The 115,343-nt window shown below is 60.0% G+C and carries 87 protein-coding genes and 3 pseudogenes (2 of these 90 cut by a window edge); 47 read left to right on the top strand and 43 right to left on the bottom strand.

All coding sequences use genetic code 11. The annotated features are described in order from the left end of the window. From I6F37_RS14220 to I6F37_RS14205, 4 genes are all read right to left on the bottom strand, one after another. Positions 1-990 carry the 5' portion of a type I secretion system permease/ATPase gene (locus I6F37_RS14220; RefSeq protein WP_225151615.1) on the bottom strand. Its footprint begins 831 nt before the window's first position, so the window shows 990 of its 1,821 coding nt (coding positions 1-990); its start codon is at positions 988-990; its stop codon lies beyond the left edge, outside the window. A 12-nt stretch (positions 991-1,002) separates the two neighbouring features. Next, positions 1,003-4,752, bottom strand: coding sequence for a hypothetical protein (locus I6F37_RS14215; protein ID WP_225151613.1), 3,750 nt, complete (start codon positions 4,750-4,752; stop codon positions 1,003-1,005). A 73-nt stretch (positions 4,753-4,825) separates the two neighbouring features. Further along, positions 4,826-5,356, bottom strand: coding sequence for a hypothetical protein (locus I6F37_RS14210; RefSeq protein ID WP_225151612.1), 531 nt, complete (start codon positions 5,354-5,356; stop codon positions 4,826-4,828). Between the two features lie 140 nt (positions 5,357-5,496). Next, the gene (locus tag I6F37_RS14205) at positions 5,497-6,114 is read right to left on the bottom strand and encodes a sigma-70 family RNA polymerase sigma factor (protein WP_225138998.1); all 618 of its coding nucleotides are present in this window, start codon (positions 6,112-6,114) and stop codon (positions 5,497-5,499) included. 856 nt (positions 6,115-6,970) lie between these two features. Here I6F37_RS14205 and I6F37_RS14200 point away from each other — a divergent pair. From I6F37_RS14200 to I6F37_RS14165, 8 genes and pseudogenes are all read left to right on the top strand, one after another. Then, a complete protein-coding gene (locus I6F37_RS14200; protein WP_225138999.1) occupies positions 6,971-7,168 on the top strand; it encodes a hypothetical protein in 198 nt (65 codons plus the stop codon). Positions 7,169-7,298: 130 nt separating this feature from the next. Next, positions 7,299-8,549 (top strand): HlyD family efflux transporter periplasmic adaptor subunit, encoded by a 1,251-nt coding sequence (locus tag I6F37_RS14195; protein WP_225151610.1) that lies wholly within the window; start codon positions 7,299-7,301, stop codon positions 8,547-8,549. A 3-nt stretch (positions 8,550-8,552) separates the two neighbouring features. Further along, positions 8,553-10,949 carry a peptidase domain-containing ABC transporter gene (locus tag I6F37_RS14190; RefSeq protein WP_225151608.1) on the top strand — a complete coding sequence of 799 codons (2,397 nt, stop codon included), beginning with the start codon at positions 8,553-8,555 and terminating at the stop codon, positions 10,947-10,949. 458 nt (positions 10,950-11,407) lie between these two features. After that, positions 11,408-11,680 (top strand): hypothetical protein, encoded by a 273-nt coding sequence (locus tag I6F37_RS14185; RefSeq protein WP_225151606.1) that lies wholly within the window; start codon positions 11,408-11,410, stop codon positions 11,678-11,680. A gap of 1,386 nt (positions 11,681-13,066) precedes the next feature. Next, positions 13,067-13,210 (top strand): annotated as a pseudogene (locus I6F37_RS14180) (XRE family transcriptional regulator); the annotation flags it as partial. Positions 13,211-13,533: 323 nt separating this feature from the next. Continuing rightward, on the top strand, positions 13,534-14,607 hold the full coding sequence (locus I6F37_RS14175) for a helix-turn-helix transcriptional regulator (RefSeq protein ID WP_225151605.1): 1,074 nt from the start codon (positions 13,534-13,536) through the stop codon (positions 14,605-14,607). A 298-nt stretch (positions 14,608-14,905) separates the two neighbouring features. Further along, on the top strand, positions 14,906-26,455 hold the full coding sequence (locus I6F37_RS14170; protein WP_225151603.1) for a tandem-95 repeat protein: 11,550 nt from the start codon (positions 14,906-14,908) through the stop codon (positions 26,453-26,455). 278 nt (positions 26,456-26,733) lie between these two features. Further along, positions 26,734-26,964 (top strand): hypothetical protein, encoded by a 231-nt coding sequence (locus I6F37_RS14165; protein WP_225151601.1) that lies wholly within the window; start codon positions 26,734-26,736, stop codon positions 26,962-26,964. Between the two features lie 55 nt (positions 26,965-27,019). Here the strand turns inward: I6F37_RS14165 and I6F37_RS14160 are convergent, their stop codons facing one another. After that, the gene (locus tag I6F37_RS14160; RefSeq protein ID WP_225151599.1) at positions 27,020-27,406 is read right to left on the bottom strand and encodes a hypothetical protein; all 387 of its coding nucleotides are present in this window, start codon (positions 27,404-27,406) and stop codon (positions 27,020-27,022) included. Between the two features lie 712 nt (positions 27,407-28,118). On the opposite strand from I6F37_RS14160, the gene I6F37_RS14155 reads away from it, so the two are divergent. From I6F37_RS14155 to I6F37_RS14130, 6 genes and pseudogenes are all read left to right on the top strand, one after another. Continuing rightward, complete coding sequence (locus I6F37_RS14155) at positions 28,119-28,979, top strand: YqaJ viral recombinase family protein (RefSeq protein ID WP_225151597.1); 861 nt, start codon at positions 28,119-28,121, stop codon at positions 28,977-28,979. After that, positions 28,963-29,232 (top strand): annotated as a pseudogene (locus I6F37_RS14150) (single-stranded DNA-binding protein); the annotation flags it as partial. The gene I6F37_RS14155 and the pseudogene I6F37_RS14150, both read left to right, overlap by 17 nt. 109 nt (positions 29,233-29,341) lie before the next feature. After that, on the top strand, positions 29,342-29,686 hold the full coding sequence (locus I6F37_RS14145) for a hypothetical protein (protein ID WP_225151731.1): 345 nt from the start codon (positions 29,342-29,344) through the stop codon (positions 29,684-29,686). 474 nt (positions 29,687-30,160) lie between these two features. After that, entirely contained in the window at positions 30,161-30,520 is a 360-nt protein-coding gene (locus I6F37_RS14140) for a VanZ family protein (RefSeq protein ID WP_225151595.1), read from the top strand. Between the two features lie 466 nt (positions 30,521-30,986). Next, entirely contained in the window at positions 30,987-31,550 is a 564-nt protein-coding gene (locus I6F37_RS14135) for a transglutaminase-like cysteine peptidase (protein ID WP_225151593.1), read from the top strand. Positions 31,551-32,065: 515 nt separating this feature from the next. Beyond that, positions 32,066-34,135 (top strand): carbohydrate-binding domain-containing protein, encoded by a 2,070-nt coding sequence (locus I6F37_RS14130; RefSeq protein WP_225151591.1) that lies wholly within the window; start codon positions 32,066-32,068, stop codon positions 34,133-34,135. Positions 34,136-34,224: 89 nt separating this feature from the next. Here I6F37_RS14130 and I6F37_RS14125 read toward each other — a convergent pair whose 3' ends face one another. Both I6F37_RS14125 and I6F37_RS14120 read right to left on the bottom strand, forming a co-directional pair. Then, a complete protein-coding gene (locus tag I6F37_RS14125; RefSeq protein WP_225151589.1) occupies positions 34,225-35,295 on the bottom strand; it encodes a glycosyltransferase family 2 protein in 1,071 nt (356 codons plus the stop codon). Then, positions 35,282-36,352 (bottom strand): glycosyltransferase family 4 protein, encoded by a 1,071-nt coding sequence (locus I6F37_RS14120; RefSeq protein ID WP_225136181.1) that lies wholly within the window; start codon positions 36,350-36,352, stop codon positions 35,282-35,284. The genes I6F37_RS14125 and I6F37_RS14120 overlap by 14 nt, the downstream gene beginning before the upstream one ends. A 512-nt stretch (positions 36,353-36,864) precedes the next feature. Between I6F37_RS14120 and I6F37_RS14115 the strand changes: the two genes are divergently transcribed. Next, on the top strand, positions 36,865-37,176 hold the full coding sequence (locus tag I6F37_RS14115) for a hypothetical protein (RefSeq protein ID WP_157286778.1): 312 nt from the start codon (positions 36,865-36,867) through the stop codon (positions 37,174-37,176). Positions 37,177-37,230: 54 nt separating this feature from the next. On the opposite strand, the gene I6F37_RS14110 is transcribed toward I6F37_RS14115, so the two are convergent. From I6F37_RS14110 to I6F37_RS14100, 3 genes are all read right to left on the bottom strand, one after another. Further along, positions 37,231-37,923 carry a bifunctional 2-polyprenyl-6-hydroxyphenol methylase/3-demethylubiquinol 3-O-methyltransferase UbiG gene (locus I6F37_RS14110; protein ID WP_225151587.1) on the bottom strand — a complete coding sequence of 231 codons (693 nt, stop codon included), beginning with the start codon at positions 37,921-37,923 and terminating at the stop codon, positions 37,231-37,233. Positions 37,924-37,980: 57 nt separating this feature from the next. Beyond that, the gene (locus I6F37_RS14105) at positions 37,981-39,183 is read right to left on the bottom strand and encodes a glycosyltransferase family 4 protein (RefSeq protein WP_225151729.1); all 1,203 of its coding nucleotides are present in this window, start codon (positions 39,181-39,183) and stop codon (positions 37,981-37,983) included. Between the two features lie 131 nt (positions 39,184-39,314). Beyond that, the gene (locus tag I6F37_RS14100) at positions 39,315-40,145 is read right to left on the bottom strand and encodes an FkbM family methyltransferase (protein WP_225151585.1); all 831 of its coding nucleotides are present in this window, start codon (positions 40,143-40,145) and stop codon (positions 39,315-39,317) included. A gap of 261 nt (positions 40,146-40,406) precedes the next feature. Between I6F37_RS14100 and I6F37_RS14095 the strand changes: the two genes are divergently transcribed. The 8 genes from I6F37_RS14095 to I6F37_RS14060 all read left to right on the top strand — a co-directional run bounded on the left by I6F37_RS14095 (position 40,407) and on the right by I6F37_RS14060 (position 52,872). Beyond that, positions 40,407-42,371 carry a hydrolase gene (locus I6F37_RS14095; protein ID WP_225151583.1) on the top strand — a complete coding sequence of 655 codons (1,965 nt, stop codon included), beginning with the start codon at positions 40,407-40,409 and terminating at the stop codon, positions 42,369-42,371. A gap of 118 nt (positions 42,372-42,489) precedes the next feature. After that, positions 42,490-43,896, top strand: coding sequence for a hypothetical protein (locus I6F37_RS14090; RefSeq protein WP_225151581.1), 1,407 nt, complete (start codon positions 42,490-42,492; stop codon positions 43,894-43,896). Then, complete coding sequence (locus I6F37_RS14085) at positions 43,893-45,944, top strand: glycosyltransferase (RefSeq protein ID WP_225151579.1); 2,052 nt, start codon at positions 43,893-43,895, stop codon at positions 45,942-45,944. Before I6F37_RS14090 ends, I6F37_RS14085 begins: the two co-directional genes overlap by 4 nt. A 73-nt stretch (positions 45,945-46,017) precedes the next feature. Next, entirely contained in the window at positions 46,018-47,439 is a 1,422-nt protein-coding gene (locus I6F37_RS14080; RefSeq protein WP_225151576.1) for a lipopolysaccharide biosynthesis protein, read from the top strand. A gap of 37 nt (positions 47,440-47,476) precedes the next feature. After that, positions 47,477-48,352, top strand: a complete 876-nt coding sequence (locus I6F37_RS14075; RefSeq protein ID WP_225136169.1) for a glycoside hydrolase family 16 protein — start codon at positions 47,477-47,479, stop codon at positions 48,350-48,352. 72 nt (positions 48,353-48,424) lie between these two features. Next, entirely contained in the window at positions 48,425-49,582 is a 1,158-nt protein-coding gene (locus tag I6F37_RS14070; RefSeq protein ID WP_225147014.1) for a glycosyltransferase, read from the top strand. A 153-nt stretch (positions 49,583-49,735) separates the two neighbouring features. Continuing rightward, positions 49,736-51,955, top strand: coding sequence for an AAA family ATPase (locus I6F37_RS14065; RefSeq protein WP_225151575.1), 2,220 nt, complete (start codon positions 49,736-49,738; stop codon positions 51,953-51,955). 224 nt (positions 51,956-52,179) lie between these two features. Beyond that, positions 52,180-52,872, top strand: coding sequence for a sugar transferase (locus I6F37_RS14060; protein WP_225151573.1), 693 nt, complete (start codon positions 52,180-52,182; stop codon positions 52,870-52,872). Positions 52,873-53,391: 519 nt separating this feature from the next. Here the strand turns inward: I6F37_RS14060 and I6F37_RS14055 are convergent. The 3 genes from I6F37_RS14055 to I6F37_RS14045 all read right to left on the bottom strand — a co-directional run bounded on the left by I6F37_RS14055 (position 53,392) and on the right by I6F37_RS14045 (position 59,774). Then, positions 53,392-54,720 carry an NAD(P)-binding protein gene (locus tag I6F37_RS14055; protein WP_225151571.1) on the bottom strand — a complete coding sequence of 443 codons (1,329 nt, stop codon included), beginning with the start codon at positions 54,718-54,720 and terminating at the stop codon, positions 53,392-53,394. Positions 54,721-54,959: 239 nt separating this feature from the next. Continuing rightward, the gene (locus tag I6F37_RS14050) at positions 54,960-55,982 is read right to left on the bottom strand and encodes an acyltransferase (protein WP_225151569.1); all 1,023 of its coding nucleotides are present in this window, start codon (positions 55,980-55,982) and stop codon (positions 54,960-54,962) included. 2,379 nt (positions 55,983-58,361) lie between these two features. Beyond that, positions 58,362-59,774 (bottom strand): mannose-1-phosphate guanylyltransferase/mannose-6-phosphate isomerase, encoded by a 1,413-nt coding sequence (locus tag I6F37_RS14045; RefSeq protein ID WP_225151567.1) that lies wholly within the window; start codon positions 59,772-59,774, stop codon positions 58,362-58,364. Positions 59,775-59,999: 225 nt separating this feature from the next. Here I6F37_RS14045 and gmd point away from each other — a divergent pair, with 225 nt between their 5' ends. Further along, complete coding sequence (gmd, locus tag I6F37_RS14040; RefSeq protein ID WP_157288144.1) at positions 60,000-61,091, top strand: GDP-mannose 4,6-dehydratase; 1,092 nt, start codon at positions 60,000-60,002, stop codon at positions 61,089-61,091. A 539-nt stretch (positions 61,092-61,630) separates the two neighbouring features. Here gmd and I6F37_RS14035 read toward each other — a convergent pair. From I6F37_RS14035 to I6F37_RS14020, 4 genes are all read right to left on the bottom strand, one after another. Continuing rightward, positions 61,631-62,614: an acyltransferase gene (locus tag I6F37_RS14035; RefSeq protein WP_225151565.1), complete on the bottom strand. Its 984-nt coding sequence runs from the start codon at positions 62,612-62,614 to the stop codon at positions 61,631-61,633. Positions 62,615-62,692: 78 nt separating this feature from the next. Continuing rightward, positions 62,693-64,000 carry a WcaI family glycosyltransferase gene (locus I6F37_RS14030; protein ID WP_225151563.1) on the bottom strand — a complete coding sequence of 436 codons (1,308 nt, stop codon included), beginning with the start codon at positions 63,998-64,000 and terminating at the stop codon, positions 62,693-62,695. Between the two features lie 61 nt (positions 64,001-64,061). Continuing rightward, entirely contained in the window at positions 64,062-65,036 is a 975-nt protein-coding gene (locus I6F37_RS14025; RefSeq protein ID WP_225151561.1) for a GDP-L-fucose synthase, read from the bottom strand. Positions 65,037-65,805: 769 nt separating this feature from the next. After that, entirely contained in the window at positions 65,806-66,747 is a 942-nt protein-coding gene (locus tag I6F37_RS14020; protein ID WP_225151559.1) for an ABC transporter substrate-binding protein, read from the bottom strand. 363 nt (positions 66,748-67,110) lie between these two features. Between I6F37_RS14020 and I6F37_RS14015 the strand changes: the two genes are divergently transcribed. Beyond that, positions 67,111-68,553, top strand: a complete 1,443-nt coding sequence (locus I6F37_RS14015; protein WP_225151557.1) for an undecaprenyl-phosphate glucose phosphotransferase — start codon at positions 67,111-67,113, stop codon at positions 68,551-68,553. Positions 68,554-68,587: 34 nt separating this feature from the next. After that, positions 68,588-69,667 carry an acyltransferase gene (locus I6F37_RS14010; protein ID WP_225151555.1) on the top strand — a complete coding sequence of 360 codons (1,080 nt, stop codon included), beginning with the start codon at positions 68,588-68,590 and terminating at the stop codon, positions 69,665-69,667. Positions 69,668-69,671: 4 nt separating this feature from the next. On the opposite strand, the gene I6F37_RS14005 is transcribed toward I6F37_RS14010, so the two are convergent. Next, positions 69,672-70,604: a glycosyltransferase gene (locus I6F37_RS14005; protein ID WP_225151553.1), complete on the bottom strand. Its 933-nt coding sequence runs from the start codon at positions 70,602-70,604 to the stop codon at positions 69,672-69,674. Here I6F37_RS14005 and I6F37_RS14000 point away from each other — a divergent pair. Then, entirely contained in the window at positions 70,580-72,643 is a 2,064-nt protein-coding gene (locus tag I6F37_RS14000; RefSeq protein WP_225151551.1) for a right-handed parallel beta-helix repeat-containing protein, read from the top strand. The two genes, I6F37_RS14005 and I6F37_RS14000, sit on opposite strands and share 25 nt — an antisense overlap. A gap of 4 nt (positions 72,644-72,647) precedes the next feature. Here I6F37_RS14000 and I6F37_RS13995 read toward each other — a convergent pair whose 3' ends face one another. The 11 genes from I6F37_RS13995 to I6F37_RS13945 form a co-directional block, all read right to left on the bottom strand. Then, the gene (locus I6F37_RS13995) at positions 72,648-73,211 is read right to left on the bottom strand and encodes a putative colanic acid biosynthesis acetyltransferase (RefSeq protein WP_276573774.1); all 564 of its coding nucleotides are present in this window, start codon (positions 73,209-73,211) and stop codon (positions 72,648-72,650) included. Continuing rightward, a complete protein-coding gene (locus tag I6F37_RS13990) occupies positions 73,198-74,367 on the bottom strand; it encodes a glycosyltransferase (RefSeq protein ID WP_225151550.1) in 1,170 nt (389 codons plus the stop codon). The genes I6F37_RS13995 and I6F37_RS13990 overlap by 14 nt, the downstream gene beginning before the upstream one ends. Before the next feature lie 7 nt (positions 74,368-74,374). Next, positions 74,375-75,430: a hypothetical protein gene (locus tag I6F37_RS13985; protein ID WP_225151549.1), complete on the bottom strand. Its 1,056-nt coding sequence runs from the start codon at positions 75,428-75,430 to the stop codon at positions 74,375-74,377. Between the two features lie 176 nt (positions 75,431-75,606). Next, on the bottom strand, positions 75,607-76,437 hold the full coding sequence (locus I6F37_RS13980) for a glycosyltransferase family 2 protein (RefSeq protein WP_225151548.1): 831 nt from the start codon (positions 76,435-76,437) through the stop codon (positions 75,607-75,609). A 17-nt stretch (positions 76,438-76,454) separates the two neighbouring features. Next, positions 76,455-78,056 carry a lipopolysaccharide biosynthesis protein gene (locus I6F37_RS13975; protein WP_225151547.1) on the bottom strand — a complete coding sequence of 534 codons (1,602 nt, stop codon included), beginning with the start codon at positions 78,054-78,056 and terminating at the stop codon, positions 76,455-76,457. A gap of 301 nt (positions 78,057-78,357) precedes the next feature. After that, a complete protein-coding gene (locus tag I6F37_RS13970; RefSeq protein ID WP_225151546.1) occupies positions 78,358-79,080 on the bottom strand; it encodes a hypothetical protein in 723 nt (240 codons plus the stop codon). Between the two features lie 50 nt (positions 79,081-79,130). Continuing rightward, the gene (locus I6F37_RS13965) at positions 79,131-81,386 is read right to left on the bottom strand and encodes a polysaccharide biosynthesis tyrosine autokinase (RefSeq protein ID WP_225151545.1); all 2,256 of its coding nucleotides are present in this window, start codon (positions 81,384-81,386) and stop codon (positions 79,131-79,133) included. Between the two features lie 275 nt (positions 81,387-81,661). Continuing rightward, complete coding sequence (locus I6F37_RS13960; RefSeq protein ID WP_225151544.1) at positions 81,662-82,279, bottom strand: hypothetical protein; 618 nt, start codon at positions 82,277-82,279, stop codon at positions 81,662-81,664. A gap of 142 nt (positions 82,280-82,421) precedes the next feature. Continuing rightward, on the bottom strand, positions 82,422-83,924 hold the full coding sequence (locus I6F37_RS13955; RefSeq protein ID WP_225151543.1) for an O-antigen ligase: 1,503 nt from the start codon (positions 83,922-83,924) through the stop codon (positions 82,422-82,424). A gap of 44 nt (positions 83,925-83,968) precedes the next feature. Further along, complete coding sequence (locus I6F37_RS13950; RefSeq protein ID WP_225151541.1) at positions 83,969-84,712, bottom strand: hypothetical protein; 744 nt, start codon at positions 84,710-84,712, stop codon at positions 83,969-83,971. 9 nt (positions 84,713-84,721) lie between these two features. Beyond that, the gene (locus tag I6F37_RS13945) at positions 84,722-85,924 is read right to left on the bottom strand and encodes a polysaccharide biosynthesis/export family protein (protein ID WP_225151539.1); all 1,203 of its coding nucleotides are present in this window, start codon (positions 85,922-85,924) and stop codon (positions 84,722-84,724) included. Positions 85,925-86,201: 277 nt separating this feature from the next. On the opposite strand from I6F37_RS13945, the gene I6F37_RS13940 reads away from it, so the two are divergent. The 3 genes from I6F37_RS13940 to I6F37_RS13930 all read left to right on the top strand — a co-directional run bounded on the left by I6F37_RS13940 (position 86,202) and on the right by I6F37_RS13930 (position 88,481). After that, on the top strand, positions 86,202-86,774 hold the full coding sequence (locus tag I6F37_RS13940; protein ID WP_225151537.1) for a hypothetical protein: 573 nt from the start codon (positions 86,202-86,204) through the stop codon (positions 86,772-86,774). 75 nt (positions 86,775-86,849) lie between these two features. After that, positions 86,850-87,125: a hypothetical protein gene (locus I6F37_RS13935; RefSeq protein WP_008561415.1), complete on the top strand. Its 276-nt coding sequence runs from the start codon at positions 86,850-86,852 to the stop codon at positions 87,123-87,125. An 84-nt stretch (positions 87,126-87,209) separates the two neighbouring features. Continuing rightward, on the top strand, positions 87,210-88,481 hold the full coding sequence (locus I6F37_RS13930; protein ID WP_225151535.1) for a hypothetical protein: 1,272 nt from the start codon (positions 87,210-87,212) through the stop codon (positions 88,479-88,481). A gap of 11 nt (positions 88,482-88,492) precedes the next feature. Here the strand turns inward: I6F37_RS13930 and I6F37_RS13925 are convergent, their stop codons facing one another. Then, positions 88,493-89,119, bottom strand: coding sequence for a transglutaminase-like cysteine peptidase (locus I6F37_RS13925; protein WP_225151533.1), 627 nt, complete (start codon positions 89,117-89,119; stop codon positions 88,493-88,495). A 193-nt stretch (positions 89,120-89,312) separates the two neighbouring features. On the opposite strand from I6F37_RS13925, the gene I6F37_RS13920 reads away from it, so the two are divergent. Further along, positions 89,313-90,050 (top strand): metallophosphoesterase family protein, encoded by a 738-nt coding sequence (locus I6F37_RS13920; RefSeq protein ID WP_036026567.1) that lies wholly within the window; start codon positions 89,313-89,315, stop codon positions 90,048-90,050. 20 nt (positions 90,051-90,070) lie between these two features. After that, positions 90,071-90,724 carry a hypothetical protein gene (locus I6F37_RS13915; protein WP_225151531.1) on the top strand — a complete coding sequence of 218 codons (654 nt, stop codon included), beginning with the start codon at positions 90,071-90,073 and terminating at the stop codon, positions 90,722-90,724. Position 90,725: 1 nt separating this feature from the next. Here I6F37_RS13915 and I6F37_RS13910 read toward each other — a convergent pair whose 3' ends face one another. Beyond that, entirely contained in the window at positions 90,726-91,172 is a 447-nt protein-coding gene (locus tag I6F37_RS13910) for a hypothetical protein (protein WP_225151529.1), read from the bottom strand. A gap of 345 nt (positions 91,173-91,517) precedes the next feature. Between I6F37_RS13910 and I6F37_RS13905 the strand changes: the two genes are divergently transcribed. Next, positions 91,518-91,895 carry a hypothetical protein gene (locus I6F37_RS13905; RefSeq protein ID WP_225151527.1) on the top strand — a complete coding sequence of 126 codons (378 nt, stop codon included), beginning with the start codon at positions 91,518-91,520 and terminating at the stop codon, positions 91,893-91,895. Positions 91,896-91,981: 86 nt separating this feature from the next. Here the strand turns inward: I6F37_RS13905 and I6F37_RS13900 are convergent, their stop codons facing one another. Both I6F37_RS13900 and I6F37_RS13895 read right to left on the bottom strand, forming a co-directional pair. Continuing rightward, positions 91,982-92,224: a hypothetical protein gene (locus I6F37_RS13900; protein WP_225124575.1), complete on the bottom strand. Its 243-nt coding sequence runs from the start codon at positions 92,222-92,224 to the stop codon at positions 91,982-91,984. A gap of 96 nt (positions 92,225-92,320) precedes the next feature. After that, positions 92,321-92,563 (bottom strand): hypothetical protein, encoded by a 243-nt coding sequence (locus I6F37_RS13895; protein WP_057026181.1) that lies wholly within the window; start codon positions 92,561-92,563, stop codon positions 92,321-92,323. 183 nt (positions 92,564-92,746) lie between these two features. Between I6F37_RS13895 and I6F37_RS13890 the strand changes: the two genes are divergently transcribed. Further along, positions 92,747-93,958 carry a hypothetical protein gene (locus I6F37_RS13890; protein ID WP_225112341.1) on the top strand — a complete coding sequence of 404 codons (1,212 nt, stop codon included), beginning with the start codon at positions 92,747-92,749 and terminating at the stop codon, positions 93,956-93,958. 15 nt (positions 93,959-93,973) lie between these two features. On the opposite strand, the gene I6F37_RS13885 is transcribed toward I6F37_RS13890, so the two are convergent. From I6F37_RS13885 to I6F37_RS13875, 3 genes are all read right to left on the bottom strand, one after another. Beyond that, positions 93,974-94,252, bottom strand: coding sequence for a hypothetical protein (locus I6F37_RS13885; RefSeq protein ID WP_225112340.1), 279 nt, complete (start codon positions 94,250-94,252; stop codon positions 93,974-93,976). Between the two features lie 163 nt (positions 94,253-94,415). Beyond that, positions 94,416-94,832 carry a hypothetical protein gene (locus tag I6F37_RS13880; protein WP_036011274.1) on the bottom strand — a complete coding sequence of 139 codons (417 nt, stop codon included), beginning with the start codon at positions 94,830-94,832 and terminating at the stop codon, positions 94,416-94,418. 41 nt (positions 94,833-94,873) lie between these two features. Beyond that, complete coding sequence (locus I6F37_RS13875) at positions 94,874-95,164, bottom strand: hypothetical protein (protein ID WP_225151525.1); 291 nt, start codon at positions 95,162-95,164, stop codon at positions 94,874-94,876. 1,028 nt (positions 95,165-96,192) lie between these two features. On the opposite strand from I6F37_RS13875, the gene I6F37_RS13870 reads away from it, so the two are divergent. From I6F37_RS13870 to I6F37_RS13860, 3 genes are all read left to right on the top strand, one after another. Next, positions 96,193-96,366 carry a hypothetical protein gene (locus I6F37_RS13870; RefSeq protein WP_167361675.1) on the top strand — a complete coding sequence of 58 codons (174 nt, stop codon included), beginning with the start codon at positions 96,193-96,195 and terminating at the stop codon, positions 96,364-96,366. Positions 96,367-96,998: 632 nt separating this feature from the next. Further along, a complete protein-coding gene (locus I6F37_RS13865) occupies positions 96,999-98,537 on the top strand; it encodes an EAL domain-containing protein (protein ID WP_225112339.1) in 1,539 nt (512 codons plus the stop codon). A gap of 90 nt (positions 98,538-98,627) precedes the next feature. Then, positions 98,628-98,993 (top strand): antibiotic resistance protein VanZ, encoded by a 366-nt coding sequence (locus I6F37_RS13860; RefSeq protein ID WP_036011287.1) that lies wholly within the window; start codon positions 98,628-98,630, stop codon positions 98,991-98,993. Between the two features lie 44 nt (positions 98,994-99,037). Here the strand turns inward: I6F37_RS13860 and I6F37_RS13855 are convergent, their stop codons facing one another. The 3 genes from I6F37_RS13855 to I6F37_RS13845 all read right to left on the bottom strand — a co-directional run bounded on the left by I6F37_RS13855 (position 99,038) and on the right by I6F37_RS13845 (position 100,505). Continuing rightward, positions 99,038-99,484, bottom strand: coding sequence for a CHRD domain-containing protein (locus I6F37_RS13855; RefSeq protein WP_225151523.1), 447 nt, complete (start codon positions 99,482-99,484; stop codon positions 99,038-99,040). Between the two features lie 134 nt (positions 99,485-99,618). Continuing rightward, positions 99,619-99,903 carry a hypothetical protein gene (locus I6F37_RS13850; RefSeq protein WP_036011293.1) on the bottom strand — a complete coding sequence of 95 codons (285 nt, stop codon included), beginning with the start codon at positions 99,901-99,903 and terminating at the stop codon, positions 99,619-99,621. A 158-nt stretch (positions 99,904-100,061) separates the two neighbouring features. Beyond that, complete coding sequence (locus I6F37_RS13845) at positions 100,062-100,505, bottom strand: hypothetical protein (protein WP_036011297.1); 444 nt, start codon at positions 100,503-100,505, stop codon at positions 100,062-100,064. 193 nt (positions 100,506-100,698) lie between these two features. On the opposite strand from I6F37_RS13845, the pseudogene I6F37_RS13840 reads away from it, so the two are divergent. From I6F37_RS13840 to I6F37_RS13830, 3 genes and pseudogenes are all read left to right on the top strand, one after another. After that, a pseudogene (locus I6F37_RS13840) lies at positions 100,699-101,004 on the top strand (hypothetical protein); the annotation flags it as partial. Positions 101,005-101,130: 126 nt separating this feature from the next. Next, positions 101,131-101,799, top strand: a complete 669-nt coding sequence (locus tag I6F37_RS13835) for a hypothetical protein (protein ID WP_225151521.1) — start codon at positions 101,131-101,133, stop codon at positions 101,797-101,799. Between the two features lie 20 nt (positions 101,800-101,819). Then, the gene (locus tag I6F37_RS13830) at positions 101,820-103,970 is read left to right on the top strand and encodes an adenylate/guanylate cyclase domain-containing protein (RefSeq protein WP_225151519.1); all 2,151 of its coding nucleotides are present in this window, start codon (positions 101,820-101,822) and stop codon (positions 103,968-103,970) included. A 202-nt stretch (positions 103,971-104,172) separates the two neighbouring features. On the opposite strand, the gene pobA is transcribed toward I6F37_RS13830, so the two are convergent. Continuing rightward, a complete protein-coding gene (gene pobA, locus I6F37_RS13825; protein ID WP_036011339.1) occupies positions 104,173-105,345 on the bottom strand; it encodes a 4-hydroxybenzoate 3-monooxygenase in 1,173 nt (390 codons plus the stop codon). Between the two features lie 50 nt (positions 105,346-105,395). Between pobA and I6F37_RS13820 the strand changes: the two genes are divergently transcribed. Both I6F37_RS13820 and I6F37_RS13815 read left to right on the top strand, forming a co-directional pair. Continuing rightward, positions 105,396-106,301 carry a helix-turn-helix domain-containing protein gene (locus I6F37_RS13820; protein WP_109145101.1) on the top strand — a complete coding sequence of 302 codons (906 nt, stop codon included), beginning with the start codon at positions 105,396-105,398 and terminating at the stop codon, positions 106,299-106,301. 344 nt (positions 106,302-106,645) lie between these two features. After that, on the top strand, positions 106,646-107,257 hold the full coding sequence (locus tag I6F37_RS13815) for an NYN domain-containing protein (RefSeq protein ID WP_109145102.1): 612 nt from the start codon (positions 106,646-106,648) through the stop codon (positions 107,255-107,257). A gap of 23 nt (positions 107,258-107,280) precedes the next feature. Here I6F37_RS13815 and pcaG read toward each other — a convergent pair whose 3' ends face one another. Further along, the gene (gene pcaG / locus I6F37_RS13810; protein ID WP_057026172.1) at positions 107,281-107,907 is read right to left on the bottom strand and encodes a protocatechuate 3,4-dioxygenase subunit alpha; all 627 of its coding nucleotides are present in this window, start codon (positions 107,905-107,907) and stop codon (positions 107,281-107,283) included. A 5-nt stretch (positions 107,908-107,912) separates the two neighbouring features. After that, positions 107,913-108,701, bottom strand: a complete 789-nt coding sequence (gene pcaH, locus I6F37_RS13805) for a protocatechuate 3,4-dioxygenase subunit beta (RefSeq protein WP_036026596.1) — start codon at positions 108,699-108,701, stop codon at positions 107,913-107,915. Between the two features lie 90 nt (positions 108,702-108,791). Between pcaH and I6F37_RS13800 the strand changes: the two genes are divergently transcribed. The 3 genes from I6F37_RS13800 to I6F37_RS13790 all read left to right on the top strand — a co-directional run bounded on the left by I6F37_RS13800 (position 108,792) and on the right by I6F37_RS13790 (position 112,766). After that, positions 108,792-109,721 (top strand): LysR family transcriptional regulator, encoded by a 930-nt coding sequence (locus tag I6F37_RS13800; protein ID WP_225151517.1) that lies wholly within the window; start codon positions 108,792-108,794, stop codon positions 109,719-109,721. Between the two features lie 99 nt (positions 109,722-109,820). Further along, positions 109,821-111,125, top strand: coding sequence for a nicotinate phosphoribosyltransferase (pncB, locus tag I6F37_RS13795; protein WP_036011351.1), 1,305 nt, complete (start codon positions 109,821-109,823; stop codon positions 111,123-111,125). Positions 111,126-111,452: 327 nt separating this feature from the next. Continuing rightward, positions 111,453-112,766, top strand: a complete 1,314-nt coding sequence (locus I6F37_RS13790) for a GGDEF domain-containing protein (RefSeq protein WP_225151515.1) — start codon at positions 111,453-111,455, stop codon at positions 112,764-112,766. 8 nt (positions 112,767-112,774) lie between these two features. On the opposite strand, the gene I6F37_RS13785 is transcribed toward I6F37_RS13790, so the two are convergent. Continuing rightward, a complete protein-coding gene (locus I6F37_RS13785) occupies positions 112,775-113,395 on the bottom strand; it encodes a TetR/AcrR family transcriptional regulator (protein WP_081493681.1) in 621 nt (206 codons plus the stop codon). A gap of 51 nt (positions 113,396-113,446) precedes the next feature. On the opposite strand from I6F37_RS13785, the gene I6F37_RS45755 reads away from it, so the two are divergent. Both I6F37_RS45755 and I6F37_RS13780 read left to right on the top strand, forming a co-directional pair. Beyond that, entirely contained in the window at positions 113,447-113,713 is a 267-nt protein-coding gene (locus I6F37_RS45755; protein ID WP_306469129.1) for a hypothetical protein, read from the top strand. Positions 113,714-114,055: 342 nt separating this feature from the next. Beyond that, positions 114,056-115,343, top strand: partial view of an acyl-[ACP]--phospholipid O-acyltransferase gene (locus I6F37_RS13780; RefSeq protein ID WP_225151513.1) — the start only. 2,117 nt of this gene lie beyond the right edge of the window; the window shows 1,288 of its 3,405 coding nt (coding positions 1-1,288); it begins with the start codon at positions 114,056-114,058; its stop codon lies off the right edge, out of view.

The raw sequence follows: 115,343 nt of genomic DNA, 5'->3' as shown, positions 1-115,343 counted from the left end.
ATAGGCCGATCGCGCCTGCACGCAGCTGCGCCATCCCTCGATCAAACCTTCGAGCGGCTGCAGGGCGCGGCCGGCAATAATCGAAGCCGCGATCATCATGCCCGCGGTGATCTCGGCGTGGAGGGCCAGATAGGCGCCAGTACCTAGGATCGTGATCTGGGCCACGAGCCGGACGAACTTCGACGCGCCGCTGATCCAGAAATTCCGGTCAAGGGCCTGGCTCTGCACCGTCAGCGCCGGCGCCTGCCGGCGCCCCCAGTGGAGAATGCTTTCGCTCAGCATTCCCATCGCATTGATCACTTGCGAATTTCGCGCCAGCGACTCGGCCGCTGCATCGGCCTCGGCGGCATGCAGCCCTGCCTCGCTCAGACGCTCCGAAGTCGCTTTCTGGTTGATCAGCGCAATCAGTGTGAGGATCAAGCCCGATACCACTGCGATCCAGCCCAGATGTCGATGAACGAGGAATATGACTGCGAAGTAGAGGGGCGAGAGTGGCGCGTCCATCAGCAGAAGCATGATAGGGCTCGAGATGAAACCCCGCACCTGGTGAAGGCTGCGGATCGCCTGGATCGTTCCGCCCTCGCCAGCCCTCGCGTTGTTGATGCTGCTCGCCAACACTGCGCCGCCGAGCACCGCCTCCATCTTGGTCGCAAGACGCCCCAGCACCTGCCGGCGCAGAATGTCCACGATCGAGAGGATACCGATGAACGCCAGCGCGAGAGCAGAGAGCATCAGCAGTGTCTCGAGACTACGGCTCGTCAGCACGCGATCGGATATTTGAAACAGGTAAATCGGCAAGGTGAGCATCAGCAAATTCACAACGACCGAAAATGCCGCGACTGCTATCAGGTTGGTGCGCGCAACCGAACGCCAGGCGGCCAGCGCGTTGACAGGTCCGACATAGTCGCGGGCCTCGCCGTTGGGTGTGACGCGAAGTTGAGCTCTGGAGTGGGTGCGCTGCGGATCGTCCAGTGTCTCGACAGCTGCCATGTTTGCCTCCCACTAAAGGATGGCATCGTGAGTTCCAGCGTGATCGATCGGAGTACTATCCACGATGTCGGGAGGCGGCGGCGCGGAGTTTTGGACATCGGCAGGCACCGGCGCCGAATTGTCTTGAGCCGAGACGGCGTCTGGCTGAGACACGGCGGTCTGGGAGGGCGCAATGTCGCTGCTGAGCGTGACGCCATAGTCAGTATACTGGGTTCCGTTGAACAGCGAATCCGCTGGCGGCGGTGGCGCATCGTTCAACGCGATTACATCGCCCGGGGCAGTGGTTGTTGCCAAGGCATTCGATGTGTTGGTCACGACGTTCTCCGGGGCAGTGGTCGCGGATTGCGAACTCTCGATCGGTGCGTCAGCTGTGCTGGCGAGCGCAAGAAGGGTGTCGGCCGATCCAGACGTTTGAGCGCTGCCAGTGTCCGGCGCGGCCGGCTCTACCGACTCGGTCGTGGGGTTGCTGAGCGAGTCTCCTGCGCTGGTGAGCACTGGCTCGCTCGCGTCCGTGACCGGCGCCGCACTCGCAAGAGCATCGCCCGCCACACTGCCCATGTCGACCGGATGCGCCACGTCGCTCGTCGGATTGGTCAGAGCGGCAGCTGTTGTGGTGAGCACCGGCTCGCTCGTGTCAGCGACCGGTGCCGTACTCACTACAGTATCGCCAGCCACACTGCCCGTGTCGGCCGGTTGCGTCACGTCGCTCGGCGGATCGGTCGCAGCCCCAGCCGTTGTGGCGAGCACCGGCTCGCCTGTGTCAGCGACCGGCGCCGCACTCGCAAGAGAATCGCCCGCCACACTGCCCGTGTCGACCGGATGCGACACGTCGCTGGTCGGATTGGTCAGAGCGGCAGCCGTTGTGGTGAGCACGGGCTCGCCCGTGTCAGCGACCGGCGCGGTACTCACCACAGCATCGCCAGCCACACTGCCCGTATCGACCGGTTGCGCCACGTCGCTCGGCTCATCGGTCAGCGCAGCAGCCGTTGTGGCGAGCATCGGCTCGCCCGCGTCAGCAACGGCCGCGGGAGAATCTCCCGCCACACTGCCTGTGTCGACTGGATGCGAGACGTCGCTGGTCGGATTGGTCACAGCGGCAGCTGTTGTGGTGAGCGCCGGCTCGCTCGTGTCAGCGATGGGCGACGCACTCGCGGTCACACTGCCCGTGTCGGCCGGTTGCGACACGTCGCTCGTCGCATTGGTCAGAACCGCAGCCGTTGTGATGAGCATGGGCTCGCTCGTGTCAGCGACCGGGGCCATACTCGCCAGAGCGTCGCCAGCCATACTCGCAGTGTCGCCCGGATGCGAGAGCTCGCTCGGCGGATCGGTCGGAGCAGCAGCAGTTGTGGTGAGCACCGGGGCGCTCGTGTCAGCGACTGGCGCCGCACTCGCCAAAGCATCGCCAGCCACATCGGTGGGCTGTGATACATCACCAGGTGCTCCGTTGCCCGTAGCCATTACCAAGTCCACGATCTCAAGGGCTGGTGCTGAACCAGCAAGGGTGTGAGCTCCCATGCTGTCCGATGCGACCGTTTGCGGCAGCGCGGTCGACTGACTGTCAGGACCCGTCGGCCCAACTACCTCGTTGCTCAGCGTGCTCACGGTGTCGGCGACGGCCGTGAGCGTCGGCGGCACCGCATCGAACGGCGCGATTGCGCCGGCGACGTCGTTGGGCGGCGTGCTGACGGTGTCGGTCACCGTCGTGAGCGCCGGCGGCACCGCCGCTTCGACCGCCGCAATCGTTCCAACCACGTCGTTGGACAGCGGGGCCGCGGTGTCGGCCAGGCTCGTGAGCGTCGACGGCACTGCCTCGGCCGGAGCGATTGCGCCGGCCAAGTCGTTGGCCAGCGTGCTGACGGTGTCGGTCGTCGTCGCGAGCGCCGGCGGCATCGCCGCTTCGACCGGTGCAATCGTTCCAACCACGTCGCTGCCCGCGGTGTCGATCGCCATTACAAGTGCCGGCGGCACCGCCGCCTCGACCGCCGCAATCGTACCAACCACGTCGTTCGGCAGCGTGCCCGCGGTGTCGGCCAAGGTCGGGAGCGTCGGCTGCACCGCCTCGGCCGCCGCGATTGCGCCGGCCACGTCGTTGCGTAGCGTGCCCACGGGATCGGTCGCAGTGGCGAATGCCGGCATTACAGTCGCCTCGTCTGGTGCAATCGTTCCAACCAGGTCATCGGGCAGCGTGCCCACGGTGTCCGCCAACGCCGTGAGCGTCGGCTGCACCGCCTCAAGCGGCGCGATCGCGCCGACCACGTCGTTGGGCAGCGTGCCCACGGTGTCGGTCGCCGTGGCGAGTGCCGGCATCACCGCCGCTTCGACTGACGCAATCGTAGCAACCATGCCGTCGGGCAGCATGCCCACGGTGTCCGCCAACGTCGTGAGCGTCGGCGGCACCGCATCGACCGGCGCGATTGCGCCGGCGACATCGTTGGGCGGCGCACTGACTGCGTCGGTCACCGTCGTGAGCGCCGGCGGCACCGCCGCTTCGACCGCCGCAATCGTTCCAGCCACGTCGTCGGGCAGCGGGCCCGCGGTGTCGGCCAGGCTCGTGAGCGTCGGCGGCACCCGCTCGACCGGAGCGATTGCGCCGGCCAGGTCGTTGGCCAGCGTGCTGACGGTGTCGGTCGTCGTCGCGAGTGCCGGCGGCATCGCCACTTGGACCGGTGCAATCGTTCCAACCACGTCGCTTCCCGCGGTGTCGGCCGCCATTACAAGTGCCGGCGGCACCGCCGCGTCGGCCGCCGCAATCGTACCAACTACGTCGTTCGGCAGCGTGCCTACGGTGTCCGCCAACGTCATGAGCGTCGGCTGCACCGCCTCAAGCGGCGCGATCGCGCCGACCACGTTGTTGGGCAGCGTGCTGACGGTGTCGGTCATCGTCGCGAGTGCCGGCGGCACCGCCGCTTCGACCGCCGCGATCGTTCCAACCACGTCATCGGGCAGCGCGCCCGCGGTGTCGGCCAGGATCGTGAGCGTCGGCTGCGCCGTCACCTGGAGCGACGCGATCGCGCAGACCTCGCCATCCGATAGCGTGCTGACGGTGTCGCTCGTCGTGAGCGCCGGCGGCACCGTCGCCTCGACCGGCGCAATCCCTACCACCACGTCATTGCTCAGATCGCCGACCATTCCAAGCAGGGGAACGGAGCCGCCGATCGACGGGCTAGACGCGCCGCAAAGCAAATCAGACCGAACGGATTCGAACGTTGACACACCGGGCAATTGAGTGCTTCCGACGTCGGACCCTGCTGACGGCGAGTTCACGCAACTCAAGCTACTAACGTCGGCTGAGGTGCGAGCATGGTGCTTGCAGGAATCGGTATCTTCGCTACCTCCGCCCTCACCCCCATAGTTCGCAGCAGCGACTGCGTCGCCACGAGCGGTGCTTGGTCTGGGCGTATGCTCATGAGGCTCCGCCGGGAGGCCGGTCGGATCGAACTGAGCCACATGCGTCTCCGACGAAGCGGCCGGCCCTTTGGACGTCTCATCCTCCGCGCCCGGTTTCGCGGGATCGCTCGCAGGCAGCTCGTCGTTCATCCGTTGCGGCCCCGCACCTGCCTGAGCGGCTGTCGCATCTTCTTGCTCGGCCAGCGCTGATTTGAACGAGGCGGCAAGAAACTCTTCGCAGGCAATCAGCGGGGCAATGAAGAACGACCACGTCAAGAAGCTGAAAGAGCCGGATCGCTTGTCGGCATGCTGCACTCCGGCTTCGAAAATCTTCCGCTCTTGTTCGAACAGTTCGCGCTTTTCTACCTGCTGCATGACCGCCGCCCTTCTCGCTCAAAAGCCACTCTCGCCCGGCAGCATTCACCGCCAGGCGCGTCTCTTCGGCATGTCAGGCATCCGTGTCGTGCGACGTATCCGTCGCCGTGTCGAAATGCCCTACCTCGAAGTGCTCCGCTGGGCCCATTAAACCGATGGCGTATTCGAGCGCATCGTCGCAAGACATCGAAGCGAGCGCGCCGTGTATGTCACCCGAATGATCGGGACCGTGCGAGCTGAAATCACCCGCGAAATCACCATGGGAGAAGTCGAACTTGGCCAGCGCTTCACCCGGACTGCGATCGGTGTCGCCCGTGCCGCCGTGGTCGGCCGACTTGAGGTCACAATAGTCCCTGGCATCGTGCTCTGGGTAGTCGCCCTTGCCGTCGTTCGGGTAGGCGTCCATGCCGCTAAGCTTGGAATAATTGTCCTTGCCGTCGCCGTTCGAATACTCGTCGTTGCCGCTGTGATCGTCATTCCACTTTGACGGCTTGCCGTCGCCGCAGTCGTCAGGCTTGGTCGACGCGCTTTCCTCGGGTGGGACGCCGGTTCCCGCAAGCTTCATAAGCCCGAGAATGCTCGTAACACTGCTCAGGATAGACATGGCTTCGCTCCTCGCTTCAGCTCTGCGACGGTCACGAGCACCTGCGTACGCGCGCGTGCCCTGCCCGGATCACCACGCGGTCACCCCTACTGTCGCCGAAGCACGCTTATGGATGCAGCGGCGAAAAATAAGTTCACGCCTCATTCGAGCTGCCGGCGCATGGCCACGAGCTCTCTCCGGATCCACGCCTTGACGGTTCCGACAGGAACCCGGAGGTATTCGGAAATTTCCTCGTGTGTGCGCCCGTCGACGATCGCCAAAAGCAGGCTCGCACGGCGCTGTGGCTCAAGTTGATCGAGCATGGTTCGCAGCGTCATGCTGTCTGGGATACAGGACGCAGGGTTCGGAGTGGTCTGTTCGCGCGCGCAGAGGGCATTCAATGCATCCTCCTCGAGCGCGAGTTCGCGCCCGGCGTTCTGCCGCATCTTGAGCGCCGTGTTGCGGACGATCGCGTAGATCCAGCCCCGTGCGGATCCGCGTGCAGGATCGAAGTTTTTCGCATACCGGAGAATCTGCGCGAATGCGTCGTGGATGACGTCCTCGGAACGCGATCTGTCGTGCACGATACGGTGCGCCATCGCGCGCAGCTGTTCCTTCTCCCGAGCGTAGATCTCGCCGACGGCCGACTGCGATCCGGAGGCGCACTCAAGCAGGGCTGTTTCATAATTGAGAGCCGTGTCGCGATTGATATAACCATCATGGCGCGGCGCGCTGGAGCGAGACTTCGCCTTTGTTAAAGCGACGCATTGATGGGGCATGGTCGAAGTCACCCCTCAAAAGGCAGAAAACCTGCTGCTTTCAGCCGCAGGGCCGCCGCCCGCTACATTTAATACCTGCATTTAAAATGCATTTAAATGATCTGCTTTAAAAAAATACGAAATCGGCTGTCGGCGAACTCAAGTCAACAGCATCGACTTCGTTCCGAAGTTTTCGAACTTTTTTCCCAACCGCCCGGCGACGTGGTCGTGAGGTGCAGGCAGACCATAGCGAGCCGTGCTCGCTGACCAGGTGAGCCGCTATGAGCAGCGGTGTAACTCGTCGAGCCGACTTTGAAAAATGGGCAGCATCAACATGGTCGCTAAGTCGCGCCTTATAACTTCAGAGCACGCATCGGATCGGGCTACCGTGTAACGCCATCAAGGGTCAGTCGAAGGCCCCTCAAGAGAACTATATTCCCTCCCTCGCTTCGGGCCTCTATCCCAACCTGCCTACAGATCAGCTGCGACGACTCTCAGCCTGATCGTGCCAATCGGCGCGGCGACTTGCGTAGCTATCGCGACGAGTGCAGCCGTCGAACGAGCTAAGGCGCTTCGTGGACCACGCTCGCGCCCATGGCGTCCTAACGCGCTTTCCTTCGGAAGGCGCGATGTCGTATCTCGGCCGCGCCGAACGTACCAGCTGATCGGAGCATCCAACTCACTGTGACGACACCACACTGAGACCCACTTTAGGTGCCTTGCATACGACGTTGCAAAACCGCGACGTAACAAGCGTCGAACACATGTCGCTCACAAAATTTGCGCGGCCGTGCATCTAGATTGGCGTCTTACACCTAGTGCTGACGTGGCAACAGTTACATCAACGTTCCGCCACTTACATCGAAAGGAGACCAACATGCTAGAGATGACCAATCTTGCGCGCCCTATCGAACTGTCTGATGAGGAGCTCGACCTCGTGGCCGCCGGCACCGGCGGCTGTGGCTGCAGTGGCGGCTCACTGATCCGAACTGGCGACATCAATGTTCTCAGTGGAAACCAAGTTCAGGTTGGCCTGCTGTCCAAGCAGTACCAGTCCCAAATCTTTGTTGGGTAAAGCCAGGGTGCGTCGGCGAACCGCTTCTCCATAAGGGGAAGCGGTTCTCCGGTATCGACCCGCAGTCGTGCTGCGGAACACTACTCCGCGCAGCGCATAAATATGAACGTGAGCACAGCAAGGTGCGTCCATGTCGACTCGGCCGGCGCTATTTCGCGAGGAAGCTGTCGACTTTGTGCGTCAGCGCCACAGCTGGGGTGAGGTCGTGTTGCTGCAGCCGCTATCGAGCGCGCTCCTTGGCTGGAGCCTTGCGGCACTCGTTGTACTCGTTGTGTGTTTTCTCTCCATCGCGCAATACGCCCGCAAGGAGACCGTCTTCGGGTATCTCACCCCGACCTCGGGCACCGCTAAGATTTTCGTACCACAACAGGGCTTCATCAAAGCGATACAAGTGAAGGAGGGGCAAGAGGTTACGGAGGGTGACCCGCTCCTGACCGTAGTCACTTCCCAGATCACCGCCAGTGGCGATGACGTCAATGCCACCGTACTTGCAGTGCTGACGCAGCAACGCAATGTGGTCGAGCGACAGATCGATGCGGAAGATCGACGAACCGCCTCGGAACGGGATCGTCTCGATTCCACGATCAAGGGAATTGAAGGAGAAATTGCCCAGCTCGAGGACCAGCGGAACATCCAAAACGAGCGGCTGAAGCTTTCCGAGAGTTTTGTATCAACCGGCGCCAAGCTAACCGCGAGCGGTGCATTACCAACGATTGAGCTTAAGCGCCGCGAGCAGGCCGCACTTGAGCAAAAGCAGAGCGTGATCTCGCTGGATCAGCAGATCACCGCGCGGCGCACCCAATTGACAGACGCTCGGCATACACTCGAGCAACTCCCAACCGTCGCCGCAGAGAGGATCCGAGGACTGCGCAATGAACTCTCCTCGATCGAACAGCGCGTGGCCGAGGTGAATGGGCGGCAGGCTTACGTTATCAGGGCGCCAACGAGTGGGCGCGTGTCCACGCTGCAGGCGACTGTTGGCCAGATCGCTGATCCAAGGCATATGCAGCTCGAAATCATTCCCCTTGATGCGCACCTGCAGGCGGAGTTGTTCTTTCCGACGCGCGCGTTTGGTTTTGTGCGCCGAGGCCAGCAGGTTAGGATCCTTTACGATGCATTTCCCTATCAGAAATTCGGCACCTACCGCGGCAGCGTGACAAAAGTCTCCCACACGATTCTGACCGACAACGAAACGACCGGACCGATCACCCTCAAGGAACCTGCTTACCGTGTGACTGCGGCTCTCGAGCGGCCCGACATCGACGCCTATGGCCGCAAGATGCCGCTTCAGCCGGACATGCTGCTAAGGGCCGACGTAATCCTTGAGCAACGGTCCCTGATGAGGTGGCTGCTCGATCCGGTGTTAAGCGCAAGGATGTAGCGCATGCAGGGACTTTTGAATTTCAGCGGACGCAGATCCCTCCCAGTCATCCGGCAGACGGAGGCGACGGAATGCGGGCTCGCATGCCTCGCCATGGTAGCGTCTTATCATGGTCATCGAACTGACTTGAACAGCCTGCGGCGCCGACATCCAGTGTCCCTAAAGGGCGTCACTCTTCGCGACCTCATGCAGATTGCAGCTCACCTCGGGCTGGCATGTCGGCCGTTGCGAATCGAGATCGGCCATCTCTGCCAATTGCGTGTTCCGGCTATCCTGCACTGGGACATGGCTCATTTCGTTGTACTCAAAGCATACAGGAGGAAAGGGATCGTGGTGCACGATCCGGCAGCTGGCGAAAAATGGTTCCCCCTCACCGAAGCGTCTAGACATCTCACCGGGGTCGCGCTCGAGCTCTCGCCCACTGAAAAGTTCTGCCGCACAGACGAGAGAGCGAAATTACCGTTCTCGGTATTCTGGAGCGGAATGAATGGAAGCGCTTTCGCCCTCGCCCAAATATTAGTTCTGTCGGTGGTCATCGAAATTCTTCTCCTTGCCGCCCCTTTCTATATGCAGCTCACCGTTGACGAGGTCATCGCCAGAGGGGATGTCGATCTGCTGGTCGTACTCGGACTAGGATTCGCGTTCCTGCTCCTGATACGGGTCGCGTCGACCGCAACCCGCTCGTTCACTATTCTTGTTCTTCAGAACACGTTGAGCTTTCAAATCGGCGCGCGGCTATTTCATCATTTGGTGCGCTTGCCACTCTCATTCTTCGAAAAGCGGCATATCGGCGATATCCTGTCTCGCTTCAACTCGATCGAACCCATCCGCAACGTGCTCGCGGAGGGATTGATCACGGGGCTGATCGACGGTCTCATGTCGGTGTTGATGCTAGTGTTGATGTTCACCTACAGCGTCCAGCTCGGACTTGTCGTCCTGCTGGCGTTCGTGTTGTATGCCGCCCTGCGGCTCGCTCTCTTCGGCATGTTCCGACAACGGAGCGAAGCCGCCATTCACAGCAAGGCAGACGAGGACTCCACTTTCATCGAAACCGTGCGAGCGGTGCAAAGCCTAAAGTTGCTCAACCGAGAGAACGAACGGGAAGGCCAGTGGCTGAACCGCTATGCTGCATATATCAATGCCAACGTGCGGCTAGGTCGGGCGAGGATCAGCTTCAAAGCAATGAACGACACGATATTTGGCTTGGAGAACGTAATCACGATCTACCTTGCCGCTCGTCTCGCACTAGACAACCTCATCACGGTTGGCATGATATTCGCGTTCGTCAGCTACAAGTTGCAGTTCGCTGAGCGGACAGCGCTGCTGATCGAGAAGCTGGTGGATGTCCGCATTCTCGGTCTGCACCTGGAGCGTCTCGCCGACATCGCGCTCACCCCGCTCGAGCGGGGGCACGATCTGGACCTGTCGTATATCCGACAGATTCGCGGCGCGATCGAACTGCGCAACGTGTGCTTCCGGTATGCGGAAGGAGATTCTCTGATTCTTAACAACGTCAATCTGTGCGTTGCTCCCGGACAATTCGTGACGATCATGGGACCTTCGGGCTGCGGCAAGTCAACTCTTGTCAAGATTATGCTTGGGCTGCTCGAGCCGACGAGCGGAGAGGTTCTGATCGACGGCCTTCCGCTGAGCCAGATCGGACCGCGCGCTTATCGCGAGCAAATTGGCGCGGTGATGCAGGAGGATCAATTGCTGTCGGGATCGATTGCCGACAATATCTGCTTTTTTGATACAACTTTCGACCTGCAAGGGATGATCGATTGCGCGCGCATTGCCGGCATCCACGACGATATCATGGCAATGCCGATGAGCTACAACAGCCTCATCGGCGACATGGGAAGCTCGTTATCTAGCGGGCAGAAGCAGCGAGTCTTGCTTGCGCGCGCGCTCTATCGCCGACCAAAGATCCTGTTTCTAGACGAGGGCACGGCACATCTCGACACCGAGAAGGAAAGAGAAATCAATGCGAATCTCCGGCACCTCAATATTACGCGCGTGAGCGTAGCGCACCGACCCGAAATCACCCAGGGAGCAGATATGATCGTCCATCTTGGCGCGGCGGCGGAGCCATTTCGGGTCGGAATGACAAGCGGCAGACCAGCAGCGGCGCCTGAGCGAGATGTCGGGGTCACCGAGTTTGCCGCCGAAGGTGCGAAATCGACCGAAACCGCGCACCCCCAGGATGCCTGCCCGGGGGATGCCACGGGCGATTGCGCGAAGCGCGATCCTGGCTCGAGGGACGCCATCGACGACTGCCATCCACACAAGGACTACGGCCAGCCGTCGAAAGACGACTGCAACTTCAAGCCGTCCGACGACTGCGGCAAAGCCGATAACCCGGGTGAAGCGCTGGCCAAGATCGACTTCTCACGATGCTGATGTCGGTTCGCGCCGTCCGGATCTCGGGTGACGGCGCTTCGATGTCGTCCGACGACGGGCTCGGATGTGGCATCGGCCGGCCAAACGCGAGACTGATTAATCCGCCTGAGGGTCAGATTCCGGGAGGGCAATCGAGAGACGGGCCGTGGCCACAGAAGATGAGGCTCGCGCGCACCAAGTCGGAGCCCGCAGGCGCGGGCTCGCCATTGAAGATCACCAGCACAGTCCGTTTATTGAGTTGGGCTGCGAAAGGCGCTCCGTCGCAGCTTCGGCATGCGGCTGCGCATGGCCAAATTTGCGCGACGGTGCGTCCCGATTGTCGGCTTCCGACTAGAAACAACATGGCAACGCTACAGCAGGTTCGTTCGCCGGGTGGCCGAAAGCAGGCAGGATGCCCACCGCGTACATCGGCGAAGAAGCGAGCGATGCCTGGGCTTCTCCGATTGGAGGGTAAACCGATGGACGTGCATGACGAGATAACCGATGATCTAATCGGCGAAGGGACTATCATCATCGATGGGCGCAACGAGAGTGTCTCTTACTGGCTCACCGTTTCTCCTGAGGGTGATCCCCTACTTGCTGAAGGCTCAATCTCGGGATCGGAACGACTCATAAGAAGCGTTACTAACGCAAGAAATGTCAAGCTTGCTCTGGGCGACGGGCCGGTTGTCACCCTCGAATGCGAAGGCGGCTCAGGCGAAGCGCAGTGGGTCAAGGCTCTGACCGGCTGAGAATCACAAGATTAGTATTTGGCTCTCCATAACAGGGCGTTCCGGCGAGTCCTATGATAGACCGTCCTAAGACCGAGGCCGAAGCATCCCGTTCGAGACACGCGTTCCAGTGCAATGATTGACCGAAAGCAGCTCCAGGATATGTCCATTGACGAGTTGTGGGAGCTGCACCAGGACGTCGATTCAGTGCTGGCCGCGAGGATAGCCGCTAAAAAGGAACTCCTCGAAAGTAGGCTCGAGCAACTTCGCGACCAAGGGCAGCAATCAGGAAAGGGCTCGCGCGATTCCTCTGAAAGCTAACGTGGAGGCGCCTTCAAGGCGGCCGTCATCAGCGCCCATCAGGCGCGAGTAGCCCACGACATCGGCTGCGAGGATGGCAGCACGCTCCGACATGTAGAAGCGAGAACAATCAGCAGACGGCGGCGTGCCAAGGTGGGCAGCAGAGCACGAGCTGTTGGAAAGGCGCGGCGTGCACACTCCGGAGGCGCGGCGCTATTGGGCGCCACGAACCAGGCGCGTCGCAAATGCCTGCGCGACTCAATCTGAGTAGGCCATTGCTGTGGTTAGTGGCGAGACATCCCCCCACCGCGCCGAGATTCACAAGCAAACCCATCCTGTCGCGATCGTGGTGCATCCAATAGCCGGGCTCTCCGCGTCTCGCGGGGGCCAGGCCGACCAAGCGGGCAAAATCGCGGTCCACGTCGCCGGTCACGATCGCGCTCAAACACATCGCATCCGCCCCCGAGGGCGAATGAGCGCTACGGGGCTGATCCTAGAGGCCGCAGCTTCGGCCGATCTCCCGCACAAGCACGATCCGTTCGCCAGATCCGATGACGGTCCCCCGCTGGGCGACCGTCTGCTCCTCATCACCACTGCGAAGCTCAGCGACGTCGGGTCCCTCGCCTATTGTGAAAACGGTAGCGGCGGTTTTCATTTGAGCGGTTGAGAAGATTGCCAAGTGGCGCGCGACGGACCTGATCCTCCTGATAAAAAGCCGCGTGATCGCGCCGCCGAGCCACCACGCGGAGAAAATGGCTACTTTTGAGTAGCTTACGAGGCGGCAGCGAAGCGCGGCGGCGATCCGAAGAGGTGTCAGATCAGGAGACGATCAGGGCTCTTGCAGGGTCTTCGCAGGGCGGTAGCAGGCTCGGCAGGCGCGAAAAACCACACAACGTGAGAGACGTTATGTTTCAGAGCGCCAGCGGATTTGCCGGTGACAAGCACAAGCCAATACTAAAAAGAGGAGTGCAATGATGCACTCCTCTCGCAGTCAGCTCAAAAGCGGCTGTTGGCGCCCGATCCCGCTAAATCGGATAATAATGCCGATCTATAGTCTGCTTCAGCAGGCTCAGCGCCCTCTTAAATTCGTCTGTGACGTCCTCGGGGAAGCTTCGCAAACCGCAATCCTTCGTTGCCAAGTACGAAGGCGGCGAGCGGCGGCTCGACGTCATCGAGTTCATCGCCATTGCTGAGGCGCTTGGGGCCGATCCGCTGAAGCTGTTGCGGCGCTTTTTGAGGGAGAGAACATAATCGTCCTGAAAAGCGATCGGCCAGCCTCTCAGGTTCACCAATGTTTCAATAGTGACCGGGGCACATCGGCGTCCGGACGCCCTAGCGGCTTTATGAGCGGCTCGGCCGCAAACTCGGGAGGAAGCGTCGGGCCGTCACGGCGGTTGAGAGGCCAGCCGGGCCTGCACAGCAAGCCAACAGCGATGACAGCGTCTGCTTGATGGGGTCCCCACCGGAACGCGTCCTGGAAGCACAAGGGGCTGCTCGAGCATTAGCTTCGTCTCAAGTAGGCCTTGCGACGCGTTTCTTTCTTTTGTAGAGCGCGGAAAGGCTGGGCATTACAAATGCATTTTGACCGTTTGGTCGACGAGATCTACGAAGCCGCGGTAGTCCCGGAGCGGTGGAAGATTGTCCTTGATAGATTGGCAAGTTTGGCTGACGCTGAAGGTGCACTCCTATTTGCCGCGGCGCCCGGGCTCCCCCGGTGGCTGTCGACCGACAGTATTCGCTCCCACATAGAAGCTTGGGTTGGTAGTCCCTTCTATCTGAAAAATCCTCGAGGAGAGCGGCTGGTCCCAATCAGAGAACCGCGCTTCCTTACCGATCTTGATGCATTCACTCTCGAGGAGCTGGAGCAAGAACCCTTTTACACTGATTTTCTTCGGCCTCGCGGTCTAGGCTGGTGCATCGGCACATCGATATACTCCCCGGCAGGAGACATCCTGGTTGTCTCGATCGAAAAGGCTCAGGAAAAAGGGCCCGTACCGCGAGAGGTGGCCGACCAGCTCGATTACCTTCGTCCCCATATCGCTCGCGCCGCCCTGCTGTCGGGACGCGTTGGTCTTGAGCGGGCGCGAGCTTCGGTTGAGAGTTTGAAGATGACTGGACTGGCGGCGGCTGTGCTCGGCCATGGTGGCAAGGTGCTCGCAGCTAACGACGCCCTGCTCGCCTATGAGCCCGACATTCGGATTGGCACTAGCTCGCAACTCGAATTTTCCAACCCAGCCGCTCATGCTCCTTTTGCCAGAGCGTCGGAAGGAATGTCCGCCTATTCCCATGGGGCTTCCATTCCAATTCGCAAGACACGCACGCGCGAGGCATTCGTGGTCCACGTTCTGCCGATGCGTGGATCGGGACGCGATGTCTTTTCGGGAGCCGAATTCCTGCTTTACGTGACACCAGTCATTCAGCAGCCGGGCCCGCCGCCGGAAATCCTTCAAGCGTTGTTCGACCTTTCGCCTGCCGAAGCCCGCGTTGCAGCAATGATTGCCAAAGGCAGCTCAGTAGATGCAACCGCGCAAGCGCTGTCGGTAAAGCCAAATACGATTCGCATGCAGCTCAAGGCAATCTTTGCAAAGACTGGCACTAGCCGGCAGGCTGAACTGGTGAGCCTGCTGCGCTTGGCACCTTCCAGGTAGCTGTATGCTAGGCCACCGAAAGCCAATCACGCGGCTGTTTAGGTTAAGCGGTGGTAGCCCGTGGGATTTCGCGCGCCTTTACCCAAATGGGTAAAGCAACCCCGCGAACTCCGGGTAAGATGGTTGCTAATTAATTACGCTGTCACCAAACAGCAAAGTGTTTTCAGAGGCAGGGACGCTTTCCAAGGGGCAAAGGGGGCTCCTCAAGCACACCCGCAGTCTGCCTGGACATCGCCACGGATACACCCGTGCGCGGCGCGTGAATGCGCGTGCGCCCTTTTGAGGAGGATGACGATCCATGATTATCACCGGCACAAACGGCAATGATGCCATCACCGGCACTGCCGGTGGAGATCTCATCAGCTCCGGCAATGGCAACGACACCATTAATGGGGCCGCCGGAAACGACATCATCGATGCGGGCAATGGCAACGACACCGTCAATGGCGGCGCAGGCCTCGACCTGATCTTTGGTCGCAACGGAAACGATACGCTGGATGGTAGATCTGGTAGCGACGTTGTTAGCGGCGGAAATGGCAGCGACGTTCTCATCTACGGTGCATCTGAAAACGTCAACGCGATTGACATCTACGATGGCGGCAACGGGCAAGACACTCTTCGCCTGATCGTCAGCCAATCCATGGCGAGCTCAGCTGCATTTCTTGCAGATATCGCGGCACTGCGGGCAAAGCTGGCGCACGGCAGTGCCACCTACCTCTTCAACAGCTTCGATCTCCTCGTAACAGACATCGAAAAGCTCCAAATCGTCATCGAGCCCAGCGCCAATCACCCCCCCGTTGCAGTGGCAGATGTCGCCGGCACCGACGAAGACACGACTCTCACGATTATTGCTTCTGCGTTGCTTGCCAACGATACCGACCCCGACGCTAACGATACAAAGACAATCGTATCCGTGCAGGGGGCGCAGCACGGCACCGTCTGGTTGAACAGCAGCGGCAACGTCGTGTTCACCGCCGATGCGGATTACTCAGGCCTCGCCAGCTTTACCTACACCATGAGAGACAGCGCCGGCGCAACATCGACAGCGACTGTCACGGTAAATGTTGCCGCCGTCAACGATGCCCCGACTGCTACAGGCCTCTCCGCTAATGAGACCTACACCGAGGACACGCCGCTCAATCTTACCGACATCGTTGTGACTGACGTTGATAGCGCCACTGTCACGGTGACGATGGCACTGTCGAATCCGGCTGCCGGAACGCTGAGTACGGGGACGTCGAACGGCGTAAATTCAACCTACGACGCGCAAACTGGTATCTGGTCGGCTTCCGGTTCGACCGCCGATGTCAATGCTTTGCTGGCGGGAGTAACCTTCAATCCAGCTGCGAACTTCAACGGAAGCTTCTCGATTGCGACCAGCGTCAGCGATGGAGTTGCTCCGCCAGTGATGGGCGCCAAGAACTTCAGCGGAATTGCCGTCAATGACGCTCCGACCGCAACGAACCTGACGGCTCCCGAAACCTATACGGAAGACACGCCGCTTGACCTCGCAGATATCGTCGTCACAGACGTTGACAGCAGCACGATCACGGTGACTCTCACGCTGTCAAACCCAGCGGCTGGCACGCTTAGCACCGGCAGCTCAGGCACGGTGGCTTCAGCTTACGCGGGCGGACTCTGGACGGCCTCGGGAGCCACGGCTGACGTCAATGCCTTGCTGGCGGGAGTAAAATTCATCCCGACAGCCAACTTCAATGGGAATTTCTCGATTGCCACGAGTGTCAGCGACGGCATAGCTGCCCCGCTGACCGGCACCAAGGCCTTCTCCGGCGTTGCGGTGAACGATGCCCCCGTCGTGTTCGGCGACATACTCGCCGCGACCGAAGGCTCCTCCATCACCTATACACGAGCCCAACTGCTCGGCAACGATACCGACATCGACAATTCCAGCGCGCAGCTCTCGATCAGCTCGGTGACTAGCGGAACGGGCGGTACCGCGGTGCTGAACAGCGATGGCAGCGTCACGTTCGCGCCTACTCATGATTTCAACGGCGCCGCGTCTTTCACCTACACTATCACTGATGGGGACCTGACCAGCACGCCCGCAACGGCGACCGTGAATATAGCGCCGGTAGCAACGGCTCCGACGATCACGCTCGATCGCATTGAGGTCGAGGTCACATCCGCGCCAATTGCTTTGAATATTCAGATCAGCGACCCCGACAGCAGCGACACGCTGGCCTCGACCGTTCAGATTACTGGCGTCCCGCCCGAATACATGCTGACTGCTGGGGCCCAATCCCCCGATGACCCGGGAGTCTGGATTATCACCTTGAGCGATGTGCCCGGCCTGGCTCTCCAGCTCAGGCCTGACGTCACGCCCGAAAAGCAGACCATCGCGCTGAGCATCACGGCGAGTTCTTTCGATCACGCAGATGTCGCACAAACAACTGAGGTTCTGAACATCCAGATCAATGATCCGGATCTGATCATCGCGGCCGACGGCTACATTGCCGACGCCCTGGTCTTTGTCGATCAGGCAGACGGAAACGGCACCTACAATGGCGTTCTCGATTTCGGTGAATTGTTTACTTACACCGCGAGCGATGGGACCTTCAGCCTGGATACATCGGGCGGTCTACTGGTGCTTCAGAGTGTTCATGACGGCGATCATAACACCATAGACGTGTTGACCGGGTTGCCGTTCAACGGCACGCTGAAGGCTCCTAGCGGCTCGACCGTCGTCACGCCGCTCACCAACCTGATCGTAGCGGTCGCGGGCGCCGGCGGCGACACCGCGGCAGCCGAAGCTTCCGTCAAGGCGGCCCTTGGACTTTCTGATGCGGTAAGCCTGACCACGCTGGATCCGATCGCCGGCACTGTCTCGGCCGCGCCCGGTGCGGCTGACGTTCTCGCCGCGTCAATCCAGGTGCAGGCGACCATGACTCAGCTCTCGGCGGCAACGGGTGCCTCTGCTGAGGCGGTGATTGTCGCGCTCGCCCAGACCGTGACCGCAGGCAATGTCGACCTCGGCGCGCCCTCGACGGTTTCTGCGCTCGCGAGTGCGGTCAACGATACGCTTCCGCCCGAGGAGCAGCTCTCGGCGACTGATCTCGATGCGATTTCTCAGGTCGTCCAGGAGTCCAACGCCCAAATTTCGAACAGCCTTGCGGAGACCACTGATCTCAGCCAGGTCGCTCAGGCGGCACAAGTGGCATTTGGCGGCACAACGCAGGCGCTCTCGGACGCCGCGAACGGCGCCAGCGGCACCACTTTTACCAGCGTGCAGAACGATTATACGGGCGCTGCGCTTGAGCAGAAAATCGCAGCGGCTCCGCTTACGCTGACGGGCACAGAAGTTGCCGACACGCTGCTCGGCGGCGACGGCGACGATTTGATTTCTGGTCTGGGTGGCAATGACACGCTCAAGGGCGGAGCCGGCGATGACGCGATTTCGGGTGGCGCGGGTAAGGACGCTCTGACCGGCGGGGACGGCAACGACAACCTCGATGGCGGTGCGGACTTCGACCGGGCCATATACGCTGAAGCGACCGGGGGCATTACCGTCCACCTTGGCGCGGGCACCGCAACCGGCCCGGGCGTCGGCACCGATACGCTGATCTCGATCGACGGCGTAATCGGCAGCAATTTCAACGACTACCTTGACAGCACGGGCTACACCGGCAGCACCGGCTTGCCCGGCGCCATAACTGGCTTCGCCGAATTTGAAGGCGGCGCGGGTGACGATACGATCATCGGCGGGAGAAACCTACAGGGCCATGCTCTGACGCGTGTGAGCTATCTCGGCGCATCCGCCGGCGTGACGGTCGACATCCAGACAGGACAGGCCTACGGAACGGATTCAGGCGATGTTGCTAATGTCGGCCACGATACGATCAGCAACATTCTGAATGTCTGGGGGTCGAACTACGCCGATACACTGCTCGGAAGCGACAACGGATCCGGCTCGTTCGAGGCATTCGAAGGGCGCCGTGGCAACGATTTCATCGATGGTCGCGGCGGCTATGACGTCGTCGTTTATGCGACCGACCTGACGACTACAACGGGCATCAATGTCAACATGGCTGCCGGCACTGTCACCGGCGATGCGACGGTCGGCACCGATACCCTACGCAATGTCGAAGCCGTGCGCGGCACCGCCTTCGCTGATTATTATAGCGCTTCGAACTTTGGCGCGGCAGGCACCGCCAATATCGGCTCGCTTGGCGCGTTCAACGACTTCCAGGGAGGTGGCGGAGACGACGTTATCGTTGGCAACGGCAATACCCGCGTCAACTACTCCAACGCGCTGGCCGGCGTTACCGTCACTTTGCAAACGAACCTGAATCAGGCAGGCGCTACTACGACGAGCGTTGTTGGCAGCGCGACTGGAACCACGGAAGGGACCGACTCCTTGACGGGCGTGAATGCCGCTCAGGGTTCCTCCTTTAACGACACGTTGCTGGGTAGCAACTTCAGCAATACTCTGACGGGCCTCGGTGGTGACGACTTCATCGACGGCCGCGGCGGGTTCGACACGGCAAGCTACAACAGCATGACGCTCGCCACCGGTGGCATCACCGTGATGATGACCGCTGGAACGGTGACCGACAACTACAACAACGTGATCGGCCACGACACGCTGAGATCAATCGAGGGCGTGCAGGGCACGAACTTCGACGATAATTACAATGCGGTCAATTATGGCGCTACAGGTTTCCTCGACGCCAACCTATACAATGTCGGCAACTTTACCACGTTCAACCAGTTCGAAGGTCTTGCTGGCAACGACACCATCACCGGCAACAACAATACGCGGCTGCTCTATACCAATGCCACGGCGGGAATAACCGCAACGTTCAGCGGCTCATTTGCCGGCACGGTCGTGGGCGCCGATGCATCTGTCGGCACCGACACATTTGCGGGTGTTAACAGCATCACCGGATCCGGCTTGGCCGACAGCATCACGGGTGACAACAACAACAACACCTTCGACGGTGGCGCCGGCAACGACACCATCAACGGCGGCGGTGGCAGCGACACCATTACCGGTGGCGCCGGGAACGATACGCTGGACGCCGGCAGCGGCGCCGACATGGCGGTCTATACCGCTACGTTCGCATCCTACGCCCTCGACGTCACTAGCCCCGGTGGCGGCACGATCTCCGGACCTAATGGTACCGACACCTTCAGCAATCTCGAGGTCCTGCAATTTTCCGATCGGTATCAAATGGTCGCCGCCGGGACAGGGGTGGGCGTCAACTCCATCAACGTCAGCAGCCTGGGTCTTGGCGGCAACACCAACACGTTCTTCGGCACGGCGAACAATGACTTCCTGACGATCGGTCAGAACCTTGGTGGTCATCAGATCGATCTGCAGGGCGGCACGGATACCCTCATCCTGGGCGTCACCGGAGGCTACACCCTCAATCTCGCCAACGTGGAAACCCTGGTAGGCACCGGCGGCAATGATTTCGTCGGCCTGATCAACAATGCCAATGATCTTGCGATAGATCTCGGCGGCGGCGGTAATGACGGCGTCAACCTCGCCAATGGCTTCAACACGGTCAGCGTGACCAACGTCGAGAACCTCAACGGCAGCGATTTTGCCGCCGGCAGCGTCTCGAACGATACTCTCACGCTCGGCAATGTTGTCAGCGGACTCACGGTCAACCTCGCCAACGGTAACAACACGCTGAACCTTGCGGCGGGTGGCGGTTCGTTCAACAATATTTTCAGCGTCCAGCACATCAACGGCACGTCGTCCAACGACGTCCTGACGGTCGCCAACAGCGTCTTCGAGCCGGGAAACAATCCGGTCATCGACCTCGGCGGCGGCGACAATACGCTCAATCTCGGGAGCGGCGGCAACCTGACTTTGCTGAACGTGCAGCACCTGAATGGCAGCGCGTTCGATAACTTCATTACGCTCAACAACAACGTCACCGGCATCGCCGTCGACCTCGGGGACGGAAGTAACGACAATCTCAACCTCGCCGCCGGTTCGAATTCGCTCAGCGTGGCCAATGTCGAGGGCATCGGCAGCAACGACTTCTTCGGTGGGCCAACGCCGGCATCGGACGATACTCTAACGCTGCTCAGTAACGTCAGCGGCGTGACCGTGAACCTGCAGGCCGGCAATAATACACTGAATCTTGCGGCTGGGACCAACTCGATCACTGCGTATAACGTGCAGAGCATCAAGGGCACGACGGAAACGGACGTGCTGACGATGCTCAACGACGCCGGCGGCGACACCATCGATCTTGGCGCAGGCACCGATACGCTGAACCTTGCGATGGGCGCCGGTGGCGTCTCGGTCAAGAACATCGAGAACGTGAACGGTTCTGCCGATACCGATTTCATCACGATTGCCGACTCCGCCAACCCGACCACGGTCACTGCTGGCGGCAACGTCGACTTCATCACGTTGAGCAACGGGCTGGACAACGTCCGCTACACCAGCGCGGCCGAATCTGCGGCCGGCGCCGGTGACGTCGTCACCAACTTTGACGCCGCCACGGACACCATTGTGCTCGATCATGTTGCGGGTCTGTCCGGGGAAGTGCACTTCGCAAGCAGCGGTGTCCTCAGCGGGACGCCGGCGGATCGTCATTCCGACGCGGTGCTCAATGGCAACCTGCTGCAAATCGATGTCGATGGCGACGGGCAGATCGGCGCAGGCGACATGGTGATCACGCTCAACGGCCTGACGGGAACGCTGAGCGACGCCAATTTTATCACCCTCGGCGTCAACCATGCCCCGACCGACATTTCGCTTGTCGGGTCGTCGGTAGCCGAGAACAGTGCCGCCGGAACCGTTATCGGCATCTTATCCGCCACCGATCCGGATGCGGCCGATACTGCGACCTTCAGCCTGGTCAATCCGACCGGGATGTTTGCCATCAACGGCAACAATCTGGTCGTGGCTGGCGCGATCGATTATGAGACCGGGGTCTCGCAGGAAGTGACCGTCCGTGTCGCCGACGCCGGTGGCCTCAGCTACGACACGACGTTCACCATCGCGGTGACCGATGCCGACGATACACCGACTGTGACGTCGGGCTCGACCGGCACGGTGGTGGAAAATGCCCCAACCAGCACCGTGGTCTATCAGGCCTTGGCCGTTGATCCCGATGCCACGGCACCCAACAACACCATCACTTGGAGCCTGACCGGAGCTGACGCGTCCGCCTTCACAATCGACAGCTCCGGCGCGGTCCGGCTGGTCAATTCGGCGAACTTTGAGGCCAAGAGCGCCTACAGCATCGACGTGGTGGCAACCGACGGCGGGGATCTGTCCGCCAGTCGGGCTGTCACGATCAGCGTCACCGATGCCGATGATGCGCCCACCGTGACTTCGGGCGCCACCGGCAGCGTTGCGGAGAATGCCGCAACCAGCACCGTGGTCTATCAGGCAACGGCCACCGATCCCGACGCAACTGCGCCCAACAACGCCATCAGCTGGAGCCTGACAGGGACGGATGCTGGTGCGTTCAGCATCGACGGCAACGGCCAGGTCACGCTGAACAATTCGGCGAATTACGAGGCCAAGAGCTCCTACAGCATCAATGTCGTGGCGACCGACGGAGGGAATCTGTCTGCCAGCCAGGCAGTCACGATCAACGTCAACGACGTCAACGAGGGACCCACGGTCACGTCCGGCGGCGCCGCCAGCGTTACCGAAAATGCCGCGGCGAGCACCGTGATCTACCAGGCCGTGGCGAGCGATCCCGACACGACTGCGCCGAACAACACCATTACCTGGAGCCTGTCGGGACCGGACGCGGCCTCCTTCAGCATCGACGCCAACGGCCAGCTCAGGTTGAACAGCCCTGCCAATTTCGAGACCAAGAGCTCGTATGCCATCAACGTTGTCGCAACCGACGGGGGGAATCTGTCCAGCAGCACGGCGGTGGCCGTCAGCATTACCAATGTCAACGAAGCGCCCACCGATGTCTTGCTGTCCAACGCTGCTGTTCCGCAGAGCACCGCCGCAGGCACGGTGGTGGGCGCCTTGTCCGCGATCGATCCGGATGCCGGCGATACCGCAATCTTCTCGCTGGTCGACGGCGCCGGTGGCCAGTTCTCGGTCAGCGGCAGCAATATCGTCGTTGCAGGCCCGCTGACCGCCGGCCCACAGCAGGTGACCGTGCATGTCACGGATTCCGGCAATCTGGGTTTCGACAAGACGCTCACGATCAACGTCAATGCCGGCGCGACGGTCGTTGGCGATGACGGCAACAATTCCGATCTGGTTGGCACCGCCGGCGATGACAGTATGTTCGGGCTCGGCGGCAATGACATCCTGCAGGGCCTAGCTGGCAACGATTCGCTTGACGGCGGGACCGGCCAGGACCTGGCCGTTTACAATGATGCGACAAACGCCATCACGATCAGCATGGCGGCCGGTACGGTCGCGGCGACAGATGCGGATGCCGGTATCGGGACCGATACGCTGCAATCCATCGAAGCCGTGGAGGGATCGGCCTTCAACGACACCTATAATGCGACGGGCTATTGGACTGGCGTTGGCACTCCCACCGGCACCAACCAAGGTTCGCCGTCGGTGACCGGACCGATCAACAACGCCTTCGAGGGGATGGGCGGCAACGACACCATCACCGGCAACGGCCGCACGACGGCAGTCTATTACCACGCTGCTGCCGGCGTGACCGTCACGCTCTCCACGGGGGCGAATCTGAGCACCAATGGCAGCGCCGTGAGTACAGGGCCTAACGACGCCGGCATCGGGACCGACACCCTGATTGGCGTCAACTGGGTCAGCGGTTCGGAGTTTGCCGACGTCTTCAACGGCGGAACCGGCAACGACGTGTTTAACGGCCGCGCCGGCAACGACCAGATCAACGGCGGCGCCGGATTTGATCTCGCTACTTACAACCCGACGTTCTACGACACTGTGACCGGCGGCATCAACGTCGACATGAAGACAGGCGTCGTGATCGGTGATGGGTCGATCGGCACCGATACGCTTCGCTCGATCGAATCAGTTCGCACTACCAATTTTGCGGATACCTACACGGCCGCTGGCTTCGGCGCACCCGGCAACCTGGATCCGAACAACTTCAACGTCGGCAACAACGGCACCTTCAACGAAGTCGAAGGTATGGGCGGCGACGATTCCATCACCGGCAACAATAATACCCGCGTATCGTACGTGAACGCGTCTGCCGCGGTGACTGTCAACCTCACCACCGGTCATGCATTCGGCACGGCCGCGAACGACATCGCAAATGTCGGTACGGATACGTTCAGCTTGACCGCAGGCAACCTGATCTCCCAGGTTCGCGCTTCGGCATTTGACGATACCATTGTCGGCAGCAACACGACCGCCTTCGCGGAGCTGTTCGATGGCTGGGCCGGCAACGACACGATCGATGGTCAAGGCGGCTTCGATATTGCTGTCTACCTCAACAATGTCATGGTGCAATCCGGCATCAACGCCAACATGACGACGGGACTCGTGGTCGGCGATGCCGCAATCGGCACGGATACGCTGAAGGGGATTGAGGGGATTCAAGGCACCAATTTCGCTGACACCTACACGGCGACCAATTTCGGCTCCGCGGGCTTCGTCAATCCCGCCGTCAACAATGTGGGCAACAGCGGCACCTTCAACCAGTTTGAAGGCATGGGCGGCAACGACACTATCAACGGCAACGGCAACACCCGCATCATCTATAGTTCTGCGCCGACCTCCGGCGTCACCATCAACCTGCTGGCCGGAAGCGCCAGCGGGGCTACCGTCGGCACCGACAATTTCGTCGGCGTCAACAGTGCGACGGGCAGCAATTTCAACGATACCTACAATGCCGCGAGCTTCACCGGCGTCACGTCGGCCGGGTCGTTCGGTACCTTCAACTTATTCGAAGGTCTCGTCGGTAACGATTCCATCACCGGCAACGGCAACACGCGTATCTCATATTCCCAGTCGGGGACCGGTGTCACGATCAACCTGGCCGATCCGGGCGCGGGCGCGCCCGGCGGCGCCACTGGCAAAGCCACGGGTACGGCAATCGGCACGGACTACATTTTTGGCGGCGTCAACAGTGTGCAGGGGTCGAACTCTGCTGACAGCCTGACCGGCAGCTCGGCTGATGAGACCTTCTTCGGCGGCGGTGGTAACGACACGATCAATGCCGGCGACGGCAACGACGGCATCACCGGCCAGGGCGGCAATGATATCATTGATGGCGGCGCTGGCACCGACATGGTGACCTTCACCGGGGGTCAAGGCCAGTACACCGTCACAGGCAGCGGAACCGTCACAGTAGCGAACACCAACGCCAATGGCGACGGCCAGGATACGCTGACCAACGTGGAGGCGCTGCAGTTCAGCGATGCCATCGTGCTGTTATCGGCGGGCACTGCGGGCAGCCCGACGGATATCTCCACCCAGCTTCTCAACGTCGGCAACGCCCCGGTGAACGGCACCGGCGGAGATGATTACGTCCGCATCGGCAGCAATATATTTGGCCACCAGCTTACCTTGGGCACGGGAACCGATACGGTGATCCTCAATCCGGCGGCGTTCGGTAGTTTCTTCAACCTCAACCTGAATGGCGTTGAGAGCGTGATTGGCACCAGTGGCGATGAGAACGTTTCGCTGGTGAACATTGCAGCCGGCCTTGTTATCGACCTCGGTGACGGCACCAACGACACCGTCAACCTTGCCGCCGGCACGAATACGCTGAGCCTCAGCGGCGCCGAGAACGTCTCCGGCACCGACTTCGGGACGAGCCCCGGCGTCAACGATGTCCTCTACCTGCAGAACCAGGTCGCTGGAATAAACATCAGCCTCGGCAACGGCGACAACACGATGAACCTGGCCGCCGGCGCCAATTCGTTCACCAATATCTTCGATGTCAATCACGTGAACGGCACGACCGACAATGACGTCCTGACGGTCACCAATTCAATCGCGGCGGCGAATGGCACGTCGATCGATCTCGGTGGCGGCGATGATACCGTTGTCGTCGGATCGGTCGCCTCGTTTTCCGCCCTCGGTGTCGAACATATCGCCGGCAACGGGTCAGACAGCAACGTGATCCTGACCTCAACCGTGAGCGCCATGACGGTTGATCTCGGCACCGGCAACGACACGCTCGGCCTCGCCAATGGTGCAAACTCGTTGAGCATCGTTGGCGTTGAAAACCTCAATGGCAGTGATTTTGGCGGCGTCGTTTCGGATGATGCGGTAACTTTGCAAAACGCGGTCACCGGCGTCACCGTCAATCTCGGTCAGGGCGCCAACACGCTGACGGTCGCCACCGGCAACAACTCCTTCGTCAACATGTTCGGCGTCAACCAGGTGAACGGCAGCTCGTCGGACGACACCGTGACCTTCCTCGGCAATCCTGCCGCGGCCGTCGATCTCGGCGACGGTACGGATACCGTGAACTTCGGCACCAACGTGTTGGGAATGACGGTATCCAATACCGAATACATCAACCTTAGCGCCAACTTCGATAACGTCACGATCAACAATGCATCGACCGGGAACACGACGATTACCGCGGGGACCGGCGCAGACGAGATCACCGCGAGCGCAGGCGAAGACAACTTCCGCTTTGTCAGCACGGTGGACTCGGCGGCTGGCCAAGCCGACACGATCCATAATTTCGATGCCGCCAGCGATACATTCACGTTCTCCGGCATGAGCATTGGCGGCGGTCACATCGAGTTCGTGGCTGGTGGAGGCGATCTCCTCGGCAACGGCCAAGCTTCGGCACATGTGCTGAACTCGGGGCCGGGCGCGGACATGCTCCAGGTCGACACCGATGGCGATGGCGCGTTCGACATGGAGGTCAGTTTGACAAACAGCACCGGACCCTTGCAGAACGACAACTTCTTGATCATCGCGTAAGGGGCGCCTAGCGATCGCATTTGACTGCGGCCTCAGGAAGTAGCCAAGCCGCGTGCTTCCCGCTTGCACGGAAGACGGCGCGAGACGCCTGCCGGAACCCTCTTGGCTGCCCAAGGCTACCCTGGGAGGGCTTGGCAGAGCTCCCGCTGGCCTATATGCGGAGATCGCGGGTGCTCCAGCAAACTTCTAAGCCACAGGTTTCCTCTGAAACAGCTGGACTTCTGCGCCGACCTGAGCGTGCATTCGACGACGCGAATTTGTCAGGGCGCGAGCAAGTCATGAAAACGGAAATCATCGAACCGGCCATCAAAGCCTGCCTATCCGAGATCCATTTGAAGCTGAAGGCAGCCGAACAGATCGCCAGGGCGGCCCAGGCGTGCGCGGAGGCAGGTGGCCTGGGCAAAGCAATTCAAGTCTCCATGGACATTGAGCAGCTGATCTACGAAGCCGGACGCCTTCATGATGCCGCCACGCTTCTTGCGCGGGTGGCGCAGGATGTGAAAGATTGAGATCTTACCGTCGCCAGGCCAACAGGTTTAGCCAGCCACTTTCCTTCCGTCGGCTTTACTTCGACCAATGCTTCAGGATACGTCGCTGTGCGGCCCGGACCGGCCTTTCATAGCGCTCCAAGCCAACCAGACGTTTGGCCAGCTTCGGGTGAGGGCAATCCAACAACGCCGCTAGTAACTCATGGCGGGCTTGCCGGATGCGACCCAGCAGCAGATTGGCACGGACAAGATCATCCAGGTGGAGCGAACTCTGTTCCAGCGCGAATCCTGTTGCGATCAGACGCCCTGCTGGGCTTGCACCTGCATCGTCCTCAAAATTCAGGCGCGAGAGCCCATGTCGACGAGCGTTGCGGCTCGACTTGACCTTCCCCATCTTTGTCTTGGGCCCCGTACTTCGCTTGGCATTCTGTCGGTTCGCATCGATTTTTCGCTCTGAGGTCATGCGCCGCCTTTCATAGTCTTTACTCCCTCGCAACGATCCCTCCATCCGGGCTCGGATTCAACCGCTGTCGATTTCCCGGCTCGCAGACCAGAATGCGTGACGCAACGTCGCTATTTCGTAGGCCTTCTAAAGAGATTCTTCAGAGCGCTGATCATTTTGACTAGCGGCTTGGGCGTCAACGACTTGCGCGGCGGGATCACGATCAGCACAAAAAGCAAGTTCAGCAACAGCCAGCTGCCAAGGACAATTATATAGACCCGCATGCTGAGGTCCGGGAAAAAATAGGTAATCAAAAGCTCATCGAAGTCTCAAACGCATTGATTGAAGCCTAGCCCAGACTCAAGTTCAAGTCATCGGGATGCCGATCTTGAGGTCTGGACACAGGGTCGCGTCGGGGTGCCATCTCACGACCACTTCGCTGACGCGCTGGATTTCAGCCGAGGGCAAAAGCCAACTCCCCGCACACGGGCGAGCATGATTGGCTTCGATTTGTCACTTTGCGATCGAGGCATGCGGGGCGGCCGATCGCTGCACATTCGAAGATATGAGCAACAAGATTGCTGCAGAAAGGACTGGCATTCGGATGCGATTGGAGCGTTACTGAGTCGGCCGGGCGCCAACGCCGATTATTGCGCCGGTATCTCGCCTCGCAGACGCGGGGCTTCGGGCAGTGCGGCATGTACAGCCGCTTGTCCTTGCGTAGGAGATACCGGTGACGACGGTTCAAACGAATGGCGCAGACGCGCCCAATCATATCATCAGATTCAACCCGAACGACCGCCGCCATTTCATCGGCGGCTCAGACGCCCGCATCATCATGGGGGATGACCAGGAGAGCCTCATCCGCCTTTGGCGCGAAAAGCGCGGCGAAGCGGCGCCTGAGGATCTCGCGGACAATCTTATTGTCCAGCTCGGCACGGTCACTGAGGTCTTGAACCGCGCCTGGTATCAGCGCGCGAGCGGCCACACTGTTAAGGACATCCAGAAGCGCGTTCGCCACCCGGTGCACAAATGGATGGCGGCAACGCTGAACAGGACCGTCGAGCAGACCGGCGCGGTCTTCGAGGCCAAGTTCATGTTGCCCTGGGCCTTTAACGAGGAAGCCGCAGCCGAGAAGCACATGGCACAGCTGCAGCACAATATGTGGGTCATCGCCGCCCGCAATGCAGTGCTCTCGATCATCACCGGGGGTGGCAAATGGATCGAGATCAAGATCCACGCCGATCCGCTCTACCAGCATCTCCTCCTCACCGCCGAAAAGAAGTTCTGGCGCTGCGTCCAGAGCGGCGAGCCGCCCGCTCTGTTCAACATCGAGACGCCGCGCCCGAGGCTGGAGGCCGTTAAAGTCGTTGATATGTCCACTTCCAATGAGTGGGCAGAACTGGCGGCCACCTATCTGCGAACCCGAGAGGCGCACGGGCAGCATGAGGCAGCCAAGGCCGACCTGAAGAAGCTCGTGCCGGAGGACGCCAAGGAAGCGACCGGCCATGGCATCAAGGCCAAGCGGTCCAAGTCCGGCGCGATCAGCTTCGAAGCCCGGGCGACGGAGGGGCCCCATGCATCAGTCCAGTGAGCGCATCGGAACGATCGCGGCCGCCCTCGCCCGCGCCCAGGCCGAGCTGACCAACCCCGAGAAGACCCTGACCGCGGTGATCCGGTCACCATTCCCGCGGGAGGATGATCGGGCCTTCCGCTACGCGTCCCTGGCCTCCGGCGTGGATATCGTCCGCAAGACGTTAAGCCAGCAGGAGATCGCCACCATCCAGACCACCCGGATTGAGCAGGTCACGGGTCAGATTCATCTCACCACCCTCCTTGCCCACGCTCGCCGCTGCCGATCGCGAAGCAGCTTTGGGATGGCAGCCCCGTCCATCTGGCGAACGGAACAAATCTTGATGCTCCGCCTTCGCGTCTACTATCGGAGGCACAAGGTCAATGAATGGTCCTGTCAGCCTACCTCAGCCGCAGTTTGCAGGTGCGCTACCATCCGAGTTCGAGGCGCTCTGTCCTCCGCCGCAACTTCTGCCCGGGGAGAATATCGATCATTATCAAGCGATCCAGGCCGCAATCTTCCGCGACCTCGATCCCCGATCTGCCGTCGAATGGCTGCTCGCGATAGACATCGCAGAACTCTCGTGGGAGATGCAGCGATATCGTATCCTGCGGCATAGGCTCTTGAGCACATACCGCCAAAAGGCTATCGAGATGACGCTTCGCCGCGTCGACGTTACCGGTATTGCGCCGGAATTCCAGGACGTCGCCGAAATCTACCAGCAATAACGCCCTGGACTGGCAACTGGACGCTTCTGTTGCGCTTGATATCGAAGCTCGCCTTCGATCGTACGGTTTCGATCAACACGCCATCAGTATGGAGGTGTACGTTCAAGCGCGCGAGATCCTCGTCCTGTTTGACTCGCTCCTGAACGGAGCACAACTTCGGCGCTTGATGTTGCTGAAGGAAAGCAGCAACATTCGACGTTCGAAAATGTCAAAACTTTCCGATAATGGTGGGCGCACAAATCGGCCAGGCGACAACTACCTTTCTACAGAGAGGTCTTACTGACGAGGCCCCGCTAGGTTATTTTCAATAAACGGCAGGACGGGGTAACGAGCAGGAGCAGCAGGCTCTGCCGACCGACTGTGCTGCGATCTGCCTATCTTTTGATCGTCGAACAAGCTTGATAATCCTCACGACACAAGGCCAAATGTTCGCATCTCGGCTCATTCACCGATCTCAAACTCTAGAAAACAGAAATGGCCAAACTGTATCTCGCGGCGGGATGGTTGGCTCTCGCCCTCGTGATTTTTGTGACGCTCGCTCCCATTCACGATCGCCCCATGATTGCGCCCCCTCAGTTCGAGCGATTTGCCGGATTCTTCATCCTCGGTCTCGTGCTCGTGCTGGCCTACTCGAATCGGACTATCCTCATAACTCTAATCGTCGTCGGCAGCGCAGTTATCCTGGAGGCCTTGCAGCTGCTGACTGCTGATAGACATGGTGACCTCATGGATGTGCTGGTCAAAGTGGCTGGAGGTGTCTGCGGGATCTCTGTCGTCACTCTCGCGCGCGTCGGCATAACTCAGGCAATGACCAAGATCGTATCTCGCGGATGATCGGGCACGGCTCTGAAATACGTCTGCTCCTAGCGACCGCTACAAGCTGTGGCGGCGCGAATAGCTAGGCTAACCCCAATCATGGATGATCTCTGGCTGATCGCAGCTATGTTGTCGCTCGGCTTGAGAGCCGGGTGCATTCTGCGGGTCCAACAGCCACCGCGATGGCACCGCAAATTGGGCCGGCGGCTGCTCGAAACGACGCTGGCGCCCTCAGTGTACTAAGCAGGTTTTTGGACAGCGAAGCCAATTTTTCAGGTGGAAGTCTGTCCCGCTTCTCTGGAGCGGTGATTGCATCCTTGCGACCACGTTCGCGCGCCAGCGCCGCGTTGTTGGTTAGGCAAACAGCTGCGGCAGCGACGCTTCAAGGCTAGGCATCAATTGCCCCATAATTGATATAGCGCTCCAATTTTTGCGCCTGCAATATGGAGCGATGGTGTAGTCGTTTCTGTCAGGCACCCAAGTGATGATCCGATATGCTGCAAGCACACTTGCCATAATGTATTGGATTTGCGGCCAACCGGCCTATTGCGGTCTTGAACAACAAGTCGCCGCACCCCTTTCGTTCGCGCTGTTCTGCGTCCGATATCCCGAAGATTGCCAGCAACATGGCGATCTGCGCATCACAGATTTTCGTTCTCGTAGTCAGCGGTGGCGACAGCTCAACCAGATCAATTCCATGGTCAATTTCAGCATCATGCCGAAGGCGTTAGCGGCAAGCCGGAATGACTATGACTGGCAGATCTTTCCCAGCGAGGGAAACTGCGCGGACTATGCTGTCACAAAGCGCCATCTCCTGCTGCGAGCTGGTTGGCCGAGTTCGTCTCTTCTCCTTGCGGAGGTTGGCATTCGGGCAACCGGAGAAAACCACCTGGTTCTGCTTGTCCGAGAAGGCAGAGCTATTTTGGTTCTCGACAATCTGAGTACGGCCATTCTCAACGTCAACGAAGCTTCCGACCAATACGCTTTCCTGCGCATACAATCGCGTCACGACCCGCAACTCTGGACACGTAGGCTTACCGTATCGTAAGTCCGTGGAATGGCCGAGAGTCGACGAGACCTGGTCCATGAGCGCTTTGGTCCGAAGTCAGGACGGGTTGGCTTATGACGCGCTATCAGCCGACCGCAGCTGACTGGCTCGGCCCAAGCCCACTGCTCTGCGTCTGTTGTGATTGGAGAGAATTGACGCAGTACCGCGAAGTCAGTGTCCGCGTCGTGAAATCGCCTAAAATTGGAGCAGGGATGCGCTTCCCTCACCATGCACTTGCAGGCTTGACGAGCGTATAGTCGAGAGCGATCGCGGTGATCCGGTCCTTTGAATTTGCTCTTGAAGGGCGTGCGGTAGGTCAGGCCCTCACATGCCGACAGTGACGGTCCGATCTGTGTGAACTGTCTACAGACGCAAGTTTGATACTCCGAGCCGTCGAACGATCAGCGCATCGCGAGCAAGTCTCTCACAGCTTTCACTGCAGGAACTTAAAGCATTCGTTTCTCGCCCAAATATTTCGCTCGTACCGCTCGGGGCTCTACTCGCGGAGATTTTCGATGATCGATCTTAGCGGCTACAAGCTGACGTTCGACGATGAATTCAATTCCAGGAGCATTTCACTTACTGGCGCCGGGACGAAGTGGGCGGACACCAGAGCCGAATGGCGGGGCGATGCGGCGTCCGACGTTGGCTTCGGCACCAGCTCGTTCGTCGACCCCAGCTCGGGATACGATCCTTTCTCTGTTTCCCAAGGAGTGCTTGCGATTACCGCTGTTCCGGATCGTACTCCATTCGGAGTTCCCGGAAGCTGGGAGTCCGGACTGATAACAACCCAGAGAACCTTCTCGCAACAGTACGGTTACTTCGAGATTCGGGCAGAGTTCTCGTCGTTACCAGGTGCTTGGGATGCATTTTGGCTGCTGCCCGTGAACAATCTTCCCGATCCGAATGGGCTCGGACGGTGGCAAGAACTCGATGTTGTTGAGCGCTATGGCGTCTGGAGCAAAGGGGTATACAGCACCATCCACACCACGGACCGAGCGGTGAATGACAACTGGCAGACGCAGCTCCAAGTCTACAGCGAATTGCCCAATCCTGGTGGCTATCATACCTATGGCGTAAATTGGCAGAAAGAGCAGATCAGTTTCTATGTCGATGGCCAGCTGGTTGGGAGTCGCGCAACGCCGAGCGACATGCATCAACCCATGTACCTTCTGGCGAATCTTGCTACGCAAGAGCCCGCAAGCCTCGCACGGGTGCCTATCACCAGTAAGATCGACTACATCCGCGTTTATTCTGCCGACCCATCCGCCACAGCTGTTTCTCTGGAGCCGATCTCGTCTCCAGCGGGTAATGATCCCGGGACCTACGGTGCTGCAACTGCCTCGAGCACACCCCAAGTCACACCGACATCAACATCGATCGGCGCCGGTCCCGATCAACTCGTGTTCAAGATCAGCGAAGATGCCTATCTTGGAGACGCGCTCTACACCATCTCGGTCGATGGCAACCAGGTCGGCGGGACATTGACGGCCCATGCATCGCATGCCGGCGGTCAATCCGACACGATCGCGGTGCACGGCAATTGGGGACCCGGCGATCACACCGTCCTGGTTCACTTCCTTAACGACCGCTGGGATGGCGCCCCGGCTACCGACCGTAATCTTTACGTGGACTCCGTCAGCTTCAACGGTGCGAACCTTCCGCAAGGCGCCATCGGAAACGTACTCGGACAGACCTTCAGCTTCCATGATGGGGCACCGGCCGAACCGACCACACCGGTGATAACGACCCCACCTCCGACAAATACAACCGGTACGCCTTCACAAACACAACACGGCTCATCACTATCAATCGGTGCCGGTCCGGATCAACTCATCTTCAAGATCAGCGAAGATGCCTATCTTGGAGACGCGCTCTACACCATCTCGGTCGATGGCAACCAGATCGGCGGGACATTGACCGCCCATGCATCGCATGCGGCCGGTCAATCCGACACCATTGCCGTGGACGGGGATTGGGGACCCGGCGATCACACCGTCCTGGTTCACTTCCTTAACGACCGCTGGGATGGCACCCGGGATACCGACCGCAATCTTTACGTGGACTCCGTCAGCTTTAACGGTACGAACCTTCCGCAAGGCGCCATCGGAAACGTACTCGGACAAACCTTCAGCTTCCATGATGCTGCATCGGCCGACACGAGCGCGCCAGCGACCACGCCTGTACTGCAGACAAACCCGACCGGTACGCCTTCCCAATCACAAAACGGCTCATCAACATCGATCGGCGCCGGTCCGGATCAACTCGTGTTCAAGATCAGCGAAGATGCCTATCTTGGCGACGCGCTCTACACCATCTCGGTCGATGGCAACCAAGTCGGTGGGACATTGACGGCCCATGCATCGCATGCGGCGAATCAATCCGAGACTATTGCCCTGCACGGGGATTGGGGACCCGGCGATCACACTGTCCTGGTCCACTTTCTCAACGACCGCTGGGACGGCACACCCGACACCGACCGCAATCTTTACGTGGACGCTGTCAGCTTCAACGGAACGAACCTGCCGCAAGGCGCGATCGGAAACGTGCTCGGCCAACTCTTCAGCTTCCATGATCTCGTTTGATAGATGGGTGGAACCGATAGCTCGGCCCGTGACAGCCGGCCCCCAGGGTTGAATGGCGACACCGAGAAGGGCCAATGGCAGGGCCTTATCTAGCGCCGCGAAACGAAGCGGAGGCGTCCCGATCGTCTCCGGTTTTGAGACCGGTAGGCCATCAATGCTCTGGCTGGTTCGTGAGGCAGCATGGCCGCAAGCACGAAGAAAGCAATCAGCGCAATTTTCTGAACGATCGGGAAAGGCTCAGAGCCAACACTCGCTATCAATTTCGGCAACATCGAAGCGCGTGAGCTGCTTGCCGATACGATTTGAAGGCAGAAGCTGCGCTCGCGATAGTAAAAGGCGCCCTGCGGCTCGACCAATCTTCGGCCCGGAGCCACTCGAGCAAGAATCGCGCGCAAATGCTCGGTACGTGCCACAAACCTCTTGATATCGCGCTGCAGCAACGAAGCGCTTGGAAGCTGACCGAGCTGCGAATCGTTGAGGCCGTGCACGCGGTAGTTTCCCAGCTCTTCGGAAAGGCTGACGACGTCCCCAAAGAATGGAGCAACAAACAAAATCACTCCGTCAACGGCCTTGTCATAGTCCACCTCGCGCAGCAGCTCGCAGACATCCCGACGAAATACGTTTCCAGACGTCGGTGGCGTCTTGTAGACGCCGCGTCTGAGCACCTCATCGACCAATCGGTCGCGCTCCCGAAACGATTCGAGCGACGAGAATGATCCGACGGCCCTGCCTTCGGCATCGATGAGCGTCAGCCCAAATTGAAGTTTTGCAACGCGCTCGTCTAATTCGGCCAAGATCCTGACCAGTGAACCTGGCTTGAGCTCATCATCGGCGTCGAGAAACAAGATGAATCTTGCTTGGGTCTTTTCTAGCCCAAACAGGCAGGCCCCTAGCTGCCCGCGGTTTTGGATCTTGAATGCAGTCACCGCATAGCGGGTGATCGTCTCCCAGGAGCCGTCAGTTGAGCCATCGTCCACCACCAGGAGTTCGCAGGCATCGCAGTTCTGGTCTAAGACGCTCCTGATCGCTCGCTCAACGTAAGCCTCATAATTGAAGCAGGTGATGATGACGGCGAGCTGCGGAGCACCGCTAGCCTCTGTTCTCGAGCACGTCGTCGCTGTAGCTGGGTCACTGACATCGCTTGCTTCAGGCGTGAGCATGAGTGGGACCTGACGCCTCTTCGTAAATCGCCAGCGTTTGACGAGCGACTCGCTCAATTGTAAGAAACTCTAGATTGAACTGACTTTTCTTTTTCCACTCCAGCACGGCTTGTCGGTCTTGGAGCAAACAGCGCAATACTTCGGCAAGTCTTTGCGGGTTGCCCACGGGAACGAGAACGCCTGCTTGTCCCTGTTCAAGCAATTCAGGAATTCCGTCGACATCGGTCGCGACGATGGCGCAGCCAGCTTCCCGCGCTTCCGACAGCACCAGCGGAGCGGGATCAGCGTGCGACGGCAACACGAATATGTCGGCCCCTGACAGGAACGGAAAAGGATTATCTTGAGGACCCAAGAAGGTCACCGCCGACGCGCATGCCATCGAGCTGACCTGGACGGCATACTGCTCGCGGTGCGGACCGTCGCCGACAATATATAAGCGTCCTGCTCCGAGCGCCGCGTAAACCATATCGAACGCAGAAAAGAGGTCCGATAGCCCTTTTCGCGGATGCAGTCCGCCAACGAACACAATCGCCGGTGATTGAAGCGAGGCTGGCGTGCGATCCTTTTGCTCGAAACGCGCTGCACCGATTGTTCCATTCAGAACCACGCGGATCCTCGACTGTGGGATGCCTCGTCTTCGCATTGATTTCCCAACGGCTGCACTAACCGCGATCACTCTCGCTCCGAGGCCCATGAGGACTGCGCTTGACTGGAATTCATTGTGAACGGTTGTGATGAGCGGGATTCCGAGCAACTTGCAAATTGGCCAGGCAAGGACAGCGCTGGTCATCATATGGGCATGAACCACCTCTGCCCGCCAATCGCGCATCAACCGATAGAGCGACAGCGTCGCCTGCAGCAGCTCCTTAGGTCGACGCTCCAAACCAATGCGGATGTTTTCGACATTGTTTTCCGCGAGCAAGGCATCAAAATCGCCGCCGCCGCTCACCATCGCGACCTGATGGCCGAGTTTCACCTGCGCACAGGCGAGGTCCACGGCGGCATGCACATGACCATTCAGCCGGCGTGTATGATTGAGTAATTGAACAATACGCATGCACACCTGCGGCAAATAGCCAGGGAAGATGCAAGACACCCCAGTGCTTGGTCCGGCGCGTTCACCGGGACGATTGACCTCAAGCTAAAAAACAACCAACGATGCTTGCGTTGCAAATACCCTGCCAAGGTGACATCGGCCGAAACACCAAAGCGCTGTGCCGAAAAAAATCCGTTGACGGGGGGAACCTCTAACTTGATCTGGTTCCTCTGCTTGCTATTGTGGCTCGTCGGCGGCTTTCACAGAGCTTGGCCTGGCAAGCCGACCTAATCCGTTGTTCGGATGCACCAAACTGGCTTTGGCGCTCCGAGAGTGCTGCACCGCCACAAGATCTTGCCACACTGCGAGTTTACGTTCTCGCAACAGGTGATCTGTCACTTGACGGGTTCGTCGGTTGGGCAGCGAGGCGAGGTGTCGAACTCCGGCCGGCGTGAGGGGGCGCGAAACCGATCGCAAGGACGTTGTTTCAGCTCAGCTCTTCGAGGGGACTTCGCGTATCGCGGGGCACTGTAATGGAATACGCGGCTATCGGACTGGCAATTTTCGGAGCGGTGTTGGGGCTGCGCTTCCGATTTCGGGCATTGCTCCCCTTTGCCTTGCTTGTCCTGTTTGTCACGATCTTCCTGACACTTAATCAGCGCCTCGGCGGGCTTGAAACCGTTCTTGCCGTCTTAGCCACCCAAGCCATCTTGCAAGGCGGTTACTTTGTCGGCGTCATTATCCGCGCGCTGTTTCGTGCCTATCAGCGCAAGCTGATTGCGCCAGACGAGCTGGCTGCAGCGGATAAGCGCAGCTCCAATTCAGGATCGATCGCCTCCAACTGAGGCCGATCACCCGGCTCAGCCTATGACCGCAACCCAGCCGACTTGCGCCGGTCCTCATTTTGCGAGGACCAACAGCGAGTAGCCGCCTAGCAAACGCACCGCGAGATCCGCATTGAAGGCAAACATCAGGCGGCGGGGCACTCGCATGAGACGGCTTGTGAAGGCCTGATTGGGCAATTCCAACCGACTAGCGGTGTAACAATGATCGACAATCGTGTAGCCGCAATCTTCGATCGTGGCCAACGCTGACTGTTTGAAGAAGTAGTGAATGTGTCCGACATTGCGTCTGAGGTCGGCAATCGGCCAAGCCCGCAAAATGGATTGCGCGGAGAGATCCAACGGGATGTGAAAGATCTTAAATGTTCCAAACCTACGCAACTGCTTTATGAATGAGATATAGTCCTCAACGTGCTCGATCACGTCAATCGCGAGGATAACATCAAATTCTAAATCGTGTTCGCCGAGGAGGTTGCTTAAGTGAAACTTCGTACGTTGAGTACTTTTTGCTGCTGCGCGCCTGAACGCATCGGGCGAGATTTCGTACCCCGATAAGCGCGCATCCGGAAACGTCCTTTCCAGGTTCAACAAGATCTCGCCCGTCCCGCAGCCGATCTCGCATATGCGCTGGGTCGGGATGTTGTTTCGTCGGATCATCTGCGCGACGTGACCCGCCTTCCACGGCGCATCCTCCTCATGCCATGTCGGATTGTTCTTTCCGTAAGCATCACCCTCGTATAATTCCTTCATTACGCAAACCTTCTCAAAAGATGGGGGAGCGTCGCCTATGATTTCCGCCTCATGCCGCTAAGACAAAGCCTCCAAGTTCAAGCTTGATTCCGCCGCGGTGGCTACAGCGTGATGAGCGGATCTTCGCAGACTATCTGCCAGCTCCGCGTACAGCTTCTCCGCGTTGTAGCTTTGGTGGACAGTTTCGATTGCTGCTCGGCCAAGTGATTGGTGATTGCGCCAGGCATCGAGGATGGCAGCGGATAGACCTGTTACGTCACCGACGGGAAATAGCACGCCATTAACTCCGTGCGTGACCAATTGCTCAAACGCCCGTATGCGGCTCAGAACCACCGCCGCACCGCAAGCCATTGCCTCCAGGACAGCAAGTGCCACCGCCTCGTTCGCCGAGGGCATCACGTATACGCCGCACCGGCACAGCAAGGAGCGCACCTTGGATCGGTCGACAAATCCATGAAATCGCACCCGGTGCGACAAGCCGAGCTTGGCGGCGAGCCCCTGCATCAGGTCCTTGTCCGGCCCCGTGCCGACAATATCCAGCGTCCATTCCTCTGGCAGGTTGGCGAGTGCGCGAATGAGGTCGGTCGTGCGCTTTTGCCTGTTGGTCAAACGCGTGATTGTCAGGATCGTTTTGGAACGGCTCGCGGCCGCATCCGGAAAGAACTCCGATACGTCGCAGCCGTTCGGCTGGAGACGGGATCGACCGCCATAGCGACTGACGATGCGACACTCCTGCTCGGTTTGACCATAGAGCAACGCCGCCCTGCAAAAGCTATCGCGTTTGAACAGCTTCACGACACGATCCGGCAGGCCGCCATGATCTGCACCGACTATTGGCAAATCAATTCGACCTGCGAGGTGATCGAACCTGCCGCTCCAATATTCCTGCACGTACAGCAGATCAATTCTATCCGCTGCCAGCGCTTTCCGAAGCGGCCGCATAAATGCAATCGTGTTCAACCGTTCCTCAGCATATAGGGACCAGCGCGAACGGCGCGACAGGCGCTTGACCCACACCCGTTCGATCAGCTGGTACCAATTCTCGAGCGGCAGAAATCGAACGTCGATCCCAACATCGGTGGCGAACTTTCCCGACTCCCGCAGTGAGGGGATATAGAGCATCGGCCTAATCCCGTTTCGGCTCAAACCGCGAGCATAGTACCACGCCCAATCGTTTCGATACCGCTCGAGATAGCTAGCGCGCGTCTGACCCTGCACCCACCCAAAAAACCCTTCGAAGGAACTGCAGCTGAGCAGCATCGCGACATTGATGCGCTTTGCTTCAGCCGCGGGCTCTAACGATGACATGTGCGGCATTCTTGCTCGTGCTGAAAACTCTTTCATTCAGGCTCAGTCCGGGTCTGGTCAGCCATTCGTTTTCCCGACCAACGCTACCTGCGCGGGGCTTGCGCCAATTGCCCGTCAAGATTCGTGCCACGCCGAGAGGTAATGCGCTCCGAACGCACATACCAGCCGTCCCACTGCGAGAACTCCTCGAAGACTCGCTTGTATCCGTGCGTCGCAAGAAGCGCCTGAATCGCAGCTTCCGTTTGTCGATTCTGCTCCACGCTGAGTAGATCGATGCTGTAGCGGGAGAAATCGAAGCTCTTTAGGATATCGTACTCGCTCCCCTCGGTATCGATCGACATGTAGTCAATCCTGCGAGGAGCATTGCAGTCCGCTAGCAGCTGGTTAAGCGAAACCGTCTCGACCTCGATCTCTTGTCCGGCTGAACGCACAGCTGCAAAATGATCACCCGAGGCGAATTCGGCTACCCCGCTGAGCTCCGGATCCACGTCGTTCGTTACCAAGAAGCGTACCTTCTTGCCTGAACTAGAACTGATGCACCGATGATCCTTGCGCGAAGTCCGGTTCTGTGTGAGCGCGTCGTGCCAGATTGGATTTGGCTCAGCTAGAATTCCTTGCCAGCCGTATTCCTTTTCCAACAGCCAGGTATTGCTATTCGTAACGCCGTTGGTTGCACCAAACTCAACAAAGAACCCGCCCTGCTTCTCTCCGAGCTCGTAGCTGACCCAGAGGTCTTGAAATATTTGCGATCGCGATCGATCGCGATTTAGAAAGCAATGGGCCAAGAAGCGGATCTCGTTCATTCGACCAAAACGTTCCACTTCAGGGCGCCGCAACCGGATGCCATTGAAGATCATCCTGCGCAACGACGCGCTTTGTGCAGCCCTGGAGGCAACAGAAGCGAGCGCAGACATCCCATGCTTAGTAAGCGATCGCATCATTATTCTCTAAATACCCATCGCTGGAACCATCAGCTGAGATCGTGAGAATTCGGCTGGTTATTCGCCAGTCCATACAATTCTTAAATATGAACGCCCCTCAGAGTTGGCACGCAAAATGCTACAAGCAATTTATTGATCTGAGCAACATCTAATTGCGGAGCCCGCCTAGCACAAATCAATTTGCGACCGTTACGCGTGTTTTGCGTCATTCGGTGCGTTGGAGTTTGGTAATTTATGAAGTCACATAGGCTAGCCGAGCGCGTCAGAGCCGCCGATGGAATCGATCTGATATCCGTCGACGTCTTTGATACGCTTCTGCTGCGAACCGTGCGCTCCGCTCGCTCACGTATTGTGCAAGGTGAGCATTTATTCAGCAACCTTCTTCGGGCGCGCGGCTGGCAAATTGAACCTGTTCTGCTGGCGAGAGCCAGACAAGAAGCCGAGCGAATTGCCTTCCGAGTGCTCGCCGTGCGCGGTTCCGGTGAAGTCCGACTGCCCGACGTGATCGATCGGCAACTTCGCTTGCTAGGTCTTCCGGATTCCTTGAGCGCTGCGCGATTGGCAATTGAACTCGACATCGAGAAGACCTCGCTCGTTGCAAACCGGACCTTGGCCGGGTTTCTGCGCGCACGTCGAGCGGCGGGCAATCGCGTTGTCGCCGTCAGCGACACCATGCTGTCGTCTGCAGACCTCGATAGACTAATCTCGCATTTTCATGGGCGCGATGTTGTTGATCAGATCTACAGCAGCGCCGATCAGAGATGCACCAAGCGTGACGGTGCCCTGTTTGCCCGAGTCGCCGAAGCAGAAGGGGTGTCCTTAGGACGAATTCTGCACATCGGCGATGATCCGCATGCCGACGTCCGTCGCGCCTCGGCACATGGATTAACTGTCATTCATACACCCCGGCCGGTCTGGTTCAGCTATTTGCGCAAGGCGAATGGCGGTTTGGTTGCTGCTCGGGCCGCATTGTCGCGGCCAAAGCGCGGCAACCGCTCGGCAGTGGAGCCACCCGAAAATGCGTACGCGTTTGGACGTGTTGTCCTTGGGCCCATCGTCACTCAGTTTTGTTTGCTGATTTGGCTATACGCCGCCGAAGTGAACGCATGCGACAAGGCGACCTTGCTGTTTTGCGCCCGGGGCGGTGTTGGAATAAGGGAAGTCTTCGAACGAGTCATCGCTCGGCTTTCGCTGCCGCTCGGCATGCCACGGCAGAACTTCATGGTCTCACGCCTCGTTGCGGCGCGCGCTGCGGTGTTGGTTCGCAGCGCTTCCGCGCTCGAGGAGATTGCCCGTGAGTTTCGCGGCCGTTCGTTTCTTGATGTAGCTTGTGCCCTTGGTGGAGGACGCTACGAGCTGCCAGAGGAATGGAAGCAGCCATTTCGTGCAGACGTATTCTTGACCATGTTGTTCGACGATCGCGCGAAGGCGGTTTTGTCTGACATCCGCGTGCAGAACGCGTTGTTCGAGCGGCACTTTGCCAAACTCCGGGGCGATGCTCGCCGAATTCTGCTGTGCGATACCGGTCTCTACGGAAGCACACAGCGGCTATTGGCCAGTGCCTTTCCGGCGCTGCAAATTGAAACCATTCAGTTTGCCCGATCAAACTATAAGGGACACAGCGAAGAACATTTCAAGCAGGTTTTCGGTCTCTTGGTTGAGCGCAATCGCTATAGTCCGCTCGACGTCCGTTCCTCAGTCCTGCGGTATTGGCATCTGATTGAGAGCCTGTTCGAGCCAAGGATCCCCTCGGTCACTTCTTTTGTCGACGACGGAGAGGATGTCGCGGCCAATTGCGGCGACATCCGGTTTGGGATCAGCGATGCCAGCCTCGGAAACGAATTGCTGTCCGGCGCGCTCAGTTACGTAGACAGCCTTCCGATCGACGGCGGGGCAACGGCATTACGCGATGCCGATGCCGCCTGGCTTCGGCTCAAGCGGGCCATTACGCGGCCTACCGCCGGCGAATTGCGATGCCTCGAAGTGCCGGGCCGATCCGTCGACTTTGGCAGACCCGATGTGCTGCAGGCATTGCGCGCCGAGCAGCCCCAGCCAGTGTTGAGCAGGCTGGCATCGCTGCGATTTGAACTCTGGCGTGAGGGCGCAATAGCTCGGCAATTCCCCGTTCTTAAGCACGCTCTGCTGCCGATGCTTGATTCCATACATTCTATCAGGGGCATGATGGCTCGCCAGCATTGAAAAAGCCGATGCCGAATCCAGCAGCACTTCACGTGCCGTCTCCGGTCAGCCGCACTGGCTCCGCGACTCTGGTCAGGACGTGTCGCAGCGTACTCGAGTCAAACCCCGGCGGTGCGCCATGTCGCTAGAACCGATCGGGATTTTGACCATCCTACTCGGGTTGCTCTGCCTGCCGCTCGGTTATCGCACCACTTTCGGCGTGCTGATGGGCACTGCCCTGTTTGGCGCGGCCGCCGCCATCCTCGTCGGCGGCGCAAACATTCAACCGGCACACCTGTTCTTAAGTTTTGCCATGGCGGCAGTGCTCGCTCGGCGCCACGAGGCTGCCGCTGCGATGCGAGCCATGAGCTTCGGCCAACCCGGATTCTGGCTGTTGTGCTTGGTGATCTTTGGCGTCGGCTCTGCTGTCCTGATGCCGCGCTTACTGGCTGGCGCAACGCAGATCGTTCCTCTTGGCGCGTCGGAATACGCCGACACCGGCTCAACCGTCCCGCTTGGGCCCGTGTCCAGCAATTTTACTCAGTCCGTCTACATGGCAGCGGATCTTGCCTGCTTCGGGATCACGGCCGCGATCGCAACGACTCATGCCGGCTTTCGCGCCGTTGTCGCCGCAGTACTCGGCTATTGCGCCGGAAACGTCCTGCTCGCCATGCTGGACATCGGAACGTATGCGACAGGCACCCAAAGTCTCCTCGATTTCATGCGGAACGCCCGGTACACAATGCACGCCGATGATCAGGTCAACGGCGTAAAGCGGATCGTCGGTTCATTTCCCGAAGCTTCCGCATTCGCGCGCGCCACTCTCGGAGCGTTCGCGTTCACCGGCACCCTCTTTCTGAGCGGCAGGATGCCAATGCTCACCGGCCCGATGGCGCTTGCATCGCTGGCGCTTGTCGTTCTGTCAACCTCCTCGACAGGATTTGCTGGGGCTCCACTGGTCGGCTTGATCCTCTACGCCGGACTTCTGCGGCGATCGGGCTTTCAACCGAACCGTCCGCTCAGTTCCGCGGCCGTGCTATGCACGCCGATCCTCCTGGTCATCGTGATCTTGGGCGTGCTCCTCGACGAACGAGCCAGCGAAACGGCGCGTACCTATGTCGATACGTTGATTCTCAACAAATCCTCTTCGACCTCGGCCATCGAGCGCAGCTCGTGGAATGCGGCTGCCCTACAGAACTTCTATGACTCCTTTGGTTTCGGCGTTGGGCTCGGAACCATCCGCACATCGAGTTTTCCGATCGCACTGCTTGCCAACGTTGGTATTCCGGGAACTGCCTTCTACCTCCTTTTCGCGGCAACAGCCCTGTTCGCACCATTGAATGGTCCACGGGCTTATGAGACCGACGCTCGCCTAGCCGCGCGCAATGCATGTTTTGCTCTCATCATTGGCGACACGTTGGCAGCTCCATCCGTGGAGCAAGGTCTGCTGTTCTACGCCCTCGCCGCGCTGGCTTGCGCTTCACCGCGGGATCACCTCGAAGGAGTGTTGCTCACGCCATCCGAACCCTCGGGAGCCAAAGCATGAATGCATCCAGCAGTTTTGCCGTCAATGGCCGCTATCTGACTCAGCCCACGAGCGGCGTGCAGCGCTACGCCCAGGGCGTCACGGCGGCAATGAATCAGGCACTCGTCGGGTCCGGCGCAAGCGTTCCGATCATTGCCCCCGCGGCCGCCCCCGATCCTCGGCTTCAGGCCATGCCGCTTATCCCGGCGGGGCATCTCGGCGGACACCTCTGGGAGCAATTGGTTCTTCCCGGGCGGTGGCCCGGACGGTTGCTCAATCTCGGCAACACAGCGCCGGCCGTCAAACCGGATCAGGTCGTGTGTATTCACGACGCCAACGTGTTCGACGCACCGGAGAGCTATCGACCAGCGTTTCGCGCGATCTATCGCACCCTGCAACCGCTGTTGGCAAAGCGCGCTGCAAGGATCACCACCGTTTCAGCCTATTCGGCCCGACAACTTGCCCGGCACCTGCCGCTACGCGCCGCGGACATTGCGGTGCTCCCAAATGGACACGAGCACGCCTTGGCCTGGGACCCGAGCCTTGCGCGCAAGGATTGCCAGGTTGCGGCCGGCACTCGGTTCGTGCTGGCGCTCGGATCGCGCGCTCCGCATAAGAACCTGCAGCTGGTTAGCACCATCGCCCCGGAGCTCGCCGCAATGAACATCGGCGTGATCGTCGCCGGTGGCGGGGCGGACATATTTTCCCCTGAACTTCTAACGGCAGCATACGGCCTAACCCTGCTCGGCCGCGTCACAGATGACGATCTCGCCTATCTGATGGATCGCGCCTTGTGCTTGATCTTTCCATCATGGACAGAAGGTTTCGGGCTTCCGATCGTCGAAGCCATGGCGCGTGGTTGTCCTGTCATTGCCTCGGATCGCGCCAGCATGAGCGAAGTGTGCGGCGATGCCGCCTTGCTTGCTCCCCCCGACAATCCACAACGATGGGTGCAGTGCATTCGGCAACTCTCGACATCCGACGATCAGCGCGATGAACTGATCGGGCGTGGCCGCGAGCGCATCAGGATGTTCTCCTGGGCGCGCACCGCGGCTGGATACGTCGAGCTGATGCAAGAGCCTACATCGGCTCTGAGAAGGCGTGAGACCACCGTTGGACGCATGCCCAGAGTGGCAGTGGCAATCGCGACACGAGGACGGCCCCAAACGGTGACGGCTACCCTGAGTCACTTGCTGCAGACCCAGACTCTCAAGCCGGACGCCGTCATCGTGTCTTGCGTCAACCGTGAGGATGCGGGCGATGCCGCCGAGCTGCCCGGCGTTCGGCTTGTCACCGGCCCCGGCGGCTTGCCGGCTCAGCGAAATACCGCGTTGGCCGCGCTCAGTAATGAGGCCGACGTGATCGTGTTCTTCGACGATGATTTTCTGGCGGATCCCGATTGGTTGGCCGCGGCCGCGCAAACATTTCGAGACGAACCAGAGGTCGTCGGCTTCACTGGGTATCTTTATGCTGACGGCATCCTCGGACCGGGTCTCAGCTTTGACGAAGCGCGGCGCATCTTGACGGAAAGCACGCTGTCGCCCGAAGCACCGCGCATCGAACCATTCAGCCCGTACGGCTGCAACATGGCTTTCCGCATGTCTGCGATCGGCAACATAACCTTTGATGAGCGGCTCGTGCTCTATGGGTGGCAGGAAGACCGGGATTTTGGCGCAGCGCTCGCAAAGCGAGGCGGCCGGCTGATCAAATCCCCCCGCGCCCGCGGCGTGCATATGGGACAGAAGGCGGGCCGTGTTGCTGGAGGTCGCCTGGGCTATTCCCAAGTCGTCAATCCAATCTACTTGCTGCGCAAAGGCACGATGACGCCTCGCCAGGCAACCATGCAGATCTTTCGGAACGTCGCCATCAACCTGGCGCGCGCTGCCAGACCTGAACCTTTCATCGATCGGCGGGGCCGACTTCGCGGTAACGTGCTCGGTTTCGCCGACGTTCTGAGAGGCCGTCTTGAACCCGAGCGCGCAGCGACCCTCATACCGAGCGACAAGAGCTCGGGCCCGCGACCAGCAACTCCAAGCACAGGCACTCGCGATGACGCCACTGCCTCATGAAGCCCCGCGAGCCGGCACTCTTTCCGCATCGACGACCAGGCAATGCCTCGTCGCAACGTGCAGGCATTGAGTCGTGCTTGCCCGCAAAACCCTGTTGGGCGCCGCTTGGACTGTGTCGTCCAGGCTAACAGCCCGGGCTATCGATTTCGTCACGCTTCTGGTGCTCGCACGCATCTTAACGCCCGCTGATTTCGGCCTCACCGCCCTCGCCGCTACCGTAACGATTATTGCGGACATGGTGCTGGAGGTACCAACGCTGCAGGCTCTGACGCGCTTGCCAAGCGTAGCGAAGTCGCATTTGGATACTGCCTTCACCTTGAGCGCGCTCCGAGGCCTCGTCTTGACATTGGTGCTTTTGCTCGTGGCGTGGCCCTTTGCGCAGATTTACCAGGATTCCCGCCTGGCCAGCTTGATCATCGTGAGCGCCATCGGACCCTTGGCTCGCAGCCTGTACAGTCCGGGAATGGTCGAATACACCCGCAGCCTGGCTTTCAGGCCAGTCTTTGTTACCGAGATCTTTGGCAAACTTGCCGCAGCGATCATTGCAGCGACAGCAGTCAAACTTGGCGCTGGGTACTGGGCCATCGTCGCCAGCGGCATCGCAGCGTCCTTGGGCGCCACGTCGATGTCGTACCTGTTGGCCCCTTACAGACCAAACCTCTCGCTGTCGAAGTTTCGGGAGTTCTCGGCTTTTCTGGGTTGGCTGAGCGGCGCCCAGATCATCATCGCCCTGAGCTGGCAGTTTGATCGAATCCTGCTTGGCTATTCATCGAGCAAGGCCACATTGGGTCAATACACCATCGCCAGCGATCTATCGGTGATGCCAACCCAGAGCCTGATAGGCCCGGCGATGCAGCCTCTCATGGCCGCACTGTCGCAGATCAACCAGAACCAGGACCGGCTCCGTCACGCCTATTCGAAGGCGTCCCGGCTCACGATGTCACTTGCCGCGCCGGCATGCATCGGAATGTCATTGACCTCGGACTTGATCGCCGAGGTCCTGCTGGGCCCGCAGTGGGGCGAGGCTGGAATCTACTTGCGGTGGCTCGCATTATCGACCGTCCTCAGCGCGTTCTATCAGCCTCTGCATTCGTTGGCGCTGGCCACCAATCGAACCCATCTGGTGTTTCGCCTCACCCTGGTCGAGCTGTGCGCCAAGATCCTGCTTATGTGTTTGGGTTTCTACTTCTATTCGCTTGCAGGCGTGGTGGCGGCACGGGCCGCGGTCTCGTTCATCATGTTCGCCCTCTCCTTGATGGGAGCCCGGCAACTGGTCGGGACCAGCGTCGCGTCTGAGGCGGCCAATCTATGGCCAATCGCCGCCGCATCGGCGGTGATGACCCTTCTGGTGATCAGCCTGCGATACAAGCTGCCTGAGCTCCAGCTGGCTGCGGTTTTTGAACTGGGAGTGATCTCTCTGTTCGGCGCCATTGTCTATGTCGGCGCACTGTATGGCTTTGGTGTTCGGATCAGCGGCCGCGCAGGGGCGGTGTGATGGTCGAAGTGCACGATGCAGGATCAAGGAGAGCGAGATGACCGAGAAGGGGCATGCAACAAAACGCCCGACCTGGGCAGTCACGATGGTCGCGCTCACGGTCGGGATTTCATTCGGTTCTGCGTTCGCGGCCGAGCAGCCTGCATCGTGTGAACTTCATCCCGTCTTGCTTGAAGACTTCAACGAGCTCAGTGTCTCAGCGACCCGCCTGGGCGCAGCCCGTTGGACCGCACACACCCCTTGGTCGGGCGATTTCGGCGACGCGGCATTTGCCAATCCGGGACCGAGGGGGCCATTCAAGGTGGAAGACGGAGTTCTCACCATCACTGCTTCGAAGGATCGGAACGGCAAGTGGACGTCGGGTCTTCTGGCTGCGGCCGATGCTTCCGGCGCCGGGACCGGAACCCGGTACGGCTATTTCGAAGCACGTATGAAGATGCCGCCCGGTCCGGGAACGTGGCCCGCATTCTGGCTTGCCGCTCTGAAGCCCGCCACGGTGACGGAAGGAAACGTCGAACTTGATGTCATCGAATATTATGGGCAGTTCACATCCGCTTATCAGGCCGCCACGCACATCTGGTACAAGCAACAACCGCAGAAGACCCGGGGCGAGGGGCAGAAGGTCACGGTACCGAACGATGCACTTGTGCAAGACTTCCACACTTTCGGCGTAGATATCTCGCCGCAGGCCATTGTTTTCTTCTTCGACAGAACCCCGGTCTGGAGCCAACCAACTCCACCTGAACTCGACGGTCCGCTCTACCCTCTCGTGAACCTGGCCCTCGGCGGTGGTTGGCCGATCGATCAGACACCCAATCCTTCCACGCTGTTGGTCGACTATGTCCACGTGTACGGGCGCGGGCCTGGTCCGGCCGAAGGCTGTCCGCCTGCCCCTGAAGTCCTACCACGCTGAAGCATAGATGTCCGCTCGATCCCAATGCGCAATCACAGCACATCTTTGATCAATTCGCGAAGGGCTGACTGCATGAAAGTCGCGATCATTCACTATTGGCTTGTGGGGATGCGCGGCGGCGAGAAAGTCCTCGAAGCTCTTTGCGAGATGTATCCCGAGGCGGACATCTATACGCACGTCTATGTTCCAGAAATGGTCTCCGAAACTATTCGCAAACACCGCGTTGTTTCGACCTTTATCAATCGGCTACCGCGCGCTCCACGCATGTACAAGACCTATCTCCCGCTCATGCCGCTCGCTCTGGAGCAGCTAGATTTGCGCGACTATGATCTGATTCTCAGCAGCGAATCCGGACCGGCAAAAGGCGTCATTGCTCCTCCTCACGCTCTCCACGTCTGCTATTGCCACACACCCATGCGCTACATCTGGAATATGTTTCACGATTACCGAGCCAGCGCCGGTTCGCTCGCGCGGCTGGCCATGCCCTCGCTTGCGCACTATCTAAGACTGTGGGATGTCGCTTCCGCCGCACGGGTCGATAGCTTCGTTGCCAATTCCGCAACCGTCGCCGGCCGCATCCGCCGCTACTACGGTCTCGACGCCAACGTGATTCATCCTCCAGTGGATACTGCAGCATTCTCGCCGTGCCCCTCCTCCGAACTCGGCGACTACTATCTGATGGCCGGCGAACTCGTGTCCTACAAGCGGCCCGACCTTGCGGTACGCGCGTTTAACGAATTGAAACTGAAGCTGGTGGTCATCGGCGGCGGCGAGATGTTATCCGAGATTCGCCGCCTCGCCGGCCCGACCGTTTCCGTGCTCGGACCGCAGCCGTTCGAGGCACTCAAGCACCATTACGCGCGCTGTCGCGCGCTCATCTTCCCGGGAGAAGAAGACTTCGGCATGGTCCCGGTAGAGGCCATGGCGAGCGGACGTCCGGTGATCGCTTTCGGGCGGGGGGGCGCTACCGAAACAGTCGCAAACGACCTGACTGGTCTCTTCTTCGACGAGCAGACCATTGATGCCATCAGCAATAGCATTGCCCGATTCGAGCGAATGACCTTTGAGCCCGAGGCTATCGTTGCTCACGCCCAGCAGTTTGGCCGCGAGCCATTCATCCGCAAAATGCGTTCGCATATCGATTTCCTTTTCGCCCAACGCGCCAGATCGGAGACAGCAAAGCAAGGAAGCGCTCGACATGAGCTCAACTCTCAATTGACTGTTTCTTGAGCACAGCCTGCACGGCATTTGGGCTCTGTAACATCAATTTAATGGGCGATACTGCTTTTTGTTTAAATGCCAATTCTTGTTTGCGCGAGCAGATGCGAGCCGCTCCTTTTGGACTGTACGCGTTCATAAAACGAGTTGAGTTGAGGGCGTGGAATGAACATCGCCGGCGAATTTCGGCCCTACGCGACGGCGACAGAAGCCGCCCCTGATCAGGCAAGATCTCTGCTTCTGCTACGCGACTTCTTACGTCGCGAATGGCGTCTTATTGCCTTCATGACGGCCGCCTCGTTGGCGCTTGGCTCGCTCTACGTCGGGATGGCGCCTCGCAAGTTCACGGCGCAGGCCGACATGTTCGTTGATACCAAGGGAATTACTTCGCCACGAAGTGAGAATGCCCAGGAACATCAAGGCGTAGACGACGCTGTTGTGGAGAGTGAGATCGAGACCACTAGGTCCGAAAAGGTCGGCAAAGCGGTCATAAACAAGTTGCATCTCACGGATGATCCAGAGTTCGTCGCCTCGGGCAATGCAATCACAAGCCGCTTGGCCCGATGGTTACGGCTAACGAAACCGTCCGAAGCAAGGCCTTCGTCTGCCGAGCTGGAGCGACGCGCGCTTGGCGTTCTCAAGGACAATCTGCGCGTCACCCGTTTGGGCCGCAGCTACGTCGAGCAGATCGCCTATACTTCGCTTGACCCGGACAAGGCTGCACGGATCGCCAATGCTTTCGCCGATGCCTATATCGAATACCGGCTGCAGGCAAAGTACGAGGCTACCCGACGCGCCAGCGTTTGGCTGGAACAGCGGATCAGCGAACTCCGTCAGCAGGCCAGCAATGCCTACAAAGCCGTGCAGGACTTCAAGGCCGAAAACGGCATCATCATTGGCGTCGAAGGCAAATTGGCGAGCGAGGTTGAGCTCGATCAGCTCGGCGTCGCACTGGCCAAAGCTCGCGCCGACACCAGCCAAGCTCGCGCCAAGCTCGAGCGCATACAACGCATTCTCGAACAACGACCTGAGAAGGAGAACTTCACGATCCCAGATCCGGTTGTCACGGATGCGCTCAACAGTCCGGTGATTACCAAGCTACGTCAGAAATACCTGGAGAACCAAAACAAGCAAGCCGAATGGAGCGCGCGCTATGGGGCCGAGCATGAGGCCGCCAGGAATCTGCGATCCGAAATGGCAGCGCTGCAACGGTCGATGTGGGATGAAATCTCTCGTATCGCGGAGAGCTATAAGAGCGAACTCCAGATTGCGAAGTCGCAGGAGGAGGCGATCGATACGCGAATGATCGAGATCTTCCAGCAATCCGGGGCGACGCGGCAAGCTCAGGTTCACCTGCGGGAGCTGGAAACGGGTGCAAACACCTATCGTGGCATCTACGAGGCCTTCCTGTCTCGATTCACCCAGTCGGTGCAACAGCAGTCGTTTCCGTCGACCGAGGCCCGCGTGGTGACGGAAGCGTCGGCACCTACAAAGCCAAGCTCGCCCAAGCTCGCCATCGCCTTGGCTTTCGCAGCGATGTGCGGGCTCGGCCTGGGCACGCTCGCAGCAATAGCCCGAGAGCAATTCATGTACCGGAGGGTCCACACACGTGACCAGCTCGAGAAGCTGTTGAGCACGCCCTGCCTGGCCGCTTTCCCAGCTGTTTCAAAGCTGCGGACGCGATGGCGCGGCGGTCACGCCAGCGCCTTCCAGCAGATCAACAAAGCCGCTCCTTTTTCAGCTACGGCCGAGGCGTTGCGTTACATCAAGGTCGCTATCGACCTGCATCCGGCCAAGCCAAAAGTGATCGGCATTACGTCGGCCCTTCCCGGTGAAGGGAAGACAACCGCCACCGCGGCGCTCGCCGCATTCCTCGCGAAAAGCGGAGCCCGCACGCTTCTGATTGATTCCGATCTGCGTAAACCGGCCTTATCCAAAATGCTTGGCTACGAGCGCCGGTTGGGGCTGCAACGGATGGTGGTCGATCGGTTGCGTCTCAAGGACGTGATCATCAACGACCTCAATTTCAACTTCGATGTCGTCCCCTCGCCATCCGGGGCACCGCCCTCGAACAGCTCGGATGTGCTTTGTGCGTCATCGGTCAGGCTGGGACTGGAGCGAGCTCGCGAGGACTACGACTACATCATTTGCGATTTGCCGCCGATCTTGCCCATCGCTGACGTCAGAGCGGTCGCAAGCCTGTTTGACGCTTTTGTGATGGTGGTTGAATGGGGCACGTCCACCAACGAGGTCCTCAAGGCAATCCAGTCATCGCCGCTTGTTTCGGAGCGATTGCTTGGCACCGTCCTCAACAAAACCGACGAAGCGTTTATGCGTCGCTTTGAGGGTTATTCCGATCGGCGCTATTCCTATTACCAAAACTGAAGGAAGCTAGAGGCGCCGCTTCCGCCTTTTCAAATCGCAAAGTCATCACGAGCTCAATTGATACTACGATGAAAAAATCCGCTGGCTCTGCCGAAACTTTAAACTTGTATTAATTTTGCACCGCCGTCAGAATTTAATCTGCTCGCATTGGGGGGCGATGAGACCGCAAGAAAAGAGGGGACGAGCTCGAAGGCATTTTAGTTTTGTTTTATGGAGTTCCCGCAATGGCCAATGTGGTCGATACACGCGGCGAGTTGCCTTTCATTTCCGCAAAGAGACGTTCTCCCGCCCACGTGGCACCGCGTCCCGTGGGTACAGTCGCAAAGAGATCGGTTGATCTTGTATTGGCAGCTTTTGGCATTCTGCTGCTTTCTCCTTTGCTGTTGCTCTGTTGCTCGGCCTTGATTTTGTTCTCGCCAGGACCGGTGCTGTTTCGTCATAGACGGGTTGGGTTTAATGGTCAGACCTTCGACTGTCTGAAGTTCCGTACCATGGCCCCTGACGCAGCGGAGCGGCTGCAACGGTTGTTGGAGTCGGATCCTGCGGCCGCAGCCGAGTGGAAGGCCACTCGCAAGTTACGCGCAGACCCTCGCGTCACGCTGTTGGGCGCAGCGCTGCGTCGCTCCAGCCTCGACGAATTGCCTCAGTTGTTCAATGTCATTCGCGGTGACATGAGCATCGTCGGACCTCGGCCCGTCACCGAGGAAGAACTGGCGCGGTACGCGTACAAGGTCGACGCCTACCTCGCCTGCCGTCCTGGAATTACCGGCCTTTGGCAAGTGAGCGGTCGCAGTACAACCACTTACCGCCGGCGCGTTGCCTGCGATGCATTCTACGCGCGCAATTGGTCCATGGTACTCGACAGCAAGATCATGCTGGCTACCATCCCGGCTCTATTCGAGGATGCAGCATATTGAAAGTCTACTCGCCGCCCCCCGACCGGACATCTCTGAAGACAGGAGGCCTGATACCCTCTGCGAGCACAGAAAGCCATTTGAACCGAAGATTTTGATCACCGCTCGATTGGGATCCGACTTTAAGCCGTTGCGACACTCTCGAGTTGCGAGATCGATCGAACCATTGAGGGATGATGATGAGAGCGAGCTCGACCCAGGCCACAGCTTTCGAATCCGTTTGCTCGAACTGCGCGACCCTGGCGGTTACGTTTCAGTGTGCTGACGGAGCTCTCGATGACACGCCAGTTTTTTGCACGAACTGCGGTCGCTTGCGCGGCCTCATTGGCGCGGTCAGGAAGATGGCGCATGAGCCCGCCGCCCGCACCCCCCACCCTGCTCGACCGCCACTGAGTGACGCCCAATTTCCGCTCCGAAGGCTCCTTTGCTGCCCGAATACCCGTTGATCGCGTCTTCAACAGGCCCTGTACAAAATGTTGGAATCTACCTGATGAAGTCGAGGGCGCGGCCCTCGCATCTGATCTAGACCAGGTCTGACCGACGCTGATCCGAACGAAGCGCGGCTTCGGCTTTTAAGGTGGAGTCGCGAGCGGTCGGTTGATAGTCAAATCTGCCTTGCCGTCCAATCGATTCGATGCCTAACTTGCGCAGTGCGGCCACCGTGCTTGCCGCGTGTTCGTCGGCCTGGTCGGTGTAGATCGGGTAGGCATTGCCAAGCATATGCGTGCCCTCAAGCCGAAGGTCGCCCAAAAACAGTCTGTTGTCGCAGGTGTGAGTTCTAAAGTCGCTATCTGCCGTACTAATGTCGTGCGCCACGTGCTCAGCATTGACTTCGACGGAGAAGAATTCTCGGCCGTGGCACCTGCCGTAAAAATCGGAATGAATCGTGAGGCGCTTCCACGCCCCTTCGCTTGAAAAATTGTACAGGATCGGTTGCTTGAAGCCTCTCTCACCGGAAAAGCTATAGAACAACGTCAGCAACGTCACGGTTTTCAGCTCTCGATGCGTTTGCAGACCACACAGATCTTGGATGCGTGCTAGGGGAATGGTCGAGACCAGGCGACGGCCGACGATCGCACGGTCGTTCGCCAGGACAATCGAAAACTCACCGTTCTGCCTTTGAACGCGAGCTATCTTGGTCCCCAGCACAAAGCCCGCGCCTTGGCCTTCGAGCCGCTCCATTGCCTTGCGATACAGGAATCCGAAGCCCTCCCGCGGTCGAACGAGTTGTTGATTGGGAGCCACATTGGGGGCACGACGAAAGGCCCGCCCAACAAGGTTTCGCAGCGTCGCGTGCTCCTTAATCCAAAGCATCCTTTTCTCTGCAAACTTGACGTCGACCTGATCGGCGGGAAATCCGTAGAACCGGCTCAGATAATAGCCGAGGCCTGTGCGCTCCAGTAACCGCCTTCCAATCCAAAAAGTTGCAAAGTCCTTGGCACTTCGGATCCTGCGGCGGAAGGTTCGGGCAAAGATGATCGAGCTCACCATCCAAAGCCATTCCAACGGACCGGCTGAAAGCAGATCGTCCTTGATGGATAGCGGATAGTGACTTACTGCGCCTTGCGGAGTGAGACGCCCCCACGACGGGTAGATTTGAATATAGAGCGGTAATAACTCAGGAAAGTGCGCCAATAACGGCGAATCGTCCTGAAAGATGTAGCTGCCGACATCGAAGGTGTAGTCGCCGACCTTGCAATCGATGTGGTTTCCACCGCTCCAGGCGTACTCGTCGACGACAAGGACGTTCCTCGCGCCGTCGCGCAGCAAGATCGATGTCGCTACAAGGCCGCTGATTCCAGCGCCCAACACCACTGCATCGTACCGCGCCTCGTCAAGGCTGTTCGTCATCAGCGACCATCCAGTGACCCGGTATGTATTGGATTATTGAAGCGCATTTCTGAAAGCGCGACTAGCAAATTAGATGCGTCGCGAGCAGAAGCTCCTGGTGCCGCCTGCTCGGCGCAAGTGCAGCTCGCTCGGTTTTCGCGACAAAGGTTCTCAGAGAAGCTGACTTAGGTTTGTGCAGCGAGTGCCTAGAATATGACGCGCACTTTCGGGTTGCCCGGTGGCGCTGGCAGGCTCTGAAGCTACAGAGACCTGACCCTGTGCTTTGCAAGAACCGATGTGATCGGGGAATCGTAATACTTGTCCAGACCGATCGCCAGCAGAATGCAAATTGGTACTAGTGCAAAGAGGTAACAAGAGGGTGCCTGCTCAAGATGAGTTGCCTTTAGCAGACCGACCGTCGTCATAAGGATTGGAACGTGAACGATGTAGAGTGGATACGAAAGGCGGCCTAGCACACTAAGAAGACGCTGCTTTTGCTGGAGATGGCAAGCGACGGACAGATACAATAGGAGTGGAAAGATAAGGACGATCGAAACAGCATCGAAAACAGAGCTTCGGATCGGAAGGCAAAAGACGGTCGCGAGCAGAAGGATCATTGGCCAAAGTAGAAGTGTGGGCAGGAATGGTTTGGGGCGGTAATGCCAAACCAGAACGCCGGTAAAGAAGCCGAACAGGGTGCGAACAGCACCTCCGAAGAAAGTAGTCCACGTAGCTCCAAGATCGGCGGTACCGTGTTTAAGGATCGTTAGGGCAAGGAGTCCACCAGTGACAGCGGTGATCACCCAGGCGCACTTCGTATCTACCCGCAATATCAGCGCCGCCCAAAGTAAGTTGACGGCGATTTCAAATGACAACGACCACATCGGGGTGTTGGTGGGGAATGTCGTGTCTGTGGGAGCCTGACTTACCCAGGCCTTAGGCAGCAAAGCCGCGTTGAAGGCCGTCCCGCCGAGGATGTCAGAAAGTGCGTACTGCGAATGTTTCTGAAACGCCAAACGGAGTAAGAAATACCCTGTTCCCAATAAGAGTCCCAACAGACTAAGCGGCAATAACCTCTTCATGCGAATTTGCAGGAATTTGGCAACTGTTAGCCTGCCAGACTGAAGACGCATCGCATACGAGTGCGAAAGTACGAACCCGCTAAGCATGAAGAAGAAATCCACCGCCAGATAGCCATGAGGTGCCAACTGCGGCGCACCGACGATTGAAAGGTGAAAGAACAGGACGCCAATGGCGGCGAAGCCGCGAAGCGCGTCTAGCACTTCAAACCTCTCTTCTGGCAATCGACACCTAAGTATTTTGCGTGACTATGCGCGCCCGCGGTCAATTAACGGAATTAAGCGATTAAAATCGAGGCAGCGTGAGACCCGACGTCGGGGTCAAGAAGGCATCTTCAACTCGGACAGTATGCATCCGCTCCCCCGAAGGGGCCACGCGATATAGTAGGCGCTCACGCACAAAATTGAACCATCTCCTCGGCGGTGGTCCAGACACCACGCTGCTGCCCCCCGTAACAAGCAGCCCTCCTTCTTGCTCCGACCGCATAACGACTGCGCACTGAAAGGGACGAGGGAGTGGACAGTCATTTCAGGCTGTGGTTGGCTGCGCGCTTTGGACCAAAAAAAGACATTCCCGGTTATGAATAGCGTAAACTCAAGTCGCACGTGGGCGCCCGAAGATGATAACGCGCTGAGATCGGCAATCATCAATGGCCAGTCCATCCTAGAAATCGCCGCGACCCTCTGCCGAACTGAAAACGCCGTGCGGCGGCGGCTCTATCAGCTTGGCCTTTCAACCGCTCGGCTTGGCTCTAGGCGTCGTCCAAGTCAAAGGTTCGGATAAGCCTCTACTTGAAGGGACGCTGGCCGAAGCTCCCTGAGGAGCGGACGGGGCTCGACTTTTGGTTGCGGAAGGTCAGAATGACCGGGAATTTTGCGAATCCGATATTAAGCCTTTCGGACCCGTAGTACGGACGCTGCAACATGATCTACGAAGCGTTTTTAGCGCCTACCGAATGCCCGAATTCCTCTCATGAACTGAGGCGAGCACTTCTTACTTTTTGATAAGATTTACGTTGCTGATCCTAACGACCGCGATCTATTTCCACCCCAAGCCTTTTTGATGGCGATCGGCATGCCCCCAATATTTGGATTCAAATCGGGCTCGGTTAGGCCGCTTGGTAAGCTACCCGGCTACGACGATGGCTTCGATAAACTGATGACCCCGACGTCAAGGCTTGATCGACGTGGTGTCGTCCTATGATCTTAGTACGAGCCAGCAATTACGCTCGGGGCTGTACAACTTGGCGACTATCCCTTGAACTTCGGTTCTCTACTTCAGGGACCGAAACATTGGTCGCGACATCGATACCCTTCGTGTTGCCGTCAAGGGAGACGCAGCGCTTTCTCGATTCGGAGATGAAACAATCGCCGCTACAGCATCAACTCAAGCTGCTGCGGATGGTAGCATAAATGATGACCCCGCACTGCCGTTCTTTGACGAAGAACTCGCCCGCGATCATTTGCGGTTACAAATCTCCCATATCGCCCGGGCGCGGATTGCTTCTGTCATGAAAACAATTCGTTTCAGCGTGTCCAAACAGATGGTTCCGCTATTGGGAATGCATGTTACGGCGCGGTCGCTAAGCAAATTGCCACGAGAGCGAACGCGGTCATAGACGCTTCTTCAGTCTCGGCGAACTGATAGTTTCGAGGGAAATTTCGAAGCAGTTGCGATCTTTCGCACTTGCGATCTACGGCAATCATCTTACTGTCGTTTCATAGGCCCAACCGGCTGCGCAAATGGTCACGCTCCTCGAGCAGTTCTCGGAGTCTTTGAGCATTGTCAGATTGTATCTCCTGCCACTCGATGCGATCCTCTGCAGTCCACAAGTAGGACTCGCGATTGAAACGATCTTTCTCGTTTGCATCAAACTCCATGTATAATTTTATGTCGCGTTCGACCTGGTCCAGTTGTTCTTGGAGAGTAGTTGGCATCAGCCGTTCCTTCGGCTCGCCTCCAGCCCGCTCCGATCTACGACGCAATCGGTATGGCGATCAATGGGCGTTGTCCCTCGCGGCTGATATATCCAGCCCATTTGAACTCGTTCGCCTCAAAGTGCCACGTCGGAGCAATTTTTACTAAAGTACGTAGCTCAGATCGACTGATCTCCCTCCATGAGATTATACAGACAAGCTAAACTCCCGGAGGAAGCGGCAAAGCACCCTCCAGTGCGTCAACTGCACTCTCGGAGAAGTTGTGGCCGCAATCAACCGTTGAGTTTTTCCTATCAATCCACGCACGAACTTCTGAGAGCGCCTGGTCCGGTGCCGACCGGCACCGTCGGTCTCGTCACCACCACGATGGCCGGTGTGAGGCTGCGCTATCGGGAGAGCGTGCCGACCGCGATGAAAACGGCATCGGTCGCGGCGGTCGGCTTAGTCAGGTCAATGGTCAAGGCGCTTAGCTTTGACAGTGTTCGCCACCATCTCGTCGAGACCCATGTTAGCAGATCGGGATCGCGGCGATCTCCTCGTCCTTGTGGACGCAGATCACGTACTGACCGAAATCCGCAAACAGTCGCGGGACATCGGACTCACATACTCCGGCCCGACCATCGCAATGCGCACTTCGGGTGTTGCTTAGGTTCTTTGATAGTCGTCTTCAATCCGGATGATGTCGTCTTCCCCCAGATAGCTTCCAGTCTGGACCTCGATCAGCTCCAGCTGGATCTTGCCGGGATTCTCCATCCGGTGGACGGCGCCCATCGGGATGTAGATCGACTCGTTCTCGTGCACCGTCTTCACCGTCTCGTTGACGGTCACCTGCGCCGTGCCGCGGACCACGATCCAGTGCTCGGCACGATGATGGTGCTTCTGCAGCGACAGCCGCCCGCCCGGCTTCACCACGATGCGCTTGACCTGGTGGCGCTCGCCATTGTCGACGGATTGATAGCTGCCCCAGGGCCGGTGCACCTTGAGATGCTCCTCGGTGACCTTCGGCGCCACCGATTTCAATTTCGTCACCAGGCGCTTCAGCCCGTTGGCATCCTTCTGTCGCGAGACCAGCACCGCGTCCGCGGTCGCGACCACGACGAGATCGTCGACGCCTTCGAGCGCGACCAACGCGGAATCCGTGGTGACGTTACAATTGCGGGAATCCTCGAACACGGCGGTGCCGTGCGCGGCATTGCCTTGCGCGTCCTTCTCCGACAGCTCCCACACCGCATGCCAGGAGCCGACGTCGGACCAGCCGCACGACACCGGCACGACGGCGGCGCGCGAAGTCTTCTCCATCACCGCATAGTCGATCGAGATCGCCTTGGCCGCGCCGAACGCGTCGGGCTCCAGCGTGACGAAGCCGAGATCGCGGCCGGCATTGTTGACCGCATTGATGACGGCCTCGACGCTTGCCGCATCGACCCTGCGATATTCGTCGAGCAGCACGCTCGCCGGGAACATGAAGTTGCCGCTGTTCCAGAGGTAGCCCGAATTGACGTAGTCGGAGGCCTTCACCGCATCCGGCTTCTCGACGAAGCGCGCAACCGCCTGCACCTCGCCCGCGATCACGTCGCCCGGATTGATGTAGCCATATTCCGTTGCCGGCCGTTCCGGCTTGACGCCGAAGGTGACGATGCGCCCGGCATTCGCAGCCGTGAGGCCTTCGCGACAGGCGGCGACGAAGGCGGCATTATTCTGCACGACGTGATCGGCCGCGAGCGCGAGCACGATCGCCTCGCTGGCGCGGTTCTGCGCGAACACCGCGCCGGCCGCGATGGCAGGGCTGGAATCGCGCCGCATCGGCTCGAGGATCACGTCGGCCTCGATGCCGATCTCGGCGAGCTGCTCCAGCACCATGAAGCGATAGGCCGCGTTGGTGATGACGATCGGCCGGTCGAACAGGGCGGGATCGGACACGCGCAGCAGCGTGTCCTGGAACGTCGAGCGCGTGCCGAACAGCGGCAGGAACTGCTTGGGGAGTACTTCGCGCGAAGCGGGCCACAGCCGCGTGCCGGCACCGCCGCACATGATCAGGGGGATTATGCGTTTGTTCAAAATCTGAAGCTCCAGGCCAAATTCAATTCACAAATGTCGTACGACATCCATAAAGCCAGAATTGCACAGTAGGAACACAAATTCGAAATAACCTTAGCAGAACCCCTATTGCCTATTCCGCAGACCTCAGAGCCGTTAATCTAAGCTTGCATTTTTGACCCAGCCCATCTCCCTATTCTCTTCGTTTTCGAGTACGAACGGGCCTACCGAACCTAGAGATCATTTATGACAAAGAAACGTGCACTTATTACGGGCGTGACAGGCCAAGACGGAGCCTATCTCGCCGAATTGCTCTTGGAAAAAGGATATGAGGTTCATGGCATCAAACGCCGGACCTCTCTCTTCAATACCGATCGTATCGATCACCTCTATCTCGACCCTCATGAGCCAAATCCACCGTTCCGACTGCACTATGGCGACCTCACGGATTCTTCGAGCCTGATCCGGATCGTTGGCCAGGTGCAGCCAGACGAAATCTACAATCTCGCGGCGCAGAGCCACGTTGCCGTTTCGTTCGAAGAGCCCGAATACACGGCGAATTCCGACGCCCTCGGCACTTTGCGCATCCTAGAGGCCATGCGCATTACTGGTTTGGAGAGGCAGGCGCGCTTCTATCAAGCATCAACATCTGAACTGTATGGTTTGGTCCAGGAGATCCCGCAAAAGGAGACCACACCTTTCTATCCGCGCTCGCCGTACGCGGTCGCCAAGCTTTATGCCTACTGGATCACCGTCAATTACCGTGAAGCTTATGGGATGTATGCCTGCAACGGCATCCTCTTCAACCACGAATCTCCCGTCCGCGGCGAGACCTTCGTGACCCGAAAGATTACCCGGGCTCTCGCGCGCATCCATTTGGGACTGCAGGAAAGGCTTTATCTGGGCAACCTGGATGCCCTGCGCGATTGGGGACACGCGCGCGACTACGTCGAAATGCAATGGCTGATGCTGCAGCAGGACAAGCCGGAAGATTTCGTGATCGCCACTGGCGTGCAACATTCCGTCCGAGAGTTTGTCAATGTCGCGGCGAACGAAGTCGGCATGACGGTCCGCTGGGAAGGAAGCGGCGTAGAGGAAAAGGGATATGACGCCAAGACCGGCAAGTGTGTCGTTTCGGTCGATCCCCGCTATTTCCGCCCCACCGAGGTCGCGACGCTTCTTGGTGACCCGTCAAAGGCCAAGCAGAAACTTGGTTGGGAGCCCAAGACGTCGTTCGAAAGTCTGGTTCGAGAAATGATGAAGGAAGATCTAGAATCCGCAAAGCGGGACGAACTCATCAAGCAGCACGGGTTCAGATATTATCCGCGCCACGAGTAGTTCTTGTAGATCGGCCGGTAAGGCGACCAAACCAGGCAAGTGAGCGCCCATCAGATCTCTCATTCTTTTCGGACCGCATCCGACTGCTGTCGAACGCCTCAGGGCCGTACTTTTCAAGAACGGGGAGGAGAGCGTCAAGAGCCGCGCAAGCTGCTCGCTGTATCCAATGTGGTGGCGGATTGTCTGATCAGCGTAGAAAACGGTTGCTTGGAGTTAATAGAGCTTCCTAGTTGGATCTCCAAGTTCGGAGGGCGTAATAGTAGAAGCCGGCCACGGGCACGACGGCTCCGAGCACCAATTGACCGAATGCGTCTGCGAGCCATGCACTGCAGCCTCTGATAGCCATTTATCAGCGCACTCCCGGTCGGCCTGACGCCGTTCAGTAGGGTAAGCACAGCGATCAATACGCCGGTCGTCTAAAGAATGCCCGCCACTTCAAGTTACCGACAGGAAAAGCACAACCTTAGTCACTCAGCTCGCCATCTGCTAACCTCGCGCCTTCAGGTCTTGCGCCTTGCACTGCACTGAGCGAATCGATTTCACGCGGAATGACGGGCTGACCGCTTGTCATCAGAACTGAAAAAGCGGTTCAGGAATGATCGCGCTGGTCTTTCGACGACATAGTAACTGAAGATAGCGGCCAAGAACGCGAGTAACAAAAATGCCAACCTTGGCTCCTTGCCTGCGAATGGTTGTTGCCAAAGATAGAGTGAAAAGGACCAGAGCCCGAGAGTTGTAAGAGGAGGTATCGACAGGAGTGATCGGACCAACCTTGCTGCGTTTGGCAGCGTCGCCAGCGCCAGAGACAACCCGAAGGTCCCAACAGTGTACCTCACCGGGTCGGGGACTAAGAAGCTCATGGCCAGTCCGACGACTCCCGCGACGATCGGGATTGCCGAGTGAACGTGCTTTTCACGAAAAGTGAGGAAGAGTGCTGCCGATATAAAAACGGAGGCCATTCTCACATCGCTGTGCCAGTAAACCTGGTTAAAACCGCGGTGAAAAATCCAAGTTTGTATTGCCCCATTAAGTGCGCATGCGAGGCTCAAGATCAAAAGCACTGGCACCGGCCGGATCAGAAGGCGCCTCTGCAGGAATGCAGTGATCGACAGGACAACGTATGAGTGTTCTTCGACGCAAAGCGACCAAACGTGACCAAGCGTGGTGCCCTCGGTCGGAAAGTAGTTGATGGTGAAGGTCAGAGCTACGAGCGCCGACCATGGATCCACGGCGAGATTGGGCAAGAATGTAGTCGCAAAAAGCATCGCGAGGACAAAAAGCCAAAGTGCGGGGAAAATACGGGTAACGCGCCGCCAGTAAAACAAATCGAGCGGTGCCCGCCTTACGAACAGTATCTCGGCCATCAATCGACCGCTAAGGACGAAAAAGCACTCGACCCCTAGCCGCCCGGTATAGAATGGCAAGAGCGAATAGTGCCCGGCTAAGAGCAACAGAATGGACATTCCGCGCCAGCCGTCGAGGTATGCTTCGTGCTTCATATTGTTGGGAAGGGCGGCTTGCAAGGCTGTGTCTGGGAGTGACGAGGAGGAATGCTGACCTTACCCGATGACGCGAGACCAGCCTAGTCCCCGTCCGCTCCCTCAGGGCGACCGAACGGCATCCTCCACCGGAAGCCCAATGTCCTTGGCAGCGCCCGTCAGGCCCGCATTCGTCTGCCCTGCCGCATTGCCCTGCCCTGTCATGGCCTCCGACCACCGGCGCACGATCGTGCGTCGATCCCAGCGATCAAGGGCTCGCCTTCTTCCTTCTTCGCCGTAGTGCTCACGCAGGGCGGGCGCTTCGCTGAGCTGGCAGATTGCAACCTCGAGAGCCGATGAATCTCCTGGTGAAATTACGAGGCCCGCATTCGTGACCTCCGCCGCGAGGCCGGTGCCCTCTTCAGCCATCGCAATGACCGGCCGAGCGGATGCGAAGATCGCGCCCAGCTTCGAGGGCAACACCAGGTCAGCGGCCTCGGCCTTCTGGGGAATCAGATGGAAATCCGCCGTGGCCATCAATTGATTGAAGCTGTCATTGGGCTGAAGCCCCAGGAAGTGGATATTGCGATGTCCGGCGGCAAGCTGCTCGAGCCTCATCTTGTGAGGCCCTTCGCCTGCAAGGATGAAGTGGATATGCGAATGAGTTCTCTCTAAACCAATCGCAGCCTCGATCACAAGTTCAAGGCCTTGCTTGTTGGACATCGTGCCGGAATACAGCCCGACGATATCGCCCTCACCCAGGTTCAGCTGTTGACGGTATTTGGTCGCGCGAGCCCCCGGACAGATCGCAGTGGTGTCGATCCAGTTTCTCACTTCCGCGGTTTTGTCGGGCCGCAGTCCCTTGATCCTCAACCGCTCTACCATCGCTTGAGAGATGGTTGAAACGTTGTCGAAAGATTTGAGGATCGCCGCTTCGATTCGAAGCATCCACTTTCGCAGAGAAGGGTTGCGCAGCAGACCAAGATCGAACGCCGCATCCACCTCGAAATCCTGCACGTGAAGCCATGATTTGGCGCCGACGCGACGAGCGACGAACGAGACGAAGGCTGCCGACATCAGCGATGGCGCGACAGCGATCATGACGTCGGGCCGCCACGATAGCGCCTCAAGAAGAACCGGGGCTGAACTCGTGAGCGCGAATGAAGCGTGATGGACCAACCGTCTAACGCCAGAGGGATGTCCGGGCACATAAATCGGCGTACGCGTTACTCGAACTCCATTGACATCTCTCGATCTGAAGTACGACGATTTGAATGCAGGAGGGATCTTCCAGGCGGGATAATAGGGCGGCGCCGTAATCACTCTGACTTCATGGCCCTCGGCTACCAGACTTTCGCAGAGTTCGGCGTTGTATTTCGCCACACCGATCAGATCGGGGGCATAATTGATGCCGACCAAGAGAACACGCATAAAGCCCGCCCCAATTCAAACTTCAGAATAAAAAAACTCTCTAGCAATCGAACTAGTCTACTCAGCGCGTTGCGCCGACTTCCAGATGACGCCCGTAGCCATGGAGATAATCTGCGTAGGCCGCTGCGAGGCCGGCCCGCAGGGCAACTTTCGGCTGCCAACCAAGCGCCCGGATTCTCGAGCTATCCAGCAACTTGCGTGGTGTTCCGTCAGGCTTGGATGTATCGAACACGAGCTTGCCCCCGTAGCCCACCACCTCCGCGACTGTGGTCGCGAATTCGCTAATCGACAACTCGTCGCCCGTGCCAACATTGATCGGCTGGTCACTCGAATAGTTCTTCAGAAGGAAAACGCAGGCATCCGCAAAATCATCGACATTGAGGAATTCGCGCAGCGGCGTGCCGGTGCCCCACACCGAAACGCTGGGTGCATTGGCGAGCTTGGCTTCGTGGAAGCGTCGGATCAACGCGGCCGGCACATGGCTATGGTCCGGATGATAATTGTCGCCGCGGCCGTAGAGATTGGTCGGCATCACCGAGATGAAATCGTCGCCATATTGCCGACGATACGCCTGGCACATCTTGAGGCCGGCAATCTTGGCGATTGCGTACCACTCATTGGTCGGCTCTAGCGGCCCGGTCAGCAATTCGCTTTCGGCGATCGGTTGCTTGGCGTGCTTGGGATAGATGCACGACGAGCCGAGAAACAGCAGGCGCCGAACACCAACCGCGTGACTTGCGCGGATCACGCTCAATTCCAGCGCAAGGTTGTCGCAGAGAAAGTCGACCGGGAAATTGTTGTTGGCTGCGATACCGCCAACCTTTGCGGCGGCATGAACTACGACGTCCGGGCGATTGGCCTCGAGCCACTTTAGCGTGGGCTCTTCCTTTGTCAGGTCCAGCTCACGCCGGTCGGCCGTCAGCACGGTGCAGTTCTCTGACGCAAGCCTACGGACGACAGCTGATCCCACCATGCCGCGGTGACCCGCGACGAAGACACGTTTGCCCGTGAGATCGCAGGTTGAAACCCCTGTCATCGTTATCCTCTATCAGTATCCGGTTGGCCGGATCACCATTACTCTTGCAAGATCCGGTGATCAGATCACATTACGCAATCACGCTGCCGATGCAGCCGCGCCAACCTGCTAACACAATCTTCACCATGCGACAGCCTGTGCCGGCCTGACAAAGATATTCATGGTGAACCTGCGTTGCGCGCACAAATGATCAGCACACAATGAAACAAAAAAGAGCAAGGCAGCCGCATCGGCTGTGCGACTGCCTTGAAGGACCGTTGAAAAACGGCAGCCGCCGTTTGGTTTACTTCAACCTCAGTACGCCCGGCGCAGAACCGGACCGACAGGCGCACAAACCCGGTCCATGTACCACCCATACGGCGTCTCGACGCGCACCAACGGGCAACGGCGCCATGGTACATACCGATATGGATACGGCTGCGCCCAGAACGTAACAGGCGTCCCTTGGCTCTCGCCGGTGAGTATGGCTGCCGGCGCCGGCATCTGCATTGCGGCGTTCGCCCCGCTCGCTGCACAGCAGGTAACAGTTACGGCCAAAAGCCCTGCCCGCATGATGGTCTTGAACATCCAAAAGCTCCTCGCCCCTGCGGATTGATCCCCCGACCCGCGCTTGTCAGACTCGCGCCGATCAAAGTGATGGTCAGCCACTCCGCGACTAGCCCAAATAGTGAACCGAACTTTACCAAAGCCACCGGCGGAAATGCAACTGATGCCGGCGCGGTCCAGGGCCTTTTGGGACGATATGGCGCGCAAGTGTGGCTTCTTGGTCCTATTTTTCCTCACTCCAGGCGCCGGGAGCAGCGAGGTCGGGTGAACGGCGGTACACGTCCCGGACGAACTGGTAGGTGACCGTCCGGGCCAAAGGCACGTCTTCCTCGCCGAGCTTGGCGAACAGGAGGATGTCCCGAAGCGTCCGCCAGCGACTTTCGTCGTAGTCGCCGATGCGGCCGCCTGTCGGCAGCACCAGCGAGCGCTGCTGCTGCAGCTCAAATTTCAGCCGCTCGGTTGGTAGCCCGGTTGAACCGGCAAGAACGGGCACGCTCTGTGCATAGTCTCGATAGGCAAATTGCCATCCTCGAATGATGCCTTGGAGCACGTCGGCGATCAGGGACGGCCGGTCATGGATGAGATCATTGCTTGCGAAATAGACCAACCCCGGGACGTGGATGCCGTAGTCCTGCGGTTTGATGACGTTCAGCTTCACGAAGGTCGGATTGGAGGGATCAGGCTGCTCGTCGATGGCGGCGATGATCGCATCCACCTCGCCGACCCCCAGGGCTTCGAAGCTGCCGCGGTCTGGGAGCTTGGTGATCTGGCTTCGGGGAAGCCCGAGCTGCGCCATCATGGCGTCAAAGACGACGTCTCCTTCACTCGCCCTGCGGTAGCCAACCCGTTTTCCGACCAGATCAGCCGGCCGCCGCAAGCCCGAGCCTTCGAGCGTGAAAATCGCGACAGAAGTATCGAGGAAGCTTGCAGCAAACGCAGTCACGGGGACGCCGTGCCAGCTTGCCAGCAGGAATTTCTGGCCGCTCGTCACGCCGATGGCATGTTGGCGTGCAATGGTTTGGACGAAGTCAGGGCCTTCGGGCTGCGCCGACACATCAATGCGGGAGGAGAAATATCCCTGCGTGGAGGCAGCGAGCTCGCCGGCAAACCGCGCGCCATACGGCCCATCAAGGAGAAGCTTGGTCGCGACGGGCCTGGACGCCATTGGAGCTTGGAGGGGGGCTGCATCAGGACGAAGAAGCAGAAGCACGAGTCCCACCAAAGCGACGGCTGCAAGGCCAATGGCGAGGTACCGCTTCCCTCTCGACCGGGTTCGCCGCCGGGACTGGGTGCGAGGCAACGAGGACTTCCTAACGGGTTGTGAAATTCAGCATATCAGCGAAGGCGAGATGGGGTACAATGCACGCTTGTGGGGTAAGGTTAATTCTTCGTTCGCCTTGTTTTAACAGCGATTTCGCCCGATAGCACCCTTGTTCGGGCAATGAATTTTTGCGTCAATGGGTTTGGCAGGATGACAATTCTTTCCACTCGGCCGGAGCCCGTCGCTGATTCTGCGACGAAAATCCGGATGGTCGAGCCGGTCGCATCGACATCTACAGGGTCTACGCTGAGCTGGCTGCGACCAGTGGTGGTCGAGCGGTTGCTTGGCGTGGCGGATGCAGCCCTGATCGTGGTCAGCGGCATTGGCTGCGCGGTCGGGTATCACGTTATTACCGCGGGCACGCTCGGCAAGGCGGACGTCTACGCGGCCGCGAGCGTGCTGGTGGCCATCAACTTCGCCCTGCTGACGGTCGTGCAACGGGGCTATCGCCTGAAGACGGTCACCAACCTGCCCCGCACGTTCCGGATGACGCTGACGACGTGGACCTTCCTGTTCGGCGCGCTGCTGGCGATCGCCTTCACGATGAAGGTCAGCGACGAGTTCTCCCGCGGCACCACAATCTCGTTCTACCTAGTCGGCCTGGCCGCCCTGCTCGCATGGAAGACCGTGGCGACGCGTTGGACCGCGCATGCCTTGCGCACCGGCGCCTTCGCCAACGGACGGGCGCTTCTGATCGCCGAGTTCGGCCTTGCCACCTCGTCCAACGCGGTCGACGACCTCGGCCAGCACGGCTACCGCCTGATGCGCGTGATGGAGATCCCGGCCAAGGAGCTGGCTTCGCCCCTGCTGCTGTCCTCGCTCGCACCGCGCTTCGAGGAGCTGATCAATTACGCGCGCGAGCAGCGGATCGAGCACGTTTTCCTGCTGATCAACTGGAGCCGGCAGCATGCGATCGATAGCATTCTGGACGTGCTGAAGATCCTCCCCCTCCCCGTGCATCTGGTGCCGGACCCCAACACGGCGCGCTTCCTGCGCTATCCGCTGGTCGGCACCGGCAACACCTTCACCGCCGAGCTGCGCCGCGCCCCGCTCACCTGGCGCGAACGTACGCTCAAGCGCGCGCTGGACCTCGTCGGCGCCAGCCTTGCGCTGCTCGTGTTCGCGCCGGTGATGCTGGTGACCGCGCTTCTGATCAAGCTGACCTCGCCGGGGCCGGTGTTCTTCCGCCAGACCCGCCACGGCTTCGGCGGGCGCGCGTTCAGGATCTTCAAGTTCCGCACCATGCGCGTGCTCGAGGACGGCCCGACGATCAGGCAGGCGGAGAAGAACGACCCGCGCGTCACGCCAATCGGCAAATGGCTGCGCAAGACCTCGATCGACGAGCTGCCGCAGCTCCTCAACGTGCTCAAGGGCGACATGTCGCTGGTCGGGCCCCGCCCGCATGCGGCCGCCCACAACACCGAATATGAGCAGCTCATCGGCAACTACGCCTTCCGCCACCACGTCAAGCCCGGCATCACCGGCTGGGCCCAGGTTAATGGTTATCGCGGAGAAACCCGCACGCTCGACCTGATGCAGAAGCGCGTGGAGTATGATCTGTGGTACATCAATAATTGGAGCGTGTGGTTAGACATTAGAATTGTCTTCCGAACCGCAGCCGCACAACTTTTACATCCTGCTGCCTACTAGCATCACAATGTCAGTCCAGATAGGCCCCAAACTCGTGTCGGCGTCAAACGCCAATCCCACCAGCAATAAGAAGGCCGAAGTCGTTGGCATCCAATATCTGAGAGGCATTGCTGCCATCGCGGTCGTATTCGACCATTCTGCTGGAATGGGAGCTTTCGACAAATACTTTGGCGCGACTATCTTCAACAATTTCCTCATGTACGGAGCTCATGGGGTCGACATATTTTTCGTCGTGAGTGGATTCATCATTGCGTACGTTGCCCTTGGTCCGAAGGACTTTGTCCCGGAACTGACCTTTCTAGATTTTTTAAAGAAGCGAGCGATCCGGATCTTACCGTTAATGTGGCTGGCAATTGGCTCTTATGCAATTCTTCGTATATTGGGCGGAGTATCTGCGAACTGGACGGATTACTTGCGTGCAGCCTTCCTATTTCCCGTTGGCCAAGTTGCTCCGCTCAACATTTGGACGCTGAGACATGAGATGCTTTTTTACTTTCTTTTTGGACTTACCTGGCTTGGGTACCCACTAATTCGATACGGGATTTTTCTATGGTTCGCGGGGCCGGTGCTGAGCGCAGTGCTAGGAGGGGCGGGAAGAAACGATCTATGGGATTTCCTCGTTAGCCCAGTTAATCTAGAGTTCGGCGTCGGGTTTTGCTTAGGCTTGCTATACTTAAGAGTGGGTGGCGCTAAGGCAGTTATCTCTTACCAATTCGGACTGCTGGTTTCCGCCACAGTCGTAATGATAACCCTCGCCTTTTTCTATGGTCGTGCACTTGGCACGCTCGAATCGGTTGTGTTCACCTCTCTATGTTCTGCACCCATCGTTGCCTTTGCAGCTTTCACAAGCCCAGCCAAGCGCAATCGCCTCGGCATCTTGCTTGGAGAAGCTTCATATTCAATATATCTTTTCCATCCCCATATCATCTCCGCCGTGCTTCGGCTGCTAAAGTCCGCAGTACCAAATTTGCCCCCCCACGGCGCGATCCTGCTTGCTGCATGCACGGGTATCGCTGGAGGGATGATCATCCACAGGTTCATTGAACGGCCCTTGTTGACGCGCTTCAAGAGCAATTTTTCGGACCGGCGCGCTCCGAATCTAGCCGCCACCTAATCGACTACCGAGCGGCCTTTAGAGCTCGCGCAAAGAGGTGATTAGACCAATAGACCAGCATCTTCAAAGATATCCAGTACGTTCGCCAGTGCACAACTTTCAGATTTCCGGCCCGAACTTCGGACCAAAATCTTGGAAAAGAGGTACCGTCCCCCTCTCTTGCGGAGAAAACTAACGCTCGCTCAAGCGTGCGAACAAGTTCTCTGTTTAAGAACTCCAGCAACTGCTGCGATCTTCCGTACTTCTCAAGCAGTTGCTTCGCGGCCTGAAGGCGGTTGCTACTTTGCATCGAGACACGTTCGCCTCTGTGTTGCACAAAATACACCAAGGGCTCCGAGATAGAAGCGAAATTGCACGTGCCTGCCAAGCGGTACCAAAGATCCCAATCTTGATATGACTTGAGTGCTTCGTCGAAGCCTGATGCGCCTTCAAGCGCAGATCTCGTAACGGAGACGCAGCTAGTTGTGGGTGGACAAAATCCATCGCGAAGCAACGCCGTTCTCATGTCTGAGGCCGGCGGCCTGGCCAAGCGTACGAAGTCTTGTTCAGATGATCCAAATGTGTAGACTACGCCTGAGTAAACGACCTCCGCCGCACTCTCGACGTGCTTGCGAGTGTGCTTGGCTATTTTTTCACTGTCCCAATAATCATCATCATCCACAAACATAACGATATCAGAACAACAAGATCTCCACCCCACATTTCGCGCTTCACCTCCCAACAGCAAGCGCGTTTTAGCAATGACATCTGCTTGGGTTAGACCAAGCAGATCAACCATACGTTCAATAGTTTCCTTTTCCGCTGGATCCGAGGCTACTATTTTGATTTCGTGAGCTTGCTGGGACTGCTCTTGGAGACTCCTGAGGCAGCGCTCAAGAAGTTCAGGCCGTCGAAATGTCGGAACTACCACACATGCCGTTGGGACCAAATTTCTCATCGATGCACCGTTTTGCAAAAGCCGTATTGATCATATTGGGTATCGACAACTCTGAGCGACCTGTCTTTTCATCGCTATTCGCACCTCGAATGATTCAGCTAGTATTGTTGGCCATCACACTTACTGCAATTGCTTCTCCTCGCGCTTCGGCCCGCACCATTTTTGTTCAACCAGGAACTCCCCCAATCGAGAATACATTCGCCAGCCTACTCGAAGCAGTCGAGGCGGTGCCCAAGATTCGCTCTGGATTGGCTGCTGGAGAAGAGATAACTATCGAACTCCCTCCCGGCATCCACAGGCTTTCAGAACCAATACTCTTGAACGCCATGAATTCGGGGCTTCCAAACTCCCCATTGACCATCAGAGGAGCATCAGATGGCAGCAGCCGACTGCTTGGGTCGGCCCTGATCTCAAGCCGACCTGCAATCCCGAGCGACGCCCCTGACGTTCGCATTCCCGCGGAAGTACGATTCGTTGCACTTCCAAGCCAGCCTTTTGAATTCCACAAATCACGGAGGAGCACCTACACTAAGATCTCAGGCTCTGGTCTTGAAGTCTTTCAAGGCGACCGGCGCCTAACGTTCGCCCGCTGGCCACGTCAGGGGTTCAGTGAGGATATTAGCGTTCAATTCTCTGGCCAGTTCCCTGAGGTTCGACTGTCTCCAGAGCAGACGAAACAGCTATCGAATGAAAAGGCGATGTGGATCTCCGGATATTGGGCCCGTGACTGGGCATACGAGTCCGTCCCTGTAAAGAGCTTCGATCCAGCGAGCCAGACCTTTCAAGTAGACCGACTGCAAACGCCCCTTCAAGCACGTAGTCACTTTCGATTCTTCGTCGAAAATATTCTCGGAGGCCTCAGTTCTCCAGGGCAAATGGTTTTGAATTCACCGAACCATCTATTGTTTATTCCGTATGAAGGACAAGAAAGCGAGGTTTCTGTATCCGTATCGAAGCACATCTTCGTGCTACAGAATGCAAGAAACGTCCACATTGAACGATTGCAACTCGGTCAAACCTTAGGAGAGGCTATCCGCATCGTTAACTCCTCTGACATTGAGGTACGAGAGTGCTCAATTAAGGGCACCGGAACATGGGGGGCAGTCGTTTCCGCTAGCGCTCGAGTGTCGTTCGATCGCTGCTTGATCTCGGAAACTGCGGAAGGCGGCATTTCACTTGATGGAGGAAACCGACGAACGCTTGCTCGGTCCGACAATTTCGTCAGAAACAGCGTAGTTGCGTACTTCGGACTCGAGAATCCCGCTTACCGGCCTGGCATTCAGCTTCAAGGAGTTGGAAATACGGTTGTAGGTAGTCTCATAGCGCACGGCCCGCATTCCGGAATTACAGTCTCCGGCAACGACAACACCATCGAAAGCAATGAGCTTACTGATTTGCTTACGCAAACCGACGACGCCGGCGCAATCTATATGGGTCGGGATTGGAGCATGCGCGGGAATTTGATTACTGGCAACTTCTTTCACGACATTCTCCCCAACTCGAAGAGGACAGCCGTGGGTGTCTACCTAGATGACCAATTTAGCGGCGTAACGATTGATAGAAACGTGTTCTATAAAGTGAACCTCCCGATCTTGCTTGGTGGCGGGCGTGACAACAAGATATCTCGCAATCTGTTTCTGGCTCCCACCAAAGCGGCCATTTTGGCGGACAACCGGGGCATGACTTGGCAACGGCCGATGGTCTCTAGCGAGTTAGAGAAGAAGCTCGTTGCAATGCCATTTCAATCGGAAACGTGGCGAGTTCGATATCCATCGCTCGCTGCCATTAGCGCGGAGCAAAAGGGCGAGCCCGGCGGAAACGAGATACGGTCCAATGCCGTGGCTGGCGGGGCACTGAAGCGATTCTTGGGAGACGCGACGGAAAGATTGGTCAATCTAAGTGACAATCAGGATGGACTTTCACTTGCTGACGAGATTGGAGCAAAGTCGGCTCGCGAGGCTGTATCGACATTTTTGTCGCTACACCCCGATGTTTCAAAGGCACTGGCTTTACCAGCGCTACCCAAACGAAAGGAATAGGGAGCTACGGATGACATTTGCGCATCTTAACAAACCTTGCAGGATTCCCGACAAAGACTGACCAAGGATCCACGTCTTTAAAGACCACGGCGCGGGCGCCGATAACAGCACCTTCCCCTACAGTAACGCCCGGACCAATAAACGTGTCGGCGGCTACCCACGCCTTTCTCTTCAGGAGGATGGGTTTGGTAAGAAGCTGGAAGTTTGGATCATCTATGTCGTGCGTGCCAGCGCAAAGGTGAGCCCTCTGCGAGACCACGACAAAGTCCTCCAACACAATCGGCGCTTGAGAGTAGCACAGCGCCCCCCAAGCAAGCACCGAGTGTTCACCCATTGTGAGATAAGGTGGGAACCAAATCTTGGCGGAACCATAAATACGAGCCGTTGACGCGATCTTTGCCCCGAAAAGACGAAGCAAGAAACGTCGCCACGGATTCAGTGGCGGAGGGGTCCACGACGCAAGTAGTAGCCAAGTGATGTTCCACAATGCTCGAATCAATCTATTCGACAGTGGAAAGCTCGGTTCGCCAACCACAGAATTGCTATGCTGTGCATCAAGAGGTTTCATCAGAAAGGATTTCCGTTAAGACAGAGGTCAAATCCTCAGCAGCACGCTTGACTTCAAATTGCTTCAAGAAACAATTGCGTGCCAATTCTCGCATTCTTGCTTTGTTTGCCGTGTCCAATCGTAGGAATTGCCGTAGACAACTCACCGTGCCTGCCTCTGTGTCCTCTGCGACAAGGCCACATCCTGATGCTTTGATCTCCCTCCAGATGTTAACCTTGTTGGAGATCAGCACTGGCAATCCGCACGCCAGCGCTTCAGCGACGGCAATTCCGAAATTTTCTTGATGAGAGGGTAGGACGAACGCCGTAGCGCCGCGAAAGGCCCCCCATTTTGCGTCGCCAGTCAACATGCCCGGCCAGTGTATCCGATTGGAGATTCCAAGACGCCTCGCCTCCAACTCCAGCGCCTGGCGCCAGTTTACTTGGTCCGGCCCTGCAATAACGAGATCCAACTCCTTGAACTCGGATGCGATGGCACCAAAAGCCCGTATCAGGATGTCGCAACCCTTCTTCGGATGGATCCTCCCTAGGAAGAGCAGATATTCTCGGTCCTTCAGTTCGGGCACAAGTTGCCGGAACGCTATATCGCGCTTTTCGTCAAGCCTTGGAGCATCCGCCGTGCCAAATGCAACCACGCGCTCTCGATATCGGTGCCCGTGGAAACTTTGGCGGGCGAGTCTACGCTCCTCTTCGCAGGTAAACAGCACGTAGTCGGCGTCCCTCAAGACGCGACCTTCTGCCAAATGCCAGTAGATCTGCTTCACAAAATGCTTTGTTGGGCTTGCCTTCCGAAACCAAGGATCCAGCATGCCATGAGCAAAGACCACATAAGGTATTTTCTTGGCGAGCCCCAGCCAAGTACCTACCGACGAATAATTCCAAAGCCCCTCTACAATGGCCACATCATACTGGCTGGCATGCCGACGCAGCCACGGCACAAATGTCGTCGAGTACCGAACCCGAGAGCGCATCCCGCGCTGCCCAAGCGCGTGCACCTCGAATGGAAAGGAGGGTAGGTACTGCGCATCCGGTGGATCGAGAGAGGCGACCGCGATCTGATGCCCCTGATTCCGCATCTCTTCTGCGGTACGGAGCAGTGACTCTATCGGCCCGCCGAATCTTTGGTCAACTGAGCCTATTATCCTTAAAACCTTCATACGTACACTATCTAAGACTCGACGAAACTAGACCGGTCGATCGTCCCAATGAATACGATTGGCTTTCGCGTAAGACATTAACTCTCTTTCTTTGCGGCGTCGACGCGCGAAGTGAGTTGTGTAGCATTATCGAGAGCGCGATGATGACGAACTTATCGACGGTTAGGAAACCTCCGTTCTGGATTGAAAGCGCCAGCACGTAGACCAACACTTCCATGTTTCGAAAGCTGAAAAGAATTACTCCCACCAGTAAGAAACCAACAAGGCCGTAGTTGATGATCAGATTGAACAACCCATTGTGTGTCATTTCTGCCGCGGCGAGATCACCCGAGAAGGAATAGCCCATGTTCTGGAACGGAGCCAACGGGATTCCCAGAGGATACTGCGGAAGTATCTTCGGGATTGCCTCGAGCGGACCGAAGATACGACCCATAATCGACGCGTCATAGCCGCCTTCAGTCAAGAGGCGATCTGAAATCGGATTGTCCGTCAACGTAACCGCTAGCAGGATACCAAATAGCGAGACGACGCAGCCGTAGAATATCGCCGGCGAACGTAGCGCCCCTCTCATATAGATCGAAAGATAGAGAAATATGAAGAGTATACCTGACAGCGATCTCGAAATGGCGACGATGACAACAAGAAGCGCTACAAGCAGCTGGACCGAGCGCCTTTTCTTCAAGAGAGGACTGATCGCGAAGATGAGCGATAAGCAGATTCCACCCAGATAGGAGGGCTCAGCGAAGGTCCCGCTGGGGCGAAGATTCGAATAGAGTAGAGCAAGTTCTCCAGGCAGAGTATTTGTGTTTTGGGAGAAAAGGTCCATCGGGATTCCGAAGTAGGCATGCGATCGAAGATACACTGTCTGAACGATCACCATCAACAACGTGCCGAGACCGAATAACCAGATGGCGAACAGAACTCGCGATAATATTCGCGAGTTGAAAATAGGTAGCGACCACGGCGCAGACCCAGTCACAAGAAAGAAAGCGACCGCCTCTCGGACAGTTCTGAGCATATCTTGACCTGATGCGCCGCCATATGATGCCGTGGCGAGGATCATCAGCAGGCAAGCAATTGAACGAAAGACAAGGTTTTGCCGCCACAGTGTTCGAAAATTGGACCTCCCCGCTATGAAGAGAGTCAACGCCGCCCCGCCCGTCGAGACAGAGGCATAGTAAGAGTAGCCCAACTGAATGAAGGGTAGGACGAATAGAAACGTTGATGGTAGAAGCACGCTCATCGCAGCCGGAGTATCTTAAGGTACCGGACTGCAAAATTAAGTGGCCAGAGCGGGCCACCAAATTCATAACAAAACCTATACCATTCCCGCCAAGGAATGCCCTTCGCATTTGTAGTAATGAAACGCCAATTGCTCAAAGTCAGCGAGCCGATAGAGGCCTCGAACTTTTGGTTTGGCTCCTGTTGGGCAACCGGCTGCTTTAGCTCTATGATTCTGTATCCTAATCGCCTGGCCCGCAGGCCGTAATCTATGTCGCCGAAGGCGTGACGATAATTTTCGGAATTGATACCGACCTCCTTCGCGGCGATAGCTGGAATGAGGACACAGTTTCCGTTCATCGTGTGGCATTCGGTTTCCTGTTCGGTCAAGAACCGAAAATTGAGTCGCGATACAATCCTCGACCTGACGAGTCCCCCGTAAGATACGGCTCGAGTATGAGGGTCGATTGTTCGCCCCACTACTATCGTCCGGGGATTGGATGCGTGTCGATATTCCGTCAACAGGTCTGCGATCGCTGAAGGTCGGAGAGTGGTGTCATCGTTCAGCCAAAGAAAGAAGTCGGGGCTGAGCGCAAGTGCAGTTTGCCAAGCCAGTCGCATACCGCCGTTCCAGAAAAGCGATCCCGATCCCTTTACCAATATGGCCTCGGGGTGCTCATTGCGAACTGCCTCCGACGTACCGTCGGTCCCATCATCGACAAGCACCAGCTGGGACTTAAATGAATTATTGATGGCCGCCGGAAGCGCGCGTAGGGCCTCTAGCGTGACGGCCTTGCGGTTGAAGCAGGTTACTAGAACGACGAGCTTGGGGGGATGTGTGTCGACCATTTTGATTTCTTTGGAGCTTAGTGTTCGAAGCTATCTTTATCCTTTTGATAGCCGGGGAGAAAGTAAAGCTTGATCGGAGAGAGGTGAACGGCCGCGGCCAACGCAACCCAGGGAACAAGAGATGCAGAAAGGACCATCAAGGCTTCCGCAAAAGGACCAAACGAGTTTCCGGATGCAAATCGACTCACAGCTAGCGCTGTCAGTCCGACCATCGACGCAATGAAGATGCCTGGAAAGCAGGCTCGGGCATAATCTTTGAAGCAGAAAGTGCCATCGCGCTGAGTTATCCAAACCATGATCGGAGCCGCAATCAGCAGAGTCGCGAATGAAAATCCGGCAGCCGCGGCCGTGGGGCTAAAGAATGAGCCGATCAGGGCCCCCCCGCCTCGCAGGCCAACATCAGCGAAGCCCCACCACTGGAGCTCCTTTACTCTTCCTTGGCTCATCATGAACTGACCAAATGGTCCGATCAGTCCGAGTGCAGCGAGCGAAGGAGAGAGCCACGCAAGTATCTGCCCCGCAGCCGTCCATTGATTGCCCAGCACTAGCGTTGTCGCTGCTACCGCGAGAAAGGGCAGCAGAACCGCTAACGGAACAAACAAAGTGCTGGTAAGGACAAGAAGGTCGCCATAGATTTGTCGGGTATGATCAACATCTCCTCGGACCCGGCAGAGGAGCGGAAATTGTACCTGAAGGTACGGATTTAGAACAAACGAGACAGGCATACCGTACAGAGTTTGGGCGCGATTGAAGGCCCCCATCGCAGTTGACCCTGACTGATATCCCACGGCAACTGACCCGATGTTGTTAGTAATAAAGTTCAAAATGGCGTAGGCACTAACCCTGAAGCCAAAGAGCAGATACTGGAAGCCCAACCTGCTGGTGGTATCGATCTTCGGCACCCAACGTCCAAACAGAATAGCGATTGCTGAAGTAGCAATAGCCTGGAGAATGCCTCCAATGACGACGGACAGCGCGCTCCGTGTAAAGTAGGCAAGTAGCATGGACACAATCGCCCCTACTGCTAACCCACCTATCTCAGCGAAAAAGACGCCTTTTAAATTGAAATCCCGTCTCAGGATAGCGGCATGTATCGTACCGATTCCCGATGCAAGCAATCCGAAAGAAGAAAGATACAAAAGAGGCTTGAGATCATCTTCATGATAGAAGTGGCTGACAAGCGGAGCAGCGAGCAGCACCAAGGTCGATGCTAAGACTGAAAGGCCGGCGTTGTACCAAAAGAGAGCGTTTCTATCGGCCAGCGAAAGATCTTTGGACTGTATAGCCGCTGAGGAAAGGCCAGAATCACGCAGGGATGTAAGCAGTCCGGTGAATGTGGTTATCATCGCAACCAAGCCGAAATCATGCGGCGTAAGTAGCCGCGCCATCACAGCCAATGAACCGAATGAAATGATGAACGAAGCAGCTCTATTGGCATAGGCGTAAGTAGCTGCACCTGCCAGGATACGCCTGTCCAGGAGCGCACTCGTCCGACGCCGGTCACGTCGCGACAACAAGCTCATCTCTGCTGGATAGAATAGCGAAAGAACTTCATTGCGCGCATTGTCCCCAAAATAGTGTCGGTTCGTTTGTAGGGTTGCACCGTTAGCTCGTTGCATGCCTGAGAATTGAAATAACAGACCTTAGCCTTGATAATCCGCGGACACTTGTTTCTGATGCTAACAATATGATCCAGCATTTGCGGATCACTGACGTGGCGAACGGCAGCCGCTTCAATGTCAAGGCACGGATGGCCAAGAGCATCGCGAACAATGGGGTCAGCGGATTGCTCTGCGGGTCCCTGAAGCGTAAGTCCCGACCGGTTCGGAAGGCTTGTCTGCCCTAAGACCGTAGATGCCGAGGACAAAGTAGCAAGAACTGCAACAGCACATCCGCGAAGCCTGAAGAAAGTGCTTGCCATTATCGAAACCACCTTTCGTCTGCGGCAACACCGGGTACGCGGACACTGACGCTAGCCCGAGCCAACACCTTGGCGAAAGCTTCACGCGCGGCAATATCTACCACCCCGAGGCTCGCTAACAGCCGCTCCCTCTGATCCCAGCCGACCCCTTTCATATTCGCTGCAGCCTCTTCAACGAAGCCGCTGTCGACGATGTTGGAGAATTCCCGAACAACACTCGCTTGCGTCAGGTGTTCAAGTGCCGGAAAAACCGCAAGCGCCATCCGGTTGCGGCGAAGCGCGATCCAGCCTTCTCGAGGACCGGTCGCATAGGACTGATCGAGATACCTGAGGCTCTTAGCCTGAAATCCATTGCGCGACATCTCTAAAGAATAGGCCATCAACCAAAGGAAAGAATTGTTCGGGCTGAAGGAAAGCGCGGTCCTAACCTTGACCTCAGCCGAGACTGTCTCGCGGTCAGCTTCCTCCGAATTCTTCCGCCGCAAACCCTCTTCAGCTACGCGCAACGCAATGAGCGCATCTGCTTGCGAGAAATCCGGCTGCAGGATAGTCACGCGCGGCGCAGCGTTCATGCGCACTTGCCAATCGGGAAGTACGCCGGGCCTGAAACGTTCGTCTGCGCGGATCCGGGCGGCCACGTCACGGGCCGGCCCCGTCAACCGGAATGAGGGCCAGGCGATCGACGACCAGACGAGGCAGACAAGGCCGAACAGCAGCAGCAAGGCACGCGGGTATATCCACCATCTTGGCTGGTGCCTGCTCAACATAGCCTTTACTCGACGTACCCGTAGCGGGCATAGTATTTCTGGTAGTAGTAGCGGCTATGGTAAGATTCATAGCGCGCAAGCGCCCTCGTGTCGGCCTTGTTGAGGACCACGCCGAGCAGCTTATTCTGAATCTCCGGAGCGTTGCGCAGATTGTGTTTGACAACGTCTATGTTCGTTGCGCCCCACTCGACCACGAACACATAAGAATCCACGTAGATTGACGTGACGCGCACGTCGACCACGGGGGCCATCGGTGGCATGTCGAGCACAATATAGTCGTATCGCCCACGCAGCAGACTGATCACGGCATGCATTGCCTTGGACGCGAGGATCTCGTTTGTATGTAAGAGCTTCGAAGTAGCTCCGGCAGACAGCACTGCGAGTCCGGTCTGCGGATCGACGCTGATGGCATCCTGAAGCTGCACTTTCTGGGCGACGACGTCGATTAGCCCCACCGTCGCATCCGGCCGTAACACGCGGGACAGAGAGGGGTTGCGCAGGTCGCAATCTACCAGGAGCACCTTGGCCCCCGAATGCGCCATCAGCTGCGCGAGGTTAATCGAGAGCGTGCTCTTGCCCTCGTTCGGTAGCGTCGAAGTCACTGCCAAAACCCGGTTCTCGCGCACGACAGAATTGAGATCGACCGCCACTTTCAGCGACCGCACCGCCTCTGAAAAGCGCGACAGGGGATTGTCCACGACATAGCGCAAGAGATTCGGCTCGGTAGAGGCCTTCTTGCGGCCGAGCTTACCCGAGAGCGCTATGGCTGACGCCTGAGTGATAAGCGCGGGCAGGATCGCGACGCAATTAGCGCCTAACTGCTCCTCCACCTGGCCGGTGGTACGGAACACTTTATCGTTGAGCTCGCGCGCCATTGCGGCGCCGAAAGCGAGCATCAGGCCGCCCAGCAGGCTGACGGCAAGGACAATCAGCGTCTTCGGATAGCTCTTAACTAGCGGCGTAGTCGCCGCGCTGATCACGCGCGCCTCGGTGATTGGGAACGACTGCTGCTGCACGCTCTCCATGTAGCGTTGCAGGAAATTGTCGTACATCGCTTGGTAGGACTGCGCGGTGCTCTCAAGCTCACGGAGCTGCACCTGCGCCTGATTGGTGAGTTGTGATTCCGAGACGACGTTGCTGAGGCTAGACTTGATACTCTCCTCGCGCGTCATCGCGATGTCGTAGTCGCTCTTATAGGACTCCTGGATCCGCTTCAGCTCGTCTGTAATGTTCTTCTTGATCTCCGCCATCTGCCTGCGCAAATTGACAGCGGCCAGATGGTCGGCGCCGTATTTGGCTGCCCAGATTGATTCCTTGGAGGCCATATCAACGTATTGCGCGCGCAGCTTGACGATGGTGTCGTTCTTCAGTGCGTCGGTGACGTTAGCGTCCGGAATCTCCTGCTTGAGGATGTCGTTCATGCGATCGAGGCGTGCCTTCGCCTCGGCCGTAGCAGCATGCGCCATGATCAGCTGGCTATTCACCTCCGCAAGCTGTTGCTCGTTCATCAGCCGGCCGCCGGTGTCGACGATGTTGTTGGCGGTCTTGAAATCTACCACCGCCTTCTGCGCGGCGGATGCCTGTGTCCGCAGCTCCTTGATTCGGTCCTGCAGCCAGACGCTCGCGCGGCGGGTGGCTTGGTACTTCGCCTCGAGTTGGTCGACGATGTAAGTGTCGGCGATCGCGTTGGCGATGCGCGCCGCCTTGACGGGGTCGCGCGAGGTGTAGCCGATCTCCATTACATAAGTGAGGCCGAGACGCTTGATCGTGCGGTTTTTCTCGAATCGCTCCAGCGCTTTCCGCGTCAGTTCGAACTCGGACGACGCATGCCCATCGGAAAAAAGGCTAGCAACGGTGCCGATCACGGAGCCGAGCAGACCGCCGCTCCCGCCGGTAAATTCGGGATCATCGATCAGGTGCTGATCGCGGATCACGGCGAGGCTAATGTTCTCGGACTTCAGGATCTCAACCTGGGTCTCCACCGTCGCCGAATCTATGGCGACATCGCCAAGCATCGATTGCTGCTGGAACAGCTGCACCTTGCGGGTGTCGATTACCATCGAGGCGGTTGAGGTGAACTGCGGCGCGGCGGTGAAGAGATATAGCAGCGCCAGGATCACGCAGGCTGAGACGATTGCGACCATGGTCGAGAACTGGCGGCGGACGATGTCGAGATAGGAGGTCAGCGTCTGCGACGCAGAGCCGTCGACCTCGGCGAAATCACGGTTGATCTCCGAGGTCGGCTTGTTCACCTGCAACATCTATCGATTCCTGAAATCAATTCGCGATCTGCTTATTTAGGATTAGAGGCTTGATTGGAGGCTTGGCCATTGCCTCCCGGCCTCGGAAGCAAGCCCCCTGCTCCGTCGCTGCACGTAAAGTAGCACAGGGTCATCTGAACTTGAACGCCGTTGATGCAGCGCAACGCGGCTTTCACCCGACAATTCGCGTGAACGTTAACGACCCCGAACGTGAAAGCGGCGCTCGATGGCGCCGCTCTACAACAAGCTTCACAAGGACTTCACTGATCCACGGCTCAGAATGGGCTTACCTGATTGACAGTGGTGCCGCCAACGGACCCACTGCCGATGCCGGAGCCGTTGTTGGGCGTCGTGTTGTTGCCGAACACGACAACGCCGCCGCCCCCACCGCCGGTGGGAAAGCCGTTGCCGGTCGGGCCGCCCGCGCCGCTGCCACCGCCGCCCGCGCCGCCGCCGGTCGCGGCGATCGCGACGTCGCCGGTCGCGGCTTGGTAGGCGGCGATCACGTCGGGGTTGCCAATGCCGGCGATCGCGGTCTGAATCTCATTAGCATAAGCTTGGTCCTGTTGCGCGGCCATGCGGGCGACCTGGGCGAGGCCGCCGACGATCGCACGCATCTGGTCCTTGGTGGTCGCGGGATCCTTGAGCAGTGCGATCAGGCCCGGCAGCGTGGTCGGATCGGAGGCGCCGAGGTCGCGCACGCGCGAGATCAGCTGCGGGCCGCCGGTCGGATATTGCTGCAAGAGGCTGTTGGGTGCGGCCTTGAACTCGGAAATGACGGTGGCCGGCAGCTGGCGCTGCGGCGGGTAAACGGCGGCATTGGCGGCCGAGGTGATCGTCGCAGCGAGGGCCGCGGCGGCAGCCATGCGAAGCGCGTTTCTGATAACGCTCATAAAACAACCTCCAAAAAATCAGCTGCCCCGATCTGCTTCCTCGGCCGGGGCAAAATGGCTGTGCAGTGCAAGAACCTAGCGAAAGAAAGAACGGCTGTCCATTTATACTAAAAACTTCGTAAACGGCGCAACTGCTTCAAATCTAGACACTTTTGTGAAGCTCGCCCGGCGCGCGCGGGGCTCGGGCTGCGGTTGCGGAGCGGCCCTCGCCTCGCGGTGCGGTGGCGCCGGCGCTCGCGCTCACGCGGCCCTCCCGACTCGAAAAGGACTGCGCCAGGCCCGCGCCGAAAAGCGCAAAGAACGGAATGCTGTAGCCGGGCACCTGCAGCGTGAAGTCGAGGCACGAATGCAGCAGCGACAGCGTCGCGGTCGCCGCGGCGGAAAGCGGGATGATGACGTCGCGCCGGCGGGTGAACACGCCTCTCGCCAGCACCAGCAGCATGATGGCCCAGCCGAGCGCCACCAGCAGCGCCATGGGAATGCCTACCTCGGAGGCAAGCTCCAGCGGCGTCGAATGCGCGGCATCCCAGACGCCGCGAATCGAGATGTTGGGGCTGCGGTAGGGCGGGAAGGCCCATTGGAAGGTGCCCATGCCGGTGCCGAACCAGGGGTTGTCGGCGATGATCCGCAGCGTCGATTTCCAGGCCTCGATGCGGCCCTCGTCGACTAGGCCCTGGCTGTCGAAACGGCTGGAGACGCGGCCACCGAGCAGCTGCAACAGGCCAAGCGCGACGGCAAGGCCCGAGCCGAGCGAAATCCAGATGCCGGTGCGCGGCGGCAGGTCCTTGCGCAGAAACAGCGTGAACGCGACGATCATCGCCAGCAGCGACAGGCCGACACCGGCGCGCGAGGTCGTCATGAACATCGCCATCAGGCAGATCAAGAGGCAAGCGAGCTGCGGCAGGATCTCTTTCGGCGGGATCGCGCGCAGGTCGAGCGACAGCCGCCGCCACTCGATGTGCCGCTCCGGCAGGCGGCGGCGGACGTCCTCCAGGATCAGCAGCATCCAGATCACCGCAGCCGAGCCGAAATAGGCCGCCGCCGTGTTGCGGTTGATGAAGGTGCCGGTGACGCTGCCGAGATAGGCCGTCTTGTCCCGCCACAGGATCATGGTGGGCTCGATCAGGAACGAGAGCACGCCGTAAAGGGCATAAGCCGCGCCCGAGATCGCGATCACCCAGAGCAGGCGGCGCGCACGCATCCGATCGGCGCCGACGGTGATGCCGAGCACGATGGCCAGGATGTTGGCAAGCGGCGCGCCGAGCGCGAAGAACGCCTCGTTCTTGACGATCGACGCCGACGGGGCGATCTGCACGCCGAGCAGGTCCGACGCCTGCTTCCAGATCGGCTGGAACGGCGCGAGGAAGGGATGATCGGAAAGCTGCTCGTGCAGCACGAAGGCATAGGCGGCAACGATCACGCCGATGCCCGCAAGCAGCCAGAGATGTGGCGGGCGCAGATCGCGCGTCGGCGCGAAGATCACCGCGATGCCGAGACACAGGCACCAGAACGCGATCGACAGATCATTGGTCGAGCCGAACGGAAACGGCGCGCCGGCGGCCACGAAGAACAGGATGAAGGCAGCCGGAAGGCTCCACGACCAGCGAAAGTTGGACCAGCTTATGGTTGGAGGCAAAAGGCGCATCGTCGTTCTGGAGCGAGCTTTCTTCGCGCGAGCTTTGCTTAAGCCTAGAGGAAGCAATCGATCGGATAGATCTTCAGATCCACGTTGAGGCGGCTGTTCCGGCTCTGCGCTCGGAATGCGTAGAATAATCCAAAGCTATCACTCCCCTGATCGAGTTTTATTCCGGGGGTTAGTTCGTCGGGCGGGACCAGAACGCCGATGTGCCGGTTGATGGCGGAAATCTCGATCCGCCCCTCCCCTTGCGCAAAATGCCCGCCGAGTTGGGTCACCGTGACCTTTGGCAGGCCGCGGCGCTGATGGCAGACATCCTCCTCCCAGAGCTTGGTCTGCTGCACCAGCGGCTTGCCCGGGCCATCGGGCACGACGATGTCGGGGAAGGACGGGCGCAGCATCCCGAAGAACTTGCTCTCCTTGGAGTTCGCCGAGAGGCGAACCGTGAAGGACAGCTCGCCCCTGGCGCCCTTGAGGCGCGACAGGACGGGAGCATCCGGCTCAGCGGAAATCATCACATCGATGCGGTGACGCACGCCCATCTCTGCGGCAGCGCCGAGCACCGGCCCGACCGGTGCAAGCGCGACGGCAAAAGGGACGAGAGCCAAAGGATGCCAGAATGCTCGAAAGCGCATGAAGCCCCTTGCAAAGCCGCGGGGTGACCGATGACCGGCGCGCCCGTGCCGAGTGGCGCCTTGATCCAGATCCCGGGCTTGTCGGCGCAGCAGAACCGCCTCGATTGCTAAACGAAAATGGCACCGGGACAAAGCCCCGGTGCCATCGATTTGGTCGATCAAGTCGGCGTCTTACGGCGCCAGCTTGATGTTGTTGCGGAAGATCAGGGCGTCGTTGGCGAGATTGATGCCATCGCTGCCGGTCGCCATGATCACACGCAGGTAGTTCAGGAACTTGGCAACTTCGACGTTGCGCGAGTTCGAGACGTAGATGATGTCGCCGTTCTTCATCATGACCTTGGTGGCGAGGAAGAAGCCGCCTGGATCGCGGAAGTTCACGTTGAAGATGACCGGGATCGTCTCCGAGGTGTACTTGCTCACGTCGATGCCGAGCTGGGCCGCAACCTCGCGCGGCTCGCGGCGATAGAGATACACGGCCGCCGGATCGGCCTGGCCATCCAGGAGACCGCCAGCCTTGCCGACCGCTTCGCCGAGATTGATGCGCCAGGCGTCGAAGTTGAACTCGCCGCTCTGGCCGCTGGCGCCGAACGCCAGGAACTTCTGCTGCTCGCGATAGACGTAGATGCTGTCGTCGGGCCGCACATAGACGTTGTTCTCGGGCGCCATCACGAGATTCTCGAACGGCACGGTGGCCCGCCGTCCGCCGCGCTCCAGCATGACCCAGGTCTCGAAGCCCTGGCCCTTGATGCCGCCGGCGCGGGTGATCGCATCAAGCACGCGATCCTTCGCGCCCGCCGCGCTCGCCGGATAACGCGCCGGCGAATTGACCTCGCCGAGCACGCTGATCAGCTGGGTGCGCTGCGAGGACATCGCCACGACCGCTTGCGGCTCGATGGCGCGGTTGCCGATCCTCTCGACGATCGCGCGCTGGATTTGGACTGCCGTCAGGCCCGCGGCCTTGATCTGACCGGCATAGGGCACGGTGATGAATCCATCATTGTCGACCGACTGATCCGGGATGGTCACATAGTTACCCGGGCGGACACCGGCTTCCGCCGGGATGAACAGACCGCCTGCCGCGGCTTCGAAGATGGTGACGCTGACGACGTCGCCGATGCCAAACACGATGCTGGCAGGCGGGCGGCGGTCGGTGAACACGCCAGCGAGGCCCTTGGGCTCGTGGGTGTGCAGGATCTTCACGGTCGCCGGATTGAGCGGCACCAGCTCGTAGGCCGGCGCGTTTTCCGTCTGGATCTTGTTGTTGACGTCGTCTGTCAGCGGACCCGAGCCGGGATTGGTCGAGCAGGCTCCGAGCGCCAAAGCGGCGGCCAGAAATGCTGGCTTCAACACATAGGTCTTGGCAATAGATGACATGAATCGCGCGCCCGAAGGTCCCCAATTGACGTAAATTGGTACGGCCTAGGGGGTGGTGCGACAAGTGTTCCCGGTGGTTAACGGGGCAATCCGTCAGCCAGTGTTGCGTGCGGGCCACTCTTAGGGGCCTAGTTTAACCCTTTGTGACCATTTGTTGTATTTCGTGTGCCCGGTTCGAGAGCAAATCGCCCTAGTCGAGGGTTCGGTGTGTCGAGGGCGAGGCTTCTTGGCTTCGCCGCCGTCGGCTAAAGCTGGGTCCGTTAAGAGCAGGAAACCCGTGTCTGGCCTCCTTCTGATCCCGCTGTTGGCGGGCTCCCTCTTTGGCGCCGCCGAACGCGTATGGGGCCCCGCCGTCGCCTGCCCTGGCAGCGCCCGGACGGGGTGTCGCGGCGCGGCCGTTGTTGAGGTGGCCGCCCCTGCGTCCACGTCCGTCTGGAAATTCACCCGGACCCAAGGGGCCAAGGACGGCGAGAGCTTCGCGGCCATCATGAAGACTGCCGACACCACCCAATCGGACCCGGACTTCGCCGGCCTGATCGTCCGTTGCGCTCCGAAGGGCAAGGTCGACGTGCTGGTGGCCTTGATCCGGCCCTTCCCGCCCCGGAGCCGCCCCAAGGTGACCATCGCGGCGAGCGGTGGCGGCACCCTGAGTTTCGAGGGCAGCATGGCGGCCGCGGGAGCGGCCGTGCTGTTGCCCGACGAGGTCTCGGCCTTTGCCGCCGGGAAGTGGCAGACCACGGCCTCGCTTTCCGTGGTGGTCAGGGAAGGCGACAGCGAAATCAAGGGTATGGTGGCGCTCAACGGGCTGCGGGAGGCCTATCATTCGCTGCTAGCAAATTGCGGCCAATAGACCAAATTTAGCCATACAACTTAAGGGTCTTTTTAGGCGAGGAACCTAGGGTCCGGAGCACGGAGAGTGTTTCGGATGACCGCCTTTTTGATTTTCAGCTTTCTCACGGGTGCCGTGCTGGGCCAACGCTTTCGCGTGTTCGTGCTCCTGCCGGTCACATTTGCGCTGGTGCTCACCATGTTGCCGGTCAGCATGATGACCAGCCTTGGCTTCCTTGAAGGCATGAAGGCCGCGGCGTTCGCGGCCATCGCCCTCCAGGGCGGTTATCTCTTCGGTTCGGGGGCGCGCTTTGCCCTTGCCGCCGCACGCGCCACCCGCGTCTTCGGCCGACCGGTCAAGGCCACCCGCTGATCGCAACGCAAGCCTCTGTTTGAAAACGCACCACTCGCTTGTATGGTGACCTGACCGTTTCAGGATTCGCTTCGAGCGCGCCGTTTGTCCCTCGCTTATTTTGCCCTCATCGTTTCCATCGTCTCCGCTTCCGCTCTCGAAATCGCCGGCGCCGCATTGGGCGCGCAGCTGGGGTCGATCGCCGCAGCGCTAGGCCTGCTGGCCGCGGCGTCGAGTTCGCGCAAGGCCGACTACGAGCACTATCTTCGTGCGACCTCCTGGGGCCGCTGGATTCTGGTCGCGATCCCGCTGTGCATCGCGGCCCAGCTCGCTCCGCTTCCGCTGCGCTTTGCGCATCCGATCTGGGCCAGCGCCCACGAGGTGATCGGTGGCCTGTCGCTCGGGCCGATCACGGCCGATATCGGCTTGACGGTGAACGCGCTGCTGCTGGCGCTGGCCGCGATCTCATTGCTCGGCGTCGCGATCCTGGTGGTCCGCAACCGCGGCCGTGCGGAGCTGGTTTTGTTCGTGCTGAGCGGCGTAACCGCGATCTCCGCCTTGATGTTGGACTTGCATCGGCTCTCGCCGGCGCTTGCCGGATCCGTCCCGCTTGACCTCACGACGAGCCTGGCCGGGCTCGGCCTCATGCTCAATCTGGCGGTCATGCAGCTCGCCGCAGAACGGGCGGAGACGCATCATTCGGTCCTTCGCTCGATCGCGATCGGACTTTGCGGTCTGGTCGGAGCCTTGGTCAGTGCCGCCGCGATCTTTGGGTTATCAGGGACGAATAGCGCCATCGCAGCAAGCTTCGGCGTCGTGCTGATCCTGCTGATCCTCGTGATCCGCAGACTCGATCTGTCGCCATTGGCCGCGAGCGCAGTGTCGGTGGCAGCCCTGGCCGGCGCGGCGATCGTGCTGACCTTCCTGTTCGAGAAGGGCTCCGGACCGATCCTCCTGCGGCTCGTTCCGGAGATGGGGGCCGAGACCAAGGCAGCCCTCGAGCGCATGTTGGCCGATACACGCTGGTTCGGCGCCGGCGCGGGGACTTTTGCTGCGGTGGGCAGGATCTATCAGAGCGATGCCGGAGCCGTCTTGACCGCCTCCTCGGCGGCCATATCGGTGTTCGCGGGGATGGGTTGGGTCGGCTTGGTCGCCATGATCGCGATGAGCCTATTGGCTTTGGTTCGCCTGTTCGTCGGCGCCCTGCAGCGCGGACGCGACTCGTTCTTTCCCGCTTCGGCTGCGGCCTGCGTCCTGTTTGCGCTGGTTCAGAGCTTTGCGGGTCCCGGATTGCTGCACCCGGCAACAATCCTTTGTCTTTCGGTGATCTTGGGACTGGGGCTATCGCAGAGCGTCAGCCAATCCGGATCACGATAGCGCGCGGGTGATCAGACCGCGCGGTCGCCGAGCGAGGCCCAGTAGTTCGGATTCTTGGGCGACTGGATCCGGACCCAGCGATACGGCTTCTTCGACCACGGCATGATGTGGCCGGAGAGGTTGTCCAGCACGAGATCACCGGAGAAGGTCCGCACCACGACCACGAGATGATGCTCGCCCCAGCTGGTCACGACCTCGCTCAGCAGCACCGAGCGCGCCGGAAAGCCCTTGGCGATCAGTTCGTGGCGTTTTGTCACGGCATAGTCGTTGCAGTCGCCGCTCGCCGGATGCAGCAGCCATTTCTCGCCGCGCAACCCTTCCACATTGGCCTCGGGGCGGATCGCGGTGTTGACCCGCTGGTTGACCTCCTGCATCTGCGCCATGCGCTCGGCCGTCAGTTTCAGACGGCCGCCGCGGAAGACGATCTGCTGCGGACGTGGTTTGCACTCGTCCTTGTACTTCAAGCAGAAGATGGTGAACGCCATCGGCGCCAACGTCGGCTGGTCGAACTTGATGTAGTGGATGGCACCACGCAGCCCCATGGGCGCGCCGACGAAGGCGGCTTCCGCTTTCTGCTGCACCCCCGCAGCAACCGCGATTGCGGCCACGGCCGCCAGGAACTTTACCACTTTGCGCATGTCGCGCTCCCCGTTCTTGTTGGGGAGACGCTACGCCAGACCTCTTGAAATACGGCTCAAAGGCCACGCGAGGCTTTAATCAAAATGCGGGCTCATCGATCGGAAACAATTAAGAATACCGATGTGTGACTTGTTCTGCTAAGAGCGGTCACGACGTTCCGCTCGTGACGCTGGAAGCGATTCGACCGACCTGATGGGCCTTTCCTCCCGCTTTCGAAAGAAGACCAAGCCGCGGCTTCCCGACGGCGTCCGCGTCTATGCGATCGGCGACGTGCATGGCCGTGCCGATTTGCTTCAATCGCTGTTAACCGTGATCGACGTCGATCTCGCCCGCTCGGCGCCGCAACGCGCCATTCAGGTCTTTCTCGGCGACTATGTCGACCGCGGACCGGACTCGCGCGCCGTTCTCGATCTCCTGATCGAACGCTCGAAGTCGCACGAGACGGTATGTCTGAAGGGCAATCACGAGGTCTTCCTGCTCGAGGTCCTCAAGGACCCCGCCCGCCTGCAGGAGTGGCGCCACTATGGCGGCCTGCTGACGCTGGTCTCCTACGGCATCACGCCGACGATGAACCCTTCCGCGGAGCAACAGGTCGAATTGATCGAGGGACTGAGACGTGCGCTCCCGCCCGAGCACCTCGCCTTTCTCCAGCAATTGCCCTCGTCCTTTACCTGCGGCGACTTCTTCTTCGTCCATGCCGGCGTCAAACCGGGCGTCCCGCTCGATCGCCAGAAGGATGAGGATCTGCTCTGGATCCGCGAGGAATTCCTCGCCTCCGAGGAGCGCTTCGGCAAATATATCGTGCACGGCCATACGCCGGTCAGCGCGCCCGATATCCGGTCGAACCGCATCAACATCGACACCGGCGCTTATGCGACCGGCAACTTGACGCTCTTGACGATCCAAGGCGATAGTCTTCTCGCAATTTGAAAGCTTAGGCCGCAACTTCGGTGATCACGCTTCGCGCCATTGGTATCTTGACCGCGATCACGCTGGCGCTCCACGCCGGCATGACGTTCTATGGCGATCTCGTTCGGCCGGACTTTCGCGCCCGCGACTTGTTCTCGGGCGAGATTCCGCCGGACAAGGCCAAGCTCGCGGCCGCAGGCAGCCTGGCATCCGTTTCGTGGGATGGCGACCTCCTGGCAAATCATGCGGCGGCGATGGCCGCCGACGTTCTGCATCGTCCGTCGGCCGAGGCAGGCGGAAGGGCCAGCGAGAACAAGACGGCCCAAGCCGCTGTCGTGGCAGCCTTGAAAGTCTCGCCGATCAGGCCGGCGCTCTGGCTCACGCTCGGCACGCTGCAGGCCCAGGCCGGCGAGGCGGTCACGCCTGCGGTGAAGATGTCGTACTTGACCGGGTCGGTGCCGATCGACGTTGCCTTCTCACGCGTCCGCACCGTGACGTCGAGCGCCGCTGCAACCGACGAGGAGATCAAGCTGCTGGCGCAATCCGACATCCGCTCGGCGCTGGCCAACCGCTCGCGTTACGAGCCGCTGCTGATCGCGGCTTACGTTCAGGCAACGCCGCAAGGCAAGTCGCTGCTGCTGGAGACGACGAAGGTGACCGATCCCAGATTCAACGAGATCTTGCGGCGGTATTAACTCAGCGGACCGATTTCGGGTTGACCGGCACGAAGTCCTGATCGCGGCGCGGCTGGTCGGATCGTCCCTGGTAGACGAACATGCCCTTCTTGGTGGCGACGATGTCGCCTCGCTGCAGGCTGTCGTCGCGAAGCAGACGTTCGGTCGCGACGAGGTCCGGATCTTCCGGAATCGGCTTGTAGAGCTCCGGATGCTCGCGCCGCTCGCGCGCAACCCCCTTGGCACGGCGCCGCGCATCCTCGATGCGCTGCCGCCATTCGTCGCGCGAGACTTCCGGCTCGCTCGGCGGAAGATAGTCGCTGAGGGACGGCTCCGGCTCGGTCTGAGCATGGCATGGCAGCGGCCAGGCGTAGAGAGCCAATCCGACAGCGGCCGCCGCGGCCGCCTGAACCGGAGCGCGCGCCAGTCTCCGGCGGTCTGACAGGGACTTGCAGCGGACGGGTCGCACTCCGATGACTCCGATGGGGCCGAGCGGCAGCCGCAACTTCAGCTGATACGGCTGCCAATTGCAACATTTTCGGAACGCGGCGGCCGTCCATTCAAAAAGCGAGAAAACAACCCCATGCACAGTAGCCGGCACCAACCGAATCAATGGCTTACGCATTTTCCGAAGTCTGGCTTGATCCGTCGGGCAAAACAGGGCTAATATGGCATGATCCGGAGAGAGGCCGAGCGATGATCGACCTATCTGCGATCGGCATCGGATGAGCGCCGCAAGGACAATGGCGTCGTTCTAAAGCCTCGTTAGACCATCGCTGCTAGACTTCGGCATCCATCGATGGAGTGGCCGAGAATGCGTGCAAGCCTGTTATCGTTGTTGCGTGTTGCCGTTGCGGCGTATGCCATGTCCGCCGTCACGGCTCACGCCAGTCCCCTCTGCATCAAGGAACGGACGCCGTTCGCCTTGTCCCACGATACGGTGAAATGGACGATGTCGATCGCCCCTGGAGCCGACTGCATCCAGGGACTGCGTTGGTCGTACATGCAGATCTTCAAGGTATCGGTCGTGAGCGGGCCATCACGGGGACAATTAGCGGTGGTCGGGTCCGGCTTCCGCTATTCGGCAGAAAGCGAGGCGCGCGGCTCCGACAAGTTCACGCTGCTGATTTCGGGCAAGAACCGTCATGCCGCGGGGACATCGACCCTGGAGGTCGAAGTCAACCCGCAATAACGCCTCGAAGGGTGGTCAGCGCGGCTAACGCGATGAGACCAGGACAAAATCGTCATTACGCGGAGCATGCTCCAGAGCAGCACGCTCTAATAGCGACGGCTCGACCCGCTGCCCCGCGTTGTGTTCCCGCGATAGGGCCGGGCTCGTCCGTAAGTCGTCACGGGCGGCTCGATCCGGCTCGGGATATTCGGCGTCGCGTTGGGACGCGCGGGCTGCGACGGGTTGACGATGATCACATTGCGGTTGGGCGTCGACGGATCGCTGACGCCCTGGGCCCAGGCGCCCGCAGGCACCACAAGGGCGAGTGTGATCAAGACTATTCGTTTCATGCGATATCTCCCGAGCAAGAACGTCAGGGAGGGAACACCGTTCCTTCACGACGGCATCACGGTTCGTTGCGCGACCTCACCGCGGCACGGGTGACCTCAGCGAGGCACCGCGATCAGCTTGCCATTCCTCCAGACACCTTGGGCCGCCTGTCCGGTAGAACCGCTACCCACGTTCCGGACAGCCGTAGGCCGCGAGGCAGCCTGGGTGGTCTGCTTCTTTTTGTCGGTCGTCGTCACGATGCTGGAGCTAGTCGTGTTGGCCTGATCCTTGGTCCCTTGTGCAGAAGCAGACTGAACCAGAAAGGTCAGAAACATCATTGCTGTCAAAATGCCGCGCATGGTCACACACCGGAAGAAGGAGCCGGTCGAAATCTCACAGGTTTCCGCCCAAAAGCAAGCGCTACGAAACGACCGCGCAGGACCTTTGCGGCCGGAGCATCAGCGTGTTTCACCGCAACCGACGCGATCCGGGGTGAAAAAACCTAGCGAAACGGCACTATCCGGGCTAGTTGATCGCTCTTGATGACCGAGACCGGCGACACCGCAGCCAACGCCTCGCAGGCGCAAGAGATCAAGGCCGGGCTCGTCCGCCTGTTGTCAGAGCGGATCCGCGAAGTCTCCGGCGACCCCAGGCAGATGCGGGATGTCGTCTACGAGCTGGCTCGCGTCAAGCTTCTGGAACAATTCACCCACGCCGATGCGCGGGAAGCGCGAGAGCTCCAGCAAGTCCTCGAACGCGCCATTCGAGAGGTCGAACGCGCCTTTGAGCGAAGCGAGAAGTCTTCACCGACCAGGGATGCCTCGGTCCCCGTGGCGAATTCTCCACCGGCGAACGTTCCCGTCCCCCCGCCCATTCCGACGCCCGCTGCCTCGGCGTCATCAGCCATTCCGATGGCTGCCGAGACGCCGCGGCGTCCTGCCGCACCGCCAGGATCGCCCGACCAACCCAAACGGAGCGGCGCTTTCAAGTCTCTCGTTCGATTGACCGCGATCCTCCTGCTCATTGCTGGCGCCGGCACCGCGGTCGTGTATTGGCCGCGGCTGAAGGCACAACTGACGGCATCGTCGCAGATGGCGCAGCCCGAACGTTCGGCCAAGGGCCCGGAGCCTCAGCTGACCGCGATTCCGACTCCCTCGGCCAGCGAGACCGCTGAACGAATCCCGGAGAGCGCAAAGGAGCCGGCGCCGGCGGCGCACCCCTCGATGCCTTTGCCAACGACGTTCGGCGTCTACGCCTTGAGCGAGGGCCAGCTCCACGAGCTGAAGCCGGTTCCCGGAAAAATTCCGGACCGGCGGGTCGCGATCTCGGCCGCCATCAACACGCCGAGCGCGACCACGTTGATGGACGGCGACGTCAAATTCATCGTGTTCAGGCCCGACGGGGGTATCGACGCCAGCGGGACCGAAGTTCGGGTGATCGCAAAAGTCTCGCGAGCGATGGGCGTCGATGCCAGCGGGAAAGCCACCATGGTCAGCGCCGGCGATTCCTGGGTCATCCGCAGCATGTCCTACCCCTACAAGGTAGGTCCGATCGACGACCAGTCGAGAATGCTGTTGCTGCAACCGGAGCAAGACGGCTTCACGCTCGCGCCCGGCCGCTACATCGTGGTGGTCAGGGGCATGGGCTATGACTTCACCATCGCTGGGACGATCACCGATCCCAACCAATGCGTCGAGCGCATCAATGCGGCGAACGGCGCGTTCTACTCGCCCTGCCCGCCGCCGCGGCGATAACGCAGCCTTTGTTTCCTATTTGGCCGGCTTGCTGTCCTTTGGCGCATCCGCCGGCATGTCGTCGACCTTGCCGTTGTTGGCGACGCATTTCTGGAAGTACTCGCGCTGGTCTTTGCCCGTTCCCTTGGCACTCCCCGCTGCGGGGTTGCCGATCTGCCTGGGCGGAAAGGCCTTGGCCACCGCGGCGTCACATGCCCGCGCCACTTCGGCAGTGATGGCCGACGCCGTCGCCGGCACGGCCAATGTCAAAGCGAATGCCAGCCCAACCAATGTCCGCAAATTCTTGACCGGCACGTCGTTGCTCCTTCACTCGGTGAATGCTTGCCGGACCATACCAAAAAGGAACGAGGCGCCAAACGGCAAAGCGCGCTGAATTGTGACTGCGCACTTGTTCGGACCATGCTCCAGAGCCGCGTCTCGAAGCACGGCCGCAGAGCGCGCAGAAATATCACCGCTCCTAGCTGTTCAGCTGCGGCGGCTTGAAATCCGGAAAGCGCGTGAGCATTGCCGTCTTGACGAACTTCAAGTGGGCGATGCTGCTCGCCAATTCCTTGAGCCGGCGCTGGCCGTTCGAGATGTCGGCCGCGAAGAGATCCTGATGATGATTGTCGAGCGGCTCCCGCTCGAGATACTCGTCGGTGCCGTTCCCGAAGGTGACGGAGGCACGCGCAAGCGCATCGTCGACACGCCGGTTGAGCCCGGCCTGCTCCCTCTCCGCCTCCTGCAAGGCGGTTTCGATCGCGGCCAAAACGGCACCGATCCGCCCGCGGTCGGTCTCCGCATCACGCTCGGCCGAGCGGGCCTTGAAGGTTTTGTCCTCGCGGCGGGAGCCGAGAAGATTGTGTGCGCGCGCTCTCAGGAACAGCTGAAACATCCGGGCCATCCCACATACGAGATCCAGGCGGGTACCATCGGTCAGTCGTAGTTAACAAATCCTGAATCCGGCGCCCGTGCGGTCTGGCTTTGTGCAATCCATGCCCGCCAAGCTCCCGCGTGCTTGGAATAGAGTTCGTGCCAGCGGATCTCGCCGTCGGCAGCGGCTCCTTTTCGCGCGCGGACCTCGGATGTAAATTGCCCTGTCTCGTTCGATGCGAGATCCAGCGCTTCGAACTCCGCCGTCTCTTCCGGAGACAGGCCGATCAGAACGCGATGCCCCCGGGCATCGACGAAGTATCTGCGCGGCGCGTTGTGCCTTTGATCAGTCATTCGCAGGGCCCTCGTTCATGATCCAAGGCCCCGGACGATCCTTCAGCCGCCGCTCAAAGCCACGAACAAACGCGATCAAAACGAGGATGCAAGTCGCGCCCAGCAAAGCAATCAAATACGCCATTCACGCCCACCTATGCGAGCCGCGAAAATACAGGCGGCTAAACTCTCACCATGAATTGCTACGTTCTAGGTTGCCTTTCCAAAGCTCTCAAGCGCCGCACCCCGTTAACCTAACTGCGCATGGTTATCCGACCCGGCCGCACGGCAGGATCAGTGTGCGCTCACATGGCTGTGCGCCTACGACGGATGCTCACTCTGCTTGGCGCCCATCGCCGCCGGCGTGTAGGGCGCATAGAGACGATATCGTGCCGATCGCCTGCGCGAGCGCCATGCCCGCACGCCGTAGCCGCAGCAAAAGCCAGCTGCAAAAATCGAAATCAGAACCAGAATTGCAAACATTTGGAATGTTCCCAATGATCGGAACGCTCCTCCCGGTACATTTCAACGTGATGTTCTGACGACTTCAAGATCATCGGCGCTGAAAGTTTTGTCAGAGGAAGATGAAGTTTGTGCAACGTGGTGCTTGAATTTTGGCCGTCGCGAGAACCACGAGCCCGGAGGACGACGAAATCTCGCATCGTTCGGGGGCGATATCCAGCCGGCGATGTTAACCCGTGTTCACGGCGGCAGCAGCCTCGAACGAAGCGGCTGGATGCGCTGTCATCGGGCACAGTTGCGATCTGCACGATAGGTCTTGCGAAACGTTCTCGAACGTATGGAGCGGCCTCTCGGACGAGACCGCTGACGAAGCATCCGTGCTTCTACGGAGCGCCATGCACCAACTTCATCGCGGTAAGGTTGAGAGGTTAGCTTAACCCGCGTTGTTTGTTGCGAACTTTCGGCGATTGCTTATCCATCTCGCACCGGGCTCCCCCAAGCCCGGCCCCACCCAAGCAAAGCCGTCGAGCGAACATGGGTCCGCTTGGCGGCTTTGTCGTTGTGTCGACGAGAGGATCATTTCGGTTATGGCGCGCAGGCCCTGGTCGTTCAAGGAAGATCGCCGGCTCATCGAGCTGGCCAAGTCTTCAACCTCGCTGGAGCAGGCAGCGAAAGCTCTCGGGCGCTCGCCCGATGCGATCAAGCGCATGGCGTTGCGGCTTGGTCTTTCCTTGAAGTCGAAGCCGGCAAAGAAGAGCTGATCTTAGAAGTGCCGGCGCTCGCCTCGGCTTCATGTACGGCCGCTGCAGTCCAACGGCCCCGCATCGATAGGGCCAGCCGCCCTTATCCCGGGGTCGTTCCGGTCCGCCATCGTCTTGGAGGGTGAGGTGGATTGAGCTGGTTGCCGGCGGTGCCCCGCCAGCCGCCACACTTAATTCTGCGTCCTCTTCTGGGACCCCATCCCTGGGCTGGTTCCGTAGCTGGGCGTCCCCGTTCCCTTGAAGGCGCCGCCCATCGTGTCGGATCCGGAATTCGTGCCCGTGCCACTGCGCGTCGCGGAGGTGGATTGCGTGCCCGATGGCGTGTCTTTGGTCCCCTGCGCCGAGGCCAGAGAGCTCCCGATTGTCAACGCCATCACGAGACTTAACGTCCTGATCATACTGCTCAACTTTCCATGCTTGTTTCTGACCCCGAGCCGCCAGACCATTGGCCGGGCACTGCTCAGGTGGGGCCCTTCGGGCCGGTCTTTCCGTTAAACCCTATCTTAGCCCCCGCTGGCTAGGATCAATCTCCACGCCTTGCTTGAATTTCCGCCCCGCCCTGTTTTCGCCTGAGCCGGATGAGAGTGCTGCGACCAGACCTCCCGTTTGTGGCACTCGTGCTTGCGAGCACGATGGCGTTCGCCTTGGCGGGTCATTTCGCCGCTGGCGCCGTTATTCGCCAGCACCAGGCGCATCAGCTCAATGAGCTCACCGAGGTGGTTCTGCGCCGATCGGAGCTTGCGGTCGATTTCGCTGCGGGCAGCCTGGACGAGCTCGCGCGGCGCAATTTCGCCAGCTGCGAGCCGGCGGCGCTGCAAGCCATCCGCCTGCACGTCTACCAGCGCTCGGCGATCAAGGACGTCCGCCTCGTCAAGCCGGACGGCTCGGTGATCTGCTCGGCCTATTCCGAGACGCTCGAATTCGACAAGGGATGGGTGGATCGCCGCGACATGCTGCCTTCGCGCGACAAGACGCTTTCCCTGTTCCGCGTGGAGCAGTTCGGCGGCGACGCCCTGGGCGTGCTCAGGGACGTCAATGGCAACTCCGCCCTGGTCGCCATTGTCGGTGTCAATGCCAGCCTGTTCGACATCATGCCGGCCGAGCTGCGCGCGCACAGCCAGGTGATCCTCGCCTTGAGCAATGGCGAGAAGCTCGGCGAATTCCAGACCGAGGCCGGCAAGTCTCTGCCGGCGCCGATCGGCTTCGAGCGAGCGTCCGCTCGGCTCCCGCTTCATGCCACGATCCGGCTCGAGCACGCGGTGCTGTCGAGCTGGAACAACGAGGCCTATTGGCCAACGCTTGCAGTGGCGCTCGGACTTGGCGCGATCTTCGGCATCCTGCTGGCACGCAACCGCCGCATGGAAGGGCCAGTGGCCGATCTCGACCGGGCGCTGACAGCCGGCGAATTCAAGCCATATTACCAACCGATCTTCGACCTCCGGACAGGTCGGATCAAGGGCTGCGAGATTCTGGCCCGCTGGCTGCGCCGCGATGGCTCGGTGGCCCCGCCGATGAATTTCATTCCTCTCGCCGAATCCAGCGGACGCATCCAGGCGATGACCTGGCAGATCCTGGGATCGGCGCTCACCGAGCTCAGGCCATTGCTCAGGGCCGACAAGAATTTCAAGCTGTCGCTGAACGTCGTGCCCAAGCACCTCCTGAGCGCCGGCTTCGTCGAGACACTGCGGCGCACGGTTCTGACGGCACGCGTCTCCGCGCGCCAGATCGTGGTCGAGATCACCGAGCGCGATGAATTGGATGATCTCGCGCGCGCCGCTTCGGTCGTGGCCGAGCTGCGGGACCGCGGCTTCCGCGTCGCCATCGACGATGTCGGCGTCGGCCATAGCGGACTGTCGCGGCTGAAGGGCCTCGGCGCCGATACGATCAAGATCGACAAGTTCTTCGTGGACACGATCACGGTGGACGCATCGACGACCACGATCGTGGAGATGCTGGTGGCGCTCGCGAAAGACCTCAATATGAGCGTGGTCGCCGAAGGCATCGAGACGGAGGAGCAGCTCCGCGCGTTGCTCGCCTCCGGCGTCGAGGAAGGTCAAGGCTATCTGGTTGCGCCGCCCCTGCCCGCCGCCAAATTCAATGAGCTCATCAAATCGCGTCGGGCTGCGCAGCCGGATGCGGCGACATCCGGTGCTAAGGCTTTGGTGGCCTGACGGGCCGGCCCCCAGAGGCTTTAACGATACTTTCTAACGATGTTTTCGGCTTTCGAACCGGAGCGGCGACCAACCTTGTATGTTGGCGCCATGCGCAGGAACCACCTCATAGCAGCCGCAAGCATCTGTCTGGCGCTGATCGCCTATGCCACGCTGGCGAAGCTGTCGGGCCGGCCTGCGCTCATGGGTCACCACGAGGCCTATTGGATCGTCGTGATCGAGCGCTTCAGCGCCTATGGCCTGCTCGGCTTCCTGCTGTCGTTCCTGCTGCCGGGACGGTTTAGCCTGGCTTGCTCGCTCGTCATCGCAGTCGCCATGGGGTTGGAGCTGATGCAAGCGTTGATACCCGATCGCGATCCAGGCTTTCTCGACGTGCTGCAGAAGGCGGCGGGCGGCACCGTGGGCGTGATGCTCGCCCAGATGATCCTGGCGTTCCTGCCCAGACCACCTGCCTGAAACGGCGAGCACGGCCTCGGCGGAGTGACCGGGCGACGCGGTCCTTACTTCATCATCTGGCCGCGCAACTCACCGCCTGGGTTGGCGGCCGTGTGAATGTTCGCGTACCATTTTCCGCCCAACAGATCCGCCGCCTGCGCCTCGGTGAGGGTTGCACTGCCTTCGATCGGGCTTTGCGCCGTCTTGAACGGCAGGGCGATGCCGGCATTCTTCCCGGCCTCGCCGGGGCCGTGAAAATGCGCCCCTATCGCCGGTCCCGTCAACCCGGTAAAGGTGACGAGGTAGGTCAGGACCTTCGTTTCGGTGTCGTAGCTCGCCTCCGCCTTGCCCGACCCGGTCGAGCTGTTCGGCGGCACTTCATTGCTTCCCTTGAGCTCCGCTCGCAGCTTCACGACCTCCGCACCTGCCGTTCCGCTCGTCGCGCTGACGCCTCCGACCAGCGCCAATGCCCCCAACAGTGCCACGGACCGTCGACACACGGCTTTGCTCATGCACTTCCTCCTGCGGATTTCGTTGGTCCCGCGATGAAAACACCGAGGACTGCCGGACATTCCACCGCAGAGCTTATGCTGATTCGGGACAACGCTCGCGGGAATTAGCCATCGCAAGCGCATCACGCGCCGGCTCAGGCCGCCCCGCGCCTCGTGTGACGCTCGGAGGGAACCAGGAGCTCGGCCATCTTCCGGTGGGTGTCGTGCAGCGCTTCAATGGCGCAGTCGAGATCGAAATCCGCCTCGCGGACGGATGCAAAGAACTTTGCCGTCAGCGCCAGATCGAGCTTGACGCGCGTGGCACCGTCGCGACTCCTGCGACGATCGAGCGACAAATGGATCGCGCGGTCCCTCGCCTCCACAGCATCGCAGCCGCAAAGCGCGCCGAGCTCGTCATATGTCATCCAGATTTGAGGCATGTTCTTCCACCACGCTTGATCTATCGCAGACTAGATAGCTCTCGCTTCTGAAGGCGGAGTTTCTGCAGCGCGAATTCGAGCCAACAACGTCAACGCAATGCTAAGCTCGGCGCAGACGCGAGCCGGGTGGACCGGCGCAGCTTGTTGCCGATCCACTGTCACTTGGGCGCGCCCGTCGTGAACGGATGCCGCGGCCGTGAACGGCTGTCGAGCCTCTTGGGCAGCTTGTCGGCCTTGAGCTTCACGACTGCGCCCCGGGGGTCAGGAGCCGGCGCCTCTTCCTGGCTGTAGATCAGCGTCGCTTCGAATCTCACGTCGGGCGCTTGGCGGGCCGTTCCCGAACAGGTCGCCATCGCCCCGCTATAAACGCCGGAGAGCTCGACCTCGACCTCGTCCAGCCCGAACACGGTCGGCGGCCCGTCGGCATGTCGCCGTGTGGTCAGGACGGCCGTGAAATGCCGGTCGTTGTCGAACTGATAGGAGCCGCCATAATTGAAGAAGCTGTCGCTGCCCGAGATCCGTCCCTGGGCCAGATGCACGATGCCGGTGCCTTGCGCGTGCGCTGTTCTGAACCACGCCGCGTATTTGCCCTCTTTCAGCATGGAAACATCCACCCGTAATTTCCACGTGTATTTGCAACGAAGCTTGAGGCGCGACAATGACCGACACGACGAGCATTCCGCCACGGTTAACGCCCTGCAAAATCAATCCGTTAAATTTCTGCGGCCGCACGCGGCGGCGGCGACGTCAAAACAATTCGATGCCGTCGTCAGCCGTTTCCACGACTTCGACGCGACGCGACGGCCGTACAAGGAGCCAATGCCGCTCGAGCTCGCGCGCGGCTACCTGGTCGAGAACGCCGGGCGACAGTTCGATCCTGGCTGCGTCGAGGCTTTCCTGTTGCGCTGGGACGAGGTGGTCGAGATCGCCGGCGGTCAGCGGACAAGTCCCTTGCCGGTCGCCGCGGCCCCTCCCGCTCCCGATATAGAGCGTGCAGCAGCGAGCTCGTCAGACGCGCGCCATCCCGCGTCCCGACCGCCTGACCCGATCGATCCGCCAACATCTTGCCGCGGCACCATTTTTCTCCGGTCGCCGGTTTGAACCTGTTCCTGCTAAAGTGGCACCAAGACCTGAGAGTGATTCTGGTCACACTTGCCCCGGCGCCCTGCTGCTAGGCATCGAACCAGGACGGGCACCAGAGCATCGTCGAATTGGATGAGAATTCCCATGAAAACCCTGATCGGCGCCTGTGTCGGCGCATTCTGCCTTGCGGCCCCCGCTTGGGCGGAGACTCCCGCTGCGATCGTCGAGGACGTCCAGGGCAAGGTCGACGGAATCGCGTTCATGGATTACGTGGCGCCAGGCAAGATCATCAAGCTCGGACCAAAGGCCAGCATCACGCTCAGCTACCTGAAATCCTGCCAGCGCGAGACCATCAGCGAAGGTGTCGTCCTGGTCGGCGCCGAGCAGAGCACCGTGCAGCTGGGCGAGGTCAAGCGGGAAAAGGTGCCCTGCGATACCAATGCGGCAAAACTGTCCGAGCGCGAGGCGAACCAGAGCGCCGCGACGACCTTCCGCACCATGCGCTCGGACGCCAAGGGCGGGCCCGCCAAGCTGCCGACGCTCTACGGCGTCTCGCCACTGGTGCAGGCCAAAGCCGGCAGCACGCTGGTGATCGAACGCACCGACGGCAAGGAGCCCACGATCAGCGTCCCGCTCAAGCGCGATGCTATGGTCGGCGGCAAGTTCTATGATTTTGCCAAGGCCGGAAAGACACTGACCCCGGGCGGCAGCTACCTCGCCATTCTCGGTGCCAAACGCTACACCTTCCAGATCGACGCCAGCGCCACCTCCTCGCCGACCCCGATCATCGGCCGCCTGCTGCGGCTCGAATAGGCGGACCTGGCGACGGGGCGATGCGGCGGATCGGGGGACGGGACATCGTTGCGGCAATCCTGATCGCGCTCCTTGCGGGCGCGATCTTCACGTCCCCGCCGCTGCAGACACTGCAAGGCCTCTCGCTCGACATCCTCACCGCACTGCGTGGGAAGGTTGTCGGCGAGCGCCGCGATCCCGCGACGTCGCCGGTCGTCGTCGTGGCGATCGACGGCGAAACCTACGAGACCCCGCCCTTCAAGGGATCGCCGACGCAGACCTGGACGCGCGAGATCGGCCGGGTGCTCGGCAGTATCAGCGACGGCGGCGCCAAGGTGATCGGCTTCGACGTCATCTTCAAGAACTCGATCGAGCAATCCGAGATTCCCTTTGGCGACGCGCCGCTCGGCGCCCGGATGCGCGGATTTGACCGGGACTATCTGATCGCGCTGCGGCAGATCTCCGACAACGGCAAGCTCGTGCTCGGCGAGATCCTGAGCAACGACCATCCGGAAATGCCGTACCGTGCGCAGCGGCTGGCGGTGCGAAACAACGTCCGCGCGCTCAATGTCCACACCGACGCCGACGATGTCATCCGGCGGATGCCGCTCAGCTTCTCGATCGAGGGCAAGCCGGTGCCCACAATGGCGGCCGAGCTCGCCGCCCGCGCGCTCGGCGCGAAGGTCGAGATGGCGCCATCCGGCGCGGCTGGGCTGTCCGGCTACGCAATCCCGAGCACTGTACCGAACACCCTGACGCTCAACTTCCGCGACCTCAGTCGCGACGTTCCGACCTTCTCCTTTGCCGATCTGCGCGCCTGCGTCGAAAAAGACGACCGCGATTTCTTCCGGCGCGCCTTCGAGGGCAAGGTCGTGCTGCTCGGGACCGTCCTCAACTTCGAGGACCGCAAGCTCACCTCGATGCGCCTGTCCGGCGGCTATGACGGAACGCCGTCGGCGCGATGTGCCCTGCCCGTGGCCGCCGGCACCGCGCAAAAGCCCCGCAGCGACGTCGCCGGTGTGTTCGTGCACGCCGCTGCGGTCCGAAACCTGATCGAGCGCGATGCCGTGACCGAGCTCGGCTTTCCCTCGCGCACCCTTCTCACGATCGCGTTCGCGGCCGTCATCGCCTGCGCGGCCGGCGTGTTTGCGCCGAGTGGCGCCCTGATCGCCTGGCTCGGCCTCACCATCGCCTACGCGGTCGTTGCCGTCGGGGCATTCGTCCATGCCTTGGCGCTGCCGCTGACCGAGCCGGCGCTCGCCAGCCTTGCCGCGCTCGCGATCATGATCGGCTATCGCTTCGTGCTGGCCGACCGCGACGAGCGCTTCCTGCGCAAGAGCTTTGCCTTTTACCTCGCGCCCGAGGTGATCGAGACCATGGTGGCCTCCGGCAAGATGCCGGCGCTCGGCGGCGAGATGCGCAACGTCACCATGTTCTTCTCCGACCTCAGCGGTTTCTCCTCGATCGCCGAGACGATGACGCCGGTCGAGCTGGTGACGCTGATGAACGAATATCTGTCCGCCATGACCGACATCATCGAAGGCCATGGCGGTTACGTCGACAAATATATCGGCGATTCCATCGTCGCCATGTTCGGCGCCCCGGCCGACGATCCCGCCCACGCGCGCAATGCGGTGCGTGCTGCGCTGAAGTGCCACGAGACGCTGACCGAGCTCAATCAAGGCCATCCCGCCTTCGCCGGTCACGGCCTGTCGCACCGTATCGGGCTCAACAGCGGCGAAGCCGTGGTCGGCAACATCGGCTCGCGCCGCCGCTTCAACTACACCGTGATGAGCGACACCGTGAACGTCGCCTCGCGGCTCGAAGGCGCCAACAAATATTACGGCACCGCGATCATGGCCTCGGAAACCACGATGGCGCAGACCGGCGATAGCTTCGCCTGGCGCGAGCTCGATGCGATCAGGGTGCAGGGCCGCGGCGAGGCGATCAGGGTGTTCGAGCCGCTGGCGGAAACCGGCGCGGAAAGCGCCGAGCAGGCCAAGGTCGCCGCAGCCTATGCGGAAGGGCTGGCGTGCTGGCGGGCACGGGAGTTTGCCAAGGCGGCCGACGCGTTCGAGGGAGTGGCGGAAGTTGATCCGGCGTCCGCGCTGTTCGCAAAACGCGCAAATGCATTGACTGCCAATCCGCCGTCGCCGGAGTGGACGCCGGTGAACACGCTGGAAGGAAAGTAGCGACGTCAACCGCGGGCGTACTTGCCCTCTCCCCTTGTGGGAGAGGGTGGCTCGCCGCGTAGCGGCGAGACGGGTGAGGGGTCTCTCTCCACGCACGCTCTCTCAATGAGGCCGCGGAGAGACACCCCTCATCCGGCGCTTCGCGCCACCTTCTCCCACAAGGGGAGAAGGAAGAGAACGTCCGCATCGCTCGCCTCAGAATTCAGAACGGCAGCCCCGTATAATTCTCCGCAAGCAGACGCTGCGCCGTCTCGGACGAGAGCAGGTAGTCGAGCTCCGTCTGCTGCAGACGATCCTCATATTCGATCCGGTCGGGGAAGCGGTGCAGCATCATCGTCATCCACCAGGAGAAGCGTTGTGCCTTCCAGATTCGCGCGAGCGCCTTGGCGGAATAGCCCTTGAGACCGGCATCGTCGCCGCTCTGATAATGCGCGAGCAGCGCGTGATAAAGATAGTAGATGTCGGACGCGGCGCTGTTCAATCCGCGCGCACCGGTCGGCGGCACGATGTGCGCGGCATCGCCGGCGAGGAACAGGCGGCCATAGCTCATCGGCTCGGCGACGAAGCTGCGCAAGGGCGCGATGCTCTTCTCGATCGACGGACCCGTGATCAGACGGCCGGCGACCTCGTCCGGCAGGCGGCGCTTCAGCTCGGCCCAGAACGCGTCGTCGCTCCAATCCTCCACCTTGTCGGTCAAAGGCACCTGGATGTAGTAGCGGCTCAGCACCTGCGAGCGCAGCGAGCACAGCGCAAAGCCGCGCTCGTGCTTCACGTAGATCAGCTCGGGCGATACCGGTTTCGTGCGCGACAGCACGCCGAGCCAGCCGAACGGATAGACCTTCTCATATTCGCGCAGCACGTCCTTCGGGATCGACTTGCGGCTGACGCCATGGAAGCCGTCGGCGCCGACGATGTAGTCGCAATCGACGCGGAGCGTCTGCCCGTTCGAGCGATACGTCACATAGGGCCGATCCGACGTCAGATCGTGCGGCGTGACGTCCTCGGCATTGTGCACGACCTTGCCGCCGATCCGGTCGCGTGCCTCGTAGAGGTCGCGCGTCAGCTCGGTCTGGCCGTAGACCAAGACCGAATTGCCGCCGGAATGCTTGTGCAGGTCGATGTGGGAGAGCACGCCGTCATGGGCGATCTCGAACCCGTTGTGGATCTCGCCCTCGCGGTCCATCCGCTCGCCGCATTGCGCTTCGCGCATCAGCTTCGCAAAGCCGTGCTCGAGCACGCCGGCGCGGATCCGGGCCAGCACGTGGTCGCGGCTGTATTTCTCCAGCACGATGGTGTCGATGCCCTTGAGGTGCAGGAGCTGGGACAGCAACAGCCCGGACGGCCCGCCGCCGATGATACAGACCTGAACTTTCATTTTTGCGTCCTCCCGTCGGCATTTTTTTGCATACGTTAAGGCGCAAGCCGATGGAGGGTTTCGCCTTTGTCTTGTACTATTCGAACATGAGAAGCGCGGCCCCCGCCCCGGCCATCCGGGTCTACAATCTGTTCGGCGAGTCCGGCGATCTGCCCGATGTCGTGCATTGCGAGACGATCGCCTCGCGTTCGGTGCTGCACGACTGGACGCTGGCCGTGCACCGCCATGCCCGGCTGCACCAGGTGCTGCTGATCGAGCGCGGCGGCGGCGAGGCGACGCTCGACGGGCGCGTGGTGCCGCTGAGGCCGATGCAGATCGTCAACGTGCCGGTCGGCCACGTCCACGGCTTCCGCTTCGAGCCCGACACGCAAGGCTGGGTGTTGACCATCGCCGCGGAGATCCTCGACGAAGCGCTGCTCGCCGCCGAGGGCCTGCGCGGTGCGCTGTCGCGGTCGGCGGTGGTGCGCGGCACGCCGCAGATCCGCGCCACGATGAAGCAGATTTTCGCCGAGCACGCCGCGCGCGACTTCGGCCGTGCGCATGTGCTCCGCGCCTTGTCGTCGGCCATGATCGGGCTCGTGGCCCGCGCGCTCACGGGCGAGAGCGGCGGCAACGGCACCGCGGAAAGCGGGTTGTTCCGCCGCTTCGAGGCGCTGCTGGAGCAGCATCATCTGGAGCGCTGGAGCGTCGCCGACTATGCCGAGGCGCTGTCGGTGACACCGACGCATCTCAACCGGATCACGCGGGCGGCGACCGGCGACACCGCCTCGCATCTGATCCTCAACCGCCTGATCCGGGAGGCGCGGCGCAACCTCGTCTACACCAACCTGCCGGTCTCGACCATCGCCTACGCCCTCGGCTTCGAGGACCCCGCCTATTTCAGCCGGGTCTACGCCGCCGCCACGGGGGTCTCACCGCGCGCCTTTCGCGCCCGGCTCCATGGCGGCGAAGGCTGAACCACCGGACAAGGATCAGGGCACGTCTGATCGACGCGCCCCGGATCCGCGATGTCTCTCGTTGCCACTTACCTTCGTATATAGCGCCCCATCCTTTGGATAGAGGCGCTTTACCTCCGTACAATTGAGCGGGGCACGCCCTCGCCCTAGCGTGACGGCATTCGGCGCCCTGGCGCTGGTGGCATGGAACCTCCCTAACCTCGGCGCAAGGCGGCCAACCCTGTCCGGTCGTCTGCGCCGCCTTTTCAGCAAAGCCATCGACGCCTTCAGTTATTCCCGCCGATACGCCGCGCCATTTCGGCTGGACGGTCGGCTTTCGTGCCGAACCCGGGGAGTTGTGCATAATGTCTTCGCTTGGGAAGAGCGCGCTCTTTATCGACGGCTCCAATTTCCATGCCACCGCCAAGGCGCTCGGCTTCGAGATCGACTACAGACGCCTGCTCAGTGAATTTCAAAGCCGAGCTACGCTGTTACGGGCCTTCTACTACACGACCATCATCGAGGATCAGGAATATTCGTCGATCCGCCCCTTGATCGATTGGCTCGACTACAACGGCTTCACCGTCGTCACCAAACTCGCCAAGGAGTTCGTCGACCCCGCTACCGGCCGCCGCAAGGTGAAGGGCAGCATGGATGTGGACCTCGCCGTAAGCGCGATGGAGCTTGCCCAGCACGTCGATCAGATCGTGTTGTGCTCGGGCGATGGGGATTTCCGTTCGCTGGTCGAAGCCTTGCAACGCCGCGGCGTCCGCGTGACTGTCGTCTCCACGCTCTCCACTCAGCCGCCCATGATCGCCGACGACCTGCGCCGGCAGGCGGACATATTCATCGATCTGGTGGAGTTGAAACCAAAAGTGGGGCGCGATCCACCCGATCGACCGGTATCGCGCGAAATGCGGCAGCCACCGCAATTCCTCGCGCGCGGAACGATCAGGCGCGACGACCGGGTGGAATGATCGAAGGACGGCGGCCCGACACCTCACACGTCGAAGAACACCGTCTCCTCCGGCCCCTGCAGATTGATCGTGAAGGAATACACGATCTTGCCGGCGCGCTCGCTGCGGGTTGCGATCAATGTCTTGCGGCGCACCGGCTGCTCGATGAGGTTGAGCACGGGATCGGCAGCGTTGGCCGCCTCTTCGTCCGAGAAATAGAGCCGCGTGTTGAGGCCGATGTTGATTCCGCGGGCGACGATCCAGAGGTTGACGTGCGGCGCGCATTTGCGCCCCGTCCTGTCGGTGATCGCGCCCGGCTTGATGGTCTCGAAGGTGACGAGGCCGCTCTCGAAGTCGGAGCCGGCGCGGCCCCAGCCGCGAAACTCGTCCTCCAGCGCGCCGGCGGAGCGATCAGCGGGGTGGTTGTAGCGGCCGGCCGCATTCGCCTGCCAGATCTCCAGCAGCACGTCGCGCAGCGGCGTGCCGGTGCCGTCGAGCACCTTGCCCTCCAGCGTGATGCGCTCGCCTTTGGTGTTCGGGCTCACCAGCACGTTGGAGAAGTTCTTCTCGAAGATGTCGAAGCCGGCCATGGCCGGGATCAGGCCGATATGGACGTAGGGCCCGGCGGTCTGCGAGGCGGTTTCCTTGAGATAATTGAGCGGTTGCGGCATGGGCGTTAGTTCCCCGCGGTGCGATTTTCGAAATAGGTGGAGCGCTGGCCGCGCAGCACGATGTCGAAGCGGTAGGCGAGCGAGTCGAACGGCGTCGAGGCGTTGAGGTCGAGCGGCGCCACGAGGCGGTCGAGCGCGTCCTTGTCCGGGATCGTCGTCAGGATCGGACAAACCGGGATCAGCGGGTCACCCTCGAAATACATCTGCGTGATCAGCCGCTGGGCGAAGCCCGAGCCGAACACCGAGAAGTGGATGTGGGCGGGGCGCCAGCTGTTGACGTAGTTGCGCCAGGGATAGGGGCCCGGCTTCACGGTGCGGAAGTAATAGTAGCCGGTGTCGTCGGTGAGCGCGCGGCCGCAGCCGCCGAAATTGGGATCGATCGGCGCCAGATAGGTGTCCTTCTTGTGCCGGTAGCGGCCGCCGGCATTGGCCTGCCAGAACTCGACCAGCGTGTTCGGAACGCCCCGGCCGGTCTCGTCCAGCACGCGGCCGTGGACGATGATGCGCTCGCCGACGGGATCGCCGTCCTTGGCGTAGTTGCGGATCAAATCATTGTCGAGCGGGCCGAGATCGTTGTGGCCGAACACCGGCCCCGTGATCTCCGAGATCGAGTTCTCCAAGGACAGCAGCGACTGGCGCGGCGAGCGCAGCACCGAGGACTTGTAGCCTGGCGCATGCGCCGGCGGATGGATCGCGCGGTCGCGCTGGAAGAAGCCGCCGTCGCCGAGCGGCGGCGTCAAGGGCTCGGGACGATTGAGGCGGGGATCCCGCAAGGCTGGCGCCTGGGCATTCATCGGCGTTGTCTCTCCCTGGGAGCCCGGGGTCGGGCGGCTTATCGGGAGAGCATGAGCCAGCCTATTCTCAAAATAAATAGATGAATTATAATGAATTGCATGAAGGAAATCGATCATTTGGCCCTCGACGGCCATGCCCTCGAGCTGTTCCTGGCGGTGCTGGAGGAAGGCTCGGTGACGGCGGCAGCGACGCGGCTCGGCCTCACCCAGTCTGCCGTCAGCCACGGGTTGAACAAGCTGCGGCGGATTGCCGGCGATCCGCTGTTCGCCAAGTCCGGCCGTGGCATCGTTGCGACGGCCCATGCGCAGGCACTGGCCGGCAAGGCACGCGCGCTGATCGACGAGATGCGCAGCTTTGCCGGCGGCGTCAGCTTTGAGCCGCCCCGCGCACAGCTGTCGTTGACGATCGCGGCCAACGACTTCCAGCGCGACCTGCTGCTGCCGCGGTTCTTCGATCACGTCGCCGCACAAGTGAAGAGCCTGAATCTGCGCGTGATCCCCTCGCAATCGCCCTCGCCCGCGATGCTGCGCGAAAACCGCTGCGACCTGCTGGTCACGCCGCTGCCGCCGTCCGGCGTCGACATCGTGCAGAAGCGGCTGCTGAGGGATCACTACGTCTGCTACTACGATCCCAAAGCGCGCGCCGCGCCGGCCAGCCGCAATGCCTATCTCGCGGCGCGTCACATCACCGTGGTCTATACCGACAATGAGCGGCTCGACTTCGACCGCCGGCTGGCAGCGAACGGGCTCCACCGCGACATCGCGATCTCCGTGCCGAGCTTCTCCGGCGTGCCGTCGTTCCTGCGCGGCTCACAGATGCTGGCGAGCATGCCGAGCCTGCTCGCGTCCGGCGTAATGCGCGGCTTTGCGCAAACACCGATCCCGCTGGCGTCCCGCACGAAGACCCTGGCCGAGCTGCCGATGTTCATGGTCTGGCACCAGCGCTACCAGAAGGACCCGGCCCACCGCTGGGTCAGGAGCCAGCTCGAGGCCGTCGCGGCCACGGCCGCCACGTTCTGACCTGCCGTTCTCATGTCCTGATATCAGGCGCCGCGCTCCGCAAGACTGCCTTTCCCAAACCCACTGGTTGCGCAGGGGGAGCCGCGCTAAAATCCCCCCATGACAGTGACTGACATTGCGAACCGGACCTACAATCACAGCTGGCGGCTGGATCCCATCATCCGCAGCCTGCTCGATACCGACTTCTACAAACTATTGATGTTACAGATGATTCGGGAGGATTACCCGAGTCAGAATGTGACCTTCTCGGTCATCAACCGCTCGCGCCATGTGCGCCTTGCCGAGATCATCGACGAGGGCGAGCTGCGCGCCCAGCTCGACCATGCCCGCACCATCCGCTTCACCAAGAAGGAGCTGATCTGGCTGGCCGGCAACACCTTCTACGGCAAGACCCATATGTTCTCGGCGGATTTCATCCGCTGGCTGGCGGAATTCCGCCTTCCCGAATACGAGCTGCGCAAGGTCGAGGGCCAGTACGAGCTGCATTTCCACGGGCCCTGGACCCACACCACGATGTGGGAGATTCCGGCGCTTGCGATCCTCAACGAGCTGCGTTCGCGTGCGGCCATGAAGGGCCGCGGCCGCTTCGAGCTCGACGTGCTCTACGCCCGCGCCAAGGCCAAGTTGTGGACCAAGGTCGAACGGCTGCGCCAACTCGAGAACCTGCGGCTCTCCGACTTCGGAACGCGTCGCCGCCACGGCTTCCTCTGGCAGCGCTGGTGCGTCGAGGCGGTGAAGGAAGGCCTCGGCCCCTCCTTCATCGGCACCTCCAACGTGCTTCTCGCGATGGACAACGATCTCGAAGCCATCGGCACCAACGCGCACGAGCTGCCGATGGTGGCCGCCGCGCTCGCCAGGGACGACGAGGAATTGCGCTGGGCGCCCTACCGCATTCTCGACCAGTGGCGTCAGACTTACGGCGGCAACCTCCTGATCGCGCTGCCCGACGCCTTCGGTACCAGGACCTTCCTCCGCGATGCACCGGAATGGGTCGCCGATTGGACCGGCTTCCGCCCCGACAGCGCGCCGCCGATCCAGGCTGGGGAGGAGATCATCGCCTGGTGGCAGAAGCAGGGTCGCAACCCCAAGGACAAGCTGCTCGTCTTCTCCGACGCGATGGACGTCGGCTCGATCGAGGACACCTATCGCCACTTCGCAGGGCGCGTGCGGCTCTCCTTCGGCTGGGGCACCAACCTCACCAACGATTTCGTCGGCTGCACGCCGGACGGCTCGATCAGCCTCGATCCGATCTCGCTGGTCTGCAAGGTCTCATCGGTCGACGGCCGTCCGGCCGTCAAGCTCTCCGACAATCCGGAGAAGGCGACCGGCCTGCCCTCGGAAATCGAGCGTTATCTGCGCGTGTTCGGCGACGCCGGTCGCGTGCGCAAGCCGGTGCTGGTGTAGGACACACGTCCACGAAGAGCGTGTAGCGCCCGTCCGCCGCTACGTCGTCATTGCGAAGAGCTCTTGCGACGAAGCAATCCAGAATGAAGCCGCGGAGGCAAGCTGGATGCTTCGCTGCGCTCGCAATGACAAGGCATTGGTTCGCGATATCGCATCAGCTCCGATTTCGCGGCATTTGAAACGATCTGCGTGCATCCACGTCACATTACCTTCACCGTCCGTCACAATCCCTCGCAGTTTTCAGGTCCAGTTAAGCAACCATCTCGTCTACTTTGCGTTGCAGGCGCAACGCCCCTGCCGGGCGCGTCGATCGACTTGGGGACTGGTGTGTTTCGCAGAACAGCGGCGTCGGCGGAGGGCGGCAACCTCCTTCACGTCATCAAGCTCGTCTCGCCTTTCGTGATGGTCGTCGTGCTGCAGGCGGCGATCGCCGGATTCAGTCTCGAGGTGATGTCGTCGGTCCGCGCCTATGTCGCCGGCGAAGCACTCTGGTCGCGCTCGCAGAAGAACGCGGTCTACTTCCTCAATCTCTACCTGCATTCGGGCGAACCGAGCCAGTTCGCGCAATATCAGGCTTCACTCGCCGTCCCCATCGGCGACGAGTTCGCGCGCTGGGCGCTGGAACGCGATCCGGTCGACGTCGAGGCCGCCCGCGTCGGCTTTCTGCAAGGCGGCAACCATCCCGATGACGTCCCGGGACTGATCTGGCTGTTTCGCTATTTCAATCGCGTCAGCTTCCTCCAGGACGCGATCAGGGAATGGACCGCCACCGATCCCATGCTGCTGGAGCTCAGCGTGTTCGGCGAGGTCATTCGATCCGAGCTGAAGAAAGGTCCCATTCAGGACGACGACCGCCTGCAATTCCTGTCGTCGCGGCTATCGGAGCTCAATGCCCAGTTCACGGTGCATGCCAAGCAATTCTCCACTGTCCTCGGCGAAGCATCCCGGGCGATCAAGCTGACGCTGACGGGCATCAACATCCTCACCGCCGCGGCGCTGATCCTGCTCCTGATCTGGCATACGCGGCGCCTGGTGCGGCAACGGCAGGTCTTCGAAGACGCCCTGCATGCCGAGAAGGAGCGCCTGGCCTGGCAGGCATCGCATGATTGGTTGACCGGCCTCTCCAACCGCCGCGCCTTCGAGGCGCGCCTGCAAGCCGAGTTGGACAATGCCGCAGCGGGTGCGCTCGCCCTCATCCTGCTCGACCTCGACCAGTTCAAGAGCGTCAACGACAGTTGCGGCCACCTCGCCCGCGACAGCCTCCTCTGCCAGGTCTCGCGCCTGCTGCAGCAGGACCGGCATGCGCATGATCTGGTGGCCCGGCTCGGCGGTGACGAATTCGGCCTGATCCTGCCGCGATGCTCGCCCTTCGACGCCGTCGACATCGCCGAGCGTCTGCGCCGGTCGCTGGAGCTGTTCAATTTCGCCTGGGACGACCGTTGCTTTGCCGTGACCGCCAGCATCGGCGTCGCCTGCATCGCCGACGGCAACATCACGCTCGAGGATGCGATGCGGCGCGCGGATGCCGCCTGCTACCGCGCCAAGGAAAAGGGCCGCAACCGCGTTCAGGTCGAGAACAGCCGATCGGACGTTGTCGTCGTTGCGCCACGCCCGCGCGAAGCGGTCGCTGCACGAGGGTAATGGCATCGTCACCGCAGGGGCAGAATTCCAAGTCCTGCGAGATGGGTGTCGACGAATTGTTCGATCTGCTGGCGCAGCATCTGCGACGGCACGGCCACCATGCGCTCCTCGAGGCCGAGCGAGATGATGCCATGCACGGCGGAAAACAGCGTGCGCGACAGCAGCGCAATCTTCACGTCGTCCGCATCCGGCAATAGCCGCACCAGGGGCGGATGCATCAGCGCGAACGCATCCATCACCATCTGGAGGATGTCGTCCGGATAGGGGCGATCGTCCTCCATCCGATGCTCGAACAGGGAACGCAGCAAATTGGCGTGCGCGGCGAAGAAGTCGAGATAAGTCTCGGCGAGCCCATAGAGCTGGCGGACCGGATCCTCGGCGGGAACACCACGGAGCCGGGCCGTGAGCGCCTGAACCGTTTCCCGGTTCACCGTCAGAATGACCCCGTCGAAGTCGCCAAACTCGTTATAGACGCTGCCGACCGAGCAGCCGGCAGCCTCGGCAACATCCCGAACCTTCAATGATCTCAGCCCCTTAGCTGAGATGATGCCGCGGGCGATCTCGACGATCTGGAGCCGGCGCCGAAATTTTTTCTGATCGCGCAGCGATTCTTCTTGAACATTGTTCATTTTCAAGCTACTCATGTGAACATTGTTCAATTTAACCTGGAGACCTGGAAAATGCAAACCCTTGCTGTCGATATCGCCACCACCTTCGTCGATGACGCCGCCGCCCTCGTCGCCGGCTTTTGCCGGGCCCTGCTGCGGCTGGCCATGGCCCCGGTCAATCGCATCGCCAACGCCTGCGACGTTGCCGGTGTGCTCGCCGAACGCCGGGCGACTCTTCGGATGTGGCGGGCGAGCCGTGCGCGTGCCCGTCACGAGGGCCGCCGGTTCAGCCTGCTCGGCCGCTTCTCGCCGTTTCGCCACCTCGCCCATCTCACCTGAGGCGCGCACGCGGGTCGGCTCGAATGCAAGCGCCGGCTGCAAGGATGGACTTAACCATGTCCGGACGGGCGTGGCCGATCCGGCGGATTTCGACGATGCGGTTCAGCCTTTCCTTCATCGCCCGGCGCCATATCCGGGCGAGCGAGGCCGCTCCGCCCGGCCTCGACCGGATATTTGCGAACCTAACGATGCCGATTGGAGACCAACAGGATCGGAGGAACCGAGGGGACAGAGCAGGCCAGCAACTTCGTTGCCGCGCAATCGTTCGCCCTATGCTTCCGGTCGTGACGTTTCACAGACAACGTAACAACCTCAGTCTGCCTTGCCAAAACAGGACCAGTCATGATCAGGGAATTGATGTCGTCACGCCGCTTTGCACCGCTGTTCTGGGCGCAATTCTTCTCGGCGCTCAATGACAACGTGCTCAAGAATGCGCTCGTCATCATCCTGCTCTACAGCGCGGCGACGAGCCACGGCGATGCGCTGGTGACGGTGGCAGGCGCCGTCTTCATCTTCCCCTACTTCATCCTGTCCGGGCTCGGCGGCCAGCTCGCCGACAAATACGTCAAATCCGTCGTCGCAAGGCGGCTCAAATTCGTCGAGATCTTTGCAGCCTGCTTCGCCGCTGCCGGCTTCTTCCTGCATTCGGTGCCGCTCTTGTTCGCAGCGCTCGCACTGTTCGGTACCATCGCCGCGCTGTTTGGCCCGGTGAAATACGCGATGCTACCGGACCAGCTCGAGCTCGGCGAACTCGCGACCGGCAACGCGCTGGTCGAAGGCGCGACCTTCATGGCGATCCTGCTCGGCACCGTCGCGGGCGGCCAGTTCGTCGCCGGCTCCGCGCATATGGGCTGGGTCGCATCCGCCGTGGTCGTGCTGGCCGTGTTGTCCTGGGCGTTCGCGTCCCGCATTCCGCAGACGACGCCCTCCGCGCCTGAGCTGCCCGTCGACGCCAATCCCTGGACGTCGACGGTGAGCCTGCTCAGGACGCTTCGTGCCGACCATCGCCTCTGGGACGGCACCGTGATCGTTTCCTGGTTCTGGCTGGTCGGCGCCATCGTGCTGTCGCTGCTGCCGGCGCTGATCAAGGACGTCGTCGGCGGCACCGAGGGCGTCGTGACGCTGTGCCTTGCCATCTTCGCGATCGGCATCGCCATCGGCTCGCTGTTTGCCGCCAGCCTCAGCCACGTTCGCCCGAACCTCGCGCTGGTGCCGATCGGCGCCATCATCATGGGGTTTGCGGGCCTCGATCTCGCCTGGGCCATCGGCGTCACCGCAAAGGGGCACGAGATCACTGCGCTCGGCTTCGCGACTTCGTTCGGTGGCCTGCGCATGCTGGCCGACTTCGTCGCCTTCGCCTTCGGCGGCGGCCTGTTCGTCGTTCCGTCCTTTGCCGCGGTCCAGGCCTGGTCGCAACCTTCCGAGCGCGCCCGCATCATCGCCGCCGGCAACGTGCTGCAGGCCGCCTTCATGGTGGTCGGCTCGCTGTTCGTCGCGCTGTTGCAGGCGGCAGGTCTGCATATCGGCTGGATCTTCTTCGGCCTCGGCGTCGCCAGCTTCGGCGCGGTGTGGTTCGTGCTGACCAAGTGGGGCAAGGAAGGTGTGCGCGATGCTGGCGGGCTTCTGTTCC

Source organism: Bradyrhizobium sp. NBAIM08, assembly GCF_020193935.1.
GTDB classification, from domain to species: domain Bacteria; phylum Pseudomonadota; class Alphaproteobacteria; order Rhizobiales; family Xanthobacteraceae; genus Bradyrhizobium; species Bradyrhizobium yuanmingense.
The sequence above is the reverse complement of the archived record's forward strand: the minus strand, read 5'-3'. Positions and strand labels throughout refer to the sequence as shown.

Coding starts and splice junctions, on each gene's coding strand:
- I6F37_RS13875 (WP_225151525.1), bottom strand. CDS start 95,164: ATGACTGATCAAAGGCACAACGCGCCGCGCAGATACTTCGTCGATGCC.
- I6F37_RS14195 (WP_225151610.1), top strand. CDS start 7,299: ATGTCGACTCGGCCGGCGCTATTTCGCGAGGAAGCTGTCGACTTTGTG.
- I6F37_RS14165 (WP_225151601.1), top strand. CDS start 26,734: ATGAAAACGGAAATCATCGAACCGGCCATCAAAGCCTGCCTATCCGAG.
- I6F37_RS13965 (WP_225151545.1), bottom strand. CDS start 81,386: ATGTTGCAGGTGAACAAGCCGACCTCGGAGATCAACCGTGATTTCGCC.
- I6F37_RS14215 (WP_225151613.1), bottom strand. CDS start 4,752: ATGCAGCAGGTAGAAAAGCGCGAACTGTTCGAACAAGAGCGGAAGATT.
- I6F37_RS13925 (WP_225151533.1), bottom strand. CDS start 89,119: ATGCGCAAAGTGGTAAAGTTCCTGGCGGCCGTGGCCGCAATCGCGGTT.
- I6F37_RS14015 (WP_225151557.1), top strand. CDS start 67,111: ATGGTCGAGCCGGTCGCATCGACATCTACAGGGTCTACGCTGAGCTGG.
- I6F37_RS14075 (WP_225136169.1), top strand. CDS start 47,477: ATGACCGAGAAGGGGCATGCAACAAAACGCCCGACCTGGGCAGTCACG.
- I6F37_RS14055 (WP_225151571.1), bottom strand. CDS start 54,720: ATGACGAACAGCCTTGACGAGGCGCGGTACGATGCAGTGGTGTTGGGC.
- I6F37_RS14175 (WP_225151605.1), top strand. CDS start 13,534: ATGCATTTTGACCGTTTGGTCGACGAGATCTACGAAGCCGCGGTAGTC.
- I6F37_RS13960 (WP_225151544.1), bottom strand. CDS start 82,279: ATGAGCGTTATCAGAAACGCGCTTCGCATGGCTGCCGCCGCGGCCCTC.
- I6F37_RS13860 (WP_036011287.1), top strand. CDS start 98,628: ATGCGCAGGAACCACCTCATAGCAGCCGCAAGCATCTGTCTGGCGCTG.
- I6F37_RS13850 (WP_036011293.1), bottom strand. CDS start 99,903: ATGCCTCAAATCTGGATGACATATGACGAGCTCGGCGCGCTTTGCGGC.
- I6F37_RS14190 (WP_225151608.1), top strand. CDS start 8,553: ATGCAGGGACTTTTGAATTTCAGCGGACGCAGATCCCTCCCAGTCATC.
- I6F37_RS13800 (WP_225151517.1), top strand. CDS start 108,792: ATGAATTGCATGAAGGAAATCGATCATTTGGCCCTCGACGGCCATGCC.
- I6F37_RS14065 (WP_225151575.1), top strand. CDS start 49,736: ATGAACATCGCCGGCGAATTTCGGCCCTACGCGACGGCGACAGAAGCC.
- I6F37_RS14060 (WP_225151573.1), top strand. CDS start 52,180: ATGGCCAATGTGGTCGATACACGCGGCGAGTTGCCTTTCATTTCCGCA.
- I6F37_RS14025 (WP_225151561.1), bottom strand. CDS start 65,036: ATGACAGGGGTTTCAACCTGCGATCTCACGGGCAAACGTGTCTTCGTC.
- I6F37_RS14100 (WP_225151585.1), bottom strand. CDS start 40,145: ATGTCTGCGCTCGCTTCTGTTGCCTCCAGGGCTGCACAAAGCGCGTCG.
- pcaG (WP_057026172.1), bottom strand. CDS start 107,907: ATGCCGCAACCGCTCAATTATCTCAAGGAAACCGCCTCGCAGACCGCC.
- I6F37_RS14135 (WP_225151593.1), top strand. CDS start 30,987: ATGATCCGATATGCTGCAAGCACACTTGCCATAATGTATTGGATTTGC.
- gmd (WP_157288144.1), top strand. CDS start 60,000: ATGACAAAGAAACGTGCACTTATTACGGGCGTGACAGGCCAAGACGGA.
- I6F37_RS14185 (WP_225151606.1), top strand. CDS start 11,408: ATGGACGTGCATGACGAGATAACCGATGATCTAATCGGCGAAGGGACT.
- I6F37_RS13990 (WP_225151550.1), bottom strand. CDS start 74,367: ATGAAGGTTTTAAGGATAATAGGCTCAGTTGACCAAAGATTCGGCGGG.
- I6F37_RS13975 (WP_225151547.1), bottom strand. CDS start 78,056: ATGCAACGAGCTAACGGTGCAACCCTACAAACGAACCGACACTATTTT.
- I6F37_RS13985 (WP_225151549.1), bottom strand. CDS start 75,430: ATGATCCTCGCCACGGCATCATATGGCGGCGCATCAGGTCAAGATATG.
- I6F37_RS13955 (WP_225151543.1), bottom strand. CDS start 83,924: ATGCGCCTTTTGCCTCCAACCATAAGCTGGTCCAACTTTCGCTGGTCG.
- I6F37_RS14140 (WP_225151595.1), top strand. CDS start 30,161: ATGGCCAAACTGTATCTCGCGGCGGGATGGTTGGCTCTCGCCCTCGTG.
- I6F37_RS13900 (WP_225124575.1), bottom strand. CDS start 92,224: ATGAAACGAATAGTCTTGATCACACTCGCCCTTGTGGTGCCTGCGGGC.
- I6F37_RS14205 (WP_225138998.1), bottom strand. CDS start 6,114: ATGCCCCATCAATGCGTCGCTTTAACAAAGGCGAAGTCTCGCTCCAGC.
- I6F37_RS13980 (WP_225151548.1), bottom strand. CDS start 76,437: ATGGTCGACACACATCCCCCCAAGCTCGTCGTTCTAGTAACCTGCTTC.
- I6F37_RS13895 (WP_057026181.1), bottom strand. CDS start 92,563: ATGCGCGGCATTTTGACAGCAATGATGTTTCTGACCTTTCTGGTTCAG.
- I6F37_RS14160 (WP_225151599.1), bottom strand. CDS start 27,406: ATGACCTCAGAGCGAAAAATCGATGCGAACCGACAGAATGCCAAGCGA.
- pcaH (WP_036026596.1), bottom strand. CDS start 108,701: ATGAATGCCCAGGCGCCAGCCTTGCGGGATCCCCGCCTCAATCGTCCC.
- I6F37_RS14000 (WP_225151551.1), top strand. CDS start 70,580: ATGCCGTTGGGACCAAATTTCTCATCGATGCACCGTTTTGCAAAAGCC.
- I6F37_RS14125 (WP_225151589.1), bottom strand. CDS start 35,295: ATGCTCACGCCTGAAGCAAGCGATGTCAGTGACCCAGCTACAGCGACG.
- I6F37_RS14030 (WP_225151563.1), bottom strand. CDS start 64,000: ATGCGTGTTCTCTTGGTCGGCATCAATTATGCCCCCGATCTGATCGGT.
- I6F37_RS14130 (WP_225151591.1), top strand. CDS start 32,066: ATGATCGATCTTAGCGGCTACAAGCTGACGTTCGACGATGAATTCAAT.
- I6F37_RS13845 (WP_036011297.1), bottom strand. CDS start 100,505: ATGCTGAAAGAGGGCAAATACGCGGCGTGGTTCAGAACAGCGCACGCG.
- I6F37_RS14020 (WP_225151559.1), bottom strand. CDS start 66,747: ATGGCGTCCAGGCCCGTCGCGACCAAGCTTCTCCTTGATGGGCCGTAT.
- I6F37_RS14095 (WP_225151583.1), top strand. CDS start 40,407: ATGAAGTCACATAGGCTAGCCGAGCGCGTCAGAGCCGCCGATGGAATC.
- I6F37_RS45755 (WP_306469129.1), top strand. CDS start 113,447: ATGCAAACCCTTGCTGTCGATATCGCCACCACCTTCGTCGATGACGCC.
- I6F37_RS13785 (WP_081493681.1), bottom strand. CDS start 113,395: ATGAACAATGTTCAAGAAGAATCGCTGCGCGATCAGAAAAAATTTCGG.
- I6F37_RS13920 (WP_036026567.1), top strand. CDS start 89,313: ATGGGCCTTTCCTCCCGCTTTCGAAAGAAGACCAAGCCGCGGCTTCCC.
- I6F37_RS14210 (WP_225151612.1), bottom strand. CDS start 5,356: ATGTCTATCCTGAGCAGTGTTACGAGCATTCTCGGGCTTATGAAGCTT.
- I6F37_RS13945 (WP_225151539.1), bottom strand. CDS start 85,924: ATGTCATCTATTGCCAAGACCTATGTGTTGAAGCCAGCATTTCTGGCC.
- I6F37_RS13870 (WP_167361675.1), top strand. CDS start 96,193: ATGGCGCGCAGGCCCTGGTCGTTCAAGGAAGATCGCCGGCTCATCGAG.
- I6F37_RS14120 (WP_225136181.1), bottom strand. CDS start 36,352: ATGCGTATTGTTCAATTACTCAATCATACACGCCGGCTGAATGGTCAT.
- I6F37_RS14005 (WP_225151553.1), bottom strand. CDS start 70,604: ATGAGAAATTTGGTCCCAACGGCATGTGTGGTAGTTCCGACATTTCGA.
- I6F37_RS13815 (WP_109145102.1), top strand. CDS start 106,646: ATGTCTTCGCTTGGGAAGAGCGCGCTCTTTATCGACGGCTCCAATTTC.
- I6F37_RS14070 (WP_225147014.1), top strand. CDS start 48,425: ATGAAAGTCGCGATCATTCACTATTGGCTTGTGGGGATGCGCGGCGGC.
- I6F37_RS14200 (WP_225138999.1), top strand. CDS start 6,971: ATGCTAGAGATGACCAATCTTGCGCGCCCTATCGAACTGTCTGATGAG.
- I6F37_RS14085 (WP_225151579.1), top strand. CDS start 43,893: ATGAATGCATCCAGCAGTTTTGCCGTCAATGGCCGCTATCTGACTCAG.
- I6F37_RS14110 (WP_225151587.1), bottom strand. CDS start 37,923: ATGAAGGAATTATACGAGGGTGATGCTTACGGAAAGAACAATCCGACA.
- I6F37_RS13835 (WP_225151521.1), top strand. CDS start 101,131: ATGAAAACCCTGATCGGCGCCTGTGTCGGCGCATTCTGCCTTGCGGCC.
- I6F37_RS14170 (WP_225151603.1), top strand. CDS start 14,906: ATGATTATCACCGGCACAAACGGCAATGATGCCATCACCGGCACTGCC.
- pncB (WP_036011351.1), top strand. CDS start 109,821: ATGACAGTGACTGACATTGCGAACCGGACCTACAATCACAGCTGGCGG.
- I6F37_RS13890 (WP_225112341.1), top strand. CDS start 92,747: ATGACCGAGACCGGCGACACCGCAGCCAACGCCTCGCAGGCGCAAGAG.
- I6F37_RS13995 (WP_276573774.1), bottom strand. CDS start 73,211: ATGAAACCTCTTGATGCACAGCATAGCAATTCTGTGGTTGGCGAACCG.
- pobA (WP_036011339.1), bottom strand. CDS start 105,345: ATGAAAGTTCAGGTCTGTATCATCGGCGGCGGGCCGTCCGGGCTGTTG.
- I6F37_RS14145 (WP_225151731.1), top strand. CDS start 29,342: ATGAATGGTCCTGTCAGCCTACCTCAGCCGCAGTTTGCAGGTGCGCTA.
- I6F37_RS13865 (WP_225112339.1), top strand. CDS start 96,999: ATGGCGTTCGCCTTGGCGGGTCATTTCGCCGCTGGCGCCGTTATTCGC.
- I6F37_RS14105 (WP_225151729.1), bottom strand. CDS start 39,183: ATGCTGCTCAGCTGCAGTTCCTTCGAAGGGTTTTTTGGGTGGGTGCAG.
- I6F37_RS14090 (WP_225151581.1), top strand. CDS start 42,490: ATGTCGCTAGAACCGATCGGGATTTTGACCATCCTACTCGGGTTGCTC.
- I6F37_RS13820 (WP_109145101.1), top strand. CDS start 105,396: ATGGAGGGTTTCGCCTTTGTCTTGTACTATTCGAACATGAGAAGCGCG.
- I6F37_RS13905 (WP_225151527.1), top strand. CDS start 91,518: ATGCGTGCAAGCCTGTTATCGTTGTTGCGTGTTGCCGTTGCGGCGTAT.
- I6F37_RS13935 (WP_008561415.1), top strand. CDS start 86,850: ATGACCGCCTTTTTGATTTTCAGCTTTCTCACGGGTGCCGTGCTGGGC.
- I6F37_RS13855 (WP_225151523.1), bottom strand. CDS start 99,484: ATGAGCAAAGCCGTGTGTCGACGGTCCGTGGCACTGTTGGGGGCATTG.
- I6F37_RS13830 (WP_225151519.1), top strand. CDS start 101,820: ATGCGGCGGATCGGGGGACGGGACATCGTTGCGGCAATCCTGATCGCG.
- I6F37_RS14115 (WP_157286778.1), top strand. CDS start 36,865: ATGGAATACGCGGCTATCGGACTGGCAATTTTCGGAGCGGTGTTGGGG.
- I6F37_RS13880 (WP_036011274.1), bottom strand. CDS start 94,832: ATGTTTCAGCTGTTCCTGAGAGCGCGCGCACACAATCTTCTCGGCTCC.